Annotated in this window: 112 protein-coding genes and 2 tRNA genes; 70 read left to right on the forward strand and 44 right to left on the reverse strand. The window is 31.3% G+C overall.

Annotated features, from left to right (window positions below):
• Positions 1 to 195 precede the first annotated feature (195 nt).
• Genes L3J35_04500 through L3J35_04520 form a run of 5 tightly spaced genes read left to right on the forward strand, consistent with a single transcriptional unit; the run spans position 196 to position 4,138 of the window.
• Positions 196 to 831 (forward strand): sulfotransferase, encoded by a 636-nt coding sequence (locus L3J35_04500; GenBank protein ID MCF6365443.1) that lies wholly within the window; start codon positions 196 to 198, stop codon positions 829 to 831.
• Positions 828 to 1,493, forward strand: coding sequence for a class I SAM-dependent methyltransferase (locus L3J35_04505; protein MCF6365444.1), 666 nt, complete (start codon positions 828 to 830; stop codon positions 1,491 to 1,493). Before L3J35_04500 ends, L3J35_04505 begins: the two co-directional genes overlap by 4 nt.
• Positions 1,494 to 1,496: 3 nt before the next feature.
• Positions 1,497 to 2,270 (forward strand): class I SAM-dependent methyltransferase, encoded by a 774-nt coding sequence (locus tag L3J35_04510; GenBank protein ID MCF6365445.1) that lies wholly within the window; start codon positions 1,497 to 1,499, stop codon positions 2,268 to 2,270.
• A gap of 4 nt (positions 2,271 to 2,274) precedes the next feature.
• Positions 2,275 to 3,087 (forward strand): sulfotransferase, encoded by an 813-nt coding sequence (locus L3J35_04515; GenBank protein ID MCF6365446.1) that lies wholly within the window; start codon positions 2,275 to 2,277, stop codon positions 3,085 to 3,087.
• A 1-nt stretch (position 3,088) separates the two neighbouring features.
• The gene (locus tag L3J35_04520; GenBank protein MCF6365447.1) at positions 3,089 to 4,138 is read left to right on the forward strand and encodes a hypothetical protein; all 1,050 of its coding nucleotides are present in this window, start codon (positions 3,089 to 3,091) and stop codon (positions 4,136 to 4,138) included.
• Here the strand turns inward: L3J35_04520 and L3J35_04525 are convergent.
• On the reverse strand, positions 4,135 to 5,394 hold the full coding sequence (locus L3J35_04525) for an oligosaccharide flippase family protein (GenBank protein MCF6365448.1): 1,260 nt from the start codon (positions 5,392 to 5,394) through the stop codon (positions 4,135 to 4,137). The genes L3J35_04520 and L3J35_04525 overlap by 4 nt on opposite strands.
• Positions 5,395 to 5,488: 94 nt before the next feature.
• On the opposite strand from L3J35_04525, the gene L3J35_04530 reads away from it, so the two are divergent.
• The 4 genes from L3J35_04530 to L3J35_04545 all read left to right on the forward strand — a co-directional run bounded on the left by L3J35_04530 (position 5,489) and on the right by L3J35_04545 (position 11,972).
• Positions 5,489 to 8,215, forward strand: coding sequence for a YfhO family protein (locus L3J35_04530; GenBank protein ID MCF6365449.1), 2,727 nt, complete (start codon positions 5,489 to 5,491; stop codon positions 8,213 to 8,215).
• Between the two features lie 40 nt (positions 8,216 to 8,255).
• On the forward strand, positions 8,256 to 8,945 hold the full coding sequence (rsmI, locus tag L3J35_04535) for a 16S rRNA (cytidine(1402)-2'-O)-methyltransferase (protein MCF6365450.1): 690 nt from the start codon (positions 8,256 to 8,258) through the stop codon (positions 8,943 to 8,945).
• Between the two features lie 49 nt (positions 8,946 to 8,994).
• On the forward strand, positions 8,995 to 10,497 hold the full coding sequence (locus L3J35_04540; protein ID MCF6365451.1) for a PAS domain-containing protein: 1,503 nt from the start codon (positions 8,995 to 8,997) through the stop codon (positions 10,495 to 10,497).
• Between the two features lie 65 nt (positions 10,498 to 10,562).
• Positions 10,563 to 11,972, forward strand: coding sequence for a peroxiredoxin family protein (locus tag L3J35_04545; GenBank protein ID MCF6365452.1), 1,410 nt, complete (start codon positions 10,563 to 10,565; stop codon positions 11,970 to 11,972).
• Between the two features lie 62 nt (positions 11,973 to 12,034).
• On the opposite strand, the gene L3J35_04550 is transcribed toward L3J35_04545, so the two are convergent.
• From L3J35_04550 to L3J35_04570, 5 genes are all read right to left on the reverse strand, one after another.
• Positions 12,035 to 13,231, reverse strand: a complete 1,197-nt coding sequence (locus tag L3J35_04550) for a hypothetical protein (GenBank protein MCF6365453.1) — start codon at positions 13,229 to 13,231, stop codon at positions 12,035 to 12,037.
• 1 nt (position 13,232) lies between these two features.
• Complete coding sequence (locus L3J35_04555) at positions 13,233 to 15,512, reverse strand: tetratricopeptide repeat protein (protein ID MCF6365454.1); 2,280 nt, start codon at positions 15,510 to 15,512, stop codon at positions 13,233 to 13,235.
• 3 nt (positions 15,513 to 15,515) lie between these two features.
• A complete protein-coding gene (locus tag L3J35_04560) occupies positions 15,516 to 16,394 on the reverse strand; it encodes a hypothetical protein (protein MCF6365455.1) in 879 nt (292 codons plus the stop codon).
• Between the two features lie 22 nt (positions 16,395 to 16,416).
• Positions 16,417 to 18,018 carry a hypothetical protein gene (locus L3J35_04565; GenBank protein MCF6365456.1) on the reverse strand — a complete coding sequence of 534 codons (1,602 nt, stop codon included), beginning with the start codon at positions 18,016 to 18,018 and terminating at the stop codon, positions 16,417 to 16,419.
• Positions 18,019 to 18,313: 295 nt separating this feature from the next.
• A complete protein-coding gene (locus L3J35_04570; GenBank protein MCF6365457.1) occupies positions 18,314 to 19,267 on the reverse strand; it encodes an NAD-dependent epimerase/dehydratase family protein in 954 nt (317 codons plus the stop codon).
• Positions 19,268 to 19,396: 129 nt separating this feature from the next.
• Here L3J35_04570 and L3J35_04575 point away from each other — a divergent pair, with 129 nt between their 5' ends.
• From L3J35_04575 to L3J35_04600, 6 genes are all read left to right on the forward strand, one after another.
• A complete protein-coding gene (locus tag L3J35_04575) occupies positions 19,397 to 19,852 on the forward strand; it encodes a DUF2147 domain-containing protein (protein MCF6365458.1) in 456 nt (151 codons plus the stop codon).
• 259 nt (positions 19,853 to 20,111) lie between these two features.
• Complete coding sequence (locus L3J35_04580; GenBank protein MCF6365459.1) at positions 20,112 to 21,245, forward strand: saccharopine dehydrogenase NADP-binding domain-containing protein; 1,134 nt, start codon at positions 20,112 to 20,114, stop codon at positions 21,243 to 21,245.
• Between the two features lie 132 nt (positions 21,246 to 21,377).
• Entirely contained in the window at positions 21,378 to 21,572 is a 195-nt protein-coding gene (locus L3J35_04585) for a ferredoxin (GenBank protein ID MCF6365460.1), read from the forward strand.
• A gap of 143 nt (positions 21,573 to 21,715) precedes the next feature.
• Positions 21,716 to 22,606 carry a 3-hydroxybutyryl-CoA dehydrogenase gene (locus L3J35_04590; GenBank protein ID MCF6365461.1) on the forward strand — a complete coding sequence of 297 codons (891 nt, stop codon included), beginning with the start codon at positions 21,716 to 21,718 and terminating at the stop codon, positions 22,604 to 22,606.
• Positions 22,603 to 23,403 carry a UDP-2,3-diacylglucosamine diphosphatase gene (locus tag L3J35_04595; protein ID MCF6365462.1) on the forward strand — a complete coding sequence of 267 codons (801 nt, stop codon included), beginning with the start codon at positions 22,603 to 22,605 and terminating at the stop codon, positions 23,401 to 23,403. Before L3J35_04590 ends, L3J35_04595 begins: the two co-directional genes overlap by 4 nt.
• A 349-nt stretch (positions 23,404 to 23,752) precedes the next feature.
• Entirely contained in the window at positions 23,753 to 24,847 is a 1,095-nt protein-coding gene (locus L3J35_04600; protein MCF6365463.1) for an AI-2E family transporter, read from the forward strand.
• A 139-nt stretch (positions 24,848 to 24,986) separates the two neighbouring features.
• On the opposite strand, the gene L3J35_04605 is transcribed toward L3J35_04600, so the two are convergent.
• Both L3J35_04605 and L3J35_04610 read right to left on the reverse strand, forming a co-directional pair.
• Entirely contained in the window at positions 24,987 to 26,117 is a 1,131-nt protein-coding gene (locus L3J35_04605; protein ID MCF6365464.1) for an ATP-binding protein, read from the reverse strand.
• Positions 26,118 to 26,345: 228 nt separating this feature from the next.
• Positions 26,346 to 27,164: a gamma-glutamyl-gamma-aminobutyrate hydrolase family protein gene (locus L3J35_04610; protein MCF6365465.1), complete on the reverse strand. Its 819-nt coding sequence runs from the start codon at positions 27,162 to 27,164 to the stop codon at positions 26,346 to 26,348.
• 92 nt (positions 27,165 to 27,256) lie between these two features.
• Here L3J35_04610 and L3J35_04615 point away from each other — a divergent pair, with 92 nt between their 5' ends.
• A complete protein-coding gene (locus tag L3J35_04615) occupies positions 27,257 to 28,909 on the forward strand; it encodes a VWA domain-containing protein (protein ID MCF6365466.1) in 1,653 nt (550 codons plus the stop codon).
• A gap of 78 nt (positions 28,910 to 28,987) precedes the next feature.
• Here the strand turns inward: L3J35_04615 and gldG are convergent, their stop codons facing one another.
• The gene (gene gldG / locus L3J35_04620; GenBank protein MCF6365467.1) at positions 28,988 to 30,685 is read right to left on the reverse strand and encodes a gliding motility-associated ABC transporter substrate-binding protein GldG; all 1,698 of its coding nucleotides are present in this window, start codon (positions 30,683 to 30,685) and stop codon (positions 28,988 to 28,990) included.
• A gap of 24 nt (positions 30,686 to 30,709) precedes the next feature.
• On the reverse strand, positions 30,710 to 31,465 hold the full coding sequence (gene gldF, locus L3J35_04625) for a gliding motility-associated ABC transporter permease subunit GldF (protein ID MCF6365468.1): 756 nt from the start codon (positions 31,463 to 31,465) through the stop codon (positions 30,710 to 30,712).
• 139 nt (positions 31,466 to 31,604) lie between these two features.
• Between gldF and L3J35_04630 the strand changes: the two genes are divergently transcribed.
• The 12 genes from L3J35_04630 (at position 31,605) to L3J35_04685 (ending at position 44,299) form a co-directional block, all read left to right on the forward strand.
• Positions 31,605 to 32,195: a hypothetical protein gene (locus L3J35_04630; protein ID MCF6365469.1), complete on the forward strand. Its 591-nt coding sequence runs from the start codon at positions 31,605 to 31,607 to the stop codon at positions 32,193 to 32,195.
• Between the two features lie 128 nt (positions 32,196 to 32,323).
• Entirely contained in the window at positions 32,324 to 33,178 is an 855-nt protein-coding gene (locus L3J35_04635; protein MCF6365470.1) for a LytTR family transcriptional regulator, read from the forward strand.
• A 143-nt stretch (positions 33,179 to 33,321) separates the two neighbouring features.
• Positions 33,322 to 35,139, forward strand: coding sequence for a hypothetical protein (locus L3J35_04640; protein MCF6365471.1), 1,818 nt, complete (start codon positions 33,322 to 33,324; stop codon positions 35,137 to 35,139).
• A 171-nt stretch (positions 35,140 to 35,310) separates the two neighbouring features.
• The gene (locus tag L3J35_04645) at positions 35,311 to 36,450 is read left to right on the forward strand and encodes an acyl-CoA dehydrogenase family protein (GenBank protein MCF6365472.1); all 1,140 of its coding nucleotides are present in this window, start codon (positions 35,311 to 35,313) and stop codon (positions 36,448 to 36,450) included.
• A 386-nt stretch (positions 36,451 to 36,836) separates the two neighbouring features.
• On the forward strand, positions 36,837 to 39,140 hold the full coding sequence (locus L3J35_04650) for a molybdopterin-dependent oxidoreductase (protein ID MCF6365473.1): 2,304 nt from the start codon (positions 36,837 to 36,839) through the stop codon (positions 39,138 to 39,140).
• Between the two features lie 2 nt (positions 39,141 to 39,142).
• Positions 39,143 to 39,676, forward strand: coding sequence for a 4Fe-4S dicluster domain-containing protein (locus L3J35_04655; protein ID MCF6365474.1), 534 nt, complete (start codon positions 39,143 to 39,145; stop codon positions 39,674 to 39,676).
• Positions 39,677 to 39,701: 25 nt separating this feature from the next.
• On the forward strand, positions 39,702 to 40,718 hold the full coding sequence (gene nrfD, locus L3J35_04660) for a polysulfide reductase NrfD (GenBank protein ID MCF6365475.1): 1,017 nt from the start codon (positions 39,702 to 39,704) through the stop codon (positions 40,716 to 40,718).
• A gap of 32 nt (positions 40,719 to 40,750) precedes the next feature.
• A complete protein-coding gene (locus L3J35_04665) occupies positions 40,751 to 41,269 on the forward strand; it encodes a YeeE/YedE family protein (protein MCF6365476.1) in 519 nt (172 codons plus the stop codon).
• A 39-nt stretch (positions 41,270 to 41,308) separates the two neighbouring features.
• On the forward strand, positions 41,309 to 41,896 hold the full coding sequence (locus L3J35_04670; GenBank protein MCF6365477.1) for a YeeE/YedE family protein: 588 nt from the start codon (positions 41,309 to 41,311) through the stop codon (positions 41,894 to 41,896).
• A 5-nt stretch (positions 41,897 to 41,901) separates the two neighbouring features.
• Positions 41,902 to 42,549: a rhodanese-like domain-containing protein gene (locus L3J35_04675; protein MCF6365478.1), complete on the forward strand. Its 648-nt coding sequence runs from the start codon at positions 41,902 to 41,904 to the stop codon at positions 42,547 to 42,549.
• An 18-nt stretch (positions 42,550 to 42,567) separates the two neighbouring features.
• Positions 42,568 to 43,212, forward strand: coding sequence for a rhodanese-like domain-containing protein (locus L3J35_04680; GenBank protein ID MCF6365479.1), 645 nt, complete (start codon positions 42,568 to 42,570; stop codon positions 43,210 to 43,212).
• Between the two features lie 49 nt (positions 43,213 to 43,261).
• Positions 43,262 to 44,299 carry a rhodanese-like domain-containing protein gene (locus tag L3J35_04685; protein ID MCF6365480.1) on the forward strand — a complete coding sequence of 346 codons (1,038 nt, stop codon included), beginning with the start codon at positions 43,262 to 43,264 and terminating at the stop codon, positions 44,297 to 44,299.
• A gap of 24 nt (positions 44,300 to 44,323) precedes the next feature.
• Here L3J35_04685 and frr read toward each other — a convergent pair whose 3' ends face one another.
• The 3 genes from frr to L3J35_04700 form a co-directional block, all read right to left on the reverse strand.
• A complete protein-coding gene (gene frr, locus L3J35_04690; protein ID MCF6365481.1) occupies positions 44,324 to 44,887 on the reverse strand; it encodes a ribosome recycling factor in 564 nt (187 codons plus the stop codon).
• Between the two features lie 89 nt (positions 44,888 to 44,976).
• Positions 44,977 to 45,963, reverse strand: coding sequence for a hypothetical protein (locus tag L3J35_04695; GenBank protein ID MCF6365482.1), 987 nt, complete (start codon positions 45,961 to 45,963; stop codon positions 44,977 to 44,979).
• Positions 45,964 to 46,068: 105 nt separating this feature from the next.
• Entirely contained in the window at positions 46,069 to 46,329 is a 261-nt protein-coding gene (locus tag L3J35_04700; GenBank protein ID MCF6365483.1) for a hypothetical protein, read from the reverse strand.
• Positions 46,330 to 46,515: 186 nt separating this feature from the next.
• On the opposite strand from L3J35_04700, the gene rpoN reads away from it, so the two are divergent.
• Positions 46,516 to 47,958: an RNA polymerase factor sigma-54 gene (gene rpoN, locus L3J35_04705; protein ID MCF6365484.1), complete on the forward strand. Its 1,443-nt coding sequence runs from the start codon at positions 46,516 to 46,518 to the stop codon at positions 47,956 to 47,958.
• Between the two features lie 2 nt (positions 47,959 to 47,960).
• Positions 47,961 to 48,611, forward strand: coding sequence for a hypothetical protein (locus L3J35_04710; GenBank protein MCF6365485.1), 651 nt, complete (start codon positions 47,961 to 47,963; stop codon positions 48,609 to 48,611).
• Between the two features lie 105 nt (positions 48,612 to 48,716).
• On the opposite strand, the gene L3J35_04715 is transcribed toward L3J35_04710, so the two are convergent.
• Genes L3J35_04715 through L3J35_04740 form a run of 6 tightly spaced genes read right to left on the reverse strand, consistent with a single transcriptional unit; the run spans position 48,717 to position 55,050 of the window.
• On the reverse strand, positions 48,717 to 50,222 hold the full coding sequence (locus L3J35_04715) for a DUF3857 domain-containing protein (GenBank protein ID MCF6365486.1): 1,506 nt from the start codon (positions 50,220 to 50,222) through the stop codon (positions 48,717 to 48,719).
• 59 nt (positions 50,223 to 50,281) lie between these two features.
• Positions 50,282 to 51,310: a hypothetical protein gene (locus L3J35_04720; GenBank protein ID MCF6365487.1), complete on the reverse strand. Its 1,029-nt coding sequence runs from the start codon at positions 51,308 to 51,310 to the stop codon at positions 50,282 to 50,284.
• Positions 51,307 to 52,479, reverse strand: a complete 1,173-nt coding sequence (locus tag L3J35_04725; GenBank protein ID MCF6365488.1) for a carboxypeptidase-like regulatory domain-containing protein — start codon at positions 52,477 to 52,479, stop codon at positions 51,307 to 51,309. The genes L3J35_04720 and L3J35_04725 overlap by 4 nt, the downstream gene beginning before the upstream one ends.
• A gap of 22 nt (positions 52,480 to 52,501) precedes the next feature.
• A complete protein-coding gene (locus tag L3J35_04730) occupies positions 52,502 to 53,476 on the reverse strand; it encodes a hypothetical protein (protein MCF6365489.1) in 975 nt (324 codons plus the stop codon).
• A gap of 10 nt (positions 53,477 to 53,486) precedes the next feature.
• Entirely contained in the window at positions 53,487 to 54,470 is a 984-nt protein-coding gene (locus L3J35_04735; protein MCF6365490.1) for a FecR family protein, read from the reverse strand.
• Positions 54,471 to 54,507: 37 nt separating this feature from the next.
• Entirely contained in the window at positions 54,508 to 55,050 is a 543-nt protein-coding gene (locus tag L3J35_04740; protein ID MCF6365491.1) for an RNA polymerase sigma-70 factor, read from the reverse strand.
• A gap of 105 nt (positions 55,051 to 55,155) precedes the next feature.
• Here L3J35_04740 and L3J35_04745 point away from each other — a divergent pair, with 105 nt between their 5' ends.
• The 5 genes from L3J35_04745 (at position 55,156) to L3J35_04765 (ending at position 58,193) form a co-directional block, all read left to right on the forward strand.
• Positions 55,156 to 56,601 (forward strand): sodium:solute symporter, encoded by a 1,446-nt coding sequence (locus L3J35_04745; protein ID MCF6365492.1) that lies wholly within the window; start codon positions 55,156 to 55,158, stop codon positions 56,599 to 56,601.
• Between the two features lie 80 nt (positions 56,602 to 56,681).
• Positions 56,682 to 56,756 (forward strand) — tRNA-Pro (locus L3J35_04750).
• A 145-nt stretch (positions 56,757 to 56,901) separates the two neighbouring features.
• Positions 56,902 to 56,973: transfer RNA gene (locus tag L3J35_04755), tRNA-Glu, on the forward strand.
• 23 nt (positions 56,974 to 56,996) lie between these two features.
• Positions 56,997 to 57,248 (forward strand): 30S ribosomal protein S20, encoded by a 252-nt coding sequence (gene rpsT / locus L3J35_04760; GenBank protein ID MCF6365493.1) that lies wholly within the window; start codon positions 56,997 to 56,999, stop codon positions 57,246 to 57,248.
• Positions 57,249 to 57,335: 87 nt separating this feature from the next.
• The gene (locus L3J35_04765; GenBank protein MCF6365494.1) at positions 57,336 to 58,193 is read left to right on the forward strand and encodes a DnaJ domain-containing protein; all 858 of its coding nucleotides are present in this window, start codon (positions 57,336 to 57,338) and stop codon (positions 58,191 to 58,193) included.
• Positions 58,194 to 58,240: 47 nt separating this feature from the next.
• On the opposite strand, the gene L3J35_04770 is transcribed toward L3J35_04765, so the two are convergent.
• From L3J35_04770 to L3J35_04785, 4 genes are all read right to left on the reverse strand, one after another.
• Positions 58,241 to 59,395, reverse strand: coding sequence for an energy transducer TonB (locus L3J35_04770; protein ID MCF6365495.1), 1,155 nt, complete (start codon positions 59,393 to 59,395; stop codon positions 58,241 to 58,243).
• Between the two features lie 166 nt (positions 59,396 to 59,561).
• Positions 59,562 to 59,753: a PLDc N-terminal domain-containing protein gene (locus L3J35_04775; protein MCF6365496.1), complete on the reverse strand. Its 192-nt coding sequence runs from the start codon at positions 59,751 to 59,753 to the stop codon at positions 59,562 to 59,564.
• A gap of 3 nt (positions 59,754 to 59,756) precedes the next feature.
• Complete coding sequence (locus L3J35_04780) at positions 59,757 to 60,713, reverse strand: DUF3137 domain-containing protein (GenBank protein MCF6365497.1); 957 nt, start codon at positions 60,711 to 60,713, stop codon at positions 59,757 to 59,759.
• A 28-nt stretch (positions 60,714 to 60,741) separates the two neighbouring features.
• Positions 60,742 to 62,556 (reverse strand): hypothetical protein, encoded by a 1,815-nt coding sequence (locus L3J35_04785; protein ID MCF6365498.1) that lies wholly within the window; start codon positions 62,554 to 62,556, stop codon positions 60,742 to 60,744.
• 102 nt (positions 62,557 to 62,658) lie between these two features.
• Here L3J35_04785 and L3J35_04790 point away from each other — a divergent pair, with 102 nt between their 5' ends.
• The 3 genes from L3J35_04790 (at position 62,659) to L3J35_04800 (ending at position 64,273) form a co-directional block, all read left to right on the forward strand.
• Entirely contained in the window at positions 62,659 to 62,907 is a 249-nt protein-coding gene (locus tag L3J35_04790) for a helix-turn-helix domain-containing protein (protein ID MCF6365499.1), read from the forward strand.
• 110 nt (positions 62,908 to 63,017) lie between these two features.
• Positions 63,018 to 63,614, forward strand: coding sequence for an OmpA family protein (locus L3J35_04795; protein ID MCF6365500.1), 597 nt, complete (start codon positions 63,018 to 63,020; stop codon positions 63,612 to 63,614).
• A gap of 11 nt (positions 63,615 to 63,625) precedes the next feature.
• Positions 63,626 to 64,273 (forward strand): hypothetical protein, encoded by a 648-nt coding sequence (locus tag L3J35_04800; GenBank protein ID MCF6365501.1) that lies wholly within the window; start codon positions 63,626 to 63,628, stop codon positions 64,271 to 64,273.
• 41 nt (positions 64,274 to 64,314) lie between these two features.
• Here L3J35_04800 and L3J35_04805 read toward each other — a convergent pair whose 3' ends face one another.
• Positions 64,315 to 65,151: a S1-like domain-containing RNA-binding protein gene (locus L3J35_04805; protein MCF6365502.1), complete on the reverse strand. Its 837-nt coding sequence runs from the start codon at positions 65,149 to 65,151 to the stop codon at positions 64,315 to 64,317.
• Between the two features lie 135 nt (positions 65,152 to 65,286).
• Here L3J35_04805 and L3J35_04810 point away from each other — a divergent pair, with 135 nt between their 5' ends.
• The 5 genes from L3J35_04810 to L3J35_04830 are packed head-to-tail and all read left to right on the forward strand — an operon-like array spanning position 65,287 to position 68,988.
• Entirely contained in the window at positions 65,287 to 66,219 is a 933-nt protein-coding gene (locus tag L3J35_04810) for an LD-carboxypeptidase (protein MCF6365503.1), read from the forward strand.
• A gap of 44 nt (positions 66,220 to 66,263) precedes the next feature.
• On the forward strand, positions 66,264 to 66,566 hold the full coding sequence (locus tag L3J35_04815; GenBank protein MCF6365504.1) for a polyhydroxyalkanoic acid system family protein: 303 nt from the start codon (positions 66,264 to 66,266) through the stop codon (positions 66,564 to 66,566).
• Positions 66,567 to 66,598: 32 nt separating this feature from the next.
• Positions 66,599 to 67,459, forward strand: a complete 861-nt coding sequence (locus L3J35_04820) for a ChaN family lipoprotein (protein ID MCF6365505.1) — start codon at positions 66,599 to 66,601, stop codon at positions 67,457 to 67,459.
• A gap of 6 nt (positions 67,460 to 67,465) precedes the next feature.
• Entirely contained in the window at positions 67,466 to 67,831 is a 366-nt protein-coding gene (locus L3J35_04825) for a tautomerase family protein (protein ID MCF6365506.1), read from the forward strand.
• A gap of 23 nt (positions 67,832 to 67,854) precedes the next feature.
• Positions 67,855 to 68,988, forward strand: a complete 1,134-nt coding sequence (locus tag L3J35_04830; protein ID MCF6365507.1) for a CapA family protein — start codon at positions 67,855 to 67,857, stop codon at positions 68,986 to 68,988.
• A gap of 2 nt (positions 68,989 to 68,990) precedes the next feature.
• Here the strand turns inward: L3J35_04830 and mreC are convergent, their stop codons facing one another.
• The 3 genes from mreC to L3J35_04845 form a co-directional block, all read right to left on the reverse strand.
• On the reverse strand, positions 68,991 to 69,815 hold the full coding sequence (gene mreC / locus L3J35_04835) for a rod shape-determining protein MreC (GenBank protein ID MCF6365508.1): 825 nt from the start codon (positions 69,813 to 69,815) through the stop codon (positions 68,991 to 68,993).
• A gap of 17 nt (positions 69,816 to 69,832) precedes the next feature.
• The gene (locus L3J35_04840; protein ID MCF6365509.1) at positions 69,833 to 70,852 is read right to left on the reverse strand and encodes a rod shape-determining protein; all 1,020 of its coding nucleotides are present in this window, start codon (positions 70,850 to 70,852) and stop codon (positions 69,833 to 69,835) included.
• A gap of 109 nt (positions 70,853 to 70,961) precedes the next feature.
• Positions 70,962 to 71,939: a M23 family metallopeptidase gene (locus tag L3J35_04845; GenBank protein MCF6365510.1), complete on the reverse strand. Its 978-nt coding sequence runs from the start codon at positions 71,937 to 71,939 to the stop codon at positions 70,962 to 70,964.
• A gap of 175 nt (positions 71,940 to 72,114) precedes the next feature.
• On the opposite strand from L3J35_04845, the gene der reads away from it, so the two are divergent.
• The 7 genes from der (at position 72,115) to hypF (ending at position 79,745) form a co-directional block, all read left to right on the forward strand.
• A complete protein-coding gene (gene der, locus L3J35_04850; protein ID MCF6365511.1) occupies positions 72,115 to 73,437 on the forward strand; it encodes a ribosome biogenesis GTPase Der in 1,323 nt (440 codons plus the stop codon).
• Between the two features lie 5 nt (positions 73,438 to 73,442).
• Positions 73,443 to 74,003 (forward strand): hypothetical protein, encoded by a 561-nt coding sequence (locus L3J35_04855; GenBank protein ID MCF6365512.1) that lies wholly within the window; start codon positions 73,443 to 73,445, stop codon positions 74,001 to 74,003.
• 86 nt (positions 74,004 to 74,089) lie between these two features.
• Entirely contained in the window at positions 74,090 to 74,515 is a 426-nt protein-coding gene (gene ssb / locus L3J35_04860; protein MCF6365513.1) for a single-stranded DNA-binding protein, read from the forward strand.
• Positions 74,516 to 74,592: 77 nt separating this feature from the next.
• Positions 74,593 to 75,903 (forward strand): gliding motility-associated protein GldE, encoded by a 1,311-nt coding sequence (gene gldE, locus L3J35_04865; protein ID MCF6365514.1) that lies wholly within the window; start codon positions 74,593 to 74,595, stop codon positions 75,901 to 75,903.
• Positions 75,896 to 76,480 (forward strand): gliding motility lipoprotein GldD, encoded by a 585-nt coding sequence (gene gldD / locus L3J35_04870; protein MCF6365515.1) that lies wholly within the window; start codon positions 75,896 to 75,898, stop codon positions 76,478 to 76,480. Before gldE ends, gldD begins: the two co-directional genes overlap by 8 nt.
• Positions 76,470 to 77,468: an NAD(P)-binding domain-containing protein gene (locus L3J35_04875; GenBank protein ID MCF6365516.1), complete on the forward strand. Its 999-nt coding sequence runs from the start codon at positions 76,470 to 76,472 to the stop codon at positions 77,466 to 77,468. Before gldD ends, L3J35_04875 begins: the two co-directional genes overlap by 11 nt.
• A gap of 6 nt (positions 77,469 to 77,474) precedes the next feature.
• Positions 77,475 to 79,745: a carbamoyltransferase HypF gene (gene hypF / locus L3J35_04880; protein MCF6365517.1), complete on the forward strand. Its 2,271-nt coding sequence runs from the start codon at positions 77,475 to 77,477 to the stop codon at positions 79,743 to 79,745.
• Positions 79,746 to 79,779: 34 nt separating this feature from the next.
• Here the strand turns inward: hypF and L3J35_04885 are convergent, their stop codons facing one another.
• From L3J35_04885 to L3J35_04895, 3 genes are all read right to left on the reverse strand, one after another.
• Positions 79,780 to 81,801 carry an OmpA family protein gene (locus tag L3J35_04885; GenBank protein ID MCF6365518.1) on the reverse strand — a complete coding sequence of 674 codons (2,022 nt, stop codon included), beginning with the start codon at positions 81,799 to 81,801 and terminating at the stop codon, positions 79,780 to 79,782.
• A 283-nt stretch (positions 81,802 to 82,084) separates the two neighbouring features.
• Complete coding sequence (locus L3J35_04890) at positions 82,085 to 83,155, reverse strand: anhydro-N-acetylmuramic acid kinase (GenBank protein ID MCF6365519.1); 1,071 nt, start codon at positions 83,153 to 83,155, stop codon at positions 82,085 to 82,087.
• 26 nt (positions 83,156 to 83,181) lie between these two features.
• The gene (locus tag L3J35_04895; GenBank protein MCF6365520.1) at positions 83,182 to 84,507 is read right to left on the reverse strand and encodes a YihY/virulence factor BrkB family protein; all 1,326 of its coding nucleotides are present in this window, start codon (positions 84,505 to 84,507) and stop codon (positions 83,182 to 83,184) included.
• A gap of 284 nt (positions 84,508 to 84,791) precedes the next feature.
• Between L3J35_04895 and L3J35_04900 the strand changes: the two genes are divergently transcribed.
• The gene (locus L3J35_04900) at positions 84,792 to 84,935 is read left to right on the forward strand and encodes a hypothetical protein (protein MCF6365521.1); all 144 of its coding nucleotides are present in this window, start codon (positions 84,792 to 84,794) and stop codon (positions 84,933 to 84,935) included.
• A 7-nt stretch (positions 84,936 to 84,942) separates the two neighbouring features.
• Here the strand turns inward: L3J35_04900 and L3J35_04905 are convergent, their stop codons facing one another.
• Together L3J35_04905 and L3J35_04910 are read right to left on the reverse strand one after the other, a co-directional pair.
• On the reverse strand, positions 84,943 to 85,614 hold the full coding sequence (locus L3J35_04905; protein MCF6365522.1) for a PspA/IM30 family protein: 672 nt from the start codon (positions 85,612 to 85,614) through the stop codon (positions 84,943 to 84,945).
• A gap of 96 nt (positions 85,615 to 85,710) precedes the next feature.
• On the reverse strand, positions 85,711 to 86,100 hold the full coding sequence (locus tag L3J35_04910; GenBank protein ID MCF6365523.1) for a YbjN domain-containing protein: 390 nt from the start codon (positions 86,098 to 86,100) through the stop codon (positions 85,711 to 85,713).
• Positions 86,101 to 86,268: 168 nt separating this feature from the next.
• Here L3J35_04910 and L3J35_04915 point away from each other — a divergent pair, with 168 nt between their 5' ends.
• Positions 86,269 to 86,724: a methylglyoxal synthase gene (locus tag L3J35_04915; GenBank protein MCF6365524.1), complete on the forward strand. Its 456-nt coding sequence runs from the start codon at positions 86,269 to 86,271 to the stop codon at positions 86,722 to 86,724.
• 6 nt (positions 86,725 to 86,730) lie between these two features.
• On the opposite strand, the gene L3J35_04920 is transcribed toward L3J35_04915, so the two are convergent.
• The 4 genes from L3J35_04920 to L3J35_04935 are packed head-to-tail and all read right to left on the reverse strand — an operon-like array spanning position 86,731 to position 89,539.
• Positions 86,731 to 87,642: an NAD-dependent epimerase/dehydratase family protein gene (locus tag L3J35_04920; protein ID MCF6365525.1), complete on the reverse strand. Its 912-nt coding sequence runs from the start codon at positions 87,640 to 87,642 to the stop codon at positions 86,731 to 86,733.
• 52 nt (positions 87,643 to 87,694) lie between these two features.
• Positions 87,695 to 88,195, reverse strand: a complete 501-nt coding sequence (locus L3J35_04925; protein ID MCF6365526.1) for a MarR family transcriptional regulator — start codon at positions 88,193 to 88,195, stop codon at positions 87,695 to 87,697.
• Positions 88,196 to 88,251: 56 nt separating this feature from the next.
• On the reverse strand, positions 88,252 to 88,587 hold the full coding sequence (locus tag L3J35_04930) for a TraR/DksA C4-type zinc finger protein (protein ID MCF6365527.1): 336 nt from the start codon (positions 88,585 to 88,587) through the stop codon (positions 88,252 to 88,254).
• Positions 88,577 to 89,539, reverse strand: coding sequence for a hypothetical protein (locus tag L3J35_04935; GenBank protein ID MCF6365528.1), 963 nt, complete (start codon positions 89,537 to 89,539; stop codon positions 88,577 to 88,579). Before L3J35_04935 ends, L3J35_04930 begins: the two co-directional genes overlap by 11 nt.
• A gap of 158 nt (positions 89,540 to 89,697) precedes the next feature.
• Here L3J35_04935 and L3J35_04940 point away from each other — a divergent pair, with 158 nt between their 5' ends.
• Both L3J35_04940 and L3J35_04945 read left to right on the forward strand, forming a co-directional pair.
• On the forward strand, positions 89,698 to 90,438 hold the full coding sequence (locus tag L3J35_04940) for an ABC transporter permease (protein MCF6365529.1): 741 nt from the start codon (positions 89,698 to 89,700) through the stop codon (positions 90,436 to 90,438).
• Positions 90,435 to 91,181 (forward strand): ATP-binding cassette domain-containing protein, encoded by a 747-nt coding sequence (locus L3J35_04945; protein MCF6365530.1) that lies wholly within the window; start codon positions 90,435 to 90,437, stop codon positions 91,179 to 91,181. Before L3J35_04940 ends, L3J35_04945 begins: the two co-directional genes overlap by 4 nt.
• A 160-nt stretch (positions 91,182 to 91,341) precedes the next feature.
• On the opposite strand, the gene L3J35_04950 is transcribed toward L3J35_04945, so the two are convergent.
• The 6 genes from L3J35_04950 to rnhA form a co-directional block, all read right to left on the reverse strand.
• The gene (locus tag L3J35_04950; GenBank protein ID MCF6365531.1) at positions 91,342 to 91,719 is read right to left on the reverse strand and encodes an RNA-binding S4 domain-containing protein; all 378 of its coding nucleotides are present in this window, start codon (positions 91,717 to 91,719) and stop codon (positions 91,342 to 91,344) included.
• A complete protein-coding gene (pth, locus tag L3J35_04955) occupies positions 91,703 to 92,320 on the reverse strand; it encodes an aminoacyl-tRNA hydrolase (GenBank protein MCF6365532.1) in 618 nt (205 codons plus the stop codon). Before pth ends, L3J35_04950 begins: the two co-directional genes overlap by 17 nt.
• Before the next feature lie 222 nt (positions 92,321 to 92,542).
• Positions 92,543 to 93,196 carry a 50S ribosomal protein L25 gene (locus L3J35_04960; GenBank protein MCF6365533.1) on the reverse strand — a complete coding sequence of 218 codons (654 nt, stop codon included), beginning with the start codon at positions 93,194 to 93,196 and terminating at the stop codon, positions 92,543 to 92,545.
• Positions 93,197 to 93,354: 158 nt separating this feature from the next.
• Entirely contained in the window at positions 93,355 to 94,272 is a 918-nt protein-coding gene (locus L3J35_04965) for a ribose-phosphate pyrophosphokinase (GenBank protein ID MCF6365534.1), read from the reverse strand.
• 110 nt (positions 94,273 to 94,382) lie between these two features.
• The gene (locus tag L3J35_04970; protein MCF6365535.1) at positions 94,383 to 95,216 is read right to left on the reverse strand and encodes a hypothetical protein; all 834 of its coding nucleotides are present in this window, start codon (positions 95,214 to 95,216) and stop codon (positions 94,383 to 94,385) included.
• A complete protein-coding gene (gene rnhA, locus L3J35_04975) occupies positions 95,217 to 95,696 on the reverse strand; it encodes a ribonuclease HI (GenBank protein ID MCF6365536.1) in 480 nt (159 codons plus the stop codon).
• A 269-nt stretch (positions 95,697 to 95,965) separates the two neighbouring features.
• Here rnhA and L3J35_04980 point away from each other — a divergent pair, with 269 nt between their 5' ends.
• The 15 genes from L3J35_04980 to atpC all read left to right on the forward strand — a co-directional run bounded on the left by L3J35_04980 (position 95,966) and on the right by atpC (position 109,275).
• Positions 95,966 to 97,321, forward strand: coding sequence for a Na(+)-translocating NADH-quinone reductase subunit A (locus L3J35_04980; protein ID MCF6365537.1), 1,356 nt, complete (start codon positions 95,966 to 95,968; stop codon positions 97,319 to 97,321).
• A 37-nt stretch (positions 97,322 to 97,358) separates the two neighbouring features.
• The gene (locus L3J35_04985) at positions 97,359 to 98,549 is read left to right on the forward strand and encodes an NADH:ubiquinone reductase (Na(+)-transporting) subunit B (GenBank protein ID MCF6365538.1); all 1,191 of its coding nucleotides are present in this window, start codon (positions 97,359 to 97,361) and stop codon (positions 98,547 to 98,549) included.
• A 42-nt stretch (positions 98,550 to 98,591) separates the two neighbouring features.
• Positions 98,592 to 99,395: an NADH:ubiquinone reductase (Na(+)-transporting) subunit C gene (gene nqrC / locus L3J35_04990; protein MCF6365539.1), complete on the forward strand. Its 804-nt coding sequence runs from the start codon at positions 98,592 to 98,594 to the stop codon at positions 99,393 to 99,395.
• Between the two features lie 27 nt (positions 99,396 to 99,422).
• A complete protein-coding gene (locus L3J35_04995) occupies positions 99,423 to 100,058 on the forward strand; it encodes an NADH:ubiquinone reductase (Na(+)-transporting) subunit D (protein ID MCF6365540.1) in 636 nt (211 codons plus the stop codon).
• Between the two features lie 73 nt (positions 100,059 to 100,131).
• Positions 100,132 to 100,752 (forward strand): NADH:ubiquinone reductase (Na(+)-transporting) subunit E, encoded by a 621-nt coding sequence (gene nqrE, locus L3J35_05000; GenBank protein ID MCF6365541.1) that lies wholly within the window; start codon positions 100,132 to 100,134, stop codon positions 100,750 to 100,752.
• Positions 100,753 to 100,817: 65 nt separating this feature from the next.
• Positions 100,818 to 102,089 carry an NADH:ubiquinone reductase (Na(+)-transporting) subunit F gene (nqrF, locus tag L3J35_05005; GenBank protein MCF6365542.1) on the forward strand — a complete coding sequence of 424 codons (1,272 nt, stop codon included), beginning with the start codon at positions 100,818 to 100,820 and terminating at the stop codon, positions 102,087 to 102,089.
• 293 nt (positions 102,090 to 102,382) lie between these two features.
• Positions 102,383 to 103,021, forward strand: coding sequence for a deoxynucleoside kinase (locus L3J35_05010; protein MCF6365543.1), 639 nt, complete (start codon positions 102,383 to 102,385; stop codon positions 103,019 to 103,021).
• Between the two features lie 13 nt (positions 103,022 to 103,034).
• A complete protein-coding gene (locus tag L3J35_05015; protein ID MCF6365544.1) occupies positions 103,035 to 104,030 on the forward strand; it encodes a nitronate monooxygenase in 996 nt (331 codons plus the stop codon).
• 168 nt (positions 104,031 to 104,198) lie between these two features.
• On the forward strand, positions 104,199 to 104,654 hold the full coding sequence (gene rplM / locus L3J35_05020) for a 50S ribosomal protein L13 (GenBank protein ID MCF6365545.1): 456 nt from the start codon (positions 104,199 to 104,201) through the stop codon (positions 104,652 to 104,654).
• A 3-nt stretch (positions 104,655 to 104,657) separates the two neighbouring features.
• Entirely contained in the window at positions 104,658 to 105,044 is a 387-nt protein-coding gene (gene rpsI / locus L3J35_05025) for a 30S ribosomal protein S9 (protein ID MCF6365546.1), read from the forward strand.
• A 119-nt stretch (positions 105,045 to 105,163) separates the two neighbouring features.
• Entirely contained in the window at positions 105,164 to 105,928 is a 765-nt protein-coding gene (gene rpsB / locus L3J35_05030) for a 30S ribosomal protein S2 (protein MCF6365547.1), read from the forward strand.
• 25 nt (positions 105,929 to 105,953) lie between these two features.
• Complete coding sequence (tsf, locus tag L3J35_05035) at positions 105,954 to 106,775, forward strand: translation elongation factor Ts (GenBank protein MCF6365548.1); 822 nt, start codon at positions 105,954 to 105,956, stop codon at positions 106,773 to 106,775.
• A gap of 128 nt (positions 106,776 to 106,903) precedes the next feature.
• Positions 106,904 to 107,455 (forward strand): peptidylprolyl isomerase, encoded by a 552-nt coding sequence (locus tag L3J35_05040; GenBank protein MCF6365549.1) that lies wholly within the window; start codon positions 106,904 to 106,906, stop codon positions 107,453 to 107,455.
• Between the two features lie 59 nt (positions 107,456 to 107,514).
• A complete protein-coding gene (gene atpD, locus L3J35_05045) occupies positions 107,515 to 109,026 on the forward strand; it encodes a F0F1 ATP synthase subunit beta (GenBank protein MCF6365550.1) in 1,512 nt (503 codons plus the stop codon).
• Positions 109,027 to 109,035: 9 nt separating this feature from the next.
• Positions 109,036 to 109,275, forward strand: coding sequence for an ATP synthase F1 subunit epsilon (gene atpC, locus L3J35_05050; protein MCF6365551.1), 240 nt, complete (start codon positions 109,036 to 109,038; stop codon positions 109,273 to 109,275).
• Between the two features lie 73 nt (positions 109,276 to 109,348).
• On the opposite strand, the gene obgE is transcribed toward atpC, so the two are convergent.
• Both obgE and tpx read right to left on the reverse strand, forming a co-directional pair.
• Positions 109,349 to 110,341 carry a GTPase ObgE gene (gene obgE / locus L3J35_05055; GenBank protein ID MCF6365552.1) on the reverse strand — a complete coding sequence of 331 codons (993 nt, stop codon included), beginning with the start codon at positions 110,339 to 110,341 and terminating at the stop codon, positions 109,349 to 109,351.
• A gap of 133 nt (positions 110,342 to 110,474) precedes the next feature.
• Positions 110,475 to 110,987, reverse strand: a complete 513-nt coding sequence (tpx, locus tag L3J35_05060; GenBank protein ID MCF6365553.1) for a thiol peroxidase — start codon at positions 110,985 to 110,987, stop codon at positions 110,475 to 110,477.
• A gap of 135 nt (positions 110,988 to 111,122) precedes the next feature.
• Here tpx and L3J35_05065 point away from each other — a divergent pair, with 135 nt between their 5' ends.
• Complete coding sequence (locus tag L3J35_05065; GenBank protein MCF6365554.1) at positions 111,123 to 111,878, forward strand: patatin-like phospholipase family protein; 756 nt, start codon at positions 111,123 to 111,125, stop codon at positions 111,876 to 111,878.
• Positions 111,879 to 112,013: the final 135 nt, after the last annotated feature.

Consider the following 112,013-nt stretch of genomic DNA (forward strand, 5'->3'; position numbering starts at 1 on the left):
GGTTTTATGCTATAAATATATAAAAAGCATTGCACTTATACAAATATTTCAACATGTTTTTTGCTATTATTTTGCTGTGCCTCAAATAATTATGTTCATCTAATTTAAAAATCAGCAAGCCCTAATTACTTATTTATATTCAAGGATACTGAAAAAAATCATTTCAATGCAATTCTAAAAAGCTTTATTCTTTCCGTGAAACACAATGAACTCGACAAGCTTGAATATTGGGCAGAAAAAACACCATTAAATGAATTATATACAAATAAAATATTGAAATTTTATTCTGATGCAAAATTTATAAATATCGTCAGAGACCCGATTCAAAATATCATTTCACTTAAGCATCTTCATAAAATCAGAAATCGTAAAAGCAGGATTGAAACCTTATCTCTTTTTCAAGTATTTTTATACGAAAAAACATTGAAAAATTCACGAACAATAAAGGACTACAAAATTATTACTTATGAAGATATGCTGAGTAATACAAAACCGATAATGAAAAACTTATGCACTTATCTGAACATACAATATTCTGACAGCCTGACTGTTCCCACAATCAACAGTCTTCCGGCAACAGCAAATTCAATGTTCAAAAACAAGAGGCAAACCAGAGAAATAGTCAAAAACAAAGGCATTAAAAAACCGGAAAATGAATTTAACAAAAAAGAACTGTTTGTTTTGGTAAATACCTTATACATGAACAGAAACTTTCGAAAAATAATTCACAGAAAATATCCGGAAATGATTACTTACAAAAAGCCTTTGTTACTGTTGTTTGCAAAATTAAGTTTTTATCTTTACAAAATATATCGCTTTTTATTTAAATGAAATTAACGAAGTTAAAATATTACTTACGAAGCACATACAGAAGACAAATACTTGATAAACTTCTGAAAAAATACGTATATATATATAAAGGTGTGGTTTTGGATATAGGCGGCAGAGACAGAGGTATTACACAAAAACCCAAGCAACAAGTTGAAAAATGGATTTTTGCAGATATTGAAGCAAAGCATAATCCGAATATAATCCTTGATGTTGCCGATATGCATGCCGTTGAAACTGAAAGTATTGATGTAGTTAATGCAATAGAACTTTTTGAACACGTTGCAGAAATAGATAAAGGTATTACTGAATGTTATCGTGTTTTAAAAAAAGGCGGTAAATTAGTCTTGTCAATACCGTTTCTTTATCCGATACATGCCGACCCTTATGATTTTCAACGCCGAACACTCATTAAATGGAAAAAAGAATTGAAAAAAAATGGTTTCTCTATTGAAACAATTGAAATAAACGGCAGGTTTTTTACCGTAAGGAACTCAATGAAAAAAGATTTCATTCTGTCTTTACCGGCAATTTTAAGATATTTCGGATATTTACTTTTACCTTTTTTTGACCTGACAAATAAACTTGACCGCACAGCTTGGATAAAAAATCATAAAAAACTCGGAAATTATCACGGAGGTTATTTTATAATTGCAAAAAAATAATATATGTCAAAAGAAATAATTTTTGATAAATACGAAAAAAGAGGAAAAGATTATCATTACAAGCAAATTAATTTATCTAACCCTTTTACATTTAATGCATTTGTTTATGCTCGATATCTTAAACATATCTTATTATTAAAAAAAGCATTGAAAAAATGTAATTTTGATTTTAAAAAAAGGTTGAATCTGTTAGATATGGGATGTGGAGATGCAGCTTTAATCTATATGCTAAAAAAACATTTGCCTCAATATTCCTTTAATATATACGGAATAGACTTATCTGAAAGTGCTCTGAAAACTGCTGAACAAAAAATTACAGACGGTGTTTTTTCAGTTTCCGGTGTTTATGAAACAAATTTTGATAACAATTTTTTTGATATTATCTTGTCCTCCGATGTAATTGAACATGTTAATTCCCCCTCTAAAATGCTGAAAGAAGCAAAAAGAACAGCAAAAAAAGATGCTGTTATAATTTTCGGCACCCCAATTCGATATACTGAATTTCCTTTAGACAAAATGCACGTAAAAGAATTTTTTCCTGATGAATTCAAACAACTTTTTTCTGAATATTTTAATAAAACAGAAATTGTTATGAGTCATAAAATAATTCATTTATTAAAATACAGAAAAACACTTAAAGTACTCAATAAAAAAATAGGAGTTAGCAGATACCTTTATTATTTAAAATCTTTACTATCCTTAAACCCTTTTTTGGATAAACCCATATCAGAAAGAGATTTATGTTCATATATGTTTGCTGTTGCAATAAAAAAATAAACCTATGAAACAAGTTTTTGACAACAAACCATACATAATTCTCGGTGTCCATCGTTCCGGAACAAGTTTAATGTCGCGAATTTTTGAAAAAACCGGCATTTTTACCGGTAAAAATCAAAATATAAATAACGAAGCAAAGTTTTTTTTTCAGTTAAATAATCAAACTCTAAAAGCAAATAACTCTACGGCTTATAATTTTGATACATTCCTAAGAAAAACACAAAATGAGAACTTTTTAAACGAACAAGCCCAAAGGCTTAAAATATTGGTTGATAAAAAAATTAAATCACAATTTTTCGGTATCCGAAAAGTTTTAAAACACCAATTTACAAAAGAAAAAATAAAATGGGGCTTTAAAGATCCCAGAACTGTTTTATTGTTGCCGATTTGGCAAAAAATATTCCCCGAAGCAAAATTACTTATCATCTTTCGAAATCCTGTTGATGTATGTATGAGCATATATTATTTCGAACAAAAACGATTTCTTATAAAACTGAAAAAAAGACCGAACTTAAAATTTGAAATGCAACTTGAAGAAGCGTTTAAAGTTTGGAAAAGCTTTACAGAAATTCTTTATGCAACATCAAAAAACAACACACATAATACGCTGATTGTCAGATACGAAGATCTTCACAAAAAAGAAGTTATTCAAAAGATAATCAAATTTACCGAAAGCAAAATTGAAGAAAAAGAAATCTCAGAAATGATAAAAAGCAAAACAAGCAACTACGAAAAACCCGAAGGTTACAACCGGTTACTCGAAATTGTTCGAAATGATAATCTCGTTCAAAAAATATACCCCGATTTAGAATTTTGATATGCAAAAAACAATAATAAACACAAACAAACTGTTTAAAACCGAAACAGCATTAAAGGTTCTGCCGAAAACAATTACGGTTTGGCATGATTTAAAAAAGCAGGTTGCAAAAATCGACATAATCATCAACGGTTTTCGAAAACCCGAACTTACAAATGCAACGGCACTTAACTATCTTTTGCTTGAAGATAAAATACCGATAAATGTAATAATCGTAGAATCATCAGGCGATGAAAACATTTTTAATCAACTAATCAAACACAATAAAGTAAGTAAAATTTTAGTTGAAGACCACAAAGCAAGCCACCCTGAACACGGAGCAGGTTCATACGGTATGTCAATTTCATCAGCCGTAGGATTCTATTTTTCAAAATCACCCTACGTTTTTTTCAGCCATAACGATATGATTGCCTTAAAAAAAGATTTTCTCGAACATCTTTTATCTAAACTTAACGAAAAAACACGAATTGCATCTTTTACCCAAAGACATGTAATTCCTTTTACCGGTTGCATGCTTATTGATCGAAATTTAGTAACTGATTCCGAAACCGACTGGTTACTTTATGACAATAATCCGTATATTGAAAGGTCAAAGTTTTTGCAAGATTTATGTTCCCTCAAAGAAAACAAACCAATGTTGAAATGCGACTGGATTGATTCGGGAGAAGCATTAATTTATGAAGAAATTGCAAAAGGGAACAATGTTTTCGTTGCTGCTTCATTCGGCGGTACAAAAGGATTATGGAAAACAACTTTTGATTTACTCGGTATAACTAAACGTGATGTTGAAAAAATAGGGAATGCAATTATTTACGAAAACTTAACAACTAATAAAAAAGAATTCAAAAAACGATATAAGTTTGTGCTGAGGGCAGGAAAAAAATGGGAAAACATACGATGGTTTTTGAGCAAGCGTAAAAATTACTGGCGATACTCAATAAATGAGAATAATGATTTAATTTTTATTCACCACGGCAGAGGAACTCGCAGAACAATTAATCGTTGGATGAAATTTGTGCATGCTCTGAATAAAAGCCTTTCGGAAGATTAGCCTTTTTCTAAACGGTCTTTTTTCTCCGGTAAAATTAAAATAATAAAATTCAAAATATTGAAACAGAAGAACTTCGCAAAAATAAAGTATTCAATTTTTTTTGTAAATAAATAAACTGTTACCGAAAATAGTAAAGTAATAACAGGAATAGTAATTTTAAGATGAATAAGAATCTTTTCGTTTTTTCTTGCCAAAACTTTTTTTGACAAAACCGAACTTACTATAAAAAGCGGAACTATCAATACAAATAATTTGAAATAATAGGCAGATTTTAAATATTTATCGGTATAAAGTATCCTTATCAAATCATCTGCAATAAAAAATAAAATTCCGGTAAGTATTATTCCAAAAAAAAGTAAAATTAGTATTTGTTTAACGGACAATGAAATATTATGCTTTGCAAACTTAGGGAAAGTAATAGCTGCTGCACTTTTAATGAAATTTTTTATGATGTTAATTAAACCCAAAGAAATTGCATACACAGCAAGCATTTTTATATCTAAAATACCTATTAAAATTTTATCAAAATGGTTTACTACCGTATTTAAGATACCTAATTTCGTAATAAATCCGGCATATTGCAATGTGTCTTTACCTTTTTGGTTGTTTTTTATTTCCTTTTTTGTTCTTAAATATAGCACAATGTGAAAAAATGCAGTGCCGAAAAGATATGCAGCTACAACAGGTAACAAATAATTTCGAAATAAAACAATTGCCGAAACAATCAAAACAGTTTTTCCGATTGTTATTAAAATATTATGCTTCGTAAATTTCTCAAATTGTTCTTTTCCTTTCAGAAATACCTGCCATTTATCAAAAGAAAACAAAAAAGGGAAAACAACAGCCGATAACAGTAATGCAAACGCAACAAGTTCTTCCGATTTAAAAAAATAGTAAACGGCAACACCTACAAGAAATAAACTTCCGAAAGGCGAAAATCTAAGTGCCCGGCTAACACCGAGTTTCAAATCGCCTTCATTACCTTTGGCTATACTTCTTATCAAAGCCGGATTTAATCCCGGAACTGAAAAAAACGAAAAAAAAGCAATAATCGACAACACTAACTGATATTGACCGTATATTTCTTTCTCAAAAAAGCGAGCAAACAGCATTGATGTTGCAAGTCCTGCAACCATAACAACCGCTTGGCTGAGAAGCATCCAAAAACCGTTTTCAACAAAATAAGGTAAATCAAATCCCAGGCGATCGCCTGTTTTTTTACTGATATTATATATTTTACGCCTTATTTTTTTCAACAGAAATAATTATTAAGCTAAAGCGTAAAAATAACATTTTTTTATTTTCAAAATAATTATAATAATTTTGAAACATTACTTTACTTCAAACAATATGAAAAGAAGCAAAAAATCAAAAGATAACATCAAAACAAAAAATGTTGTTAAAAAAAATACGAAACAAACAAAAACAGAATACACACAAACATTCTTTTTTGAAAAATATTTTAATGTTTGGACACTTTCATTATTAATTTTTGTTATCGGTTTTTTTGCTTTCTCAAAATATTTAACAGGCGAGTATCTTTTCTTTTTTAAAGACATAGGCAGTGACAGCATAAACCAAAATTATCCGGGCTTGGTTCATAAAATTAACCTTTTAAAAGAAGGGTTTTTCTCAGAATGGTCATTTTCCAAAGGCATGGGTGATGAATACATTACGGGTATTGCTTCCGAACCGTACGGACTTTTGCGTCAAACAATTGACTATTTAGGAGCAAGTTTCGGCGGTGCTAACTTTTTTATATTCGGAAGATTTTTGCGAATTTTTATTTTTTCTTTTTTGTTCAGCGGAATTATCAGCTATTTGTATTTCAGAACTTTATCTTTTGAAAAACATATCTCGTTTATCGGTGCATTGTTGATTTCTTTCTCCGGCTATATGGTTGTAGGTGCCGGGTGGGGATTTTCTTCGCACATTTTTAAAGCAATGTTTTTGCTTTTTGCATTTGAACAACTTTATTTAAAAAAACGATGGTATTTTTTCCCTTTTGCAGTAATCTTGCTGTCTTCAAACCCTTTTGTTTTATTTATTTATTCCGTATTTTTAGTTTTATACTCACTTTTCAGATATTTTTCCGAAGAAAAAAACAAATTGCCCGACTACTTCAAACTATCCGGAAAAATGATACTGCTCGGATTTGTCGGTTTAATGATGAACTTCTCTCATCTTTTACGTTCTTTTTTGAAAATGTATAACAGTCCGCGAGTTGCCGGAGATGTGTCATACAGCAACATTTTAAGTGCAGGGCAAGATATTACCGAACACGGAAACCTTGCAGGAACAACTATTTTTCGCTTTTTTTCAAGCGATATTCTCGGAACGGGAAGTAATTTTCACGGCTGGTCCAATTATCTTGAAGCACCGCTTTTTTATATAGGATTACTTACTTTGTTGATATTTCCGCAAGTTTTTATTCGCCTTAATAAAAGAAAAAAAATCATTTTCGGAACTTTCCTCGGATTTTGGGTGCTTACTTTATTTTTCCCTTATTTGAGATATTCTATGCTTGCTTTTACGGGTGACTATTTTCGCTACGGTTTTGACTTTTTCATTCCTTTTACCTTATTGCTCTTTGCAATATTTGCTGCTGACGAAATAATAAAAACAGCTAAAATTAATTTACCTTTGCTTGCTGCAAGTTTAACAGTTCTTATTATTCTTCTTTTTGTACCCTATGAGAGCATTTCTTCTGTTAACATTAATTCAACTATCCGGAATTCAGTTATAATTCTTTTGGTTTTATATGCCCTTTTCATTTTTCTTTTATCAAAACCAAAATATAAATCGTTATCAAAATCGGCAATTATGTTGCTTGTTATTTTTGAACTTTCGTATTTTTCTTACCAATCATACGCCACAAGAGAACCGATTACAAAAACAGAATTTAAAAAAGACAAAGCCGGTTATGCCGACGGCTCAATAAAAGCTGTAAAACTTATCAAATCAACAGATAAAACACCTTTTTTCAGAACCGAAAAAGATTATCAATCAGGAAATGCAGTACACAGCAGTTTAAATGATGCCTTAGCACAAGACTATTTCGGAACAACATCTTATTCTTCATTTAATCAACTTAATTATGTTCGGTTTCTTGAAAAAACCGGCGTTATACAAAAAGGAGATGAAACGGCTACAAGATGGTTAACCGGATTACGTGGCTCTCCTCTGTTGCAAACTTTCGGAAATGTGAAATATCATTTGAGCAAATCAAAAAATCCTGAATTTCTTCTATTCGGTTTTGATTCATTATCAACTGAGAGCGGTATAACAATTTTAAAAAACAGATATTATTTACCTTTCGGTTATACTTATGATAAATACATTGATTCGGAAGATTTTAAAAATCTGATTAATTACCAAGTTACCGGGCAATCTTTAACAAATATATATACAGATTTATCCCGAACTGTTGAGCAACAAAAATTAACAGAAATTATTTCTAAACTACAGACTGTCATAAACATCAGATATTCAAACAACAACACTTTCAATGATGTATTGATAAAACAACTCGGAACAGAAGATGCAGAGAAATATTCAATAACAATTTCAAAATACAGTGTTTCAAATTTCAGAAATCAAATTGCACTTTTATCAGGTTTTGTTTATGAAAAAGAATTTAATAAAAATGTAAATATCAGCAGTTTTGAAAAAATACAATTTAATGATTCAAACATACTTGTTCCTGCTTCAAGTTTCAATTTTGATATTTACAAAAAAATAACCGACGAATTAAAACAAGACACTTTTCAAATAGAAAATTTTTCTAATTCAAATATTAAAGGCAAAATAATTTTACCAAAAACAAAAATGTTATTTTTCACGATACCCTACGATGAAGGCTGGAAAATAAAAGTAAACGGCAAAGAGGAACTCCTGCAAAGAATTAATTTCGGGTTTGCCGGAATTGTTCTTCCGAAGGGTTCTTATAATATTGAATTATATTACGTTCCTAAGCATTCAAGGTTTGCAAATATGGTTTCGTTAATCTCAATTCTCAGTTTTTGGAGTTTCTTATTTTATTTTATAATTAAAAAAAGGAGGAAACAAAAAGCCTAAATTAAATTTCAACTATTAGTTTTAACCTTTCAATTAAAATATGTCAAAACTTTATATAGTCCCGACGCCTATCGGCAATTTAAAAGATATAACTTTCAGAGCAATTGAAGTGTTGAAAGATGTTGATTTAATTTTGGCGGAAGATACACGCAAAACATCAGTTCTTTTAAATCATTTTGAAATTCGAAACAAACTTCAAGCCTATCATAAATTTAACGAGCACAAACAAATTCAACCGATTATCGAAAAATTGAAATCCGGAAAATCAATTGCATTAGTAACCGATGCAGGTACTCCGGGCATTTCAGATCCCGGTTTTTTGATTGTCAGAGAGTGTATAAAAAACAAAATTGAAATTGAAACCTTACCCGGAGCAACAGCATTTGTTCCTGCACTGATAAACTCAGGTTTTCCTTCCGATAAGTTCTGTTTTGAAGGCTTCTTACCGCAAAAAAAAGGACGGCAAAAAAGATTAAAAGAATTGACTAATGAAGAAAGAACAATTATTTTTTATGAATCTCCTCACAGATTATTAAAACTGCTTAACCAAATATCAGAATTTTTCGGAGATAAAAAGCAGATATCGGTTTCTCGCGAACTGACAAAAATTTACGAAGAAACAAAAAGAGGAACAGCAAATGAATTAATCGAATACTACAAAGAAAAAACAATAAAAGGCGAAATAGTCGTTGTTATATACGGAAAAAAGAATGATAACCCTAAGGATTAAAATTTCAAATTAAAAATAACTATATTTGCTTTTGAATATAAAATAAAGAATGAAAATAAGATTTAAAATATTCATATCAATCCTTTTAACCGCAATCATTATAAGTTCAGCTTTTCTTATAATAATTCCTTTTGAATCGATTACTCAATTTGTTGAAAACAATATAATTATTTTCGGAATAATTTCAGCATCTTCTTTAATTTTAATAAGTCTTACTATATTTCTGTTAATCATTGACATAGAAAAGCCGTTAAGTCGTATCAAACTATTTATCAGAAATATAAATTCCGGCAAGTCTAATCAAAAAACAAAACTGAATACTGCCCGAAAAGACAATATAGGAATAATTTCGGCAGAACTGATAACTTTGCAAAAAACATTGCATAACGCATCATTATATGCAGAAAATCTTAAATCAGGTAAATTTGAAGAATTAGAAAAACATATAAGTTCCGATGCAATTATCGGAAAAACATTATCCGAAATTCAAGAAAACTTGATTTCAATTGAAAAAGAAAAAAAATATACTGTTGAAGAAAATAAAAAAACACAATGGTTTCAAAACGGTATAGCAGATTTTGCAAAATTATTACAACAAGATTTTGAAAGTACCGAAGATTTAGCTTCCGCAGCAGTTAAAAAATTAGTAAAACATTTAGAAGTTGAGCAAGGAGGTATTTTTGTTTTACATGAAAACGGTGAAGAAAAAACTCTCGTTTTAGAAGCAGCCTACGCATTCGACAAAAAGAAAATTCTTGATGCAGAATTTGAAATTGGCGAAGGATTAGTAGGAAAATGTGCAAAAGACCTAAAAACAATTAAAATTGAAAATCTGCCGGAAGGCTACACATTTATAGGTTCAGGCTTGGGCGAAGATACTCCCGAAACACTACTTTTAGTTCCTATGATGCACGAGAATATATTATTCGGAGTTATCGAAATTGCATCTTTATATAAAATACCTGATTATAAAATTAATTTTATAAATGCCGTAGGTGAAAGAATAGCAACCGAAATTTATAATCTGAAAACAAAACTTCTTACAAAAACACTGGCAGAAGATTTTAAAAAACAAGCAGAAGAATTAGCTTTAAAAGAAAAAGAGACAGAACAAACAATAAATCAACTTCAAAAAGCAAAAGATAAAATTGCTGAGCAAGCTGCTGAAAGTAACGGAATATTGAAAGCTCTTATTTCTGTTGCATCAGTTGTATTTTATGATATGGAAGGCAGAATTACAAATATAAATCAAAAAAACTTGGAACTTTTTAATCTTAAAAAAGAAGAACAAATAGGGAAAACCCATTTTGAAATTCTAAAAGAGGCAAAAGAAAATCCGGAGTGGTTTGAAGAATTTTGGAATGACCTTCGCAAAGGAAAAACGAGAACAAAAGAATATTATATAAAAAATGAAGACAAAGAAATGTGGTTGCTTGAAACTTTCACTCCGATATTAAATAATGAAGGTAAACCTGAAAAAGTAATAAATATCGGAATTGACATAACCGAGCAAAAACTTCTTGAAAAGCAGCTCAACAAACAACATAAATAATTTTTCAATATTAATATCCGTTATTTAAAGGTTATAAATAATTTCTTCTATTAATTCAATTTCAAATGAACAGAATATATTTAATAATTACCTTTATTATCAGCATAAATTCTGCTTTTTCTCAAGAATATTCCGTTTACGGAAATGCAGCAACATATTCGGGAACAACACTTGAAATGTATGTATATTCTGATTATATTACAAAAACAAAACAAATAATCTCGAGATGTAAAGTTGATGAAGAAGGATACTTTTCTTTTAAACTGACAGAAAAAGATACCGTTGAAGCATTTATTGATTTAGATGTTTTTATAGGAAGAATAATTCTTGAACCCGGTAAAGATTTTAAAATTGTATTACCGAAAAAAACAGTCCGAAACGATTATGACAGATTAAATCCATATTTTGAACCGATGCAATTTTACATAAGAATTTTAAACGGAGATGATAATATTACCTCGGCAATAAAGCTTTTCAACAGACTTATGGAGCAATCAAACAAAATAATTTTTAAAGATAAAACGTATATTAATTCAGGAATTGTAGAAAAAGAAATAAAAAAAATAGATGACAGCACATCATACATATCAAACTCTTTTTTTAACAATTACAAAAAATATAAATTTCTATATTTAAGACATTTAACCTTCTATAAAAATAAAAAAGCAATCATCAGAAAAGATTTTTCGGGGCAAAAACTTTTTGCTAAAAACCCTGCCTATAATGAAATGCTTGAGAAATCTTTTAAATCATTTATTTTTCAAACAAACGGAGATACTTTATATAACTTTCTTTCTGCCGATTATTCTTGGAATAATTATATGAATTATTTGGCAAAAGATAAGATGTTTTATAATAAAGAATTTCGCGAGTATCTTTTTTTGCTGAACCTTTCAAAATTATTTTACAGAAACAGCACCTATCAAAAAAGTATAATAAAGCTGCTGCGTTCTGCAAAAAGTACAGATATAACAAAACAATCCGAAATCATTATTTATAATTTTCTTAATAAATCTGCAAAGTTAATTGTCGGAAATCCGATTCCGTATTTCAGTTTGCCTGACGAAAACGAATTATTTGTTTCTCCCGATGAATTTGAAGACAACTTTGTATATCTGTGTTTCTATAATAAAGACAGTTACGCATGCCAAAAAGAAATAGAGTTATTAAATCAACTTAATAAAAAAGAAATAGATCTATTAAAAATAGTAACAATATTTGTTGATGAAAATTCAGATTATATAAAAGATTTAAAAGAAAATAAAGAATACGACTGGACATTATTGTATTGTAACAAAAAAGATAAAGTTTTAAGCGACTATAAAGTTGTTGCCTATCCTACTTATTACCTTATACATCCTACGGGAACATTATCTTTATACCCTGCTCCGAGCCCTGCCGAAAACTTTGAGTCAGTTTATTACAAAGCATATCAAAGTTGGAAAAGAAAACTTATTCGTGACGAAAACAAGTAACGTTTTCTTTCGCTTTTTTATTTAGTTGCACAGAACTGCGAATATAAATAAGACAAATTGCTTTATTCATATTTCCCGCTTTTGAATTTATTGTATAATTCCAGAGGATTAATAATAATACCGCCCATAACTTCATAGTAGTTATATGAACGTCTTGTTTTTCTGGTAAAATCAAGAGTGTTTGATTCTCTGTTTTTGTTCCTGAATTCAAAGGACAACAATACTCCCGGATAAACTTCATAGCTGCCTTTAAATTTAAAACTCATATACTTGTAAGCTAATAAAGGGTCATTTGTAATATTAGGATCGGGAGCTGTTCTTATCAAATAATTAAGTGTTTTATATTCAGGAGTAAGGTCTATATTCAGCTTTTCTGTATTATACCCGAAGTTAATTCCGAACGATATTGAGTTATATGAGTAGTAATCTTCAAATAAATCGTCTTTGCTTTTATATGCAATAAACGGCTTAATTTCAAATACATCTGCAAAAATCCCTCTCACATAAAATTTGCCGAAATAATAGTTCCAAAGTCTAAGCGGGTAATTATTTAATTCCTTTCCGTACATATCAGAAGCAATTATCTCAGAAAACATTTTTTTAGAATATCCTATGTCTAAGTTTGCTTTTAATTCAAGTTTTTTAATTTTAAAATCATGTCGTAATCTTATATCTATTTTCTCATCATTGTAATCTAACGGTAAAATTCCGAAAGTTGTATCATAAAGTCTTTTACCGAACGATGAATTAAGTTCAATATCGGTATTTTTAGAAATGCGATAATAAAAGTATAAATCGGCACGGTTCATTTTATAAGAATATAACCGTGTCAACTCATCACCCAAAACAGATGTTGCAATTTTATTTACGCGATCGAATCTATATTTCAATCCTAAATGCATTTTTTTGTTTATTCTGTATTCGTAATTAAACCTTACATTAAATTTCTTTTGGTTTAAAACATTGTAATTTGAATATCTTCTGTTCCAAAAACTATTGTGAAATCTTAAAGTATGTTTTTTCTTAATTCTATATTTAAAATATAGGTCATAATCAAAGTCAAAATAACTATCCGAAAGAATCATGTCAGATCCTGTTAATTCACTTCCGTCTCTTAATATTAACCTGTCGGGTGCTCTGAAAATATTACTTTCATAGCCAAAATTGCTGTAAAGTTGCGGCTTAAATTTAATTTGTCCGAATGATTGTAAGCTTATTATCATTACAATCGCTAAAGTTGTAAAATATTTTTTTTTCATTTTATTTTGATATTTCGTTAATTGCATTTTGTGCTTTAATAAATCCTGAATCAATACTGACAGCCTTTTCATAATAATTTAAGGCCTCATCAGTATTATCGTTTTTTTGTTTAATTCTGCCGAGTAAGTAGTATGCGTTTTTATGTTTATCATCAACTTTTATAGTTTTATTCAACATTGTTTCTGCTTTATTGTATTCATTATTCTCATAATACAGCTTTGCAAGCCAATAATAATTCCAACTTTTATGCCTGCCCATTTCTATTGATTTTAAATACCACTTTTCAGCAGCAACAAGGTCATCAGCCTTATCATAATTTCTTGCAATTTTATATGCTAAATTTTTGCTTTGCTTAAATCTAAAATACTTCTCCCCTGCAACTGCAGCACTTTTCCATTTTTTTTCTTTCTCAAGAATATCTATAATTAAATAATTCGCATTTTTACTGTAAGGGTTTAGAGCAAGGCATTTTTCTAATTGAAAAACTGCATTAATATAATCATTGCCGGAATAATAAACTTTTGCTAACAAAAAACGACTCTTGAAATCGGAAGGGTTAATATCAATTGCTTCATTTAATATATCGGCTGCCGAGTTTATTTTATTTTGTGATAAATAAATATCGGCAATTTGCTTCATAGCATTTATATTATTCGGATCTGAATGTAAAATGTCATTTAAAATTTCTAAAGATTTTTCATTGTTTCCGTTTTTTATATAAACTAAAGCTAAATTATACTTTGCCGGTATATAATTCGGGTATTTTTGTAACAAAGCATCGTATGTTTTTATTGAATTAGAGTTATCTCCGTTTTTTCTGAATGCTATCGCAAGATTTTTCATTGCTTTTAAATAATCAGGATTAATCCTTAAAGCATTTTTATATGAATATATTGCAGAGTCTAATTTGCCGGTTTTCTCATAAATAGTTGCTAAGTTAAACCATGCCTTTTCGTATTCGGGGAATTTTTTAATAGCTTCTTTATAGTTTCTGACAGATGCGGCAGTATCCTTTAATCTTAAATACAACAAAGCCATATTATAATTTGCTTCGTGGTATGATTTGTTTTGAGAAAGTGCAGCTTTATAAGAATTTATTGCTTTATTATATTTGTTTTGCTTCCTTAGAACCAAACCTTTGTTCAAATATGCTTCCGGGTAATAACCGTCTGCTAATTTAATAGCCTTATCATAATTTAGTATAGCTTTATTATATTCTTTTTTTGCTGAATTTAATTTAGCCATATTAAAATAGGATTGAGGTTGAAGAGAATCTTGTTTTAAATTTTCGGCATATAGTTCTTCTGCTTCTTTTTTTCTGTTTTGAGAAATTAAAAAATCACCGTAAGCTTTAATTGTTTTTTCATCATCAGGATTTAATTCAAATGCTTTTAAAAAGTTTTTTTCTGCCAGATTCATATTCCCCTCTTTAAAAAATAAGAAAGCTAATTGATAATATGCTTCATATACCGTTGGATTCAGCAAAATTATATCATTAAGGTATTTCTTTTTTTTCTCTGTTGATTCTTCTGACAGAGCTAATTGAACCCTGGGTAAAATATAATTTGGTTTTAAAAGGACGGCTTCTTCAAAGTTGCTTTTTGCCGAACTGTTTTTGCCTGTTTGCAACCGGGCTAAGCCTAAATAATATAATGCCTTGGCTTTAATTGTTCCGCTTGACAGGTTGGCGGCAATTGCAGAATGTTTTGCAGCATCTTCCCATTTTTTAATTTTTATATATAAAATTGCAAGATTAAGGTGTGATTTTGTATTTTTTGATTGAATTCTTATTAAATCAAGGTAGGTTTTTTCGGCCTCTAAATATCTGTGTGTTCTTGAATAAGCTATCCCCATATTCGTATAAGCCGGAGCATATTGATTATCAAGCGAGATGCATTTCTTAAAATACTCAATAGCTTTATTATAGTTTTTTAATTTTAATTGTATAATTCCTATTTTATTAATAATCCCCTTATTATTTGAATATTGATTGCCTAATATGCTGAAATACTTTTCGGCTTCTTTATAGTTCCCCGAATTAAAAAGTTTATTTCCTTCAACAAATAGTGTATCTGATTCTAATTCAATATTTTCATTTTTGTCCTCAATTTCATATTCTGTATATAAATCATCCGAACCTTCTTTTACAGAAGTAATTTTTATTATTTTCGGCATAATACTTATTCTTCCAGCATATCGGTCAACCATTATAATTGCTACTGTAATTAATAACAAAATAACAGTAAAAGGTATAAATGTATTTAAAATGCGGTTAATCATACTTTAAATTTTATTTGCATATAATAAATCTCTTAATCCTGTCTGAGTAACATTTTGTATCTCAATACCGGGTCTTGCATTTATTTCAAGTACCAACGGTCCTTTATATTCGTCAATTGCAATATCAATTCCTAAAAATAAAAGAGGAGAGTTGTTTGCAATTTTTTGTGAAATACTTAATATTTCCTGCCAAAAAGGTATTTGCAAGCCTTCAATTATAACTTTTGAATCAGGGTGGAATATTTCATAGCTTTTATAATCATAAGCTTTTTTTAAAATGCCTGTTTCCAAATCAACCGAAACCCCAATTGCTCCTTGGTGGAGGTTTGCTTTCCCGTCAGACCGGTCTGTCGGAATTCTCAGCATAATATTTATTATTATTTTTTTGTATGTAATTATTCTTATATCCGGAACCCCTTTTGAATATATTTTTTTGAAGAAATTATGTGACTGTATTTGATATTCTACAATTGTTCTGTCATTTGTTCCGAACGAGTAAATACCAAATATTATATTTGCAATAAAACTTCTTATATCTCGGTATGTGTATTTCTTCCCTGATTGTGTTTTCCAAGTATTTTCGGTTTCTTTATTAAGAACTAATATACCTCCTCCTGCTTTGCCGTTTGCAGGCTTAATAACTAATTGTTTGTATTTTAATAAGCTACTCCATTTTTTATTAATTTCTCCTATTTTATCAATTATTGCATAAGTATTAGGATGCGGAATATTATGATGCTCAAAGAACTGCTTTGTAACAATTTTATCATTGGCTAAAATAAAATCCTTTTTCTTATTGTTCGGATATACCAAAATCCGATTTCTGGCATTTACACCAAAAATCTTTTTATCAAGGTTTAATATTGTTTTGAAACGATTCATTCGTAATTATATAAATTTATATTTAAGAGATTAACCAACGAAAGCGCCAATATTCAGTTAACCTTAAACCTACCCACTTGCCTAACCATAATTCTGTTCCGATTATAAGAAGTAATATTTCAGGGAAAGCCAAAAATACCGACTCTAAAGTATCTGAATTCATCACAAAAAATGCTGCTGAAGCAACAAACAGAGTTTGAATCATTAAAACAGCAGTTTTTTGCAAACCGTCTTCTTCTATTTTTCGGCCTAATCTTTCGGCGGTTACTGTTAATATAACAATTGGAAATAATGTAACATACGACATTTTATAAAGACCTGCATCAATTGCTAATATCGATATTAAGATGGATGATACGATAACAAAAATTAATAAAATTGCCATTTTAGGAACATAGAGCAGACCCATCCTTTCTAAAGGGAAGTGCATGAATGACACCAAAACAGTAATAAATAAAAATCCGGACATACCATATATCAAACCTGTTTCGCTGAATGCAATTGCAATTAAAGCAGGGAGAAAAACACCAAAGGTTTGAATTCCTATAACATTCCTAAATATTGCAACAAATAATGCTCCCATAGGCAACAAAATTATTATTTTAATAAGCCCTAAAGGAATACCTACTTTTGTAAAAATAAACCAAAACTTATATGCATTCAAAGGTGTATCTTTTAATTCAGTCAATAATGACGGGTTTGGTTGTATCCTTGTGTTTATAGTAAAAAAATAATTAAAGTTTATATTTGAAGTATGTGAAAATAAATAATAATCCCCACTATATAAAGACAAATAATTAGCGGGTATTTCAGCATAGTAATTATTTAAAGCATCAAATGGTACCCAGTATCCTTGAATATATGCCTCAACCCATTGATGAGATGTTTTTTTTGTTCCGTTACTTAATATAATTCCGCCGACCAACCTTGCAGGAATTCCGGCTTTTCTGGATAATGCAACAAACAATCTGCTTTTACCGTTACATGATGCTTCGTTTAATTTTGCAGCAGTAACAGCATCAGTTAACCCTTTAAAAGGTCTGGGATTTATAGCATAAACATATTTAAAAATTGATTCAAGAACTTCATTTACATTATTAGATTTAGATATATGTTTTTCATAAATTTCATTAATGAACGGATGGTTAACTTGAATATTCTCTGTTGTTTCCAAATACTCTTTCATTGAAGAAGGTGTATTCTTCGGGATTATCAATGAAGAGTCAATCTCAAACTTTTGCGAACTTCCGAAGAATGTAAATTTATAAGATATATAGTGCTCAACATTTCGTTTATTTATTGCCCAATTTCCTACTCTTCCCGATTTTTCGGAATGAACAGTAAATTCCGCTGATTCAGAGATATTTGTTTCATTGCTGATTTTTTGCCTTATGTCATTTGACGGTAAAAAACAAGATATGTTAATGTCATCGTCATAACCTGTGGCATTCATTTCCAACGTAACATCATAAGTTGTAACAGGAAGAATTTTTTGAAAAGAGTAATTCCAAAATGAGAATTTAAATAAAACAATTATAAGCGGTAAAATGAAAAAGATGAAAAAAACAATTATATTAAATCTGTTAAAATAGTTATAATATGTATTTATTAAATTGTTTTTCATAAATTAAAGCTTAATAATAGATTTAGAGAGTTTTTTATGCGAATATTTTAAATCATACTTCAGTGGGTAAGATACCAAAAGGTTAAAAATAGTTGGAACGAAATCTTTATTTATTAAAATTGTTGTCTGATAAAAAATATATACAAAGGGTAAGCCCCAAAGTATCTTTCGATTACTTTAACTTAAATCATGATTACGAAAGAACAATAGATTATTAACAGCATCAAATATGTAAAAGATGAGCATATAAGATAACACACACTATAAACAATTGTAGAGTTATAAATGAAAAAGGCTACTTCCCAAATTTCTTCTTCACACCTTTGAGCATAACTTCAGTTAATGCTTTTATATCATATTTTGTTTCAAGTCCCCAATCTTTTTGTGCCTTTTTGTCGTTTATTGATTGGGGCCAAGAGTCGGCAATCGGTTGTCTGAAATCAGGTTTATAGCTAATTTCGAAATCAGGGATATGTTTTTTTATTTCTTCTGAAAGTTGTTTCGGTGTAAAACTTATTCCTCCGACATTATAACTTGAATGAATTGTAATTCTTTCTTTCGGAGATTCCATTAATTTAATTGTTGCGTTTACGGCATCTTCCATAAACATCATCGGTAAGGCTGTGTCGTCCTTTAAAAAACATTCATATTTTCCGGTTTTAATTGCTTCATAAAAAATTTCAACAGCATAATCCGTTGTTCCTCCGCCGGCTTCTGTTTTATAGCTTATTAAGCCGGGGTATCTGATACTTCTCACATCAACATTGTATCTGTTATAAAAATATTCGCACCATCGTTCTCCTGCAAGTTTACTTATTCCGTAAACAGTTGACGGTTCGGTAATCGTCAGTTGCGGAGTTTCAACACGAGGAGTTGTAGGTCCGAAAACAGCAATTGAACTCGGCCAAAAAACTTTTTTAATGTCTTCTACAACTTTTGCCAAATCTAATATATTCATTAAACTTTGCATATTAATATGCCACGCCTGAAGCGGTAATTTTTCTGCATTTCCGGAAAGAACAGCTGCAAGATGATAAATTTGTGTTATTTTATGACGAATTACATAATGAATTAAGCGTTTGTCATCCATAACATCAAGAACTGCAGACGGTCCTGCATTTTTAATATCATCAGGAACATCTTTAATGTCCGTTGCAAAAACATTTTCATTCCCGTGAACAAGCCGTAAAGCCGCAACAAGCTCAGAACCAATTTGTCCGGCAGCACCGATAACCATAACTCTTTCCATAAATAAACTATTTAAATTTGTTTCAAAAATAAGAATTCCGAATTAAACAAACAGCAAAAAAAGAAATAAAAATTGCTGTTTTAAAAAACATTAATTAATTTTAACCGAAATTATTTAAAAAATATACATATGAAAAAGAAAATTTTATTCGTATTAGCAGCATTTATTACAATGACATTGTTTGTTAATCAGGCACATGCACAAGTAAGTAAGATAGCGGGATTGTGGAAAACAATAGACGATGAAACCGGTGAAGCAAAATCTTATGTTAGTATTAAACAAGCCAAAAACGGAAAGTTTTACGGAGCAATAACAAAATTATTACAAGAACCGCAAGATAAATTATGTGAAGAATGTAAGGGTTCCTTAAAAAACAAAAGAATTGTTGGAATGGCTATTGTTATTAATATGAAATCAGACGGAAAAAAGCTTAAAGGCGGAAAGATACTTGATCCCGGTAACGGAAAATGGTATCATTGCACAATGGAAATTGATGCAAAGAATCCAAAAAAACTAAATGTAAGGGGTTCTATTGACGGTTGGGGCTTAGCCGGAAGAACACAAAGTTGGTACAGAGTTAAATAAAAAAATATTTCAAATAATAACTCCTAATTTGCTGCTGAAAAATCAGATGGTAATTATCAGTTGGTTTCCGGTAACAATTGTTAAGAAATAAAGGCGAGAAACATTGTATTTTCAATGTTTCTCGCAAAAAAACTATAAGCTTTAGCGGCAAATTGAAAACCCTGTCTAAAATTTAAAACTATTAAAATCTTTGCAAAAGCAAAGATTTTTTTTTGACTTAAGCTTTTATTACTTTTATGAAAATTTTCAAACTAAATATATGAAAAAAGTATCAGTCCTTGGTGCGGGCTTAGTCGGTAAAGCAATCGCTGTTGATTTAAATAATAAATTTAATGTGCATTCTTATGATATTGATAAAACTGCTTTAAAATTATTAAATGATAAATACAACATCAAAACAACAGAAATTAACTTATTTAATTCAAACAACATTAAAAACGCTGTTGAAAATGCAGATATTGTTGTTAATGCTCTTCCCGGTTTTATGGGATTTAAGGCTTTAAAAGAAATAATAAAGGCAAAAAAAAATGTTGTTGATATATCATTTTTTCCGGAAGACCCTTTTGAACTTGATAAACTTGCAAAAGAAAAAGGAGTAATTGCAATAACAGATTGCGGTGTTGCACCCGGAATGGGAAATGTTATTTGCGGTTTTCATAATGAAAGGATGCAAATTAATGATTATAAGTGCTATGTAGGAGGCTTGCCTTTTGTTAAAGAGTGGCCGTTTGATTATAAAGCCGTTTTTTCTCCGATTGATGTAATTGAAGAATACACACGCCCGGCAAGATATATTCAAAATAATGAATTAATAATTCGAGAAGCATTAAGCGAGGCTGAACATATATTTTTTGAAGGAGCAGGAACATTGGAGGCTTTTAATACAGACGGTCTCAGAAGTTTAATGCAAACAATGAAAATACCGAACATGATTGAAAAAACATTACGCTATCCGGGAACAATCGAATATATGAAAGTTCTCAGAGCTTGCGGTTTTTTTGACAAAACAGAAGTTGAAGTTAAAGGAAACAAAGTTGTTCCTCTTGATTTAACTGCAAAATTGCTTTTCCCGAAATGGGAATTAAAGCAAGGAGAAAAAGAATTTACGGTTATGCGAGTTATATGTGAAGGAACAGAAAACAGCAAAAAAATAAAATATACATACGATTTGTTTGATACTTTTGATGAAGAAACAAATACAACATCTATGGCAAGAACAACAGGCTATACATGTACGGCAGCAGTAAATTTACTTGCCGATAATCATTACAAACATACAGGAATCTCTCCTCCTGAATACCTGGGCAAAAATGAACAAAACTTTAAGTTCATAATCAACTATCTGTCAGAAAGAAGTGTTATTTATAAAAAAGAAAAAGTGCTTATAAATTAACAAAAAACAATAACCGTATGTTTACTAATAAATTGCAGTCTCTTATTTATACCGATTCTAAATAAGCGTTTTTTTATATAGAAATATAGTTATATATTTGTATTATATAACAATAAAACAAAATATTATATTATGGCAATAAAAAAAGTATGGGTAGATGAGGGCTGCATTTCTTGCGGTTTATGTGAAGAAGTTGCAGAAGATATATTTGAAGTTGATGATGTATCGGAAGTAAAAGAAGGTGCTGATTTTTCAAGTAACGAAGATGCTATTAAAGAAGCTGCAGAAGGCTGCCCGGTAGAAGTAATAAAATTTGAAGAAGACTAAATAATCAATTTATTTAATTTGTAATAAGGCGGAACTTTTTGTTTCGTCTTTTTTATGTTTCGAAATATGCTTTGGCAGATATTTTCGCAAGTAATATTTTATATCTTTGAAAATTATTATAAAATTCTAAAAAACATATAAAAATGAAAAAAATAGCAGTTATTGGTGCCGGAACAATGGGAAACGGTATTGCACATGTATTTGCACAGTCAGGATATGATGTTTCGTTAATCGACATCAGTGAGTCGGCATTGAACAAAGCATTATCAATTATTCAAAAAAACCTTGACAGGCTGATAAAAAAAGAAAGAATAACCGAAGATGATAAAAATGCAACTGTAAGCAGAATAAAAATACATACAGGTATTAAATCAGGAGTTAAAGATGCCGATTTAATTGTTGAAGCAGCAACAGAAAACGAAGATTTAAAACTTAAAATTTTCAAAGAAATTGATGAGGCAGCAAAACCCGAAGCAATTTTAGCAACAAATACGTCTTCAATTTCAATAACAAAAATTGCCGCTGTTACAAAAAGACCCGAAAAAGTTATCGGAATGCATTTTATGAATCCTGTTCCGATTATGAAACTGGTTGAAATAATAAAAGGGTACAAAACATCGAATGATGTAATGCAAACCATTATGGAAACAGCCAAAACACTCGGGAAGGTTCCTGTTGAAGTTAATGATTTTCCCGGTTTTGTTGCAAACAGAATATTAATACCAATGATTAACGAAGCAATTATTACTTTAAACAGAGGTGTTGCAGGTGTTGCAGAAATTGATACGGTTATGAAACTGGGAATGGCTCATCCGATGGGCCCTTTGCAACTTGCTGATTTTATTGGTTTAGATGTTTGCCTTGCAATTACTGAGGTTCTTTACAAAGGTTTAGGTGAAGCTAAATATGCAGCATCTCCTTTATTGAAAACAATGGTTGATGCCGGAAATCTCGGGGTTAAATCGGGAGAAGGTTTTTATTCGTGGGGGCACGGAACAAAAGAACTTATTGTGGCTGACAGATTTAAAAAATGACAGGAGCAAAAACATATTTTATTTCTGATATACATCTTGGTTTGCCGAACAACGAAAAAAGTTTTGAAAGAGAACTGTTGTTGATAAAACTGCTTGATATATTAAAAAAAGATGCAAAAACAATATACTTTGTAGGAGATATATTTGATTTTTGGTGGGAATATAAATATGTAGTTCCGCGAGGATATGTCCGTTTTTTAGGAAAAATTGCAGAACTGTCGGATTCCGGAATTAAGATTCACTTTTTTACGGGAAATCATGATGTTTGGATGAAATCTTATTTAAGTGATGAATTAGGGCTTACGATTCATGAGAAAGAATTTGCAATTGATATTAGCGGGAAAAAGTTTTTTATTGCACACGGCGACGGTTTAGGTAAAGGAGATAATGGGTATAAATTTTTAAAAAGAGTTTTCACAAATAAATTTTTGCAATGGTGTTATTCAAGACTGCATCCGAATTTTGCCTTTTCACTTGCAAAAATATGGTCGCAATCAAGACGTAAAAAAGAAACACATTATGAATTTAAAGGAGAAGATAAAGAGCTGTTAATTAAATTTTCAAAAGATAAACTTAAAACCGAGCACTTTGATTATTTTATTTTCGGACACAGACATTTTCCGGTAATTATTGATATTGGTAAAAAATCAAAATACGTGAATATCGGAGATTGGCTCGTAAATTTCACATTTGTAGAATTTGACGGAATAAGTTTACAACAATTTACTTTTCGCTCAGGAGAAATAAAAAAATTTGCGACAGACATAACTGCGAAACAAAAAGTTGATATTTTTTAGCCGTAATTTAAAAAACCGAGTTCGATATAATATTTGCTGACAGTTTCAGGCAATTAGCCTCTAAACAAAACAAATTTTTGCAGTATTATCGGGATAATTTAAGGAAATTTGGTAAGGTTTAGAAGCTAATTGTTGAAACCTTTATAAGAAAAAACAAAAGTATCATCTTTGAACAGAAAACCCTTTATAATAACCCGTTATAATTTCTTGAGGCTCTGATTTAAAATAACGGATAATATTTATGTCTTTACAAAAAAATATAATTATGAATATTCAGTAACAAAACATCTTCAAAATTATATGAATTGGTTCAGGTATAAAAGAAAATATAATCAATATTAATTTTATTATGAAAGAAACAAGAACAACAAATATACTTTTATTGATAATTGTAATTCCGCTTATTTTTTACTTGCTGAAAATATTGTCTTTTATTTTCATTCCGCTTATTTTTTCAATGTTTATCTCATTATTATTTTTACCCTTAATGAGGTGGCTTAAAAAAAAGAAAGTTCCCCGTTTTATAAGTGTTATATTTGTTGTTCTGATAATTGCCGGAGTATTAAAACTGGGGGGTGAGTTAATTCAATTGTCAACTCATGAAATAGTATCTGTTAAAAGTGTCTTTATTGATAAGGCCGAAATAAAACTCGTAAAATTAATCACATCCGTAGAAGGTTTTTTCGGAATTGAGCGTATAGAAGGTGAAAATGTATTAATTCATTACTTTCAAAAGAATAATATTCTTAAGAATTTCGGTACAACATTAGATTTTATCGGAGATACACTTACCATGACTCTAATGACAGCTTTCTTTGTAATTCTTTTGCTTTCAGGCTCAATAAATTTTGAAAATTTGATGAACACAACTCTGTTTAAGCAAAAGTTTTCTTCTGTTAAAACCTTTATGAAAATTGAAAAAGATATTATTAAGTTTGTTAAAGTAAAATTTATTGTCAGTTTATTTACCGGAATCGGCTTTACACTTGCCTGTTTGTTTTTTGATATAAGCTTTCCTGTCTTTTGGGGGCTGTTTGCTTTTATAATTAACTTTGTTCAAATGGTCGGCTCTGTTGTTTCAGTTGTATTACTGTCTTTATTTGCTTTTATTGAACTTGACCCGACAAGTACCTTGCTCTTTTTTATTATTATAATCACAACTGTACAGGTTGTAATGGGAGGTATTATGGAACCTATTTTTATGGGTAAAACATTTTCGGTAAATGTTATGACAGTTTTGGTAATGTTGATGCTTTGGGGTTACCTTTGGGGTGTGCCGGGTTTAATTATGGCAATACCGATAACCGTATTTACCAAAATTATATTGGAGCAATTCCCTAAAACAAAGGTTATTGCAAATTTAATTTCAGGTGCAGATAAAAAAGTTAAATTCTCTCGGAAGAAAAAATTAAAAAGAAATAAAACAGTTGATACCGACTTGTAACGAGTGCTGCTGTCTTGTCTTGCAGGGAATTAAAAAAGCATGATTTTCTAAAACTAATCAATCATAAAATGCTGACTAACTTTACCCGTAAACTTTCTGCCGATTGTTCCGGAAAGTGGGTTATCTTCTACCATAACTTCTAGGAATTCACAAACCCAATAAAATCCTCAGGTGTTACGATACTTGCTTTTGCTTCCGGATACATGTTTGTAAATGATTGTGTAATTTTATGTTTTTTTCTTGTATTCCATTTCATTTCAAAAGCGGAAAGGCTATTTTTTTCTAATTCCACATAATCAACCTCACTTTTATTATAGTTTCTCCAGAAATAACTTTTAACATCCGACTGTAACCAAGCATTCATCTTCATTCGCTCACTTATCATAAAATTTTCAAATAATTGTCCTTGATCATTTCTTAATGGCAAATCTCTAAAATCTTCAATCACGGCATTACGCACACCTACATCCCAAAACAATATTTTGCTCATTTTGCTTACTTCTTTTCGGGAATTTGTACTGTATGATTTTAAACGATAGACAACAAACGATTTTTCTAATAAATCAATATAATTTTCAACCGTATCGGACTTAACTTTAAGTTGATTTGCCAACTCATTAATTGAAACTTCCGAACCTATTTGATATGCCAAAAGTTTCAGCAACTTATCTAATAATTGCGGTTTCCGAATATCTTTCCAAATTAATACATCTTTATATAAATACTGTTGAGCCAAGTTCTTTAAAATCATTTCGGCCATATCCCTTTTGACGGCAATTTCAGGATACATTCCGAACACCAAATGAAACGGTAATTCTTGCTCAATTTCAAATGGTGATTTTTCGGGATATAGTTCCGCTAAACTAAACGGATATAAATGATAAGGAAAATGCCTTCCTGTTAAAGGTTCAAAAATGCAATCAGAAATTTCTAATACAGAGGAACCGGTTGCAATAAATTGAACTTCTTTAAAATTATCTGCCATTATTTTCAAAAGCAATCCTGCATTTTTAATACGTTGAACTTCATCAATAATAACAATTTTATAATTGCCGATTATATTTTTTATTGCATTAACAGATGGATTTGCTAGGCGTTCTCGCACGTTATTTTCATCAGCATTTAACCATAAAAAGCTTCCGAATTCTTTGCTCATTTCTTGCAATAAAGTTGTTTTACCTACTTGCCTTGCTCCGACAATCAATAAAACTTTTCCTTTAAAAAAATAATCTTTTAAAGTTTTCTCTAATATTCGTTTGTAAGTTTTCATGTGTCTTTTTTATATATTTTTATTATCACATGAACCAAAAGGCTCAGCGAATCTAAACTCGCTCAAAAACTCATTCATATTTGTGATGCGTTTTTCTTATGCTCGTTTCACAATACAAATATAGAATATTTTTTAATATAACGGAAATTTTAATTGTAATTTTTCCGATATAACGGAAATTTTAATTGTAATTTTTCCGATATAGGGGAAATTTTAATACTTTTCAAGCTAATCTATCATAAAATGCTGACTAACTTTTGTCATAAATTTTTTGCCGATTGTTCCCGAAAGAGGATTTTTAGTTTTCATCGCTTCAGGATGCCATTGCACGCCTAAAATAAAAGGATGCAACAAAGTATCAGCAGGTTCAAACGATTCCGAAACTTTATCCTTAGCAAAAGATGAAACTTTAAAAAATGGAGCAACTTTTTCCATTGCCTGATGATGATTGCTGTAAACAATACTGCTGTCAGCTTTTACGATATTATATAAATATGTTCCTCTGTTAATATATACCGTATGGTTTACGGCAGTACTTTTATTTTTTTTAGCTTTTCTGCTGTCCCTGTGTAAATATTTGCTGCCTACATCCGCAGGAATATCAATAATCAAAGAACCGCCTTGCGTAACATTTAAAATTTGTAAACCTCTGCAAATTCCCAACAAAGGTATTTTTCTGTTAACCGCATATCTAATCATCATTTGCTCCAAGCTGTCTCTGTGAGAATTTATGCTTCCGCATCTGTTAAGTTCATTTTCTTTTCCGTATAATGCAGGATTAACATCTTCTCCTCCCGAAATAATTATTCCGTCAGCTTTATGCAACATCATTCTTACAGAGTCCGAACTTTTTACGGCATACATATTAAAACAAATAACTTTGTCGTTACCGATTGATGCACGCAGCCAATCCTGATGTATATTCCCGTAATCTTTTGAAACTAAAACAAGAGGTTTATTTACGTCTTCTTGTAAAACTGTGTTTTGCTGATGCTTACAAGAAAAAAATATAAGAAGAAAAATGGCGAAAACAAAAAATTTATTCATATATTTAAAGAATTATTATGGAAAAATATCTTAAAAATCATCCCAAATATACATTTAATATTCCGAAAATATAAACCGCAAAAATTATAACTATGAACACAAAGGTATTGAAAATTGCAATTTTATTTTTTATTGTAAATTTATTTGCTTGTAATACAAGCCAAGAAAACAGAAAAACAGAAGAAACCGATTTCTATTATGATGTTGCTGAAACCGAAGATGTACTTGCTGAGGAACCCGTCTATAATAAAGCTAAAAGATCAAAAGCAGACATAGATGACATCAATATCCCCGACGGTCCTAAACCCGATGAAGGCGACCCGAATTTAAACACCGAAGAATATGACAAAATTGTTGAAAACGAATTTTTAGATTCTAAACAAAATCCTCTGTCAACTTTTTCTATTGACGTTGATAATGCTGCATATTCAAATGTAAGAAGAATTCTTAATAATAACGAAATGCCGGATAAAGGAGCAGTAAGAATTGAAGAAATGATTAATTACTTCACCTATGATTATCCCGAACCGACCGGTAAACATCCTTTTTCTTTTAATACTGAAATTTCAGACTGCCCTTGGAACAAAGAAAATAAATTAATTCATATCGGGCTTCAAGGGAAAAAACTTGATTATAATGATTTAAAGCCGTCAAACTTAGTTTTTTTATTAGATGTGTCAGGCTCAATGGAAAACCAAAACAAACTACCCCTTTTAAGAAAATCGTTTAAATTATTGCTTGATGAACTGTCACAGCAAGATAAAGTTTCAATTGTAGTTTATGCAGGTGCTGCAGGCTTAGTTCTTCCTCCGACAGCCGCATCCGAAAAGAAAAAAATAATGCGTGCATTAGACGATTTGCAAGCCGGAGGTTCAACAGCAGGAGGCGACGGAATTATACTTGCATATAAAATTGCAAAAGAGAACTTAATAAAAAACGGAAATAACAGAATAATACTTGCAACAGACGGTGATTTTAATGTAGGAACATCTTCTACAAGTTCATTAGTAGATTTAATTGAAGAAAAAAGAAAAGATAATATTTATTTGACGATTCTCGGTTTCGGAATGGGAAATTATAAAGACGGCAGAATGGAGCAAATAAGTAATGCAGGAAACGGAAACTATTTTTATATTGATAACATTAAAGAAGCTGAAAAAGTTTTTGTAAAAGAAATGCGAGCAAATATGTTTACAATTGCCAAAGATGTTAAAATTCAAATCGAATTCAACCCTACACACGTAAAAGCATATCGTTTAATTGGTTACGAAAACAGAATAATGGCAAAAGAAGATTTTGACGATGACACAAAAGATGCAGGAGAACTTGGTGCAGGTCATACAGTTACGGCTCTTTATGAAATTGTTCCGGCAAATTCAAATTGGAACGTAAGAACTGCCGATGATTTAAAATACCAAACAACAACCGTTAATGACAATGCAAAAAACAGCAATGAAATTATGACTATTAAGTTCAGATATAAGCCGCCGAAAAGCGACACAAGTATTAAAATTGAACATCCTATAATGAATACTTTAACCGAATTTAACGCAACATCAAACAACTTTAAGTTCTCTGCTGCAGTTGCCGGTTTCGGGATGTTATTGAGAGATTCAAAATATAAAGGTAATGCAACTTATAAAATGATTGCTGAATTGGCAAACAAATCTAAAGGAGCAGATAAAAATGGATACAGAGCAGAATTTATAAATTTAGTTAAAACAGCAGAACTGTTAGATAAGTAGATTGTATTGAAATCCTGTAATTTCCCTCGCATCTTTTTTTTCTGCACAAACAGGTTGCAGTTTTCAGGTGCGGGGTTTTTAATTTTTATATTTCCGTTTTCTTACAACAGATACAATAATACCGAAAAGCAAAATAAGCAAAACCGGAAAAACAATATTAATAAATTGAATAATAAACCTGTTATTAATAATTTTATCATGGTTTAAAAGTCTCATTTTTAATTCCCTGGAACGAATAGACATTAATCCTTCGTCATCACATAAATAGTTAACGGCATTTAAAATAAATTCTTTATTTCCCGTAAAAGTTTGACGTGTATATCTGTCAAAGCCTAACGGGCTTGGTTTTCCTTCTTTGTCAACTTCATTTCTTATAATATCTCCGTCGCTTACAATAATCATTTTTGCAGGTTTACTTTCAGTCAACACATCGGGTAACGAAATGCCGGGAAAATATTTATTAACAGGTCTGTTTTTAAAAACCGATTCAAACTTTCCTTCAAGTAATACGGCTAAATTTCTTCTTCCTGCTTTCATTTCATTATCTGCCGGCATATTATTAATTTGTTCCAATGCTATTCTTGCCGGAATAGGATCTAAACGAGAAAGTTCGGAACTCTTCAATAATATCGTTTTTTTTATATTAGGGTTAAACCCTACGGTATCAATTGTTGAAATAAATTCAGTTCTGATATAATTCAAATATTTAGAAATCACATGATTATTGTCTGAAACAATTACAGGAAAATAATACCACGGATAATAGTTTATTTTTGGTTTTCCGTCAGGTCCTTTAATTGTTAATCCGATAGGAGAATAAAACTTATCTTGCAATAAATCGTGATTTATTCTTGCTCCGTATTGGAATAACATATCATTCAAATTTAAATCTTGTGCTAACGAAATTGTACTTCCTGTTAAAAGCAAGCTGTCAACATTTGTTTTGCACCCTTCAATCAACCACAAAACACTTCCGCCTTTCATAATGTATTGGTCAATTACAAACTTATCTTGTTCCGAAAATTCGTTTTCGGGTTTAGCAATTATAACAGCTTTGAAATCGTTTAAAATCCCGGGAGTTCCGTTTAATGCTCCGGTCATTACCTTGTAATATTCCGACAAAATTGAAGAAATATCCATAAGTTGAAATTCGTTTAACTCTCCGTGTCCTTCAAGAAATGCTATTTTGGGTTTCTTTTCTTTACTTAATTTTTGAATTGCATTTGTAAATTCGTATTCTAATGCCTGAATTGAATTATTAATGTTTTCCTCGCTTTCGGGTTCTGAATTTCCGGAAGATTTTAATAAATTTACTGCTTTTTCTCTTCCTTTATAAGATAAAATTATCCCGGGGAATATTAGTTTTTGAGAACTTTTTCCGTCGTCGGAAATTTCATTTGTTTCAATAGGAATTAACCCTTTCTTAAATAAATCTCCGTACAAAGCAAACCTGACTTCCTGATCCGGGCTCTCGGAAGGATTAATAAATTCAAATTCTAAATTTTCACCGGCATAAATTTTAAATTCATCCAATTCTTCTTTAATTTCTCTTCTGAAATTTTTAAAAGTTGAAGGTAAGCCTTTTCCGTCAAGATAAACTTTTATGTAAACCTTATCGTTTAAGTTTTTAAGTATATTTATTGAATAATCAGACAATGTATACCTTCCTTCGGATGTTAAATCAAAACGCAAAAATTTAATTGATAAAAAGTAGGCTCCGATAATAATTATTAAAGAAGAAATGATTAGTTTTATTAATCTGTTTTTGATTTTCATACTTGTAAATATTGTATTTTAATTTTACCTGCTTTTTTCTAAAACAGCCTTTGTCGATAATAAAAATATGAGTGAAACAGTAACAAAATAAATAATATCTCGAGTATCCAAAACACCTCTGCTCATTGATTTATAATGTGCATTAATACCCAGTTTATCAACTGTGTTGCTAAAATTTCCCCATAATTCCAAATTACTTACAGCCTCAAAACCAATATAAAAGAAAAAAGAAATAATCATTGCTGTTAAAAATGCAATTATCTGATTATCAGTAACAGAAGATGCAAAAACACCAATTGCAACATAAACGGCAGCTAAAAAAAACAAACCTATAAAAGAACCCCAAAATGCTCCGGTGTCAATATTCCAGGCAGGGTCTCCCAAAAAACCTACAGTTATAAAAAAAAGTAAAACAGGTATTAATGAGAATAAAACTAAAGCAATACCGGCACTATATTTAGCAAGTACAATTTGTAATTCCGACAAAGGTCTTGTAAATAATAACTCTATTGTTCCCGTTCGCTTTTCATCGGCAAATAAACGCATTGTAACAGCAGGAACTAAAAATAAGAAAATCCAAGGAGCCATAAAAAACAAGGTGTCTAAATTGGCATAACCGCTGTCCAGTACATTATATTCTCCGGGAAAAACCCAGAGGAACAAACTGTTTGCAATTAGAAATATAGAAATTACGATATAGCCGGTCAACGAACCGAAAAAAGATGTAACTTCTTTCTTAAAAAAGAAATAGCCGACTTTAAAATCTGATAGTTTGCTCATTTAGTTTTAATTTTCTGAACGTTCAAAATTAACATTTATTTCTTTATCGAAAAATGTCGATTTTAACACATAGCCAATAAATATTAAATTTGTTAAATTATTTTATCTTTGCATTTTTAAAACATAATTAAGAGCCAAAATGAAAGCACACCCTCTATATTTTATTCTTGTAATATTTATTTCAAATTCTGTTTTTTCTCAAACTGACAGTTTAGTTGATGCACGAAACGGAAAAATATATCCTACAGTTAAAATAGGGAATCAAATTTGGATGGCAGAAAATTTAAATTTCGAAACTGAAAATTCCTATTGTTATGCAAGAAAAACATTAAATTGTGAAAAATACGGACGGTTATATCAATGGGATACTGCAACTAAAGTGTGCCCTGACGGGTGGCATCTTCCCTCAGACCTAGAATGGATGGAAATGGAAGCAGCAATCGGAATGTCTGCCGAAGATACCGCAAAAGGTGATACATGGAGGGGAACTGACCAAGCTGTTCAACTTTTAGAGGGAGGAAAAACGGGCTTTAATGCAAAATTAGGGGGTTACAGAAATCCGCCGTCAAATTACTTTTTAGAAGGAATGCACGCATTTTTTTGGACATCAACTGCAACTAAAAACGGTTATCGAATGTGGTACAGGCAAATGATAAAAGGAAATCCTAAAATATTAAGACATAATCAAACAAAAAGTTGGGGTATGTCGGTAAGATGTGCCAAAGATTAATAATCCCCTAAAAACAAACATATTTATTTTGGCAAATTAGTATTTACTTTTATTATTTAGTTTACTTTTGAACGTAAAATAATTAAGAAATATAAAATTAAACTTTTGTCTCATTAAACTTTTTTCTCTTGGGTAATTGGAAAGATCATATTATAAAGTCACTGAAAGATGAATTAAGTTTATTGTTTATTCTTAGTGTAAGTGTTTTTCTGTTCATCCTTTTTTTTGAACCTTTTCCTCTCGAGTTACAAGATTTTAATAACAGATTATTATATATTACAGGGTTCGGTGCAATAACATTTTTTATAGCAAGCCTTATACTTATTGCTCTTCCGACGACAATACCTAAATGGTTCAAGGTTAGCGATTTAAAAAAGAACCTACCCTTTATTCTCGGCTTTCTTTTTTTAACACTTACAGCTACTGCTTTTGCTTTTTATATACGGTATGTCGGAATGGTAATCCTTACATTTTATATTATGTTTAAAGTAACCTTGGTTTGCTTGCTCCCTTTAATAATTACCATGTTTATGCATAAAAATAAATTATTGAAACAAGATATTACAACTCTTAAAAAAGAAAATAAGAGCCACTTGTTAAAATTAAAAGAATATGAAAATATTGAGATTGAAAAAGAAATAGAAATCCTTTCTACAAATAAATCTGACAAATTAGTTTTAAAATGTAAACAAATAATATCAATCAAGTCTGCCGATAATTATATTGAAATATCTTATCTTGAAGAAAATATCCTTGAAAAGAAATTAATTCGTAATACATTAAAGAATATTGAAACGCAATTATCAAATCAAAAGAATTTTATTCGTTGTCACAGAACAAGCATTGTAAATATTATTTATGTTGAAAGCTTAGTCAGAAACAAGAACGGTTATAGCCTTAAAATGAGCTGCTTTGAAGAAACAATTCCTGTTTCCAGACAATATTTTTTACAAGTTAAAGATGCAATTTCCGACAACAATTAGGCATGCTGTTTGCCACATATTAAATGCCGTTCACCCCTAAAGCTTTTGTCTGTCCCTTTTTTAAACCATACAACACTCTTTGTTTTTTTGCCCGCAGTTAATGTATAAAATTGCAAAACAAAATAATATAAAGTTTTAAAAAAATGGTTAAAGCACATACATTTCATATACCCGTAATGGGAATTGCATACACAATCGATACTCCTCTGAAAGTTTCACAATACGGAATTGATTCGGTAATTTCTTTGGTTGATGATATTCTTCTCGAAAAACTGAGAAAAATGTATTGCGAGAAATTTAAAATACCCTTTAAAGAAATAACAAACAAAGTTAAAGACTTCAGAGCTAAAAGAATAACATCTTATCTTAACTTATTGAATGATTTAACAAAAAAGAGATTTGAAGACATAAAAAATGCAGTTAATAAAAAAGAATTGAAAAAATATATTGATTTATTATCTGAAAAATCAGAAATCAAGAAAAAGTTAAATAAAATAAATGTTGATTCATACGACTTTAAAAAACTTAAAATTTGGTTGGCAGAAAACATATCAATAGGAAACATTGATGTTAATATAATGACAAAGCTTGACAAAGAAAACTATTTAAAAGGAGAGAAATTACCCGATAAATATAATGATGCACACGCTGCACTGAGGGGGTTTGCAATGAGTGATTTATCTTCTTCAATTATTCTTTCGGCAGGTATGAATCCTAAATTATACAGTTATATTGAGCAATTTGAAGATTTTTATCCTGATTACAACGGAAATATAAAAAAGAAAATAGTGCTAAAAGTAAGTGATTACAGATCAGCATTAATACAAGGTAAATTTTTAGCAAAAAAAGGTCTTTGGGTTTCTGAATATCGAATTGAATCCGGACTAAATTGCGGAGGTCATGCTTTTGCAACAAACGGCTTACTGATGGGACCTATATTAGAAGCATTTAAAGAAAACAGAAATGATCTTATAACATCAGTACATCAAATTTTAATTAACGCACTATCTGATAAAAACCGAGTAATACCCCAAAAGAAAATACAATTAAAAATTACAGCACAAGGCGGTGTAGGAACAGCAGAAGAACATAATTTTTTAATTAATGAATATAATTTAGACTCAATAGGTTGGGGGTCTCCGTTTCTGCTCGTTCCGGAAGCAACAACAATCGACAAACATACAATGAATCAGCTTATTGAAGCAAAAGAAAAAGATTTATATTTAAGCAATATCTCTCCACTCGGAGTTCCTTTTAACAGTTTAAGAGGCAATACTAAGGATTTAGAAAAAAGATTGTTAATCAATAAAGGAAAACCCGGTAGTGCTTGCCCAAAAAAATATCTTTCACTTAATAATGAACTCGGCGGTAAACATATTTGCACTGCTTCACGAAAATATCAGTACAAAAAGTTAAAGGAACTTGAAAAAGAAGATTTGACACCTAAAGAATTACATCACAAGAAAAGAAAAATATTTGAAAAATCTTGTATTTGTGTTGGTTTGGGAACTTCTGCATTGTTAGTAAATAATATTGACACAACAATTGAAGGCAAAGGTGTTTCGGTATGTCCCGGTCCTAATATGGCATATTTCTCAAAAGAGATGAGTTTAAAAGAAATGGTAAATCACATCTATAATAAAAACGAAATTACAAATTCCGACAGGCCGAATATGTTTATTAAGGAATTAAATATTTATATTGAATACATTAAAAACAAAGTGAAAAAGATTGATTTATCTTCAACCGATAAACAAAAAAAATATTTACAGACTTTTGTCAAAAATTTACAGACCGGAATTAATTATTATTTAAAATTATTCACTGAAAAAAAGGAAATATTTGAAAATATAAAAACAAATATTCTGCAAGAATTATCTGACGGAAACAAAATACTTAATATCTTAAATTCTGAAATTGAAAACACACAAATTACGGAAAAAGAACTTGTTCTTGCATAAATTACCGATATTCAACTTATACTAAATGTTCGAGATTTACTTCTCGGACATTTTTTATGCACCCAATAAATATTTTAAATTACTTCAAATTATCAAAAAACATAAAATAATTTATCCGGTTTTGCTATATTTGTGTTTCAAAATTAAAAATTCACATAAACATATTTTCTCATGGATTTCAGTTTTACCGAAGAACATTTAATGATTAAACAAGCAGCAAGAGATTTTGCACGTACTGAATTACTTCCTGACGTTATAGAGCGTGACGACAAAGAAATTGAACCGATTGAACAAATAAAAAAGATGCAACAATTAGGTTTTATGGGTATGATGACCAATCCTAAATACGGAGGGGAAGGTATGGATACCATTTCTTATGTTCTTGCAATTGAGGAAATATCAAAAATTGATGCTTCGGCAGCAGTTGTAATGTCAATACAGAACTCGCTGGTTAATTGGGGTTTAGAACATTATGGAAGTGAAGAACTAAAACAAAAATATCTTATTCCCATGGCAAGCGGTAAAGTAATCGGTGCCTTCGCTTTATCAGAACCCGAAGCAGGCTCGGATGCCACAAAACAAAGAACAACTGCAATTGAAAAAGATGACCATTATCTTTTAAACGGAACAAAAAATTGGATTTCTAATGCATCAATTGCCGAATATTTTATTGTAATTGCTCAGACACATCCCGAAAAAGGACACAGAGGAATTAATGCTTTTATTGTTGAAAAAGGAACTGAGGGCTTTGTTATAGGTCCGAAAGAAAATAAAATGGGGCTGAGAGGTTCTCATACTCATTCTTTAATGTTCACAGATGTTAAAGTTCCGAAAGAAAACAGAATAGGAGAAGACGGATTCGGATTTAAACTTGCTTTGTTATCATTAAACGGAGGAAGAATCGGTATTGCGGCACAAGCTTTGGGAATTTCACAAGGAGCATTAGAACTTTCCGTTCAATATTCGAAAGAACGAAAAGCATTCGGGAAATTTATTTCAGAGCATCAAGCAATTGCTTTTAAACTTGCAGAAATGGAAGTAAGAACCGAAGCCTCAAGAAATTTAGTTTATAAAGCTGCTTGGCTTAAAGACCAACATAAAGACTATAATATGGCAAGTGCAACCGCTAAATACTTTGCTGCTGAAACCGCAATGTATGTTACAACAGAAGCTGTTCAAATTCACGGCGGCTACGGTTATGTTAAAGAATATCATGTAGAGCGACTAATGCGTGAAGCGAAACTTACACAAATATACGAAGGAACATCCGAAATTCAACAAATTGTGATTTCGAGAGAACTCTTGAAATAAACAACTACAAACCTTATTATAAAAAACCTGCCCAAATTTTTGAGCAGGGTTTTTTATTTTAGGCTGAAACTAAAAATTAAACATCACTACTACGAATTAATTCTGCAATCAAAATGCTGAGAGTGTATAATTAAAATCAATACATCTGCCTATGTAATTTTAAAAAAATATGTTATTCAATAGCTTTTAAAGTTTACAAAGATTCTAAATAGGGTAGTAGTGTTCAGATATTCACTGTGTTATGAAGTATCTGATTAGTTATATGTTTTGTTATTTATATGTGTATGTTTTAAAAAACATTTTTCAACAACAAATAAGTATAATTTTGAACAATTCTTAATGCGAAGCAAATCATAATCTGAATTGATTAATATCAAACATTAAATATGAAAACAACAAGACGTGATTTTATAAAGATATCTTCAATGGGAGTAGGCGGTCTTGCTCTTTCGGCATCTCCTGTTTTAGGATGGGTTCCAGGATTTTTAAAAATTGATGATGTTATTCCTGACGATTCCAAAGTAAAAAGAACACCGACCTATTGCGAAATTTGTTTTTGGAAGTGTGCCGGATGGACATATACTGACGAAAAAGGCAAAATATTAAAAATTGTCGGAAATGACGATGACCAACATTCAAACGGAAGGTTTTGCCCCAGAGGAACCGGCGGTGTAGGAATGTATAATGACGAAGACAGATTAAAAACTCCTTTAATAAGAGAAGAAAAAGACGGGAAACAATATTTCAGAGAAGCAAGTTGGGATGAAGCATTAGATTTAATAAGTAAACGTCTGACAGAAATAGGAGAAGAATATACCAGAGAATGTATTGCATTATTTACACACGGCTCAGGCGGTAAATTCTTAGGAAATGTTTTGAAAGCATTCGGTTCCGGAAGTATATCCGCTCCTTCGTATGCACAATGCAAAGGACCGAGAGAAGTTGCTTTTATTGCAACTTACGGAAAAGGTTTAAGCTCGCCCGAACCTACTGATATAAGAAATACAAGATGTTTAGTTTTAATAGGCTCTCATATCGGAGAAAATATGCATAACGGACAAGTTCAAGAAATGTCCGAAGCCATTGATAACGGTGCAACAATTATTACCGTTGACCCCAGATACTCTACTGCTGCAAGTAAATCTAAATACTGGTTGCCGATTAAACCCGCTACGGACATTGCTCTTTTATTAGCTTGGATGAACGTTATTATTAAAGAAGAACTATATGATAAAGAATATATTGAGAAATACACATTCGGATTTGAGCAATTAAAAAATCATGTTAAAAATAAAACTCCTGAATGGGCATACGGCATCACAACCATAAAGCCTGATGTCATTAGAAAAACTGCAAGAGAAATGGCAGGAGCTGCTCCTGCAGCAATCGTTCATCCCGGAAGACACACAACTTGGTACGGAGATGATACTCAAAGGTTAAGAGCTGTTGCAGTTCTAAATGCTCTTCTCGGATCTTGGGGCAGAAAAGGAGGATTCTATATGTCTGAAAAATTGCATTTAAAAAACATGAATACTCCCGAATATCCCAAAATGAAACATACTTGGCGTGATGCACATCCGGGAAAATATATGTTGGCAGATTTAGCATTAGCATCCGGAATTTGTGATGCAACAATTCCGAGTGTTGACAGAGAGTGTTCATATAAAGCATGGATTGTAAACGGTTCAAACTTATTAACAACAATACCCAACAGAAAAAATACAATTGAAGCAATTAATAATTTGGAATTTATGGTGGTAATTGATACAATGCCTGCTGAAATTACCGGATATGCTGATGTTGTTTTACCGGAATGTACATACCTTGAGCGTTATGATATGTTAAGAACATCTAAACACAGAAAACCTTCCGTTGCTTTAAGAATGCCTGCAGTTGAACCTAAATATAACTCTAAACCTGACTGGTGGATTGCAAAGCAATTAGCAGAAAAACTCGGACTCGGAGATTACGTTCCCTATAATGATATTACAGAACTTTTGGATTGGCAATTAAAACAAATAGGAAGTTCTTTAGAGGAAATGCAAAAAATCGGTGTTAAAAATATAGACAGAGAGTATAACGATTTGTATATTCTTCAAGGAGAAGAGCATGAATTTAACACAAACACAGGGAAGATTGAACTGTATGCAACATCATTTCAGCAAGAAGGTTTTGACCCTTTGCCGAATTATACTGCTCATCCTGAGCCTTTACCCGGGTTTTACAGGCTTAATTACGGAAGAGCTCCGATGCACACATTCGGAAGAACAACAAATAATCCGAACCTGACGGATTTAATGGACGAAAATAAACTTTGGGTAAATCCTAAAGTTGCAAAAGAATGGGATTTAAGTAACAACCAAGAGGTTTGGTTAGAAAATCAAGACGGAGTTGTTTCAACTTTCCCCATTAAAGTCAGAATAACGGAAAGAATCGGGAAACATTCGGTTTATCTCGTTCACGGTTTCGGAAGATTTGACAAACGATTAAAAAGAAGTTACGGTAAAGGACTTGATGATTCAGAATTGATTACAAATGTTATGGTTGATCCTATTATGGGAGGAACCGGAATGAGAGGGAACTTTGTCACATTTATAACGGAAGACCCTAAATTAAAACTTGTCGGAAATAAAGCAAGAAAAAGAAATAAATCCGGCAACAGTGCAAAAATTAATAATAAACAAGCCTAATTATGAGATATGCAATGGCAATAGACACAAAAAAGTGTGTCGGATGCAGCGACTGTGTCGTAGCCTGTCAAACAGAAAACAATATCCCGATAGGATATTCTCGAGATTGGATAACAGAAACAGTTGAAGGAATTTATCCCGGTTTGCATTTGGAAATAAGATCGGAAAGGTGTAATCATTGTGAAAATACTCCTTGTGTAAGAACTTGTCCCACAGGAGCAAGTCATATAATCGAAGGCGGTATTGTAAAAGTGAACCATGAGGAATGTATAGGGTGCGGAGCATGTATTCAATCATGTCCTTATGATGCAAGATATTCGCATCCCGAAGGTTATGTTGATAAATGTACATTTTGCGACCACAGGATTAACAACGGTCAAGACCCGGCATGTGTTTCGGTTTGCCCTACGCATTGTATGTATTTCGGTGATTTAGATGACCCGAACAGCGAAATTTCCAAAATAGTATCTGCTCGAAAAGTTAAAGTTTTAGCTCCGGAAGCAGGAACAAAACCACAAATATTCTATTTAGTATAATTTAAAACTTTTAACGCTAAAAGAAATGAGAGAAGAAATTATAACCAGCGGAAGAATGAACCCGGGAATTGATCCGTACCTTCATATATGGCACTGGGAAATCCCCTTATATTTATTTCTCGGCGGACTTGCTGCCGGATTACTTTTTTTTGCCGCTTATTTTGTCATAACAGGAAAAGATAAACAGTTTCCAACCGCAGTAAAATATGGGCCGATTATAGCTCTTGTTACAATTGTTATCGGACTTATTGTTTTAATACTAGACTTAAAACACCCTGCATATTTTTGGCAACTGTTAACAACAGTCAGGTTTGTTTCTCCGATGTCATGGGGAGCATGGACATTAGTGTTTATGTCTATTGTAAACGTTGTTTGGCTTTTTTCATATGCAAAAGATATTTTTAAAGGTTATAAATGTCGCTTTAAGTTTGTGCTTAAGTTAACAAAAATACTTGTAAAAGAAGACAGCAGCAATGAATACGGTTGGGAATGGCAACACAAATTAATAAAACGGTTTGAAATTTATACACAAGACAAACGAAAAGCATGGGCTTGGGTAATGATTGTTCTTGCTGTTATTTTAGGTGTATATACCGGAATCTTATTGTCTGCATTTAACGCACGCCCATTATGGAACACCTCTATTTTGGGACCTCTGTTTTTAACCTCAGGTTTGTCCACGGGAGCAGCATTACTTATGATTTTATCTAAAACACATTCGGAAAAACATGCTTTCAGCAGAATTGACATTTTACTTATTGTAATTGAATTGTTTTTTATAGTTCATATGTTTATGGGGTTCTTAGCAGGTTCCGAAGTAAAAGCTGAAGCTGCCCATTATTTCCTTGGCGGAGAATTTACGGTTGTTTTTTGGATAAATGTTGTTATAATAGGACTTATTATTCCTGCTGTTCTTGAAATTTTAGAACTTCTTAAATTTAAAATACCTGTTATTGTTCCCGGAATATTAATTCTGTGGGGAGGTATGATGTTTAGGTTTATTATGGTGGATGCCGGACAAATAACAAGATTCTTATATTAAATTTTATTTGAAAAAATTATAAACAAACTAAAATGGAAGGCAAAAGAAAATATATGAATTCATATCTGGCAGGAGTATTGTTAGGCTTGCTTATCTTAGCATCGTTCTATTTTACTCGAGAAGGGTTGGGTGCCAGCGGAGCTTTTAAAAGAACTGCCGCAAAAATTGAACAAACAATAATTCCTTCATACATAGAAAACCCCGATACCTATTTTCATAAATATGTTAAAAACGGAACAGATCCTTTAAAAAACAGATTAGTATTTATGATTATCGGTGTTTTTGTAGGCGGATTTATTTCGGGTGCAATTAACGGAAGACTTAAAGTTAAATTACAACATTCTCCTAATATTACAGCTAAAAAAAGAGTAATTGCCGCCGGAATAGGAGGAATACTTTTCGGAATAGGAGCATCTTTCGGAAGAGGGTGTACAAGCGGTGCGGGCTTAGACGGAATGGCAGTTCTGGCAACAACAGGCTTTATAGTCGTTGCTGCAATTTTCGGGACAGGATATTTGGCAGCATGGTTTTTCAGAAAAATGTGGCTGTAACATCTAAATTTTAATACTTAACAAAATAAAACACAATATATGGGACCTTTATTTACAGCAGCTGACGAGTGGAGTTATGTTATAGCTCTTGTGCTCGGAATTGCTTTCGGGTATATTTTAGAAAGTGCAGGTTTTTCTTCCTCAAGAAAACTGGCAGGTGTATTTTACGGATATGATTTTGTTGTATTGCGTGTATTTTTCACGGCAGCAATTACGGCAGCAATCGGGCTTTTCTATTTTGATTATCTCGGGTGGCTTAATTTCTCAGAAATATATGTGAATAAGCTTTACGTGGGTTCTGCAATTGTAGGCGGAATGATAATGGGTTTAGGATTTATAATCGGAGGTTTTTGCCCGGGTACAAGTGCTTGTGCAGCAGCAATCGGGAAAGTTGATGCAATGATTTTTATCGGAGGTGTTGTTATCGGTGCAATAATTTTTGATGCCGGATATCCCTTATGGGGCGAATTTTATGAAAGCGGAGGCAAAGGATCTGCCACTCTTTATGAAGACTTAGGTATTTCAAGAGAATTATTATTGTTCGGCTTTATATTGTTTGCATTATTCGCTTTTTGGGCAACTGCATTAATTCAGAAAAAAGTATCAAATAAAACGCATAAATATTAATTGAAATGGCTGATAATAGACAATTTAAAAAAAGATACATTTTAATGGCTTTAATCTTAGTGATATTAGCAGGCGGAACTTTACTTCTTCCCGAAAAATATGTATCTGAGGAATTAAGTCCGGAAAACTTGCTGAAAGAGATTAATGATAATACCAGATATATATATCCAGATGATATTGCTCATCTTATTATAAGCAAAGACCCTAATTTTTTATTGATTGACGTAAGAGATTCTGCTTCATATCAAGAATTTAAACTGCCGGGAGCAATTAATATTCCGTTAAAAAACTTGCTCGACAAAGATGACGCAGGAGATTATAAATGGGAAGGTTTTTTAAATCAAGATACTCGAAAAAATATATTTTATTCAAACGGAACGGTTTATTCGCATCAAGCATGGATGTTAACAAAGCGACTTAATTATGAAAACAACTACGTTATGAAAGGCGGATTAAACAAGTGGATTGAGACGATTATACAAGTTCGCCGACCTGAATTTGATGCATCAGAACAAGAACTTGCAACATATACATTCAGAAAAGCCGCAAGTATGTTTTTCGGAGGAGGAGGAACTGCCGCTAGTGATGATCCCGTTAATATTCCGGCATTTACAGGTAAGAAAAAAGAAAAAGAGGTTCAAGAAGGTTGTTAAATTTTAAATCAGAATAAAATGAATAGTCAATATCTAAATATAGGTCACAAAAAAATATCTAATAAGCTGCCGATTATCGGTATTTCTGCAATTGTAATAGTTGTTCTCGGAATTCTGTTAATGAGCCATCCGAAAATTAAATATCAAATCAGCACGGAAGATATGTTAGAGATTGCAATAGAAAAGAAAGATATAATAAGACCTGCCGAATTCATGAATATCTATTACACAAAAGATTCGAGTTATCGTTTTATTGATTTAAGGTCTGCACATGAATTTTTAATAAGCCACATAGACGGTGCAATTAATATTCCGATTCATAAATTATTAGATGATGAATATGAGAATATTTTTAATCAAGACGAAAAGATTAACATACTGTATTATTCAGACCAATGCGGAGCATGCGGACCCTGGATGATATTAAAACAAATAGGATATCCTAACAATAAAGTTTTGCAAGGAGGGTATAATTATGTGAAAAAAAGCATTATTGATAATTATGCTCCGATGAGCGGTGATTATAGTGCAGAAAAAGCAAAATATGATTATGCCGAAGTTATAAAAAATACTCCGAGCAGCGGTGCAGAATCTACCCTTGAAACCGGACCCGTTATCGTCGGGAAAAAGAAAAAAAAGAGAGAAATAGACGGCGGTTGCTGATAAATACTAAAATAACAAATTAAGCTTCTCAGAAATAAACTCAAACAATATGAAAAATATATCATTCCCGATTTTTATATTAACATCTTTTTTTATAACCGTTTTATTATCTTGTAGCTCAGGAGGAAGCAGTAAAAAAGAATTAGCAAAAAATACGGTATTAAATGCTGAAAACGAAACAGAAGCACTTTTTGATTTTTTTGAGAAATCAGGCAGTTATATTAATTCACCACAAATACCGGCACTTGTTTTTGCCGATGATGTTTTCGAAAACATTAGGGAATATAAATTAATCGACATTCGAAACACAATTGAATACTTATCCGGACATATTGAAAGTGCTGAAAACATTAAGCCGAAAGATATTATTAATTATATGAAGTTTGGTATTTCTGCCGTAAGTTTTGAGAAAATTGTAATTATCAGTAATTCCGGATTTGATGCTTCGTATGTAACTTCAGTGTTGAGGCTTTTAGGTTATAATAATGTCTTTGCGTTAAAATACGGAATGAGTTCATGGAATAAAGAATTTGCAAATGAATATTGGAATAATAATCTCTCAAGTAAATATGTTTCAACTTTAGAAACAGCCAAAAATGAAATTCCTGAAAAAAATAACTATCCGACCATAACAACGGGAAAAACAACAGCCTATGAAATACTTGAAGTAAGAGCTCGTCAATTGTTAGACTCTTTAAATTTCAGAATAACGGCAGATTCTTTGTATAGCAATATTTCAAAATATTTTATTGTAAATTACTGGCCTAATTTCCAGTATGAAAAAGGGCATATTCCCGGGTCATTTCAATATACGCCGAGAAAATCGTTAACTAAAGATTCCCTTTTGCTGACTTTGCCCGTTAACAAACCCATTGTGTTATATGAATATACCGGACATCACTCTTCATTTGCCGCCGCATATTTGCAAATATTAGGATATGACTCTTATGTTTTGGATTACGGAACAAACGCAATTATGTATTCTCAATTAGCAAGCAAAAAAATAGGGCGTATTTTTAATATGAAGTCGGTAAATAACTATTCTGTTGTTACAGGGCAGAAAAAAAGGAGAAGGTCAGGATTTTAAAGTAACGGATATGATAAAAAGTTGTTAAACCGTCATAATTTCTTTTTCTTTTTCGCTGATAATACTTGCAACCTTTTTTACGCTTGCATCAATTTGTTCCTGAACTTTTGCCTCTGCTCTTTTTTGCTCGTCTTCCGACAAGCCGTCTTCTTTTAATTGTTTAAAGCCGTCCATTGCTTCTTTTCTTGCACTTCTCAGGCTAATTTTACAGTTTTCTTCTTCTGCTTTTACAAATCTTACCAGTTCTTTTCTTCTCTCTTCCGTTAAGGGCGGAACATTAATCATAATTCGTTCTCCGTTGTTTTGCGGATTAAAACCTAAATTTGCTTTTTGGATTTCTTTCTCAATTATAGGAATCATAGATTTGTCCCAAGGTTGTATAACAATAGTTTGGGCATCCATTGTTCCTACATTAGCAATTTGATTCAATGGTGATTGCTGCCCGTAGCTTTCAACTGTTATCCCCGAAAGCATATGAGGATTTGCTTTTCCGGCTCTTAATTTCGCCAATTCGTTCTGCAAATAATCTATTGCTTTGTTTATACTTTCTTCAAGAATTTCAAATTGCATTTGGACGTCTTCATTCATTATATTAATATTTTTGTTATTTTCCGCAAATTTAACAAAAACAAGCAAATAATTTAAACAAAAAAAAATAAATGATGTTAAAATTTACTTTAAAAAGTGTAATTTACAGATATTATAATAGTTATTAAAAGGAATATTGTAAAAAGAAGTTCAGCAAAAAGCCTTTTTTTGATATTAATAAAAAACCTGCCGAAAGGAATTGTTAATGCAACAGCAAGAATCGGTAAAATATTATTAATCAAATCAGGTTTGAGAAAACATATTCCGGCAGAAAGCAAAAAGATAAAGAAAAATATTTTGTAATAGTCCTGGGTATCAGCTTCAAAAGTTTTGAACCTGCCTATAATTTGCAGTGTAGAAATTAAAGAAAAGAAAGAAATATAACTTCCCGCAATAATTTGATATGTTGAATAATTTGCAGATTCCGATTTTTCCGAAAAGAATTTAAATACATCATAAAAAAAATCGAAGTTCGAAAAAATAAAAAAATATACAGAAGAGAAAATAAAAAAAGGAAGCAACAAACCTATGGCAGATGATGCCAATTCTCGCCACTGTCCGGTTCTGAGAACAAATAATCCGAAAAAAACAACAAGGATTAAGAAAACCGTGTTTACCCAAAATAAGAAACCGATTGAGATTAACATTCCGGCATTCAGAAAATCAAATATAGCAACTTGTTTTCTTAAAGTTTTAAAAATAATATTCAATGCAAGCAAAAAGAAAAATAAAGCAATTAAAACAGAAAGGTTGCCGGACAATGAAGAGCTTAAGCCGAGAAAAATTAAAAAAACAAAACCGATATAATAATTGTTGGGTTTGCAAATTTTAGACGAAATTACTAATCGATTAAATATAATTCCGTTTAACATAAGAAACAACGCTGATAAAACCTTATAGAAAACAACAAAAAAACTTCCTTGAATAATCAGCAACAGTTGTTTATAAAAAAGAATTTGTGTTTCGGCAGTAATATTATTAATCAAAGTTTTAGGAATTGCCGAAGAAAAAAGACCGGCAAGCAAAGGAAAAAGAATAAACATTAATATGTTATTATTCTGAAAAAACCTAAGCATAAAATAATATTGTTAACATTTATATAAAAAGACTGCTTCAATATTAATAAAAAGTTTTGAAACAGTCTTTTTTTAAGAAATTATTAGAGTTTGCTTTAAATCTTATTATTTAGTAGCAGCCCATTTTCTTATTTCAGTTCTGAACCAAGCATCAGCTTCGTCAGTCCATTTAAAATTATCACGAATATAAGACACTGTATCTTTTTCAACATCTGTATATTTTCCGCCGTCTCTTACTTCGGCAAATAATTTTTCGGCATCAGCCTTTGAAATTCTTCCGTCACCTTGTCCTTTTACTAATTTTTCAGCTGTCTCTAACAGTTCTTTGTCGTATTTTTTACCGTCAATTTCTGTGTAATAACTCATAATGTTTTTTTTGATTAATATTAAGCCCAAAATTAAACAAATATTTTATAAAAAAAAAGCTTGTTCTGAAAACAAGTTATAAAGCAATTAATTTTGAAAGACTTCTAAAAAAAAATATGTAGCTTTGCACCTTTATTTAAAGATTTTATATTCTAATCAATGTTAAAGCAGAGCCTCAATCAAAAAATGTTGCAACGATTATCTCCGCAACAAATTCAACTGATTAAGTTGTTGGAGCTTCCTGCTTTGCAATTGGAACAGAGAATAAAAAAGGAGATTGAAGAAAACCCGGTTTTAGAAGAAGGTAATTCAGAGGAAGAATATTTAAAAGAAGAAGCAAGCCCTGACAAGGAGGAGCCGGAAAAAGAATATGATGATGAGTTTTCTATTGATGATTATATAAACGATGATGATATTCCGTCATACAAGCTAAATACAAATAACTATTCAAAAGACGATAAAGTAATTGATATCCCTTATTCGGAAGGATTTTCTTTGCAAGAACATTTGCTTGAGCAATTAAGTTTACAAAAGCTGACTGAAAAGGAGGAGTTCTTTGCTCGATATTTAATCGGAAGTTTAGATGAGTCAGGATATTTACGAAGAGAAGCCGATGCAATTGTTGATGATTTAGCATTTTCACAGAATATAACAACAACTGTTGAAGAATTAGAAATTGCATTAAAAATAATACAAGACTTAGATCCTACGGGCATAGGAGCTCGAAGTTTACAGGAAAGTTTATTGCTTCAAATTGAAAAAAAAATAGCGTCAAATGAAAATAATTTAAAAGTTTTAGAAAATGCTCATAAAATATTAAAAGATTATTTTGATGAATTTTCAAAAAAGCATTACTCAAAAATTATTAAACGCTTAGATATTTCCAGCAACGACGTAAAAGATGCAATTGGAATAATTGTTAAACTGAACCCGAAACCCGGCGGAAACTTTTCTTCATCTTTAAATAAAACAGCACAGCAAATTACACCTGATTTTATTTTGAAAATTATTGACGGAGAACCTATTATTTCTTTAAATTCAAAAAATATTCCGCCTTTACGTGTAAGCCGAACTTATGCAGAAATGCTTAAGGGCATGAAGGAACAAAAAGAAAAACCTACAAAATCAGAAAAACAAGCAGTGGGTTTTGTTAAACAAAAATTAGATTCGGCAAAATGGTTTATTGAAGCAATAAAACAAAGACAAAATACACTTCTTTCAACAATAAATGCAATAATCGGGTTTCAGGCAGAATATTTTATCGGAGGTGACGAAACAAAGTTAAGACCGATGATTTTAAAAGATATTGCAGACTTAACAAATTTAGACATATCAACTATTTCAAGGGTTGCAAACAGCAAATATATTCAAACCCACTTCGGTATTTTGCCTCTTAAGTTTTTCTTTTCGGAAGGAATGGAAACACAAGACGGCGAAACAGTTTCGACAAGAGAAATAAAAAGAATTTTGCAAGAATGTATTGACAGCGAAGATAAAAAGAAACCTTTAACAGACGAAAAGTTGGCTCAAATATTACAAGAAAAAGGTTATAAAATTGCAAGGCGAACTGTTGCAAAATATCGTGAACAGTTAGATATTTTAGTTGCTCGTTTAAGAAAAGAATTATAGATATGGCGGAAAAACTTGCAAAATTTTTGTCTTTTATTTTTCATCCTTTGTTGTTGCCGACATTTGCAATTATTTTAATGTTTTTTTTCCCTTCGTATTTATCTCATTATCAATACGCATACAAAAAAGCAATTGTGCTGGTTGTTTTTTTATCGACATTTATTTCTCCCTTACTGGTAATGCTTATTTTACTAAATTTAAGAGTAATTTCAGATATATCGTTACCCGACAGAAAAGAGCGATATTACCCTTTTGCAATTGTTACGATGATATACATAACTGCATATTTTATCACAGTTAACTTACCCTTAGGGATTCCCTCTAATATCAGCGAATTCGTATTAATGTCTTCCGTAATTATTTTATTTGTTCTTTTTGTAAACCTTAAAATAAAAGTAAGTGTGCACATGGCAGGTATCGGAGGTTTTTTAGGTTTTTTTTATGTCTTTTTTCTTAAAGAAAGTTTAAATGAGGTATTGTTTACCTTTATGAATTTTGAGTTTACTGCTGTTTATTTTTTTTCAATCTTAATTTTAATTGCAGGAATAACAGCAACGGCAAGGCTTATTTTAAAAGCACACACCTTTAAAGAAATAGGCTTAGGTTTTTTTCTCGGTTTATCAGTAAGCATTGTAACGGCATTTTTAATATAATTTAAGTTTGTAAGCTAAATGTTATATAATAATTGCAGAGAAAATAGATGTAACAAAAAATTATAAATCTTATATCGAACTCAGGTTATAAGGTAAAAATTATGTTTATTCCGATAACCATCCGAAGTTTGTTCTGCGTATTATAAACATTTGTTCGGGGTCATATTTTTTTGATATTTCTGAAAACTTGCTGTCTTTTTCAGCAGCATCCAAAAGATATTTATTGTTGCCTATTTCTAATAATGCAATTACGGACTTGAATTGGTTAATTTGTGAGATATTTTTATCTAATATTTCATTATCAAACGTGTTTGCAAGTACAGGATAAACTTTTAAACCTGCTTTTTTTAATAAATGCATTAACACAAAATTTATTTCGGCGGAAGTTCCGGTTCCTTCGTCAAAGTATAAACCGACATTATTCAATTTTACGGAAGCACCAATTTTTCCGTACATCTTTTTAATAAAACTGTCGGACACATCAGCATAAATAGAATATTTATTATTCCATTTCATCTTTTTTCTGACAAAATTATATATTGCCTCAGCTTTTTCCCGTTCTGTTTGCTTGTTTTCAATCACAGAATCAATTATAGATTTACAATTCCAATATTTTATTAGTGCTAACCCGAAATTTTTTCCGTATAAAAGATTTTCGTTTAGTTCTGACCAAGAGGGAAGGTAGTATATTACATAGGGAGCAGGGTAGCTTAGGTTTTTTCTTTGTACGGGGGTTCTTCTGTCATAGTCAGACCATGTTGTAATCATTAAAGCTTTTGTCAACTTTTCCCATGAATAATCTGAAGGTTCGGCTGTTATTCTTTTTAAGTGAATATTTATTTTTTCCTCATCCTTTTTATTTTGAAGTACGGGCATATATTTATTTACAAATCGGTATTCTTTTCCTGAAAGGTCCATAAAAGCAGAATATGTATTTCTGTTTATTTTGTATTTATAGCTTATCAGTTTATCATAAAAAGAAGAATCTTTTACCGGAAGTTCTTCAATGTTTTTGACAGAGAAAACATATTTGAATTTTTGCGGAATTTTTGCTCTGAATTCACTGTATATTACCGGAATTTTTGATTGAAAATGCCAAGAATCCGGTTTAATTAATTTTAGTGTAGGAATTGTAATAATATATTCAAGAATTGAGCCGATTTTAGCATTCGGAAATTCAAATTCGGCATTTTTAATACATCTTACAGAGTCTGTTATTTTTATATCCCTGTTTTTTACTTTTGACACAATTATTTGCCCTGTTTCATCAATGTTATGTGTTACGGCTTTTACGTAATACGATTGTTCTCCGAAGTATTGCTCACAACTCATATCGTTATAGGAAAACTTTATTTTTGCATATTTCAAACCGGCTTCATTTAATATTTTAATTCTTACATGCCTTTTTCTAAAAAGAAACAGATTTTCGCCGTTAGGGTTAATGTCAAAATACATTTGACCGTAATCGTATAAAACAACTGCTGATGCACCTTTATATTCTTTAAGCTCAATTTCCTCTTTTGTGAGTTTCTTCCATTTTATCGGGTCTTTTTGAGCTATAGCCGTTAATGAAAGAAAAATAAGTAAAATATAAATTTGAGCCTTTTTCATGGTTTTTGGTTTCTTTAATTTACTCAATAACTATACCGTGTTCTTATATTGAATTCATGCTAATAAATTATGAACCCAAGAGGTTTTAATTCAATAATTTTATTGTCAGCCATTTTAACTTTAATGTTTTTAATGAAGAGTTGCTCTCCTTCTTTTAAACCTTTAATAACTTCTTTTTGAGAATACGTAAATTTACAATTATTTGACATCTTTCCCGAAATCCCTAACAGTTTATTTGAAACTGTAAAGTTTATAATTTTGTATTTTTCGGGATTAGGGATATTGCCGAGATGTAAATCAAGCTCGTTAATGTTTAATAAATCAGATTTATATATTAAGCCTCCGGTGTTTCCGTTTAAGCCGGCATAGGGGATGGGCATTTTCTCAACAATAAATTCCTTTGATATTTCACCTTTTATATTCCCGGTGCTGTCAATTGTCTGTGCTGTTATTTTAATTGTTCCGATTGTATCGGGAATAACTGTATATTTTCCGTTTTGGCCTTCAACTGTTCCTTGATTCGAGAAAACATGAACACTGCAATTAGGCTCATCTATATATGCAATATAAAGAGGGTTTTCAATTCCGACATATAATTTTTCGGGAAATTGGGTTTCTTTAACATTTGTAGAGTCATTAACAACCATTGAGAGAATTGCTGCTGCACAACCGGCTTTTCCTTCAATAAACGACATTAATATTTGATATGTGTCTGTTTCTTCACATTCAAAATCGAATGATTTATTGTATTTTAAACCTTCTAAATCGTATGTACTGCCCAATAATTTATCTTTTTTGTATAATTGCAATATAAGTTGACCGCTGTATTCTTTTGCATTTACGACATTAAACCTGTATGTTGTGCTGTCTTTTAAAAAAGTCGAGTATTTTGCTACTCTTACCGGTCTGTTTGCTTTTCCTTTTTTAAATTTCACTTTATATTCTTTTAAAAAAACAGCATCGTGTCCGCTTTCGAAAATTGCCTGTTTTACAAGAGTGTCATTGCACTGAGCAACAGTGTTTTGGGGTGCAAAAACATTCAATAACATTATAAACAGAAAAATGAGATATATTTTATAAGTGTTCATTTGTTTGATTTTTTATATATTATTTTTGCTTTAATCATTACGTTAAATCGTTGCTTATTAAGTTGAAACCATTGATGCGACAATGATTTGTGCCAAGTATTATTTTTGCCTTTTTTGTTATAGCAAAGTCTTTGTCCGTATGATAAATCATTCGGATTTTCGAGAGAGCCGTCTTCTGATAAGTTATCAAAACCTTGGTCGCCGAAATAAAAATTAAAGTCATTAGGGAAAATGCCTCCCATTGAAATAAATAAACCGCTTTCGGGAAAAGTTACATTATATGAAGATAAATTAACTTCAAACCATGATTTTTTTGTTGCCGGCTTTACAACTAAAATATCTTTCAGAAGATCTTCTCCGGGTTTTCCGTGAGAGTCAGGTTGATAAATTCTTATTCTGAAAGGAGCGTCAATATTTCCTTTTGAAGATAGTTTAAAATATATTTTATAAAATTTCCCTTCTTTCTTTTTTTTGTTTTTTATGAATAATGCAACTTCTTGCCCGTGAGTATCCATGTATAATGCTCCGAGGGAAGCAAGTCCGGTGTTGCCTGCAATCAAATTATAATAATCTGAACCGTTTACTGAAACTTTTGGTATGGGAATAAGGTCTTTTTGCAAGCTTATTTTTATAACATTTTTATTCAAGATTTTTTTTGTTGCAAGTTTTCTTGATTTAAAACCGAGGGAAGCAAATCTTAATGTATCTATATTGTTTCTGTCAAATTCAAGTTCAAAATTTCCGTTATAATCTGAAATTACGCCTTGTCCGGTTTCTCCGTACATTATTGTTGCATAAGGAATTGCCTCATTTGTTTCGATATCGACAATTTTGCCTTTTATAATTTTTTTATGGGGTGCTTTTTCGCTTTCAACAAGAATAATTTGGTCTGAAAAAGCTAAATACCTAATGGTTGTATTATCAAACATTTTTGAAAGTATAAATTTCAATTTTCCTTCTTTAAAATATATTGACTTTTTTATGTTCATATCTTGAAGTTGCCCGTATGAAAATCTGATGTTTTCATTTTTGCTTATTTGTTGTATTATTTCTGATATTTTCATTTCGGTGCAATGCAGACTAATCCTTTTTTCCAAAACTTCTGTTTGGGAACTTGCTGTGTTATACGCAATTAAGATTATTGTTAATGCAGCAAAAAGTTTTTTCACTAAATATTTATTGTTATTTTTTTTATTTAATAATTCTTTCTCCTATTTTTCCTCCGCCCCATTCAATTAATGTAAATCCTTTTCTTTCAAAAGACGGCAATTTTTGTTCGGGTAATTTTAAAATACCGATTAAATTGTTGTATCCTTTAAATTCCATAAAAATTCTGATTGTCGTATTTGGTTTGGGGGTAACATTCAAAAATGCGGAATTATCAATATTGTCACTTATCCAAAAATGAATAAAGTTATAATTGCTTTTATTGAGCTCCGGCAACCAATAAACTATAAAATCATTAATCTCTGTATTGTTTAAACCAATTTGTGAAAGTTTTTCTTGCAGAAAACTAACCACATTATCTTTTTTTATATAAAACCCGGATTTATAATCAAAATGTTCTTTCGGAAAAGAATAAATACCGTCCCAAAATAAATAATTATATGTTCTGTTGTCTTTAAGATTTAATAATGTTCCGTCTGGCTTTGCAATAACTGTCCAGTTTTTATCATACTTAGGATAGGTGTTAAGTATTTTTCCTTTAAAATTAAGTTCGATTGTTACTTTTATTTTTGTTTCGGGATACAGATAGATTGCAGGTTTAGCTGTTATAACAGGAATGTCTTCTAAAACAATTGTAAGATATTCGTCTGTTATTGTATCTATTTTAACTATACAATTTTTAAATCTACTATTGCTGATAAACTCTAAATAATTAAAAAGTTTTAATTTTTTTTGAGAAATCCCAAATTCAAAAGTGCTGCTTCTTGTTGCTTGATATACTTTCTTTTTCTTTTTTCTTTTTAAATCCTTTAAAAGATAAACTTTAAACTTATTAATTTTAACTTTCTCTTCTAAATAAAAAACAGAATCATTATTTGAATTTGCTGACAATGTTCTGTTCTTTTCCCAAACGATACCTTGTATTCTTTTTTCTTGACCAAAGCTTTTCTTAAAAACAAAAAGAGATAATATCAGCATATATAAAAATATAGTTCTCATTTTTTTTCTTTTATTTTCTTAAAATAACTTCCCCCTCAATACTATCAATTTCAATCCCTAATGAAAGTTCTAATGAGTTTAAAACATCTTGCAGTTTTGCATGATTAAACGGTAAAGTTGTGTGAAATATTGAATCTTTAACGGAATCATCTGCTTTTACATCTAAATTATAATAATCAGAAAGAATGTTTGCAATTTCTTCCAAACTCATATTATTTAAATCAAGTTCCTTTGTTCTCCATGATAAGAAATTTGCATTTTTCACTGTTTCTTTTTTCAATATCCGTTCTTTTTTATTTAAAGTAATCTTTTCATTAATTTTCATAATGTCAGACGCATTACTTTTAGTGTCCGTAAATTTTACTTTTCCTTTGTTTAATACTATTTCTATATCTTGCTCATTTTCAAATGCTTTCAGGTTGAATTCCGTTCCGAGAACTTCGGTTGTTGTGTGTTCTGTTTTAACAATAAAAGGTTTTTTCGGATTACGGCTGACAATAAAATATGCTTCACCGGTCATTTTTACAATGCGTTTTTTCTTATCAAATACTTCGGGAAATTCTATTTTGCTGTTTTTGTTAAGCCAAACGATACTTCCGTCTGAAAGTTTGTATTCTTTAATTTTATCTCCGGATTTTACGGTTACAAATTGAGTGTTTTTATTGAAAATATCATTTTTAAACAGCAATGAAATACCGAGAATAATAATTATTGATGCGGCAATTCTTAACCAAGTTTTTTTGTTGTTTAAGGGAATTGTTTTATTATCATTATTAATTTTATTTTTAACGGAAAGCAAAGCGGATTCAGTTTTTGCTTCAAACTTATTTTCGTTTGTTTGCTTGCTCCAAATTATTTTATATTCATTGAATATTTCTTTGTTCTCAGTGTTCTTTGAAATAAAATTATCTAATGTTTTTTGCTCTTTTTCGGAAATTTCTCCCGAAAAGAATTTTGCGAATAACGTGTAAGGTATATTGTTTTTTGTTTTCATTTTTATATTTTTTAACCATTCAGGAATAAGAAAAAAATTATTCATAAATTAGACTTTTGTACGGCATTAAAACCTCTCGTAATTTTTTAAAAGCAATTCCCATGTTGTTTTCAACTGTTTTAGCCGTAATTTGTAAATATTCTGCAATTTCATTATATGTTAATCCTTCATTTTTGCTTAATATAAACACTTGTTTTGTTCTTTCGGGAAGTTTTTCAACAGCCTCATTATAAATCTTATTTATGTCTTTATTAATTTCTTCTTTTTTTTCGGTGTTATCAACTTCATATTTTTCTTCATAAATATTTCTTGTTTTTTCCTTTTTAATGAAATTAAGAGCCGTGTTTCTTACGGAGGTATATAAATATGATTTTACGGAACTTTTTATTTTCAGTTTTTTTCTTTGTTGCCAAAGTTTTACAAAAAATGTTTGAACAATTTCATCGGCATTATTTTCATTTTTTGTGAACATAAGAGCAAAATTTGCCAACTGTGCATAGTATTTCCGAAACAATGTGTCGAATGCTTGTTCGTCTCCTTTTTTTATTTTAATGAATATTTCTTTGTCTGTTAATTTCAATATTTCTTTTTAAGATAAGACAACTTTTGATTTTTATACCCCTAAATGTAAGAATGATATTTTAACAGAGCAATAAAAATTATATTTTTGTGCAAAATAAATTTTATGTCTCCAGTCTTAGTTTTTACGGTTATTGCTTTATACTTCGGTTTATTGATATTAATTTCTTATTTCACGGGAAAGAAAAGCAATACGGCAACTTTTTTTACGGGCAATAAACAATCACCTTGGTTTTTGGTTGCATTCGGAATGATTGGTGCATCTTTATCGGGAGTAACTTTTATTTCTGTTCCCGGCTGGGTTGCCGATACTAAATTTTACTACTTCCAAATGGTATTGGGTTATTTGGTTGGCTATTTTATTATTGCAACTGTCTTAATGCCTTTGTATTACAAGTTGAACCTAATAACGATTTATACATATTTAGAAAAACGTTTCGGCTACAGAACATATAAAACAGGTTCGGCATTTTTTCTTTTATCAAGGGTAATAGGAGCATCTTTCAGGTTGTTTTTAGTTGCCGGTGTTTTACAGATAGGTTTCTTTAATGCTTTTGAAATTCCGTTTTGGGTAACAGTTTTTGTAACAATTGCATTGATTTGGGTTTATACGTTTCGTGCAGGCATTAAAACAATAGTTTGGACAGATACTTTGCAAACTATTTTTATGCTGACGGCTGTTTTTGTAACTATTTTTATTATTGGAAAAGAATTGAATTTAAACACTGAAGGAATTGTAGAAACAATAAGAGCAAGTGATTATTCAACGGTTTTTAATTGGGATTGGCAATCAAAAAGCAATTTTTTTAAACAATTTATTGCAGGTACATTTATTGCAATTGTAATGACCGGACTTGACCAAGATATGATGCAAAAAAATCTTACGTGCAGAAATATAAAAGATGCAAAGAAAAATATGCTTTGGTTTAGTATTGTTTTGGTTCCGGTTAATTTGGTCTTTCTTTCCTTGGGTGTACTATTGTATGTTTATGCTTCACAATCAGGTATTACTCTTCCGGTAAAGTCAGATGATTTATATCCGTTTTTAGCATTAAATCATTTTTCGGTTTTTGCAGGAATTGTTTTTCTTTTAGGAATTACAGCTGCCGCTTTTTCAAGTGCAGATTCAGCACTTACGGCTTTAACAACTTCTTTCAGTATTGATTTTTTAAAACTTAATGTAAGAGAAGATAATAAAATGATTAATAAAACGAAACGATTTGTACATATCGGGTTTTCGGCTTTGCTTTTTTTGGTAATTCTTATTTTTAATGAGGTAAATGATGAAAGTGTTGTTTCTGCTGTTTTTAAAGTTGCGGGATATACCTACGGACCTATTTTGGGGCTTTTTGCTTTCGGCTTAATATTAAAAAGAAGGGTTAAAGATAAAGCTGTTCCTTTTATTGCCGTTATTTCTCCGGTATTAATTTTTATTCTTAACCGATATTCAGAAACATTATTATTCGGCTATAAGTTTGGTTTTGAATTGTTAATAGTTAACGGTGCATTAACTTTTTTCGGTTTATTAATGTTTTCAAAAAAGCATGTATAATTATTTTTTATTTCAATTATTTTTTTACTTTTGCATCCGCAATTGAAAACAGGGATGTTTAAAATAGCCAAAGAAAATTTCGGGGCGTAGCGCAGCCCGGTTAGCGCATCTGCTTTGGGAGCAGAGGGTCGCAGGTTCGAATCCTGCCGCCCCGACACAGAGAAATTAGAAACTTTCATTGATTTGAGAGTTTCTTTTTTTATTTATTAAAATTATCAAAAAAAAAACATTTATTTTTTAATAAAATATTTTGCATATAAAATTATTAATTTTACTTTTGCATCCGCTAATAAACAAAACGGTCCGTTCGTCTAGGGGTCAGGACGCCGGGTTTTCATCCCGGTAACAGGGGTTCAAATCCCCTACGGACTGCATTTTTTACATAAAACAATATAATGGCAAATCATCAATCAGCAAAAAAAAGAATCAGACAAAACGAAAAAAGAAGACTGCATAACAGATACTTCTCTGTTTCAACCAGAAACGCAATCAGAAAATTGAGACTAAAAACTGATAAAAAAGAAGCAGAAGAAATGCTGCCTGAAGTTTCAAGTATGATAGATAAATTGTCTAAAAGAAATATTATTCATAATAACAAGGCGGCTAATTTAAAATCGAAGTTAGCTAAGTTTACAGCATCTTTATAATATAGTTGCAATAAGAATATTAAGGTCTTTCTGTTAAGGAAGACCTTTTTTATTTATATTATTTATTACTTTTGGGTATTGTAAAAAATGATTGTGGATTTTAAAAATTATTATAAGGTATTAGGTGTTAAAAATAATGCGGAAGAAGATGAGATAAAAAAAGCTTATCGGAAACTTGCAAAACTGTGGCATCCGGATAAAAACCCCGAGAATAAAAAAGCAGAAGATAGGTTTAAGCAAATTTCAGAAGCTTATGATGTTTTATCGGATGCTGTAAAAAGAAAAAAGTTTGATGATTTTATTAATGTTCGCAACACAAACTATTCATACAGAACAGCAAGTGATTTTACACAAAAAGAATATGAAACCGAATTTTCAGATTTTTTCAAACAATTTTTCAAAAAAAAAAAACAAAGAAAGTATTCGTATTTTAAAGGAGATGATTTGCGCGGTAAAATTACCATTACTCTTGATGAAGTGTATAACGGATCAACGAGGATAATTAATAATGTTGAAGGTAAAATAAGAATAAAAATAAAGCCCGGAATTGAAAATGATAAAATTTTAAAAGTTTCCCAAAAAGGGAAAAAAAGTAAATACGGCGGAGAAAATGGTGATTTATATATCAGAATAGCAATTAAAAAGAATAGCAATTACACCCAAAAAGGCATTAACCTTATAAAACATATTAAAATTGATGTTTATACTGCAATATTGGGAGGTGAAATAACAGTTTCGACTTTTAAAGGGAATTTAAAAATTAAGATTCCGGAAAACCATGATTACAGCAAAAAATTAAGGATAAAAGATTACGGAATGCCGGTTTATGATAAACCGGGTCAGTTCGGAGATTTATATTTAGATGTTCAATATCAATTACCGGAAAATATTACAACGGAAGAAAAAAATCTTTTATTGAAGTTGAAACAAATCAAAAACAAATAGCTCTTTATAAAGTCAAATAATGCTTGAATTGTTATCATAGAATAAATCTATTCAATCACAAAATTAACCGGTAAAATAAATGATGACATAGTTCCTTTGCCTTTTTCATTTAATGCAGGTTTCCATTTGGGCATACTTTTTACTAATTTTATTGCGGCATCATCCAGCTCATAATCAATGCTTTTATATAACCTGATATTTCCGATACTTCCGGAATGGTCAATTGCAAAACCGACAATAACTAAACCTTGTTTTCCTGCTTTTTTAGGATATTTTAGATTTGCTTGAATGTAATCTTTCAAGGCCTCAATTCCGCCGGGAAAATACGATGCGGTTTTATATTTAAACGTCTGTTCAAAATTTTCATATTTCTTAAAACATTTACCGTAATCCGGTATAGGCAACCAACGTTCAATATTTCGGGTTTTTTGAGCAAATGTTATATATTCTCTTTTATAAATGTAATTGCGTCCTTCATCTGTTTGATTTATTTCTGAAATTAAATCGTCTTTATATACAAAACTTTGCTCACTTAAAAACTTTGAAGGCTTATACTTTGTAAAAGAAATATTATTCTTTTTTCCGTCTCCATAATCTATTTTCATTTCAGAAGATATTTCCTCCTTATTATCAGCCTTAACAGAATAAAATCTTGCGTTAACCAGCTCATTGTTAGGGTTGTATTTAAATTCTCCTCGTGTTATAAGAGTCCCCGAAGGTCCTGTTATCAAAGTTCTTTCAGCTAAATCCTTCGAATTATAAAAATATATTTGCTTGGAATGTATTGAGCCGAATTCATTTGTTTTAACTCTTTCTATCAACTTGTGTGAAAGATCGAAATAATTATCCGTTTGGTATAACAGCCTGTTATTAATAATAAAGTATGTTTTTATATTTTCATTTTTATCATTAAAATCATAACGATAAAGATTTACAATTTCTCTGTTCTTATTAAATAATGCTTTTTGAATGATATTTCCGCAAGTATCAACCGTAACTAATTCATACATACTTATTGTGTCGGAAATTTTACCGTCTTTTATTTCATAACGCCTGTCAACATAAGCTCTGATATTTTTTTCTTTATAAATTAATCGTTGTTTTTCATATTCGTTTCTGTTTAACAAATCTCGGCTAAATTGAGCATTAAGCATTTGAGCATAAAACAGGCACATTACAAAGATTAAAACTACTTTTTTCATACATTTTTAATTTACGGTTAATGAAGAACTTGTGCTGTACGGTTATTATTATACATCAGCATATTATAAAACAACAACTTATTTTTGTCATGTTTATCTTCGTTCAAATATCTTTTAATTTCATTCAATTGAAAAAAACTTTGCAGTTTATTTTTGCAAAGCTTTTTTATCTGTAAATTGTTACATCACCTCCTCCAGACTTAGGCTTTCGCAGGGCAAAATATAAAATGATACCCAGAATAGGCATAAAAAAAACAAAAGCCGCCCACAGCCAATAAAACATTTTTCTTTCTTTTGCGTCTTGAAATACCAGAAATGCAAATAAAATTTGAGCAATTAATACTATTATTCTTATCATAACTTAGTTTGATTTCTTTGTAAAAATATTATTTTCTAAACTGTTTACAATATTGTATAATTCTTCAATAAGGTTTAAGTTTTGTGCTAATTCATCATAATACGGACGAATTGATTGTTCATTAATTTCTGTTTTAACATCTATTTTGTACAAATCCTTTGAGTTATAGATTCCGAAATAAATTTCATTTTTGCTGAATCCGAAGTAAACTTGTTTTGCTTTACTTTTTTCTCTTAATAAAAAGCTTATAAGTTCATCGGATAATATTAGTTTAGCTTCGCTTTCGTTACTTGAAAAAACTGCAAACTGCTTTTCAAAAACTTCATTGTCAATTTTTATCAATGCATCTCTTGAAAAATTCATTTTTTGTAATGCTCTGCCGAATTTTCCTAATAACTTTTCTGCAAAATCTGGGACAACTACAGTTCTTCCTTCAAAATTGTTTTTTGTTTGAATATAATAAAACGGTCCTTTGAAAACAGTTACAGTTGACTTATCTCTTTTTTGCGAAATATGTAATTCTGAATATTCAACATAAATATTATTATAAATTCCGACAAATAAATCTTCACCTTTGTAATATGAATAATGTTTTATAAACTGACTTTTTTTAAACATTTCTCTTGAAACATGCTTTTGAGGGAAGTATTCAAAATCAGGGCTGATTGCTTCAATTAATTTTTTTATAACTTTTTCTTTAATTGTTAAATAAAGTTTTCTTTTTATTCCTCCTCCTCTTATTATAATAAAAGCAATTAATCCCATAACAAAGCCTGCAACAAGAAACCAGCCGTTATAAAACATCGTACTTAAAGGTGTTGCTGAAAAAAAAACAATCCCCCAGAACATAAAACCTTTAATATTTCTTTTTTGTAATTCGCTTAATTGCTGCAATCTGTGGTTTTCAATTTCGGGAATATTAAGTTCTCCTGAGCTTATAATATCTTCAAAAGATTTCATTTTTTTATTAATTTTGTTAAATAATCATTTATGCCCCGTTTCTTATTTTTCGGTACCTTCTTCTTGCTTCCGAAACATAAATACTGTCCGGGTGCTCAATCATAAGTTTTTTATAATATTCAACGGCTTCCTCTTTGTTTAATAATTTTTCTTCATACATAACCGCCAGTTTGAACATTGCTAAGTCTGCCAAGATATCCCAAGAATATTCTGCTATTATCTTTTTATAAAACTTTTCGGCATTAACAAAATTTCGGTCTGATTCGTAAATCTTTGCTTTTAATAAATAAGCTTCGTCTATAATCTGATGTCCTGTATTTTTAGCAATTAACGAGTCTAACACAATTAATGCAGAATCATTTATGTGTCTGAATTTCAGAAGTTCAGCTCTTGCGTATATTTTTAAAGCGGTTTGCAAAGAATCCCCTTCCGTATTTTCATCAATATGTATTGAATAGAATAAAGCATCATTTGCAACAGGTTTTGAAGTGCTGGCTTTTAACGCATCGAATTGTGCTTTTGCCCAACGAAAGTTATTTGCAAAATATGCTAATTTAGCTTTTCTGAGTTTTGCTTCATCTCCAATGGTATTCCCTTTGTTTTCTAATTCAACCTGACCGTATATTAAAGCCGCATAATCTAAATCATTTCTAAAAACTAAAACATCTCCCAACTCAATTTTGCATTTTGAAGCAAGTTTTTTGTCAAGCCCTCTTATATTTACGGCATCAGTTAAAAGTTTCTCTGCATCATCAGATTTTTTTAAATAAAATGTTTGTAAATGAGCTAAATCAATAATTGTTTCGATTGTATTCGGCCCGATTCCGAATTTTATAAGAGCTGAATTATATTCTTGTTCTAAGCTTAATATTTCTTCCTCGGTATTTATTATTCCGTTTTTTACTTGCAGAAATTTAACATTTAATATACCGAGCCTTGACGGTATATAATAAGAATATCTTCTGCCTTTTTCAATTAAATATTTGTATGCCTGTGTTGCTGTTTTTAAATCGTTGTTTAATTTTGCCGTTTTCGCCAAATCAAAAACTTTTTTCCCCGATGTTTTTAACCTTTTATCTATTGCTATTTCCTGAAAAAGAGCTTTGTCAAATTCTTTACGCTGCAAATAATACCAAACTAACATTTGGTTATACACAATTCTTGAATTAGATTTTTGAATACGTTTTAGAAGAGCAGTTCTTAAAACATTTGAAAACTCATTATTAATATCTTTGCTTATAAAATATTGCATTCTGTTTTGAACAACATTTAAATTTCGGATTGACTCCTCAAGAAAATCTAAATATTCATTTACCATTTTATCATATTGCCTTTGAATTGCAAATAAATTTGCAAGCTCACTTCTGTATGTTTCAGAAGTAACTTTCCTCCCTTCTAAATATGTTTTTTCGGCATAATTATACTCTCTTCTTTGAATAAATGCAGATGCAACAGCTCTTACCTGTGCAGAATTATTTTGAACTTTTGACAAGGCTTTTTCAAAATATTTCTCAGCAGCTTCATTTTTATTCTGTTTTTTAAATAAATATCCTAAATCAATATAATACGAAGGGTCGTTCTTATGCTTTCTTATTTGTTTTTTGATTTCACTTTCGGCAATTTCAAATTTGCTTTGTTCAATTAAACAATTTGCATAATATGTGAAATAAATTTTTGCTTTTGTTTTGTCAAAAACTCTTTTAAACAATACTTCTGCCTTATCAAAATCTTTACTTCTGTAATAATCATGAGCTAATCTGATATCATTACCTGTATTATTTTGTGAAAAAGAATTAATCCCGAAAATAAAAATCAGAAATAATATGTAAATGTGTTTTAACATTTGCTTTGAAATTATATCTTTGATGAACAGAAATCCAAATATATAAATAAACTTACATTTTTAAAGTTTTATTATAATGTAAAATAATTTCTGCTGTTAATTATGTCATATTTCGGTAAAAATATCAGAAAAATAAGAGTTGCAAAAAAAATGACACAAACAGAGTTTGCCGAATTATTCGATTTAAAACGGACGGCATTAGGCTCTTATGAAGAAGGTAGAGCTGAAGCAAAAATTGATACAATTATTAAAATTGCCGATTATTTTAAACTTACTTTAGACCAACTTCTCAGGAAAGAGTTAACAATTAATGAGATTTTCCACTTTAAAAATGATTTCTTTTACGATTAGTGCAAGAAATATATGCTCATAGGTACTCTTCTGTTAATCAACATACTGATTGATTTTGAAAATTCATTTTTTTTCGTTATTATTGTATGAAATAATTAAAATTCCGACATATGAAACTAAGCTCTGGGTTATTCGGATTTCTTCTTATCGTTTGGATGGGCGGTTCAACTTATTGGTATGTTTGTAAAATAAAAAACGACTGTGAGAACAAAGAAACTTCTTCAACTCAAATACTTTCTGATACTCAAAATAAAACTTCTGAAGATGCATTAAACGAATTGTCGGAAAAAAAAGAAAATATTTATAAAAATACAGAAACAGTTCGAGAAGATATTATCAACAAAACAAAAGAAAAACTAACTGCAGGTTATATTGTTTTTGATTTTCCGAAGAATTCAGTAATAATCAACAATATTTCAAACGATTTTAATGAATTTGCAGAAAACCTAAAACTATATCTAATTGAAAACAGCACTGATAAAATTGAAATAATCGGTCATACAGATAATATCGGGAATAGCAGTGCTAATTATAAATTCGGACAAAAAAGAGCATTATTTATTAAAAATAAATTGATAGAAACAGGTATCTCGGATGAACATTTTATTATAAAATCAAAAGGAGAAAAAGAACCGATTGATACAAATGATACTGAGAACGGGCGTAAAAAAAACAGGCGTGTTGTTATTAAATTACGTCAACAATAAAACTTTAAAACATGGGCGAACATATTTTAGAAATAGTTGTAATGTTGCTCGGAGCAGCAATTTTAGGATTCTTTATCGGTTGGTTTTTGCAAAAAAATAAAATTAGTGACTTAGAAGAGTACATAACCACGCTTGAAGAAAAAAACAACAGACTGCAAGGCGAATATAATGAAAATGAAAGGGCTTTAATTAATTGTCAAACCGAAAAGAAAAAAACAGAAGCCGACAAAGGCAGGATTGAAACATTGCTGGTTGAGTGCCAAGGTAAGTTAACTGTTTCAGATGTTGAATTGGCAAAAAAAGAAATTGATGCTAAAACTGAAAAAACAATAAAAGTTAATAAGAAAACAGATTCTAAGCAAGAAAGTAAGAAAAAAATCACAAAAAAGTCTCCAACCTTAAAACCGGATAATTTAACAAAAATTGAAGGAATAGGGCCGAAACTTTCAGGAATACTTCAAAAAGCAGGTATTGAAACATTTAAAAAATTGTCGGAAGTTAAACCTGAAAAAATTTCAGAAATTTTAGTAAAAGCAGGCGGAAACAAATATAAGAGGTTTGATCCCGAAACCTGGCCCAATCAGGCAAAACTTGCAACAGAAGGCAAATGGGACGAGCTAAAAAAATGGCAAGACGAAATGAAAGGCGGAAGAGAGTAACAGATACTGTCTCTTTTTAATCTACATTTCCCCAATAAAATTTACTCTTTATTAATCTGGATTCCGTCAGATTCAATAATTATTATTCGCTGTTTGTATAAACTGCCGACTGCTTTTTTAAAAGATTTTTTACTTATATTAAATAAAGCTTTTATTAAACCCGGAGAACTTTTGTCAGTTACGCCGACGAAACCGTCATTATCTTTAATAATTTGAAGAATATTTCTTGAAATCTCATCAATTTGCTCATATCCTGATTTTTGCAGAGCAAGATCAATCTTCTCGTCCTCTCTTATTTTTTTAACGAACGCTTTTAATTTGTTCCCGATTTCAATATCTCGAAAAACTTCATTTTTGTACAATAAACCGGCAAATTTATTTTCAATGATTGCTGTATAGCCTATTTCCGTTTTTCGTTGAATCAAAATATTAACCTCATCATTAATTTCGTAAGGCGGAAATTCTTTGCTTAAAAACTTATTAACTTTTGCAGAAGCTGCCAAACGATTTGTTTTTTCATCCAAATATATATAAACAATATACGAATACCCTTCAACCATATCAGCTTTTTGTTCTCTGAAAGGCACTAATAAATCTTTAATTATTCCCCAATCCAAAAATGCACCGAATTTATTAACCTCCTTTACTTTTAAATGGGCAAATTCATTAACAAAAGCCAACGGAGTTTCAGATGTGGCAATCAACCGGTCCTCTGTATCAGAATAAATAAACACTTCAATTTCATCGTCAGGTTTTGTCCCGTTAGGAACATATTTTGCAGGCATTAATATTTCTCCGTTGTCACCGCCGTCAAGATAAATACCGAAATCAACTTCCTTAATAACTTTTAATGTATTGTATTTCCCAATTTCAACCATTCTTTTTTTTTGCAAATATATACTTTATTAATTTCTTTAAAATCTTATCGGTGTAAAAACAATATTTTGTATTCAATAATTCAATTCTTATTTTTGTTGAGAACATAAGTTCTTATACCCAACTTAAAAAATCGGATGCATTTCAAACAACTTAAAAGAAAAGATAAAATAGGTCTTATAACTCCTGCCGGCTTTATTACAAAACAAAAATTAAAAAATGCCGTTCAAAACATAGAAAACTTAGGTTTTGAGGCATTTTGGTATGGTAGTGTTTCGGATAAAAAAGGATATCTTGCAGGAACAGATAAAGCAAGAATTGAAGAATTACATAAAATGTATAAAAACAATTCCGTAAAAGCAATACTTTGTGTCAGAGGGGGTTATGGGGCAACTCGTATTTTAGACTTAATTGATTACGAGTTAATTAAACAAAACCCGAAACCATTAATAGGGTACAGCGATATAACGGCTTTGCATTCGGCAATATATAAAAAAACCGGACAAATTGGGTTTCACGGAACGGTAGGAGCATCCATATTTACTGAATTTACACTTAAAAATTTTAAGGAAGTTTTTTGTGAAAAGAAAGAAGTTGTAAATTACACATCCTCGGAAACCTCGAATTATAAGCACTATACAATACATGAAGGAAAAGCATCCGGCAAATTAGCAGGAGGAAACCTCTCTTTAATAAATTCCTTACTTTGCACCCCTTATGATGTTAATTGGGATAATAAAATTGTTTTTATTGAAGAAATAAATGAACCGCCCTATAAAATTGACAGACTTTTAACACAGCTTATACAAGCAGGAAAATTTAAAAAAGTAAAAGGAATAATCTTCGGCATTTTTAATCGTTGTGAAGGCAAAGACTTTAACGTTAAAAATGAAGATACTTTTTCTTTGAAAGAAATATTGTCAGAAAAAATAAAACCGTTAAAAATCCCTGCTGCATACGGCTTTCCTTTCGGGCACATAAAAAATCAAATTATATTACCGATAGGAGCAAATGCAGATTTTGACACAAATAAAATGCAATTAAAAATTAAAAAAGATTTTTTTCGTTAAAAAACTATATTTTCGCAGATTATAAATTTAAACAAAATAAAATCTTGAAAGTAGAAATAAAACATAACCTACCTAAGGAAAAAGCAATTCCTTGTGCTGAAAATATTTTTAAAGACTTATCTGAAAAATATAAAGATGAATTTTCAGACTTAGAACAAAGAACAGAAAACAATAGAATATTATTTTCTTTCAAAGCAAGAGGAATGAACATAGCCGGAACAATTACAATAAATGAAAATAATGTTTATATCGAAAGCCGTTTACCGTTTGCCGCAAAGTTATTTCAAGGCTTAATAGAAAGTAAAATTAAAGAAAATGCCCATAAAATGTTGGCAAATTGTAAGTAGCAATTTTTAATAATTAAAATCACTGAAATAAAATGAACAATAAAATTATAATTTTAATAATTGCCGTAATTATGGGATTTACATCAGACAAGCCTGCATATAAACTTTTTAATAAAGACGGCAAGCAGGTAAAATATTCAAAAATGATAAGAGCGTTAAGCAAAGCTGATGTAGTTTTTATCGGAGAATTACATAACAGCCCCATAAGCCATTGGATGGAACTTGAAATTACAAAAGATTTAGCCGAATTAAATAAAAACGGTTTAACTTTAGGTGCCGAAATGTTTGAGGCAGACAATCAGCTTATATTAAACGAATATCTTGACAGCCTGATAAGCAAAAGAAAATTTGAAGCCGAAATGCGATTATGGCCCAACTACAAAACAGACTACAAGCCCCTTATAAACATAGCTTTAAAAAACAAGTATAAATTTATTGCAACAAATATTCCGAGAAGATATGCAAGTGCTGTTTACAAATCCGGATTTGAAGGTTTAGATAAATTAAGCAATGAAGCTAAAACCTATATTGCTCCTTTACCTATCACCTATGATACAACCGTAAATTGTTATGCCGAAATGTTGAAAGAAGATGAAAACCCTGACCATTTTAACCCTAACATTGCAAAATCACAAGCAGTAAAAGATGCAACAATGGCCTACTTTATTATTAAGAACCTTGAAAAAGGAAAAACCTTTATACATTATAATGGTGCGTATCATTCTGATAATTATGAAGGTATAGTTTGGTATTTAAAAAGAGAAAGGCCAGATTTGAAAATTCTTACGGTTTCAACAGTTGAGCAAGATACAATTTCCTCATTAAAAGAAGAATATAATAACAAAGCCGATTTTATATTTGTAGTTCCCGAAAATATGACAAAAACATATTAGTTAATAATGCCCCTTATAAAAATTGAAATAGAAAAAGGCAGTGATAAACATTTTTTAGATTCATTGATAGAAATAACAATGAACTGTGTTCAGAAAATACTGAAATTACCGCACGATTATAAAAATATTCGTTTACAAGAATATAAAAAAGGACATTTTTTTATGAAAAAACCTTATCGAATTTTAATTGAGATAAGCATGATTGAAGGTCGAACCAATGAAATAAAAAAGAATCTGTTTCAAATGATTGTAACAAAACTATCAGATAAACTGTCAATAAAAAAAGAAGAAATTTTCATACTAATTAACGAACAAGCAAAAGAAAACTGGGGTATCAGAGGCGGAATTTCCGCAACCGAAATTTTTAAATAATTATAACTGCAAAATTAACCGAAATGAAACTTAATAAATTAATAATATTTGCATTAAGCATTTTCTTTATATCGTCAATACCTGCATGCAGCCAAAATAATTCAGAAGAAAAAGACAGTGTTGCATTAAGCGATACAATTATAAAAGTTATAAAGAAAGAATATAAACCTGAACTTGATACAATCTCAATAATCGGTGTCGGTGATATGATGCTCGGCACAAACTTCCCGACTTCACCAAATTATTTGCCTCCGAACAACGATTGCAAACCGCTTATTGCCCCCGTTGTTCATATATTAAGAGATGCTGATTTAACTTTCGGAAATAACGAAGGAGTATATTCTGACAAACCTGAACTTGCCAGACCTTGTAACGACCCTAGATGGTGTTACCGTTTCAGTATGCCCGAAAAGTATGTAAATTGTCTTGTTGATGCTGGTTTTGATGTTGTAAGTATCGGGAATAATCATCTCGGAGACCTCGGAGCATACGGCAGAAAAAATACCGTAAAAGTTTTATCGGAAGCAGGATTACATTTTGCAGGTTTAACAACTCACCCTACCGATACCTTTACCCTAAATAATATCAAATATGGCTTTTGTGCTTTTGCTCCGAATGACGGAACATGCCAAATAACTGATTACGAGCTTTTAAAAAGAACCGTAAAAAAACTTAAAGAGGATTGCCAAATAGTTATTGTTTCTTTTCACGGCGGAGCCGAAGGAAGCAAGCATGAACATCTTACAAGAAAAACAGAAGTATTCCTCGGACAAAACAGAGGTAATGTTTATAAATTTGCACATACGGCAATTGATGCAGGTGCAGATATTGTATTCGGGCACGGACCTCACGTAACAAGAGCTGTTGAAGTTTATAAAAAACGCTTTATTGCTTACAGCATGGGGAATTTTATTACTTACAGAAGGTTTAATATTAACGGTGTCAGCGGACTTTCGCCTATAATAAAAGTTTATATAAACGGAAAAGGTGAATTTATTAAAGGCAAAATTACGGCAACCTATCAAAATAAAATGACCGGAACAAAATTAGACCCGAACAACAGAGTAATTACTCGAATGCAACAACTTATAAAACAGGATATTCCCGAGTCCATTATTGAAATTAAAAATAACGGTGATATTGTGTATAAAAATTAGACCTAAAACCGGAACTTTATAATTGTGCTGTCTTCAATTTGAAGTCGTTCATCTTTGCCGAAATAATCAACAATATAAACATGTTTTAACTTTTTGAAATCTTGACTTAATTTTACTTTTATTTTATAAAAGCTGCTTTTCTTTTCTTTTTCAAATTCTGCAACAGTTCCTATTGTTAAGCCCTCAGGAAAAACGGCTGAATATCCGGAAGTTACAACTTTATCTCCGATATACAGAGAACTATGGTCAGGGATATCATACAAAAAACTGTACTTGTAATCTTTTTCGTCCCACCTTAATGAACCGAAATAATCTGTTCTTTCAATTTTTGCACTTATTCCTAATTTTGAATTCAACATTGAAACAACTGTGCAATAATTTTTACCGGTAACCGCAACAGTTCCTATAATTCCTTTGTCCGACAATACTGCCATATCATCTCTTATTCCGTCAATCGAACCCTTATTTAGTGTAATAATATTATATGGTTTGTAAACAGAGTTTTTTACAACAATTGCAGATTGATAAAAATAACCGGTTTTCTCAATTTCCTTTGAAATTCTTATATCATTTTCTTTTAAAACACTTATGTAATTTTTTAAGTGCTCATTTTCGGCTTTAAGAAAATCATTTTGTTCTTTTAACGAAAAGTAATTATTTATTGAGCTTACTTTATTCTGAAAAAAACCGGAAACTGAATTTGCAGAAGATATAAATAAATTTGCATTTTCTGTATTTCTTACTACCAAAAAGATTGATATCGATTCTAATACTAAAAACAACATAAAAAAATGAGATTTCAGTAAAAATTTCAAAAAATCTTTCATAAATCTGTTTTAAAAGATTATCGCTTTAAGAATCTGAACTTATCAATATTTTTCAAAGCAATACCGGTTCCTCTGGCAACGGCATGAAGCGGATCTTCGGCAATATGAAATTTCATGTTTGTTTTTTCACCCAATCTTTTATCTAAACCCCTTAAAAGTGCACCCCCACCGGCTAAAAAAATACCTTTTTCGTGAATATCGGCATATAGCTCGGGAGGCGTTTTTTCTAAAACACTTATAATTGCAGATTCAATTTTAGCAATGGTTTTATCAAGGCAATGAGCAATTTCATCGTGTGAAACAGGAATCTCAATCGGTAATGCTGTCATTTGGTGAGGTCCTCTTACAACAAATTTTTCGGGAACATCATCAATATCGGCCGTTGCTGCCCCTACTTTAAGTTTAATTTTTTCTGCTGTTCTTTCTCCGACTTTAATATTATATTGATGTCTCATATACTCCTGAATATCCTGAGTAAAATCGTCACCCGCAAATTTTATAGATCTGTTACTTACAATTCCTCCTAAAGAAATAACGGCAATTTCTGTTGTTCCCCCTCCTATATCAACAACCATATTTCCGGAAGGTGCTTCAACATCAATCCCCATACCTAATGCTGCTGCCATGGGTTCAAAAATCATATAAACATCTCTTGCTCCTGCATGTTCGGCAGAATCTCGTACCGCACGAATTTCAACTTCAGTACTTCCGGAGGGAATACAAATTACCATTTTTAAAGAAGGGGAAAAGAATTTAGATTTTGATGTTCCCATTTTTATCAGCTCTCTGATCATCAATTCTGATGCAAGAAAGTCTGCAATTACACCGTCACGCAAAGGTCTTATCGTTCTTATTCCTTCGTGTGTTTTGCCGTGCATTTGTCTTGCTTTATTGCCTATTGCAATAAGTTTATTATTTTGATCTATTGCAACAATGGAAGGTTCATCAACAACAATTTTATCATTTTCGATAATAATTGTATTTGCAGTTCCTAAGTCAACTGCTATCTCCTTGTTTAAAAAGCTAAATAATCCCATTGTTTTTTTGTCCTGTTTTTTTGTTTAAAATATTACTGATAAAATTAAAAAAAACTCTTCAATATCTTTAACATCGAAGAGTTTAACATTATAAAACACCTTCTTTAAATTATTCAAAAATATGTGTTTGTGCTTTTGACGAAGCTTCAATCATTTCATGATACTCTTCATCGGTTAAATCTTCATAATAGAAATTCACCGGATTTACAGGCTTATTATTTATTCTTACCTCATAATGTAAATGGGGTGAGGTTGATAATCCTGTACTTCCCACATAACCGATAACATCTCCTCGTTTTACTCTTTGGCCCGGGCGTACAATAATTTTTTGCATGTGAGCATAGAAGGTTGTATAACCGAAACCGTGATTTATTTTCACTAACCTTCCGTATCCTCCTGAAGAACCTCCTGCTTGAAATACAATACCGTCACCGGCTGCATATATTTTTGTGCCTCTCGGAGCTGTTAAATCAACTCCGGTATGTTTTTTTAATATTTTTAAAATCGGGTGCATACGATATCCGAAGGCTGAGCCGAATCTTGTTAAATCATCTATAGCTATAGGTTGAATGGCAGGAATACATGCAGCCATTTTCTCTGTATTTTTAACTAACTCAAAAATTTCATTATAAGACTCGGATTGAACCAGCATAACACGCGATAAAATATCTGTTTTCTGGCTTGTGTTTATCAATATATCCGAATTTTCATATTTCCTGAAATAACTATACTTATCGCTGCCTCCTATACCGGCATTTCTCTTAAATTCAGGAACCGGACTTGTTTGAAAAATCATACGATACAAATTATCATCTCTGTTTTGTAAAATTTCCAAGCTCTTAACTGTATAGTCCAACTCCTTATCTAAAAGTGCATATTTAATTTTTAATTCATTGCTTTTTTCTGAAATAAAAAGTTCTTCCGGGCTTATTATAAATGAAGTGAAAATGAAAAAAAATATTATCCCTAATACTGCTGAAAAAAGAACTTTCGGCAATATGGTTCTAAGTAAACCTTTAAAGTTATTTTTTTCTTTAACTTCATAGGTCAATGTATCGGCATTGAACTTGTATTTGTTTTTTCTCATGACAATATTATTTGAGTTATGTCATAGTAAAAATATGTTTTTCTTAGGCTTGTCAAAACTAATTGACAAAAATATGTATAAATTATTTAAAATCACAATGTTTAGAGAATATTTTTTCTTGTAAGTCTAATAAATAAGCAATTTTAAATATCTTTGCAAATTATTAATAGAATATATGAGCAATATTGCAGCTATAGTAGGAAGACCGAATGTTGGGAAATCAACACTTTTTAACAGGCTTACCCAAGAAAGGAAAGCAATTATCCATGAGTCAAGCGGAGTTACTCGTGACAGGCATTACGGGAAAACAGATTGGAACGGACTTGAATTCTCATTAATCGATACCGGAGGGTATGTTAAAGGCTCTGACGATATTTTTGAAGAAGAAATAAGAAAGCAAGTTGACATAGCAATTGAAGAGGCAGATATTATTTTGTTTGTTACAGATGTTATGACCGGAATTACGGATTTGGACTTGACAGTTGCAAGAATTCTGAGAAAAATTGAAAAACCTATTTTTTTAGTCGTAAATAAAGTAGATAATTCAGCATTGCAATACGATGCAGATATATTTTACAAATTAGGCTTACCTGATTTATTCCCCATTTCTTCTATAAACGGCTCAGGAACAGGCGATTTGCTTGATGCTGTTGTTGCAGCATTCCCTAAAAAAGAAGAATTTATTGAAGAAAGTGAATTGCCTCGGTTTGCTGTTGTGGGAAGACCTAATGCAGGGAAATCGTCTTTAATTAATTCATTAATAGGAGAAGAAAGAAATATTGTTACTCCGGTTTCCGGAACTACACGAGATTCAATAAATACACATTATAATAAATTCGGGCATGATTTTATTTTAGTTGATACAGCCGGAATCAGAAAAAAAGCAAAAGTTTCGGAAGATATTGAATTCTACTCCGTAATGAGAGCAATAAGAGCTATTGAAAATTCTGATGTTTGCCTGTTAATGATTGATGCACAAAGAGGCGTGGAGGCACAGGATTTAAGTATATATAATTTGATACAAAAAAACAGCAAAGGTGTTGTTGTATTAATGAATAAGTGGGATTTGGCAGAAAAAGAAACAAATACAATCAAAAAAGCAGAAGAGGAAATCAGAGAAAAATTAGCACCGTTTAAAGATGTTCCTATAGTTTTTATTTCAGCCCTTACAAAACAACGAATTTTTAAAGCTTTAGAAGCTGCCGTTCAAGTATTCAATAACAGAAAAAGAAGAATTGCAACTCCCGAACTGAATAAAATAATGCTGAAAGAAATAGAGAATTTTTCACCCCCTGCACAAAAGGGAAAATATATTAACATAAAATTCGTTACTCAGTTACCGACTTATTCTCCGACATTTGCGTTCTTTTGTAACCATCCCAAACTAATAAAAGATTCATACAGAAGATATTTGGAAAATAAGCTGAGAGAACACTATAACTTTACCGGCGTGCCGTTAAAACTGTTTTTCAGAAATAAAGCAAAAGAGAAAAAATAATAAAAATGAAGTTAAAAATTCAAAATATTTTTCTTTCAGTTATTTTAATATCAAGCTTGCTAATTTTTTCGGCATGTCCTAAACCTCAATCTTATTCTGAAATACCTGAAATTGATTTTAAACAAGTTATTCTTTTAAACAGCAACGACACATTAGGAAACCCCGAAAAAATGTATAAATTAAGGTTCGGACTGATTGACGGCGACGGAAATATAGGCTTAGAAGAAACAGATACAATAGGAATTGAAGTTGACAGTTTATATGTAAATAATTTTATTGCAACAATGTTTGAAGTGAAAAACGGAGATACAATAATTGCTGATACAACAGAAAACTATAACTTCAGAATACCTTACGTCGAACCTCAAGGTCAGAACAAACTTCTTATTGCAGATGTGTTTATAGAATGGACTTTCCCTTATTATAACGACACATTACTATTTGACTCTATATTTTTTGAATTCTATATCATCGACAGAAAACTTAACAAAAGTAATATTGAGCAAACCCCCGTACTTTATTTGGATACAGTAGGTGAATTCCCGATGATATTAAATAATGAATAAATCATCAAAAAAGTGATGCTATAAAAGAAAAAATATATATTTTTGACTCTTGTAATAATAAATACTAACCATAAAACAAATTAGTTATGTCGGTAAACAAAGTTATTTTAATCGGAAATGTAGGCGGAGATCCTGAAGTTAAATATATTAAAGAAGATGTACCTGTTGCAAAATTCAGTTTAGCAACCAGTGATTCATATAAAAATCGTGACGGAGAGAAAGTTACAAATACAGAGTGGCATAACATTGTTGTGTGGAGAGGCTTGGCAAAAGTAGTTGAAAAATATGTAAAAAAAGGTTCTAAACTTTATATCGAAGGAAAACTTACACACAGAAAATACGAAAAAGACGGTCAAACTAAATATTTTACCGAAATTTTATGCAAAGAACTTACAATGCTCGACAGTAAAGACACAAATGTTTCTAAAAATGTGCCTAAAAATGAAGAAAAACCGAATATAGAAGAACCCGATACAGATACATTCGAAGATGTTGACGATTTACCGTTTTAATAAGTAATAATTCAAATAAGAAAGATGTTGTTCTGAGCAACATCTTTCTTTTATTTTTAACATAAATAAATTAAACCTTGGACCCTGAGCCTTTATTTAGTTTAATACAATTAAACATAATTATTATCCCCCTGACATCCGGAATATATTGGGGAATTGCCGGAATTTTAATATTATTAATTTCATCTGCATTAGTTTCAGGCTCTGAAGTTGCATTTTTTTCATTATCGCCGTCCCAAAAAAACTTACTGCTTGAAACAGACTCAAAAAAAAACAATTTAATTTTAAGCCTTACTAAAAAACCCGAAAAACTTTTAGCCACTATTCTTATTGCAAATAATTTTATAAATGTCGGAATAGTAATGCTGTCAGCGTATGTTATAAATAGTGCCGTAGATTTTTCAAATACCCCCGATTGGTTAGTTTTTCTTATTCAAATTGTTACAATTACCTTTCTATTATTATTATTCGGTGAAATTATTCCGAAAGTTTACGCAACCGAAGCATCTTTAAAATTTGCAAAATTTACCGTTTATCCTTTATCGCTTTCAATGAAGTTATTTATGCCTGTAAGTAATCTTTTAATAAAATCAACTTCGTTTGTTAACAAGCGTTTAAAAATGAAACAAAATATTTCTGTTGAAGATTTATCGGATGCTTTGGAACTCACAGAAGCCGATATCAAGCAAGATAAAGGCATTCTTGAACGCATTGTAACTTTCGGCAGCATTGATGTAAAAGAAATTATGAAACCCCGTGTTGATGTAGTTGCCGCAGATATAAACTTCAGTTATAATAAATTAAAGTCATTGATTATAGAGTCAGGTTTTTCCAGAATCCCTGTTTATGAAGAAAACCATGACAACATAAAAGGCATATTATTAATAAAAGATTTACTGCGAAATATCGATGTTGAAAACTACAAATGGCAACAGCATATAAAAACTCCTTTTTTTGTTCCCGAAACAATGAAAATTAATGATTTGCTGGAAGATTTCAGGCAAAAGAAAATTCACATTTCAATTGTAACCGATGAATACGGAGGTTTTCTCGGAATTGCAACAATGGAAGATATTATTGAAGAAATTGTAGGAGAAATAAGTGATGAGAAAGATATAGAAGAAAAGAACTTTCAGAAAATTGATGATAAAAACTATATTTTTGACGGGAAAATACAATTAAACGATTTTTATAAAGTTTTAGAAATTAAAGAAGATATTTTTGAAAAAGTAAGAGGCGAAGCCGATTCTTTGGCAGGATTAATTCTTGAAAAACAAGGCGAAATACCTAAAAAAGGAGAAGTTATTAAAATAGACAAATATACTTTTACTATTGATTCCGCTGATAACAGAAAGATTAAGAAAATAAAATTAAAAATTAATGATTAAAGTTATCCTAAAAATAAGTTTCATTTTATTAGCTCTTATTTTTTTTTCATGCGAAGAAACATATTATCCAAAATCTCACGGATATTTAAGAATTGATTTCCCTGAAAAAGAGTACAAATTATTTGATTCGGCTTATCCTTACAAATTTGAAATTCCTGTTTACTCAAAAGTTGAAAAAGACAGCAGCAATGGTGCCGAAAAATATTGGTCGGATTGGAACTTCCCGCAATTTACGGCAACAGTTTTTCTCAGCTATAAAGATATTAGAAATAATTTAGACGAATACGAGGAAGATACTCGAGAACTTGCATATAAACACACAATTAAAGCAGATGCAATAAACCCCAAAATATGGAATAATGAAGAAAAACATGTTTATGGAATACTTTACGACATAAAAGGTGATGTTGCTTCACAAATCCAATTTTATTTAACCGACAGCACAAAACATTTTCTCAGAGGTGCATTTTATTTTAACTGTGTTCCGAATAAAGATTCATTAGCACCGTCATTAAAATTTCTTCGAAAAGATATTGACCGAATGATTGAAACATTTGAATGGAAAAATGAATATTAAAAAAATAGGAATTCTCGGGGGCGGAAGTTGGGCAACCGCAATTATTAAATTACTGTCAGAATCAAGGCATAAAGAAAAAATAAATTGGTTTATTCGAAACCAAGATAATATAAATCATATAAAAGAACATCGGCGGAATAAATTTTATTTAAGTTCAGTTGAAATAGTAACAGAAAAAATTTCTTTGTGTGATGATATAAATTATGTAATAAAAAACTCTGATTTAATTATTATTGCAATTCCTTCGGCATTTATAAAAGATGCACTTTTAAAAAATAATATCAGTTTTTCCGGAAAATTTATTTTTTCTGCCGTAAAAGGAATAATACCTGCCGGAAATCAAATTATTGCTGAATATTTTCATGAAAAGTACAAAATCCCCGTCCAAAATATTGGTGTTATAACCGGACCCTGCCATGCCGAAGAAGTTGCTTTGGAAAGATTGTCATATTTAACGGTTGCATCAGAGAATGAAAATCTTGCAAAATTTATCGGAAACAGATTAAAAACACATTATACAAAAATTAAAATCTCGGGTGATATATACGGTACGGAATATTCTGCGGTTTTAAAAAATATCTTTGCAATTGCTTCCGGAATTTGTCACGGATTAGGTTACGGAGATAATTTTCAGGCTGTTCTTGTTTCAAATGCAATTCGAGAAATAAAACGGTTTGTTGATAAAGTTCATCCTATTTCAAGAGACATAAAAAACTCTGCATATTTGGGAGATTTATTGGTTACTGCATATTCAAAATTCAGCAGAAATCGAATGTTCGGCACAATGATAGGTAAAGGATATTCCGTAAAATCTGCATTATTAGAAATGAAGATGATTCCGGAAGGTTATTATGCCGTAAAAGGTGTTTTCGAGATTAATAAAAAACATGATATTTACCTGCCTATTTTAAATGCAGTTTATGCAATTTTGTATCAACAAAAATCAGTTAATAATGAAATTCTGAAATTAACAGATTTAATTGATTGATTATATATGAATTATGAGAAAACAAAAACTTACCGAATAAAAATCACCGGACTTGTTCAAGGTGTAGGTTTCAGACCTTTTATTTATGTTCTTGCCGAGAAATATAAATTAAAAGGTTGGGTTGAAAATAGAAACGACGGTGTTTTAATTCATGCAAATGCAACTAAAACAATAATTGTTAAATTTATTAAAACAATAAAAAAAAATGCTCCTGTTGCCTCTTCAATTGAAGAAGTTACCTTAGCAGAAATCAACCTTGAAAATTTTGAGAGCTTCTCTATTAAAAAAAGCGAAAGCACTTCTGATGCCGTTACCGAAGTAAGTCCGGATATTGCTGTTTGTAATGATTGTCTTGAAGATATTAAATCTCAAAAACACAGAATAAATTACCCGTTTACTAACTGTACAAATTGCGGTCCTCGCTTTACAATTATTAAAGATTTGCCATACGACAGAGCAAAAACAACAATGCAAGAATTTGAAATGTGTGAAACTTGCAAAAGCGAATATATCGATATTTACGACAGACGTTTTCATGCACAACCGGTTGCTTGTAATACTTGCGGACCTACTTATACGCTTCATTATAAGGGGGGTGAAATTATTGATATAAATGAAATAATTCGATTAAGTTCAGAACTAACAGAACAAGGAAAAATAATTGCGGTTAAAGGTCTCGGAGGCTATCATTTAATGTGCGATGCAACAAATGAAGATGCCGTAACTTCATTGCGGACATTAAAAAACAGAGAAAGCAAAGCTTTTGCCGTAATGATGAAAAATACAACAATTGCCGAAAAATATGTTGAAATTTCAAAACAAGAGAAAAAAGAATTAACCTCTTGGCAAAGACCAATTTTATTGTTGAAATCTAAAAAACAATTAGTCGCTTCGGTTTCAAATAAGTTGGCAAATCTTGGTGTTATGTTACCGTATATGCCTTTTCATTATATGCTTTTTGAACAATTAAAAACAGATGCAATTGTTCTTACCAGCGGAAATTTTACCGATGAACCCATTATTACAAGCAATAAAGAGGCAATAAAACAATTTTCGGAAAAAGTTGATGCTGTAATTACTTACAATCGAAAAATACATAACCGAACTGACGATAGTGTAGGAATACTCATAAATGATAAACTTCGTTTATTAAGACGTTCAAGAGGTTTTGCTCCGGCATCAATTGCAACAAAATTTAATGTTGAAGGAATTTTTGCAGCCGGTTCAGAATTTGTCAATTGCTTTTGCATAGGCAAGGGGAACAAAGCTTTTATGAGCCAACACATCGGAGATTTAAAAAATCTCGAAACTTTTGAGTTTTACAAAGAAAGTTTTGAACTATACAAACGCCTTTTTCGGTTCAAACCGAAAGTGATTGTTACAGATTTACATCCCGATTATTTATCAAGTAAGTTTGCCGAAGAATTGCATAAGCAACATCCCGAAACAATGTTAATAAAGGTTCAGCACCACCATGCACATATTGTTTCTTGCATGGCAGAGCATCGGCTTGACGAAAAAGTTATAGGTATCAGTTTTGACGGAGTAGGTTTGGGTAACGACGGTAATATTTGGGGCAGTGAGTTTTTTGTAAATGATTTGTCAAGCTATAAGCGTTTTTCACATTTTGAATATATAACCGTTTCCGGAGGCGATTCTGTTTCAAAAGAACCCTGGCGAAGCGCCGCATCTTATCTTTATCATTATTTTGGTAAGGAAATTTTTGATTCTGTTCCGTTCTTTACAGAAAAAATAGGTACAGACAAAATTAAGATGTATAAGCAAGTTTTAGAGAATAATTTTAATACTTACAAAACATCAAGTGCCGGAAGATTATTTGATGCAGTTGCGTCTTTAACCGGTTTGGTTAATATTGCAGGCTACCATGCCGAAGCTCCTATGTGTTTGGAATCAATTATTAATGAATCAGTTATCGATTGCTATAGTTTCGAAGTTACAGATGTTGTATCTTTTAAAAAGATGTTTGAAGGTATTATTAATGATATAAAATCGGGTGTGGATAAGTCAGATATTTCAGCAAAATTTCATAATACTATTATTGAAGTTGTTATGAAGATGTCAGCTGTAATGAAACAAAAAATCGGAATTAATAAAGTTGTACTTTCGGGCGGAACATTTCAAAATAAATATTTGCTTGCAAATATTGAAACCCGACTTACGGCAAACGAATTTGAAGTTTTTTCATCTGAAAAAATCCCGACAAATGACGGCGGTATTGCATTAGGGCAATTAATTATTGGGGCAAATCTAACGTAATACAGCCTTAATACTGTCCGGAACATTATTGATTTTAATTTCCGCCTCCGAATTTAACCGCATTTATTCCGTAATCATCTCTTAAAACTCTGAATTCTGTTCTACGGTTTAATTGATGACAAATTTCTTTTTGCTCTTCGGTTTCTAAATTATTTATAAATTCTTCTGTAAGAACATCTCCGTTTTTCAAAAATTTATGTGTTGCAAGAACTTTTCTGCCGACTTTTGTTTTAGACGAAATTTTCTTCGGAACTTTTTCTCCGTTTCCTACCGGTGTTAAGCGGTCAGCTTTTATTTCTTTTGAAATTAAATAATCAATAACTGATTGAGCTCTTCCTTCCGATAGAATTTGATTAGATTCTTCACTGCCTCTGAAATCTGTGTTTGCAGCAAGTTCAATAGTTATATTTGAATTTACGGTTAATGTTTGTACTAATTTATCTAAAGAAACCATTGATTCGGGTCTTAATTCAACTGAGCCGAGAGCATATTCAATGTTAGGAAGTTCTATTTGTTTGTTTCCGTACGGTTCAAGTTCTAAAACAATATCAAATTCTTTACTTTTTGTAAGTCCTTTTGTCGAACGGTCTGCAATTGCAGTTAAGAATTTACTTTTTGAAGCAATAACAGAATAATCTGTTTTCGGTTTTAAATTAAAACGGAATGTTCCGTCAGAAGCAGAGGTTATTTCAACTTCATGCCCGCTCGGACTTGTAAGTTTTACATTTGCACCGGGAAGCGGAGCATTTGCATCTGAATTCTTAACTAAACCTCTCATTGTAAAAATTAAATCAGGCATAGAAAAAGAATAAATATTTATTTTCTTGTTTCTTTTAGATGAGAAATAGCCTGTACTTTTGTTTTCGTAAAAAGTTATTCCGAAATCATCTTTTGATGAGTTTATGGGGTATCTCATATTTTCAACTTCCCAAACGGTTCCGTTTTTCTTTGCTTTAAAAATATCCAGTCCGCCCATTCCTACATGTCCGTCAGAAGCAAAATATAATTCTCCGTTTTGTCTTAAATACGGAAATTTCTCATCTCCTTTTGTATTAATTTTTGATCCGGCATTTTGAATATTTCCCCATGCAGAAGTTGCACTTTCCCGTTTAACAAAATAAATATCTTTTCCGCCGAAACCTTTAACCCCGGGTATGCTGTCGCTTACAAAATACATTATCAGCTCATCTTCTGAAACTGCAGGATGTCCGACAGAAACAGTGCTGTCACCTTTTAATACAACTTCTTGCGGGTCTGACCAACCTCCTGCATTATTCTTTGATTTATATATTTTACAACCCATATTTGCTCCCTCGGTTTGCTTGCACATTGAAAAATACATAATTGAGCCTTCGTTAATAATAACTGCAGAACCCTCACTACCCGGTGAATTTACATTTCCGTCAACAGGGACAGGTACGCTCCACTTTCCTTTTCGGTCTTTGGTAACTACAAAAATATCGGAATAACTTTGCCCGGTAATGTTACTGACTTCTTTTCCGTTTGCACTTTCTCGTGTTGATGAGAAATAGATTTCAGATTTGCTTTTTCCGAATGAAGGGCAAAAGTCTGACGAAGAGGAGTTTATGTCTTCTGCAATTTCAACTGTAAACCTTGTCGGATTATCTATCCAGTCTTGAGCAAATTCGCAAGATTTTACACCGTTTTTCCCTCTTGAATCATTCGGAACCAAATTTTGATACTTTTTATAGTTTTCTTTTGCTTCTTCATATTTACCGAGCATCTTTTGTGCATTTGCGAGATATAACCATGCAACAGGGTATTTAATTTCGTATCTTGTTGCTTTTTTATACCATTTTGCTGCTTTTCTTTCATTCATCATAATTCTGCTGCATTCGCCCAGCTTGTATGAAACATTTGCTTTGTCCTCTTTTGCCGTTAATTTTTCGTAAGTTGCTTCATAAATATCGTAAGCGATATGATATTCGCCGATATTAAAAGCTTCATCTGCTTTTTTCAGGCTTCTTTTTTGAGAGAATCCGCCGAAAGTAATTGTAAAAGATAAGAAAGTTATTATGAAGAAAGATTTAAACATGGTTTCGATTTTTTTAATTGAATTATGCCTTTTTATAAGTTTTTATTTAATTGAGTTTAAATAAAGATGTTTCAGCAAAAATAATAATATTTGAATGAAAATAAAATTCACTTGATAAAGCTGTTTTATTTTTTGATAAGTTGCATTAAAATATAACACTTCGTTACATTTTTCACATAAACCGTAGTGGTGCTGTGCTTAATATAATAAAACGTCATATTTTATTGTACTTTCAAACCTCATAACAAACTTCTATTACATAATTTGTGTTAAATGCTGATAATTAGGTTTTTGTAATAAAAATTGAACCTCCGATATTGTCTTTTATTGCTCCCGTTACAAATTTAAGTGCATTTACACTTTTATTTATTCTTAGATAACCCAGGAATGCAAAAATTATTGCTTCTTTAAAATCAATGGTTTCTTTATCCGGAATTATAACTTTTTGATGTATTTCCGATTCTATTTCTGATATTAGGAACTTGTTATGTGCACCGCCGCCGGTTATTAATATTTCAGAATTATTTTTTGTGTTTATAACTTTTGCAATTTGAACAGCAATATGTCTGTAAAAAGTTCTGATTTTATCTTCATCGGGAATATTAAAGTTTGCCAGCAGAGGATAAAAATATTTTTCTGCATATTCTCGACCTAATGATTTTGGTGCTTTTTGAAAATAAAACGGAATATTATTAAGATCTTCAAGAAGTTTTATATTTATGCTTCCGGTTTTCCCTATTTTTCCGTCTTTATCAAATTCTTTTCCGAAAGATTTTACCAAACTGTTAATAATAAAGTTTATCGGGCAAATATCAAATGCAATACGTTCTCCTTTTTTATTATCGTAAGAAGCATTTGCAAAACCGCCCAGATTAATACAAAAATCATATTTGTGAAAAAGGTATTTATCTCCGACGGGAACTAAAGGAGCCCCTTGCCCTTTCAAGGCAGTATCTAAGTTTCGGAAATCGGAAATTACTGAAATGTCGGTTTCTGCAACAATAAATGCCGCATCTCCGATTTGGAATGTAATATTTTCATTTGGTTTGTGAAAAATTGTATGTCCGTGAGATGCAATAAAATCCGGTTTTATCTCATTTTTTAAAAATGTATTAATTTTTTTGCCTATGTATTTTCCGTATTGTTTATGTAATTTTATAAAATCAAAAGCATTTAAGTTTTGTGCGTTTGATAATGATGTTTTTATTTCTTTTTCGTAGGATACAAAACCTGTTTTCAACAAACTGAAAGAATATGCATCTTTGTCTTTTTGAAATTTACATAATGCAAAATCTAAACCGTCAAGAGAAGTTCCGGACATAACACCGAGTATTATTGCTTCGTTATTTTTCATTTTCTTGTTTGCAAATCATAAAACTATTATACTTGAATATCTGTTAAAAGAATATTATTTTCAGACTTGTATTGATATTCTTTAATTGCTTTCAACTTGCTTTCTAATTCTTTAAACAGCTTACTTTTAATGTAGTATGAAAAATCATTACCGGTTTCTTCGTAAGCATCAGTAATTTTTGCAATACTTAAATTATTTAAACCCATTGCCGGTTGATAACAAATATTTCCTTTGCGTTTTATTTTTGAGATAATTCCTGCATCGGTTAAATTTTTCAGTATAAATTCAACCGTAAAAACCGGAATTGATGTTTTGCCTGCAAGATTTTGTGCAGTCGGTGCTTTTTCTGCTTTCGAAAAATAATCGCTCAGCTTTTTTACTAATAAAAGTGCTATTTTCTTTTGGTATGAAATACTTAATTTTTGCATTTGCATACTTGCTCCTTTTAATTTTATATTTTGAACAACAAAAGAAATTTCTGCCCCCAGCAAAACAACGAACCAACTTATTTGCAGCCAAATAAGAAATAACGGAAGTGCGGCAAAACTTCCGTAAATTGCATTCATTCTGGTTGCTCCGGATTGAAAAGAAACATATAATCCTTGAAAAAGTTGGAAGATAGTTCCGGCAATTATTCCTCCTATTAAAGCAGATTTGAATTTTACCTTTGTATTCGGCATTACTAAATACAGCAAAGTAAAAATAATCCAGATTATTATAAAGGGGATTATTTTGGCAAATTTTAAGAATAGCGGAGTGGCAAATTGAAACATTGTATTATCTTGTAAGCCTGTCATTTTTGCAGAAATAAAAACAGTAATACTTCCGGCAAGAATCATAAAAATAGGACCTAACATCATAATTGTGAGATAATCGGTAAATTTTCTTATGATTCCTCGGGGTTTTTTGATATCCCAAACAGTATTAAATGAATTTTCAATATTTGAAAGAAGTTTAATAACTGACCACAATAATAAAACAAACCCAAGCCCTGCAATAAGCCCTCCTTTTGCAGTTCCCAACATAGAGCGAGTAAATTCTAAAATATAATTCATTGCCTCCTCTTGACCTGCCATGCTTTTTGCAATTTCATCTTCTAAAACAGCCTCTAAACCAAAGCCTTTTGCAATACCAAACCCCAAAGCTAAAACAGGAACAATTGAAAGCAGAGTGAAATATGTCAGTGCTGAGGCTTTTATATTTAATTTGTCTTCTTTAAAGCCTTTTAAGCCTAAAGAAACAGTTCTTAACAAAGTTATTAATGCTTTTTTCGGCTTTGAGGCTTTATCAATATCAAATGTCCAAAGTTCATTTTTAATAAACTCTTTGAGTTTTTTAATTTTCTTCTTCATTTTACAGTAATTATTTCTTCAAAATTAAGTTTTTTGAAAACAAAATCAACGGGTGTTCGTTTTCAAACAGGAGCAAATATTAATAATTAGGGCTTACCGAAAAACGCTAAATCTTCTGTATATAAGCTATTTATAGGGCTGTTTGCATATACAAGTGCAAGGTTTTCAGTTCATTTAACCCTATTTCCTTGCACTTGTGTAAAATATTTTATCTGCCCACAGGCACATCATCTTTCAAATTTCTCTTATTTCGTAGTATTTATATACGACTTCAAACGAGAAACTTGAAATCTAATGCACCTGTGATCTTTTCAGCAAACCCTAATTACGGCTTAATGACAAGGCTATATTTTGCTCTTGATGTTTCTTCGGGTACTTTCAGCAAAAACAATGTTTATGTTCCTAATTTACCCTATAAATTATACTAACGGCAGATTAGGCGTTATTTTTATTTTTAAAGTTTTTTTTAAGTTTATTGTATTCATCAAATATTTCGTCATTATTTATGTTTTCGTACATTTTATCGGATTGTTCAGAATAAAAATCTTTTTGTTGATTTTGTTTTAAAATTGCATCTTTTAATTTCTCTAATCTTGTTATGATGCTTGAATCGCTATAAAAAAAAGTGTGGCTTTTTTGCTTTCTTTTTCCTGTTTTATTTTTCAAAAAGCTATATTCATTTTCGTAATATTCAATTTTTAGTTTTAGGTCGGATATTTTTTCTTTCAGAAGTTTTAATTCTTCATCATAAGTCGGAATTTTATTTTTAAGGTCTTCAATTCTTTTCTCATAAGTTTTTTTCAATCCTAGGGCATGAACAGATATTTTTTCGCCGGCATCTTCGGGTATTTCTTTTGACGCTACTTTTTTAATTGTATCTTCTGCTTTTTGCTTGTATTTAAGAACTTTTTCGGAATGGTTTGTTATATCGGTTTCGGCTCTTATTCTTAAAGCATTTATATGAGCAGCAAGGCTTTTGCTTTCTTTTAAATAAGCTTTTAAATTGTTTATTTCTTTTTCAAATTCTTTAAGAGGATTATAGTACTTTTTTTTGATATTGTTAACGGTATCTTCTCCTTTGTCGTATATTTTTCTGATAATTCCCATAATAATTGTTTTTTAGGTAAAAAAAATGCCAAATAATAACGAAGCAGTGTAACTTGTTATAATTTGACACTTTTTAAAAATAAGTTTTATATTTTATTATGCCGAAAATTTAATAATTTGATCGGCATATTCGCTCATTAGTAAAGAAAGAGAGTTTAACGAGCCTGCAAGTTCATTCAAATCAAGATTTTCAACTTGTAAGGTGTCTCTGAAAATTATACTGCTGCCTGCTTCATTTAGTGCAAAAGCTCCGTGTAAAATATCTTGGTTTTTTTGAAGCAATGCTTTATACATATTAACATCATCACCTTTTACTTTAAAAATAATTTGTTCCATTATTAAAATAGGATCATCCACAACAATTGCCATATTTTTTATTCCTTCATCTTCTTTATCTATTAAAAGAAAACCTTCGCTTTCATTTTCTCCTATAATTGAATAATTTAATTCATTTAAATACTCTTTTACTTTTGCGTAACTACTCATTTCTATGTTTTTTTATTAATATTAAATTTTAATTCTCAAATATATGAAATATTTTTCTTTTTTAAAAAAAATAATAAAAAAATTAAGTCATGAATAGTTTTTAATACAAAGAGAGTTTATGTTTGTAAAATATTATTAATTTATAAATAACTTTCACACAACATTTTTATGAAAACCATTGCACTTGTAGCACACGATAACAGAAAAACAGATTTAATTGAATGGGTAAGTTTTAATTGGAAGGAGATTTCAAAACATAAAATATATTGTACGGGAACAACAGGAAAACTTGTTGAGAAAGCATTGCAAGATAAATGTGGTGAGAATAACTGTAATATGCCGGCGGTTGTAAAATTAAAGTCAGGACCTCTCGGCGGCGACCAGCAAATGGGTGCTTTGATTACTGAGAATGAAATTGATTTATTTATTTTTCTTTGGGATCCGATGCAGCCGCAAGCACATGATGTTGATGTTAAGGCACTTCTGCGAATTGCGGTTCTTTATAATGTGCCTACGGCTTGCAACAGGTCAACTGCGGATTTTATGATTTCGTCTCCTTTGCTTCACAGCGGTTATGAACCTTTAATTAAAGATTATTCGGAGTATATTAACCGAGATGTTTAACTTGAATTATTTTCGCCTTGATAACTCACTTGCATATTTTTTTCCGAGAGTGTTTTTGTTCTTTTTAATCCATTCAGTTAGTTTTACTTTACCCGTAGGTTCAGTTTCAACATAAAGAAGATTTTGCATTAAGCCCTTTATTTCTTCTTTGGTTAATGTAACATCTTTTTTTAGAAAACTTATAACTTTTGCAACACGATAAGCACAAACCGGCTTTGTATTTATTATTCGTTTTTTGATTCCTGTATTTATCATTATTGCAGATATCAGTTCTTTGTATGTGAATGTTTCCGGACCGATTGCATTAATAATTTCATTTTCCTTATTTTCAATTTGCTTGATTATAACATCTGCAAAGTCTTCTACATGAATTGGTTGTATTTTATAATCTCCTTTTCCGAAAACACCTATAACCGGAAGATGTCGAATCATCCAAGCAATATTATTGATTAATATATCTTCTTTACCGAATAAAACTGCAGGACGAATTATTGCATATTGAGGCATTATTACTTTTAAATAGTCTTCTAAAATTCCTTTTCCCTTAAAATACTCCAATTCTGAACTTGCATCAGGATTTGTGATGCTTACATGAATTATTTTTGTTACTCCGGCTTTTTTTGCTGCATCAAACAAGATTTTTGTATTCTTAACTGCTTGATTATGATTGAATTTTTTGTGGTTAAAACGTACCCAGTAGGTATTAATCAACACATCAACACCTGAAAGGTTTTTTTCGAGTAATTCTTGATCTTTAAAACTTAAAGGTGCAACTTCAATTTTTTTGCCGAAAGGATTCGGTTTGTCAGGAGAATTTGTAAGAGTTTTAACTTTGTATCCTTTTTCGAACAGCTTTTCAGTTATGTATTTCCCTGAATAACCGAAAGCACCGGTAATTGCAATTTTTTTATTTCTCATAGTATTTGCTTTTAAAACTTTCAAGAAGTATTGAAAGCTTGAGTGAAAAAAATTATTTAATTAGGTTAATAAATTTTGACCAAAACCAATTTTCATCCATTTTTATGAATTTTTCCAGCATATTATCTGCTTCTGATGCAAATTTTTCTATATTTTTAATTTGATTTATAATGTTTTTGTTTTCAGAGTCTTTTTCTTCATTTTTCTTTAGTGTTTTCAGAACCTTTAGCATCGGGTCTAATTCTCGTTCTTTTCTTATTTTAAGTACACGCTTAAAAATAAGCCACATATCTTTTTCTCCGATAAAGAATTCTTTTCTTTCTCCCAGTTTTGTTTCTTTATAAACTAATCCCCAGTCAATTAATGTTCTGACATTCATATTGACATTACCGCGAGAAATTTTTAGAGTTTCCATAATTTCTTCGGCACTTAAAGAATTTTCCGTAATTAAAAATAAGGCATGAATTTGTGCTAAGGTTTTATTCAAACCCCATTTAGAACCGAGGCTGCCCCATGATTTTATAAATTCTTCTTGTGTTTTGCTAAGTTTCATACTGCAAATATAAAACAACTTTTCTAACTTTCAAAACTTTCTGAAAGTTTTGGGGGCTATTCCGTACAGTTAATACAGAATCTGCTTTGCGGCATAAATAACAGGCGAGGGACAGGGATGGCTTGTTTACATCTTTCGCATAAGCCGAAATCATTATTCTCTAATGTTTTTTGCACATACTTTAACTCGTCAAGTTTTTTTTCTGCTTGCCTGAGAGCTGCATCCGTAACACTTTTGTTGTTAATGGCATCCATGCGAGATATTCTGCCGATTGCACAATCAGGAGCAACAGGTTTGTTTAATTCTTTATAATCTGCAATCTTTTTTTCTGTTTTAAATATCTCGTCAGAAATTTTTTCGGATATCTCTGTTATTTCGGTTTTATTCATCATCTTCGGTGTCTTGGTTATATTCGTTATACAACTCTCTCAGTTGCTGATGAAAATAAGCTTTGCTTTTATCTTCGGTTTTATTGTCAATTTCGAATTCAATACCTTCCTCATCTTTTTCAACTTTATCGGGCACTTCAATTTCTTCTCCGTACCTTCTGTTTCTCAGCAGCATACGAATTGCTTGAACTAATCTTTCTAAATTATTCGAGTATCCTTCGGGTACATTTAAAGACGGAATATCGGTAATAATCGTTAACTTATCACCCGACATATTTGCAAGCATAAAAACTTTTGCATTTCCGATTTTAGCTTCTTCATTATCAATAAACTTATATTCCGTCGGAATAATGTCATTTCTTACGGATGCGATATCGTCGAAAAAATATTCGTTTGTCCTTTCATCTGTTATATTTGAATTTAGCCAATCATAAGTGCAAGAGTAATAACTTATAAAATTTTCGGTAACTATTAAAACTTGTACTTGCCAAGCGGTATAGATAAATGAGCCGTCTTCTCCCTGTTTTCGCTTAATGTTTTCTTTGCTTATTCCGGAACATTCCCAATAAACAGGAAAAGGAATAATAATTATATTTTCTTCTTTTAAACTGCTCGGGTTTATACTTAATTGTTCCAGTGCTCTGGGTTTAATAACTTCATGCATATCTTCCAAAAACCAAACATCCATATCGCCGTCTTCGGCTTGCGAAATAAAAATGCCTGATTTTGCGATAAAAGGTTTTATCAAAATCCAAAAAGAAAATAAACCGACCAGAATAAATATTGTGCTTATGATTATGAAGTTACCTATAACATCAATTTGTTGCAGATACAACAATAAAATGCCGAGGAGCAAGATTCCTATTCCGTATTTTGCTAATTTTTTTGATACAGAAAAATCAAGTTCTTGAAAGTCGAAATATTTATTAATCAGTTGTCTTTTATTGCTGCTCATTAGAAGTTGTTGTTAAAACTATGCCTGTAAACATTGTGTAAAGATAAAAATAATTGCTTTAAAGCAAATTGCGATATTTTTCAAATTGGTTTATTCAAATTGCAATTCGTTATTTCAAAAATATTTTGCTTACTTTGTAGGTAAAGAAATGATAATAAATGAGAACATTTTATCATATAGGAAGATATTTTTTATTTATGAAGAAGGTTTTTAAAAGACCTCAAAAACCTAATATCTTTTTAAACAGTATTTTTTTTGAAATTGAAAAGCTTGGAATTAATTCAATAGTTATAGTTTTTATAATTTCTGTTTTTATGGGTGCTGTTATTACTTTGCAAACTGCTTATAATATTGAATTGTCTTTTGTTCCGTTGTATTTAGTCGGATTGGGTACAAGAGATTCGATGTTTTTAGAGTTTTCTTCAACAATTGTTGGGTTAATATTAGCAGGAAAAGTAGGTGCAAATATCGCTTCGGAAATAGGTACGATGAAAATAAGAGAGCAAATTGAAGCATTAGACATGATGGGTGTGAATTCTGAAAGTCATTTAGTTTTGCCAAAAATTATTGCAGCTGTTTTTACTTTCCCTTTATTAACTTTGTTCAGTATGTTTATCGGTATTTTTGGCGGATATTTAGCTGTTTATTTTACGAATGCTGTTCCTGTTGATGATTTTGTTTACGGGCTTCATTATTATTTCATTCCGTTTTATATTACATATTCTCTTATTAAGGTTGTAATATTTGCATTTGTAATTGCCTCGGTTCCGGCTTATCAGGCATATTTTATAAGAGGCGGGGCGTTAGAAGTAGGAAAAGCCAGCACGAAAGCCGTTGTTTATTCCAGTATTTTAATTTTGTTTTTCAATGTTGTTTTAACACAAATTTTATTGTCTTGATTGAAGTTAAAAACATATCAAAATCATTTGGTGAAAGTCAAATTCTGTATGATATTTCATTAACTTTTAAAAAAGGTAAAACAAATTTGATAATAGGGCAAAGCGGTTCCGGTAAAACCGTTTTGTTGAAATCTATTTTGGGAATTCATACAATTGATGAGGGGCAAGTTATTTACGGGAGTGATATTTATTCTGAACTTAATCATAAGCAAAAGCAAAAAGTAAGAAAAGAAATAGGAATGGTTTTTCAAGGAGGTGCATTGTTTGACTCTTCAACTGTTTTTGAAAATATTATGTTTCCCTTACGGATGTTCTCCGATTTAAGTAAGAAAGAAATGGAAAAACAAGCTCATTTCTGTTTGGACAGGGTAAATTTACGTGATGCCGACCATTTATTTCCGGGAGAAATAAGCGGAGGAATGCAAAAGCGTGTTGCAATTGCACGAGCTATTGCTCTTAACCCAAAATATTTATTTTTTGATGAGCCAAATTCGGGCTTAGACCCTAAAACAGCTATTGTTATTGACAACCTTATTAAAGAACTGACTATTGATTTTAATACTGTTACTGTTATCAACACACATGATATGAACTCGGTAGTTGAAATAGGAGATAATGTAGCCTTTATTTTTGAGGGTAAAAAATGGTGGACAGGAAACAGTGAAGAAATTTTGAAAACAGACAATAAAGAATTAAATGACTTTGTTTTTGCCACAAAACTTATGAAGAGTATAAAAGGTTGAAGTTGTTTTTAAATACCGAATTATAATGACATCAGTATTGCAAAATAATTAAACACCGTACAAGAACAAATTTGTTCGGCAGAACGGTAAAACTGCTTGAAAGGCGGGCGGAGATTGCAGTTGAAGTAAGAATATGCTGTCGAAATACATTTCTTGCCAATTATTCAAAGAAATTTTTCAAATCTCTGCGATCTTTTTTTGTCGGTCTGCCGGTTCCTCGGTCTCTTTGAAGTGCAATATTTTTATTAATAACATCTAAAGTATCCAGATATTCTTGTGGTGTAATTTCTTCTATATAGTCTTGAACAAGTTTTGCACCTACTCTGTTATGAAGTATTTGTTTTATTTTATAGATTTTGAAAACCGGAGGATGTTTTATTTTAATTTCATCTCCTGTTTGTAGTAATTTTGAAGCTTTAGCCGGAATTTCACCGATTATTATTTGTTTTTTTTTACAGGCTTCTGCGGCTTTGTTCCGTGTTTTATACAAACGAACAGCCCACAAAAATTTGTCGGCTCTTTCATTTGACTTCTCCATCTTTCTTTTTAAGTTTTAACAATTCCGTTTCAATATCATATTTTTTATTGAAAAAATTCATTGTTCGTTCAATACCGATTGTTCCGAAGCTCTTAATTGCACCTATCATCTTTTTTATTCGTTCCGGAAGTAATTTTTGTTCATTTTCAGACCAATCATCTAATACATAATCAACCTGCCTTCCTTTTGAATAAGAATCGCCTATTCCGAAACGTAAGCGGTTAAAATTTTGATGCCCGAGAACTGTAATTATATCATTTAATCCGTTATGTCCACCGTCTCCGCCTTTATTTTTCAACCTTATTGTACCGAAGTCTAATGCCAAATCATCAACAATAATTAGGGTGTTTTCAACAGGAACTTTTTCTTTTTTTATCCAATAATCAACAGCTTTACCGCTGAGATTCATAAAAGTCATAGGTTTTGCGAGAACAAAAATACGACCTTTATGTTTTACTTTTGTAACATCTGCATAACGTTTATGCTCAAAAACAGCATCGGACGCTTCAGCAAAAGCGTCCAATACTTTAAAACCTATGTTATGTCTGGTTTCCGAATATTTTTCTCCCGGATTTCCCAAACCGACAATAAGGTATTTCATGTCATTTTCAAGATTGTTTTGTTTTTCTCTTTTTCTGAAAAGATTAAACATAAACTTAATTGGTTCTACTGTTATTTAAATGAATGACAAAATGCTTCAATGATAGAATAAAACAATTATTTAAGCATTAAAGTATTCTGGCATTTAATCATTTTAAAATTTGACAGCCAAATTATATCAATATCTATCAAGTTGTACTATAGTCATATAGCACCACTTGATTTATGACTTGTCTTCAGTTTTTTCTGTTGTTGCAGCTCCTTCTGCTACTTCTTCTCCTTCTTCTCCCTCTTCTCCTTCAAGTTCTTCTTCGTCCATAGCTTTAGCAAGACGTGTAACGTTAACACTTACAACAATTGATTGGGGGTCTGAGAAATCAAGATTTTTATATTGTTCATTTAACTCATCAACTCTTACTGCGTCTCCGATACCTAAATCTGTTATATCTATAACAATTTCATCAGGCATATTTTCAGCAGTTGCACTTATTAAAAGTTTTCTTCTGGCTACATTTAAAACTCCGCCGTCTTGTATTCCTTTAGCAAAACCGGTAGTTTTAACGGGCACACCTATTTTTAGTTTTTTTGAAGTATCAATTCGGTAAAAGTCAATATGTAAGATTTCATCAGTAACCGGGTGAAAATCAACCGACTGCATAATAGCCTGGCATGTGTTTTTTCCTATATTCAAATCAACAATATAAGAATTCGGGGTATAAATTATTTTTCTGAATTCATTTTTATGAGCGTGAAAATGTATATTGTCTTGTTTTTGCCCATACATTACACAAGGAATGTGGTCTTGTTTTCTGATTGCTTTTGTTGCTTTTTTTCCGAGTTCTTTTCTCTCAGTTGCATTAATTTTTATTGATTTCATTCTCTTAAGATTTGTGCTACTAAAATTTAAGTAAAAACTTCAAAATAAAGATAAAGCACTTAATTCCCATCACACTGTTATTAATTTTGCTTTTTTATTGAGCCGCAAAAGTATTAAATATTGTTTTGAAAAAAAATCTTTTATTAGAATCAAGTATTTTATAAAAAGTTTTCGCTGATAGACTGGTAGTTATAAACTTTTTTTATCACTTCGGCAAAAATAGTTGAAACAGTTAAAACTTTAATTTTAGATGATTGTTTTTTTAACGGAATTGTGTCGGAAACAATTAATTCGGTCAATTGTGAATTTTCTATTCTTTCATAAGCAGGACCTGATAAAACGGGATGTGTTATAATCGCTCTTACACTTTTCGCTCCTTTTTTCATGAGAACGTCAGCAGCTTTTACAATTGTGCCGGCAGTATCAATAATATCATCTACTAAAATTACATTTTTATCTTTAACATTTCCGATAATTTTCATTTCACTTACTTCATTAGCTTTTTCTCTTAATTTATAACCGATAATCATTTCAGTTTTTAAGAATTTTGCGTATGCATTGGCTCGTTTTGTTCCGCCTGTATCCGGAGAAGCAATGGCAATATTATCAAGCCCCAAGCTTTTAATATGAGGGATAAAAACAGCTGAGGCATACAGATGGTCAACAGGAACATTAAAAAAACCTTGAATTTGATCGGCATGGAGGTCCATTGTTATAATTCTGTCTGCACCTGCTGCAGTTAAAATATCTGCAACTAATTTTGCTCCTATTGCAACTCGCGGGCGGTCTTTTCTGTCTTGCCTTGCAAAACCGAAGTAAGGAATAACAGCAACAACTTTGTATGCTGATGCTCTGCGTGCTGCATCAATCATAAGCAATAATTCAAAAAGATTATCGGTAGGTTGAAATGTAGATTGAACTATAAATACAAAATTTCCTCTTACTGTTTCTTCATATCCGGGTTGAAACTCTCCGTCACTGAACTTAAAGACAGTTGACTTTCCTAAACTTGTACCGTAACTGTCAGCAATTTTACGGGTTAAATATTCCGTAGCGGTACCTGTGAAGATTTTCATTTTTGAATGCATTATTCAAAATTTAGAAGTGAATATACTTAATTTTAATTCAGGCGGTAAAGTTAAAAATTTCTTTTATTTGAAAGTATCTTTCATACAGTTATTAATTCTTAATCTGAGATTATTTGAATTACTTTTTCTTTAACTTTTCTATTATTAAAATTATTTTCTCTTTTGGCAGATTCTGCTGCACCAAATATGTTTCCTATATAAAACCCGGTTGCTAAAGCTCCGAACCCCCAACCGTAAACACTTTTAATGCTTTCAAGTTTAAATCCTCTGTATGATTGCCAAGTATATAAACCGATTATTGAAAAATTACTGACCCCGTTTTTAGTGTCATTTGAATATATTTTACCCAGCCCGGGAATAATAATTGATAAAACAGATGCAAGAATAGGGTTTTTATACTTTACTTTTTTTTTATTTTCATATAGTTCAGATAATTCTGTGAACTTAACACCGGGATTCCCAAAACGGGTTACGGTATTAATAAATCCTTTTGCATCCTTTGATTTATGTTCTATTAGTAAAAGAGCCAAAACATATTCTGCCCTTTCTTGTTTTGAAAGTTGTGTTTGTTCTTTAATAACTTTACGGCATAATTTATATTGCTCCGATAAAATTAATAATTGAATGTAAGATTTCAGAATATCAACGGAATATGATTTAAAATCTTCTCCGAATTTGTCTTTGATTTTATTTACGGCAACAGAAGGTTTGTTCAAATTTAAGTATGAAAGAATTAATCTGTTAAAGTATTCTTCATTTTCAGGAAAAATATTTAAAAGTTGCTCATATTCTTTAACTGCAGAATTAAAATCTCTTACTTTAAATAAATGATTTGCATATATAATCGAATTTTCTGTATTGAATATATCTTGTGAGAATGAAATCTGTGAAAACAAAAGTAGTATATATATAAGGTGTAACTTATTTCTCATTTAAAACAGCTTGTTGTCAGAATTTATTTCCTCATAACCTACGTCTGCTTGTAAATCCGGCTTTTTTGATGCTTCAACTGCCAAATAATCACACCTCTCATTTTCCGGAATATTTGCATGACCTTTAATCCATGTAAGTTTTACATTATGCTTTCTGTAAATAATCAAAAAACGTTTCCAAAGATCCGAATTCTTTTTATTCTTAAAACCCTTTTTTTCCCAATTAAAAAGCCAGGATTTTTCTACTGCATCAACAACATATTTAGAATCTGAGAATATATCAACATTGCTTCCTGCTTTTTTTAACTCTTCCAAACCCTTAATTACAGCTAAAAGTTCCATTCTGTTATTTGTAGTAAGCTTGAACCCTTCAGACAATTCTTTTCTGTATTTTCCTGCCAAAAGTACAGTTCCGTAACCTCCCGGTCCGGGGTTTCCTCTTGCAGCTCCATCGGTATATATATTAATTTTCAGATTCATATTTATAACTGCAAAGAAATCAAATATTGGTAAAACAACTATAAGTTTCTCACACTTTTATTAATTAAGATATTATTATCGGACCGGTATATGACATCTTTAATATTTTACAGTTGTGTTTTAGAGCATAAATCAAAAAAAACGCAGATTATACTTTGCTGTAATACTGAATATTACAAATATCATCGAGATAGAGGAAAATATTCAACTTGTCAATTTTACAAAAATTAATACTTTTGAGAAAAAATTTAAATATACATCTTGATATTATGTCAAAAGTAATAAAAATTAAAAAAGGTTTAGACATAAAATTGGTCGGTTCTGCAGAAAAAGAAGTAACTAAGTTACCGTTATCTAAATATTTTGCCGTAAAGCCGACAGATTTTCCCGGTATTACACCAAAAGTTGTTTCAAAATCCGGTGTTGATGTTAAAGCCGGAACCACTTTGTTTTATGATAAATATAATCCTGATGTTGTTTTTACTTCACCCGTAAGCGGAAAACTTTTTGCCGTAAACAGAGGTGAAAGGAGAAGAATATTAGAGTTTGTAATTGAAACAAACGATAAAAATGAATACGAAACATTTAGACAGGCAAAACCGAAAGATTTAAACAGAGAGGAAATAAAAGATAATATATTAAAAAGTGGTTGTTGGCCTTTTATAAAACAAAGACCTTTTGCGGTAATTGCAGATACAAATGAAGTTCCCAGAGACATCTTTATTACATCTTTTGACTCTGCTCCTCTTGCTGCAAATCTTGATTTTGTGGTAAAAGATAACTTTTCTGAATTCCAAACAGGTGTTAATGCCCTGAAAAAATTAACCGACGGAAAAGTATATCTCGGAATAAAAGCCGGAGAACTTTCAACACCTTATACAAATACTGCAAATGTGGAAAAATATGAATTTTCAGGTCCGCATCCTGCAGGAAACGTAGGTGTTCAAATAAATAAAATTAAACCCGTCAATAAAGGTGAAACTGTTTGGACACTCAGTGCTGCCGATGTTATTATTATTGGTCGATTATTTGAAACAGGAAAATATGATGCAAGAAGAACCATTGCATTAGCCGGTTCCGAAGTTAAAAATCCAAAATATTACAATACTTTAATAGGGGCACCTATTTCAGATATTATAAAAGATAATCTCAAGACTACCGATAGTGACATAAGAATTATATCCGGAAATGTTCTTACGGGAGAACGTGTTTCTGAAAAAAACTATGTCGGATTTTATGATAATGTTGTTACGGTTATCCCGGAAGGGAATAAAGCTGAGTTTTTAGGCTGGGGAATGCCCGGATTCGGAAAGTTTAGTGTTTCAAGAGCTTTTTTCTCTTGGTTAAAACCAAAAAAAGAGCGAGTTATAGATACAAAACTTCACGGAGGAGAAAGACCGTTTATTGTAACAGGTGAGATGGAAAAAGTTTTTCCGATGGATATTTTTCCGATGCAATTACTGAAAGCAATCCATATAAAAGATCTTGATTTAATGGAAGAACTCGGGATTTATGAAATTGCAGAAGAAGATTTTGCTTTATGTGAAGTAATTAACACTTCAAAAATTGAAATTCAAAAAAGCATAAGGGAAGGATTTGAGTTTGCAATAAAAGAACTCGGATAATTAATTAAAATAAATATACACCAGTCAATTTTAAGACATGAAAGGTTTACACAGATACATTGAAAAAATAAAACCTAACTTTGAAAAAGGCGGAAAACACGAAAGGTGGGGAGCTGTTTTTGAAAGTTTTGAAACATTCTTATTTGTTCCGGGAAATACAACACCAAAAAAAGGAGCACACATAAGAGATGCAATGGACTCAAAACGTTTAATGAGTGTTGTTGTTTTAGCTGTAATTCCGGCCATGCTTTTCGGAATGTGGAATGTCGGACACCAATATTTTTTATCAATAGGAACTGATGCAGGTATTTGGCAAGCTTTCGGACACGGATTAATAAGAGTTCTTCCGATTGTCGTTGTTTCTTATGTTGCCGGTCTCGGAACAGAGTTTGTTTTTGTTCATATCAAACGAAAAGAAATTGAAGAGGGTTTCCTTGTTTCAGGAATATTAATTCCTCTCATTATTCCTGTTGACACTCCATTATGGATGGTAGCAGTTGCAACAATTTTTGCTGTTATTATAGGTAAAGAAGTATTTGGCGGAACCGGAATGAATATAGCAAACCCGGCATTGCTTGCAAGAGCATTCTTATTCTTTGCATATCCTTCAAAAATGTCCGGAGATAAAGTCTGGATTTCAAGATTAACAGAAGGGAACGGTATAATTGACGGTTTTTCCGGAGCAACGCCTCTGGGACAAGCTGTTGAAAACGGTGCAAATATTGTTGACGGTGCAGGACACAGTTTGTCAACATTTGATTATTTTATGGGGTGGATACCGGGCTCAATAGGAGAAACTTCAACACTAATGATTTTATTGGGTGCAATTATTCTTCTGTTTACCGGAGTTGCAAGTTGGAAAATTATGCTTTCCGCATTTGCAGGAGGTGCCGTTATGGGTTTGTTGCTGAATACTTTTGCAACAGATACAAACCCTGTAATGGCTATACCTTTTTACGATCACCTTCTTCTCGGCGGCTTTGCTTTCGGTATGGTATTTATGGCAACCGACCCCGTTACAGCTGCTCAAACCACAAAAGGAAAATGGATATACGGTTTTTTAACCGGCTTTATTGCAATTCTTGTAAGAGTTCTTAACCCGGCATACCCCGAAGGTGTTATGATGGCAATACTACTTATGAATGTTATGGCTCCTTTAATTGACCACTATGTTGTTCGGGGAAATGTTAAAAAACGCTTAAAACGAATTAAAGTTGCCGGCAAATAAACTAATTGCAAATTAACACATAACAATATAAAAATAATCAAGATGAAAATAGATACAAACGGCAATTTATATACATTTATATACGCAGCAGTATTAGTTATTGTTGTTGCTGCCGCACTTGCATTTACGGCAATACAACTTCAACCTTTGCAAGAACAAAATGTTAAAGTTGAAAAGATGCAAAATATTTTACAATCTGTGGGGTTTAATCCTACGGTTGAAAACGCATCAGAACTTTATGCTAAATATGTTCAGGAAGATTTTGTTGTAGATATTAACGGAGAACGAAAAGAAGGCAAAGGGTTTGATGTTAACATGAAAAAAGAAAGTCGCAAAACCTTTAAAATAAAAGCATTAAAAAACAAGTTGCAGACAGCTGAAGGGTCGGAGAAGGCAAAACTGCAAGATGAACTTAATTCATTAAGAGCATCGCTTAACTTGCCTGTTTATGTTTGTGAAAAGGACGGAGATATTCATTACATTTTTCCTTTGCAAGGAAAAGGACTTTGGGGTCCGATTTGGGGGTACATTGCTTTAGATAATGATTTCAATACGATTTACGGTGCGGTTTTCGACCACAAAGCCGAAACTCCCGGACTCGGAGCTGATATTAATAAAGATTGGTTTGAGCAACCTTTTTCAGGCAAAACACTATTTGAAGGAGATGAATTTGTTTCAATTACACTATATAAAGGGGGAAAGGGCTCAGCTGTATTAGCCGGTGATTCAGAGCACGGTTGTGATGCTATTTCAGGCGGAACAATTACAAGCAAAGGACTTGAGAGAATGTTAAAAGAAGAATGGCTGTATAATTATGAAGCCTTTTTGAAAAAGAATAAAAAGTAATAATATAACATCAGAAATAAAATCAAGATGAGTAAAAATTCAAAATTATTATCCGGACCGATTAACTTAAACAATCCGATTACTGTTCAAGTACTCGGTATATGTTCAGCTCTTGCGGTAACTGTAAAATTGGAACCGGCAATTGTAATGTCTGTATCTGTTCTTTTTGTAATGGCATTTGCAAATGTTATTATATCATTATTACGAAATACAATTCCCTCAAGAATAAGAATTATTGTTCAGTTGGTTATCATTGCAGCCCTTGTTATATTAGTTGACCAAGTTTTAAAAGCATATTTGTATGACGTAAGTAAGCAATTATCTGTTTTTGTAGGGTTAATTATTACAAATTGTATCATAATGGGGCGTTTAGAAGCCTTTGCTTTAGGAAATAAACCGTATGCGTCTTTTTTAGATGGTGTCGGTAACGGAGCGGGTTATGCTGTTATAATGATAATAATTGCTGCCGTAAGAGAGCTGTTCGGTGCAGGAACTTTAACTCTTCCCGGGCTTGGAGAACTTCAAATTATTCCGCAAGGCTTTTATGATTTCGGGTATCAAAATAACGGATTAATGATTCTTCCGCCGATGGCTCTTATTGTAGTCGGTGTCATAATTTGGGTTCAAAGAGCAAGAACTCGTGAACTTATTGAAGAAAATTAGATAAAATTTCAGTGTTACTGATTCGCATAACAGTTAATTTTAAAACATTTAAAGAAATTAAAAAATATATAAAATGCAAGACTTATTAAATCTCTTTGTAAGGTCAATTTTTGTTGAAAATATGGTTTTTGCCTTCTTCTTAGGCATGTGTTCATATTTGGCAGTTTCTAAAACTGTAAAAACAGCAATGGGCTTAGGATTAGCAGTTATCTTTGTTTTGGTAATTACGGTTCCTGTTGATTGGCTTTTAAACGAATATATCTTAAAAAAAGGTGCTTTAGAATGGCTAATCGGAGCAAAAGCTTTAGATGTTGATTTAAGTTTCTTAAGTTTCATCATGTTTATTGCCGTAATCGCATCAATGGTACAATTAGTTGAAATGATTGTTGAAAAATTTGCACCGGCATTATATTCTTCACTTGGTATATTTCTACCTTTAATTGCAGTTAACTGTGCAATTTTGGGAGGTTCATTATTTATGCAAGAAAGAGAATTAGCATCTGTCGGAGAAGCTACTGTATACGGGCTTGGTTCAGGTATCGGATGGTTAATTGCTATCATCGGAATTGCTGCAATCAGAGAAAAAATAAGGTATTCAAATGTTCCGGCTCCTTTAAGAGGACTTGGTATTACTTTTATTGCAACCGGTATTATGGGAATTGCATTTATGACTTTTATGGGAATTAAACTTTAGAAATTGATTATTAGAAATTGATTATTGTAATAAACGGTAATCATAAAATAAATATAAATAACAAAATGATACTACTTCAAACAACACCCGATTTGTCAACTGTTTTAATAATAAGTATTGCAGCGTTTTTAACTATGATAATACTCTTAGTTGCAATTCTTCTTTTTGCAAAAGCAAAATTACTCCCCGGCGGTAATGTAAAGCTTAATATAAATGATGATGAAGAACATCAATACGAGGTATCAGCCGGAAGTACATTGTTGAATACCTTACAGAATCAAAAAATATTACTGCCTTCTGCTTGCGGAGGCGGAGGAACATGCGGTATGTGTATTTGTGAAATTCATGAAGGCGGAGGAGAAATTCTTCCGACTGAAAAACCGTTCTTTACACGTAAAGAAATTAAAGAAAGCAAGCGATTGGCATGTCAAGTTAAAGTAAAAGAAGACATGAAAATTGAAATAGAACAAGAGATTCTCGGTATCAAGAAATGGGAATGTGAAGTTGTTTCTAACGAAAATGTTGCCACTTTTATCAAAGAATTTGTTGTTAAACTTCCTGAAGGCGAAACTTTGGATTTCAAATCAGGCGGTTACATACAAATAGATGTGCCTAAAATTACCGTTGATTTCAAAGATTTTGATATTGAAAAAGAATACCATGAAGATTGGGATAAGTTTGATATGTGGGCTTTACAAATGAAAAATCCGGAGGAAACATACAGAGCATATTCAATGGCAAATCATCCTGCCGAAGGGAATATCGTTATGTTGAATATTCGTATTGCAACCCCGCCTTGGGACAGAAGTAAAAATGCTTTTATGAATGTTAACCCGGGAATTTGTTCTTCATACATATTCTCTCTTAAACCGGGAGATAAAGTTACGGTTTCAGGACCGTACGGAGAGTTCTTCATTAAAGATACCCAAAACGAAATGATGTTTATAGGCGGAGGTGCAGGAATGGCTCCTATGCGTTCACATATTTTCGATCAATTCCAAACTCAAAAAACTAAACGTAAAGCTACATTTTGGTACGGAGCTCGTTCTTTAAGAGAGGTCTTCTACCAAGAACATTTTGATAAGATATCAGAAGAAAACGAAAATTTTGATTGGAGTTTAGCTCTTTCAGAACCGATGGAAGAGGATAAATGGACAGGAGCAACCGGATTTATTCATCAAGTAATATATGATAACTATTTAAAAGATCATGAAGAACCGGAAGAAATTGAATACTATCTATGCGGTCCGCCGATGATGAACTCAGCAGTAGAAAAAATGTTATATAATCTCGGTGTCCCGAAAGAAAATATTATGTTTGACGATTTCGGAGCATAACAATATTTTTAATTAAAATAATAAGCGCATCTTAATAAATATAAGGTGCGTTTTTTATTTAAAATCCGATAATGTGTTGAATAATACAATGTTCTTTGTAACATTACAGCCCCGTATTTTTATACTTGGGCAAACACTTTATCCGATTCTTATTAACAACCAATAATTTAATGAAATTTAAAGGGGAACAATTTTTATTTGTCCCTTTTTTTTATTAACAATTAACAAAAAAATTCTGTTAGAAATCATTTATTCCATATCTTTATAGTTCACAAAAATTATAGGCATAAAAAATGTATAACAGCAAAGAAAACAGCAGGCATATAGCAATTTCGGGGAATATAGGCTCCGGCAAAACAACACTGACAGATTTATTGGCAAAGCATTACAGATGGGATGCACACTTTGAAGATGCTGATAAAAATCCGTATTTAAATGATTTTTATGAAGATATGCAAAGATGGTCTTTCAGCTTACAAGTATATTTTTTAAACAGTCGTTTCAACCAAGTTTTAGATATCAGAAAATCAGGAAATACAGTAATACAAGACAGAACAATTTATGAAGATGCACGTATTTTTGCCCCTAACCTTCACGATATGGGATTAATGCCCACAAGAGATTTTGAAAACTACCAAAGTTTGTTTAAACTGATGAGTTCTCTCGTTCAACCGCCGGATTTATTAATTTATTTACGAGCAGGTGTTCCGAAATTAGTTAAACAAATTCAAAGCAGAGGTCGAGATTATGAAAATACAATCAGGCTTGATTATCTTACACGCCTTAATGAAAGGTATGAAGCTTGGATAACGGATTATAATCTCGGAAAACTTATGATTCTTGATGTAAATGATACAGATTTTGCTAATAACCCTAAAGACCTGAGTAAAGTGATAGATAAAATTGATGCAGAATTATACGGTATCTTCTAAACATGTACTTTAAATGATTTCAACAAAACTTACAAAACTGTTTAATATTGACATGCCGATAATAATGGCTCCCATGTTTTTAGTTTCAGACACAAACATGGTGAAAGCTGCAATTTTGAACAGAATAATAGGAACTTTCCCTACCTTAAACTATCGAGAGTCGGAAAAATTAGAAACTGCTCTTACAGAAATTAACACATATATAAACAATACTGAAAACCCCGGAACATACGGAGTAAATTTAATTACTCAAAAATCAAATCCGTATTATAAAAAACATTTGGAAATTTGTGTAAAAAACAAAGTCCCTTTTTACATAACGTCATTGGGTAATCCTAACGAAGTTATTGAAAAAGCACATAAATACGGTGCAAAAGTATTTTGTGATGTTACCAATTTAACACATGCCGAAAAAGTATATAATCTCGGTGCTGACGGAATTATTGCTGTCGGTCAAGGAGCCGGCGGACATGCAGGTCCCGATCCTTTACAAATTCTCATTCCTGCATTAAAGAAAAAATTCGAAGATTTTCCGATTATTGCAGCAGGAGGAATAAGCACAGGAACCGGTTTACATTCAGTTTTAGTTTTGGGTGCCGACGGAGCATCAATAGGAACAAAGTTTATTGCATCCGTAGAAGCTCCTGTATCACAGGAGTATAAAGAAGCAATAGTTAATGCAAAATCCGAAGATATTGTTATGACAGAACGCCTTTCGGGAACACCGAGTTCAATAATAAATACCCCTTACGCCAAAAAAATAGGATACAAACAGAATTGGTTTGAGAGAGTGCTGTCAAAAAACCCGAGAACAAAAAAGTATTTTAAAATGCTTATTCAAGTAAAGGGGATGAAAAAACTTGAAAAATCAGTTAAGCCCGGAAACTATAAAAACCTTTGGATTGCCGGAAAATCAGTTGAATTTATAGATGAAATCCTTCCGATTAACAAAATAATAAATAATTTTAAAACAGAGCTTGAAAAAAGCATAAAAAACACAATGTTTTAAAGTGCTGTTTTTTATGTGTATGTGTTTGTTATTCTGCCCGGCACGGTGTTTTTATAAGTTTATTGACAAAATATTGTTAATAATTATTGTTGTTTAATAAAATAGTTCTATTTTTGCAGACCAAAATTTCACACAAGTAATTTGTACAAATCAATAAAATAATAACAAGTGAATACTTTAAGTTACAAAACAATTTCAGCCAATAAAGAGACCGTCAATAAAGAATGGTTATTAGTTGATGCTGAAGGAGAAACATTAGGTAGGTTGGCTTCCGTAGTTGCAAAACTAATCAGAGGCAAATATAAAACAAACTATACACCGCATGTTGATTGTGGTGATAATGTTGTTGTCATTAATGCCGAAAAAATTCAATTAACCGGTAAAAAGTGGGATGATAAGCAATACTTCAGCCATACAGGTTATCCGGGCGGACAAAGAATTACATCTCCGAGAGCACTATTAGCAAAGAAACCGATTGCTTTAGTTGAAAAAGCAGTTAAAGGCATGCTTCCTAAAAATAAATTAGGAAGTGCTTTATACAGAAACCTATATGTATATAAAGGTGTCGAGCACAACCAAGAAGCCCAAAAGCCTAAAAAAATAAACATAAATTCAATTAAATAAAATATGGATACAATTAATGCATTAGGAAGAAGAAAGGCCGCAATTGCAAGAATATATGTTAAAGACGGAAAAGGAAATATTACGGTAAACAAAAGAAGTTTTGAAGATTATTTTACTGTTTCTGAATTTAAGCATCAAATAATGAGACCGCTTACATTGCTTGAAGCAACTGAAAAATATGATATAAATGTAAATTTGAAAGGCGGAGGAATAAAAGGTCAAGCAGAAGCATTAAGATTAGCAATTTCAAGAGCATTGGTCAAAATTAACCCCGACGACAAAACTGCTTTGAAAAAAGAAGGGCTGATGAGAAGAGATTCTCGTGTTGTAGAAAGAAAAAAACCGGGACAACCGGGAGCTCGTAAGAAATTCCAATTCAGTAAACGTTAATACAAGATTTGAACTTAATATAAATTACTTGAGTTTAGTATCTAAATTATCAAGACCGGCAAAATATGTCGCTACTTGGTAATTGTTTTATTAAAAGAATGTAAACTTAATTTTAAAAAATGGCAAAAGTAGATTTTAAACAATTACTTGACGCAGGTGTACACTTCGGTCACCTGAAAAGAAAATGGAATCCTAAAATGGCTCCTTATATTTTTATGGAACAAAACGGAATCCACATCATTGATTTATACAAAACAATGATAAAACTTGACGAAGCAGCTGCTGCAATGAAGCAAATTGCAAAATCGGGAAGACAAATTTTGTTTGTAGCAACAAAAAAACAAGCAAAAGATATTGTAGAAGAAAAAGTTAAGGCAACAGGAATGCCTTATATTACTGAGCGTTGGTCAGGAGGTATGTTAACAAACTTCAGAACCGTACGTAAAGCAATAAAAAAGATGAAAACCATTGATACAATGGAAAAAGACGGAACTTTTGAAAAAATTTCAAAAAGAGAAAGACTTCAAGTTACAAGAGAAAGAGCAAAACTTGAAAAAAACCTCGGGAGTATTGTGGATATGAGAAGAGTTCCTTCTGCAGTTTTTGTAGTTGATGTGAATAAAGAAAATATTGCCGTAGCAGAAGCAAAAAAACTTGGTTTACCTGTTTTTGCAATGGTTGATACTAACTCTGACCCAAGCATTGACTTTCCTGTTCCTGCAAATGATGATGCTTCAAAATCAATTTCTATAATTGTTGATGTATTAACGGAAGCAGTTAAAGAAGGTTTGAATGAGCGTAACGCTGAAAAGAAAGACAGAAAAGAAGACAGCTCTGAAAAAACTGAAAAACCAAGAACAAAAACAAGAGCAAGAAAAAATTAATAATATTTAAAAAGAAGATATAAAAATGGCAAAAATAAGTGCATCTGATGTTGCAAAACTTAGAAAAATGACAGGATCAGGGATGATGGACTGTAAAAATGCTCTTACAGAGTCAAACGGTGATTTTAATGAAGCTGTTGACATTTTAAGAAAAAAAGGTCAAAAAGTTGCAGGTAAACGTGCTGACAGAGATGCTTCTGAAGGAGCTGTTGTTGCAAAAGCATCAACTGACGGAAAAAGAGCAGTTATTATTTCATTAAACTGCGAAACTGATTTCGTAGCTAAAAATGATGATTTCATAAAATTTGCAAATCAAATACTTGATATTGCAACTGAAAAAAATCCTGAAAATCTTGAAGCATTATTAAAAGAAGATTTCAACGGAACAACAATTTCTGAAGAGATAATTAATCAAACAGGTGTTATCGGTGAAAAAGTTGAATTAGCTTATTACGGTAAAATTGAAGGAGAATCTGTTTCTACATATATTCATATGGGAAATAAATTAGCTTCTATTGCAGGATTCAGCAAAGCTGTTGATGAGAATGTAGGTAAAGATGTTGTGATGCAAATTGCGGCAATGAACCCTATTGCTCTCGATAAAGATGATGTTTCTCAAGAAGTGATTGATAAAGAAGTTGAAATTGGTAAAGAACTTGCTATTCAAGAAGGTAAACCGGCTGATTTAGCTGAGAAAATTTCTCTCGGAAGATTAAATAAATTTTTCCAAGAAAACACTTTATTAAATCAAAAATGGGTTAAAGATAACAAGAAAACAATCAGAGATTTCTTAAAAGAAGCTGATGCAGAATTAAAAATTACCGGATTTAAACGATTTGGTGTATAATTATTCTGAAAAAATATATATTTTTAAAGCCTGCAATTTGCAGGCTTTTTATTTTAATAAAAACGATACTCATGAAAAAGATATTTTTAGTTTCAACAATTGCTGTACTCTTTTTTACTTCTTGCAATATTCTGCAAAAGAATTTACCGAAAGAAGACGGCTTATATGCACGAATAACAACAAATAAAGGAGACATTATTTTATTTCTGGAATTCGAGAAAACACCTTTAACCGTTGCAAATTTTGTAGGATTAGCAGAAGGAACAATTAAAAATGATGCAAAAAAACTCGGAGAACCCTATTACAACGGAATAGTATTTCACAGAGTTATCGACAATTTTATGATTCAATGCGGAGACCCGACAGGAACAGGAAGTGGCGGACCCGGGTATAAATTTAAAGATGAGTTTCATCCTGATTTGGTTCACGACAGAGCAGGAGTCTTGTCAATGGCTAATGCCGGACCGGACACAAACGGAAGCCAATTTTTCATAACGCACAAAGAAACCTCGTGGCTTAATAATAAACATAGTATATTCGGACATGTAACCGAAGGAATGGATGTTGTTAACAGCATTGTAAAAGGAGATAAAATTATCGAAGTAAAAATTTTAAGAGTAGGCAAGAAAGCCAAAAAATTCAATGCTTACGAAACTTTTAATGAACTAAGAAACAAATAAATTTGTTTCTCTACAATACGAATATTATCTTTGCATGAAATTCAAAATAAGAAAAGAATATGGCTGATAATTTTGGTGAAATCGTTCAAGTTATAGGTCCCGTAGTTGACGTTAGCTTTGAGAAAACCGGCTCTAAACTTCCGGAAATTTATGAATCTCTTGAAATCATAAGAGACGATAATAGTGTTTTAATTGTTGAAACAGAACAACATATCGGTGAAAATACCGTAAGAACCATTGCTATGGATTCAACTGACGGATTAGAACGCGGAATGAAAGTCAGAGCAACAGGAAGTCCTATCAAAATGCCTGTAGGCGAAAAGGTCAGAGGGCGATTATTGAATGTTGTAGGCGACACAATTGACGGTCTTACTCCACTTAAAAAAGACGATGGTTATCCTATTCATAACGAGGCACCTGCATATAAAACATTATTAACTTCTTCAGAGGTGCTTTATACAGGAATTAAAGTTGTTGATTTAATTGAGCCTTATGCAAAAGGCGGTAAAATCGGATTATTTGGCGGTGCCGGTGTCGGAAAAACAGTTTTAATTCAAGAATTAATAAATAACATTGCAAAAGGTTATAAAGGGATGTCGGTTTTTGCCGGTGTAGGAGAGAGAACACGTGAAGGAAATGACCTTTTAAGAGAAATGATTGAATCAGGAATCGTAAAATACGGTGATGAATTTAAAGAGTCTATGGAGAAAGGCGGATGGGATCTTTCAAAAGTAGATATGGAAGGAATTAAAGAATCGCAAGTATCAATGGTTTTCGGTCAAATGAATGAACCTCCCGGAGCTCGTGCCAGAGTTGCACTTGCAGGTTTAGCAGTTGCAGAAAAATTCAGAGACGGTGACGGCAAAGGAAAAGGAAATGATATTCTTTTCTTTATTGATAATATTTTTAGGTTTACACAAGCAGGTTCGGAAGTTTCGGCTTTACTCGGGCGAATGCCTTCGGCAGTAGGTTACCAACCCACATTAGCTACCGAAATGGGAGGAATGCAAGAACGTATTACATCAACTAAAACCGGTTCTATTACTTCAGTTCAAGCTGTTTATGTTCCTGCCGATGATTTAACTGATCCTGCTCCCGCAACAACTTTTGCACATCTTGATGCAACGACTGTATTAAGCAGGAAATTAGCAGAACTCGGTATTTATCCTGCTGTTGATCCTTTGGATTCTTCCTCAAGAATTTTAACCTCTGAGATTGTAGGTCCTGACCACTATAATACGGCACAAAGAGTTATTAATATTCTTCAGCGATATAAAGAATTACAAGATATTATTGCAATTCTCGGTATGGATGAACTTTCGGAAGAAGACAGATTAACAGTACACAGAGCAAGACGTGTTCAAAGATTTTTATCGCAACCGTTCTTTGTTGCAGAGCAATTTACAGGTTTAAAAGGAGTGCTTGTTCCGATTGAAGAAACAATAAAAGGGTTTAATATGATTATTGACGGTAAAGTTGATAAATATCCGGAAGCTGCATTTAATCTTGTAGGAACAATTGAAGATGCAATTGAAAAAGGAGAAAAAATCTTAAAAGAAACCCAACAATAAACTTAAGCTATGTTCTTAGAAATAGTTACACCCGAAAAAACTCTTTACAGTAACGATGTAAAGTATGTTAAAGTACCCGGAAGTAAAGGTCAGTTCGGAGTTTTGAAAAATCATGCCCCCCTTATTTCAACTTTAGAAAAAGGACAAATTAAAATTGTTGAGAATGATGATACAGAGAAGTTCTTTGAAATAACCGGCGGTGTTGTTGAGGTTTTGAAAAATAATATTATTGTACTGATAAAAATGTAAAATTTCTTATCCCGAAATTATATAACAAAAAGCGTTTATTTGTATAACAAAAGGTAAACGCTTTTTGTTATATTTAGATGTTAATTGCTCGCCAAAGCATATCTTTAAGTTCAGTTAAACCTTTTTGTGCAACTGACGAAATAAAAATATAAGGTAAACTGTCAGGCAGTTCAAGTTTCATTTGCTCAATCAATTCATCATCTAACATATCTGATTTTGTAACAGCTAATATTCGTTCTTTATCCAGAAGTTCGGGATTGTATTTTTGAAGTTCATTTAATAAAATATCGTATTCTTTTTTAATATCATTTGCATCTGCCGGTATCATAAACAACAAAACTGAGTTTCTTTCAATATGCCTTAAAAACCTAAGTCCCAAGCCCTTACCTTCTGCTGCCCCTTCAATTATTCCCGGTATATCAGCCATTACAAAAGATTGGTCGTTTCTGTATTGAACCATTCCTAAATTAGGAGCAAGTGTGGTAAATTCATAGTTTGCAATTTTTGGTTTTGCTGCAGAAATAACAGATAGTAAAGTTGATTTTCCGGCATTAGGAAATCCGACTAAACCGACATCTGCCAAAACTTTAAGTTCTAAAATAACCCAACCTTCTTCGCCCTCTTCTCCCGGTTGTGCATATTGAGGAGATTGATTTGTTGCAGATTTAAAATGTGTATTACCCAAACCACCTCTTCCGGCTTTCATTAATATTTCTTCTTCATCATGTTCCGTTATTTCAAATAAAAAACTATCTGTTTCGGCATCTTTAACAACAGTTCCGGGCGGAACTTCAATAATAATGTCTTTACCTTCAAGGCCGGTACTGTTACTTCCTGTACCTGCATTTCCGCTTTCCGCTTTTATGTGTTTCTGATATTTAAGATGTAATAAAGTAAATTTATTTCTGTTCCCTTTTACTATAATATGTCCTCCTCTCCCTCCGTCACCGCCGTCGGGTCCGCCTTTTGCGGTTAATCTGTCTCTTCTGAAATGCATTGAGCCTGCTCCGCCTTTTCCGGATTTACAATGTATTTTTACGTAATCTATAAAGTTTGCTTCTGCCATTAATAAAAGTTGAAGGGGTAAAGAATTATGATAAAGGTAAAAAATGAATACACAAAAGTATAAAATTTGTTGACACAAAAGAAAACCCTGATTATATATTCAAATCAGGGCTTTCTTTAAAATAGCTATTTTATTAAGTTAATTCTTTTGCAACTTTTAATGCAGCTTCGTAGTCAGGCTCGGTTGTAACTTCCGAAACATATTCAACATGTTTTACCGTATCATCTTTATCAACAACAATTACACCTCTGGCTAAAAGTCTTAGGGGTTCCATTACAAAGCCGTATTTTATTCCGAAATCCAAATCTTTATGGTCAGAAACTGTTACGGCAGCATCAATTCCTTCTGCTCCGCAAAAACGTTTTTGTGCAAAAGGTAAATCTACAGAAACCGAAATTATTTCTATATCTTTATTCTCGGCAGCTTCTTGATTAAATCTTTTGTTTTGCAATGCACAAACGCCCGTGTCTAATGAAGGGAACACTGATATAATTCTTATTTTTCCTTTATAATCAGAAAAATTTACCGGTTTTAAATCATTTCCTACTGTTGTGAAATCGGGAGCTTTATCTCCTATTTTTATTTCTTGTCCTGAAAGCGGCATAGGATTTCCCGCAAAAGTTATTTTTATATTATTTTGTTTCATCTTATTTTATTATTTAGAATGATTATAGATAATGCAAATAAACGATAAAAAAACCGTAAAAAATAAAAAAACACAACTTATTTTTGAAATTTACTAAAGCATTCTTATATTTATTTACAATTTAGTATTAAACACATGAAAAAATATAAAACAGGTTTAGTATTGGGAGGAGGCGGAACTCGTGGCTTTGCTCATTTAGGGGTTATAGAAGCATTGAAAGAGGCGGGAATTGAACCTGATATTATTTCAGGGACAAGTGCAGGAGCTATTGCAGGTTCTTTATATGCCGACGGAAAAACTCCCGGTGAAGCGTTGGAAATAATTAAAAATAAGAGTTTTTTCAAATATACTCGTTTATTGTTTCCGCGTGAAGGCTTTTTTAGTTTTGCCGGTTTGGAAAAAACACTTCATAAATTTTATTCAGTAAATAAAATTGAAGATTTGAAATTACCTTTTTATGTTGCGGTAACAAATTTTAATACAGGAAGGGTTGAATATCATAATTCCGGAAGTTTAACGGATTTTGTTATTGCGTCATCAAGCATTCCCGTTATATTCAAGCCTTTTAAAATACAAAACAGCTCTTATGTTGACGGCGGATTAACAGATAATATTCCTGTTAAACCGTTAACAGATATTTGTGAAAAGGTAATTGCGGTAAATATTGTTCCTGTTGTTAAAACCGAAAAGTTTAAAGGCATTAAACAGGTTATAGCCAGAACCTTAGATATTGCTGTTAATTCAGGAAAATATGAAATAAAAAATTCTGTTGATTTATTAATTGCTCCGCCTGCATTAAGGTACTATTCAATTTTCAGCACTAAAAAGGCCGATGAAATATTTAAAATCGGATATGATTTTGTTAAGAAACTGGATTTAAAAGATTTTTAATTTAGGGCTTGCTGAAAAGCTCACAGGTGCATTAGATTTCAAGTTTCTCGTTTGAAGTCGTATATAAATACTGCGAAATAAGAGAAATTTGAAAGATAGTGTGCCTGTGGGCAGCTAAAATATTTTACACAAGTG

This window comes from Bacteroidales bacterium (genome assembly GCA_021648725.1).
Classification (GTDB): domain Bacteria; phylum Bacteroidota; class Bacteroidia; order Bacteroidales; family JAADGE01; genus JAADGE01.

What these genes read in the sequence shown, in the direction of transcription:
- L3J35_04505 (MCF6365444.1), top strand. Translation starts at nt 828, where the DNA reads ATGAAATTAACGAAGTTAAAATATTACTTACGAAGCACATACAGAAGA.
- L3J35_04510 (MCF6365445.1), top strand. Translation starts at nt 1,497, where the DNA reads ATGTCAAAAGAAATAATTTTTGATAAATACGAAAAAAGAGGAAAAGAT.
- L3J35_04515 (MCF6365446.1), top strand. Translation starts at nt 2,275, where the DNA reads ATGAAACAAGTTTTTGACAACAAACCATACATAATTCTCGGTGTCCAT.
- L3J35_04520 (MCF6365447.1), top strand. Translation starts at nt 3,089, where the DNA reads ATGCAAAAAACAATAATAAACACAAACAAACTGTTTAAAACCGAAACA.
- L3J35_04530 (MCF6365449.1), top strand. Translation starts at nt 5,489, where the DNA reads ATGAAAAGAAGCAAAAAATCAAAAGATAACATCAAAACAAAAAATGTT.
- rsmI (MCF6365450.1), top strand. Translation starts at nt 8,256, where the DNA reads ATGTCAAAACTTTATATAGTCCCGACGCCTATCGGCAATTTAAAAGAT.
- L3J35_04540 (MCF6365451.1), top strand. Translation starts at nt 8,995, where the DNA reads ATGAAAATAAGATTTAAAATATTCATATCAATCCTTTTAACCGCAATC.
- L3J35_04545 (MCF6365452.1), top strand. Translation starts at nt 10,563, where the DNA reads ATGAACAGAATATATTTAATAATTACCTTTATTATCAGCATAAATTCT.
- L3J35_04550 (MCF6365453.1), bottom strand. Translation starts at nt 13,231, where the DNA reads ATGAAAAAAAAATATTTTACAACTTTAGCGATTGTAATGATAATAAGC.
- L3J35_04555 (MCF6365454.1), bottom strand. Translation starts at nt 15,512, where the DNA reads ATGATTAACCGCATTTTAAATACATTTATACCTTTTACTGTTATTTTG.
- L3J35_04560 (MCF6365455.1), bottom strand. Translation starts at nt 16,394, where the DNA reads ATGAATCGTTTCAAAACAATATTAAACCTTGATAAAAAGATTTTTGGT.
- L3J35_04565 (MCF6365456.1), bottom strand. Translation starts at nt 18,018, where the DNA reads ATGAAAAACAATTTAATAAATACATATTATAACTATTTTAACAGATTT.
- L3J35_04570 (MCF6365457.1), bottom strand. Translation starts at nt 19,267, where the DNA reads ATGGAAAGAGTTATGGTTATCGGTGCTGCCGGACAAATTGGTTCTGAG.
- L3J35_04575 (MCF6365458.1), top strand. Translation starts at nt 19,397, where the DNA reads ATGAAAAAGAAAATTTTATTCGTATTAGCAGCATTTATTACAATGACA.
- L3J35_04580 (MCF6365459.1), top strand. Translation starts at nt 20,112, where the DNA reads ATGAAAAAAGTATCAGTCCTTGGTGCGGGCTTAGTCGGTAAAGCAATC.
- L3J35_04585 (MCF6365460.1), top strand. Translation starts at nt 21,378, where the DNA reads ATGGCAATAAAAAAAGTATGGGTAGATGAGGGCTGCATTTCTTGCGGT.
- L3J35_04590 (MCF6365461.1), top strand. Translation starts at nt 21,716, where the DNA reads ATGAAAAAAATAGCAGTTATTGGTGCCGGAACAATGGGAAACGGTATT.
- L3J35_04595 (MCF6365462.1), top strand. Translation starts at nt 22,603, where the DNA reads ATGACAGGAGCAAAAACATATTTTATTTCTGATATACATCTTGGTTTG.
- L3J35_04600 (MCF6365463.1), top strand. Translation starts at nt 23,753, where the DNA reads ATGAAAGAAACAAGAACAACAAATATACTTTTATTGATAATTGTAATT.
- L3J35_04605 (MCF6365464.1), bottom strand. Translation starts at nt 26,117, where the DNA reads ATGAAAACTTACAAACGAATATTAGAGAAAACTTTAAAAGATTATTTT.
- L3J35_04610 (MCF6365465.1), bottom strand. Translation starts at nt 27,164, where the DNA reads ATGAATAAATTTTTTGTTTTCGCCATTTTTCTTCTTATATTTTTTTCT.
- L3J35_04615 (MCF6365466.1), top strand. Translation starts at nt 27,257, where the DNA reads ATGAACACAAAGGTATTGAAAATTGCAATTTTATTTTTTATTGTAAAT.
- gldG (MCF6365467.1), bottom strand. Translation starts at nt 30,685, where the DNA reads ATGAAAATCAAAAACAGATTAATAAAACTAATCATTTCTTCTTTAATA.
- gldF (MCF6365468.1), bottom strand. Translation starts at nt 31,465, where the DNA reads ATGAGCAAACTATCAGATTTTAAAGTCGGCTATTTCTTTTTTAAGAAA.
- L3J35_04630 (MCF6365469.1), top strand. Translation starts at nt 31,605, where the DNA reads ATGAAAGCACACCCTCTATATTTTATTCTTGTAATATTTATTTCAAAT.
- L3J35_04640 (MCF6365471.1), top strand. Translation starts at nt 33,322, where the DNA reads ATGGTTAAAGCACATACATTTCATATACCCGTAATGGGAATTGCATAC.
- L3J35_04645 (MCF6365472.1), top strand. Translation starts at nt 35,311, where the DNA reads ATGGATTTCAGTTTTACCGAAGAACATTTAATGATTAAACAAGCAGCA.
- L3J35_04650 (MCF6365473.1), top strand. Translation starts at nt 36,837, where the DNA reads ATGAAAACAACAAGACGTGATTTTATAAAGATATCTTCAATGGGAGTA.
- L3J35_04655 (MCF6365474.1), top strand. Translation starts at nt 39,143, where the DNA reads ATGAGATATGCAATGGCAATAGACACAAAAAAGTGTGTCGGATGCAGC.
- nrfD (MCF6365475.1), top strand. Translation starts at nt 39,702, where the DNA reads ATGAGAGAAGAAATTATAACCAGCGGAAGAATGAACCCGGGAATTGAT.
- L3J35_04665 (MCF6365476.1), top strand. Translation starts at nt 40,751, where the DNA reads ATGGAAGGCAAAAGAAAATATATGAATTCATATCTGGCAGGAGTATTG.
- L3J35_04670 (MCF6365477.1), top strand. Translation starts at nt 41,309, where the DNA reads ATGGGACCTTTATTTACAGCAGCTGACGAGTGGAGTTATGTTATAGCT.
- L3J35_04675 (MCF6365478.1), top strand. Translation starts at nt 41,902, where the DNA reads ATGGCTGATAATAGACAATTTAAAAAAAGATACATTTTAATGGCTTTA.
- L3J35_04680 (MCF6365479.1), top strand. Translation starts at nt 42,568, where the DNA reads ATGAATAGTCAATATCTAAATATAGGTCACAAAAAAATATCTAATAAG.
- L3J35_04685 (MCF6365480.1), top strand. Translation starts at nt 43,262, where the DNA reads ATGAAAAATATATCATTCCCGATTTTTATATTAACATCTTTTTTTATA.
- frr (MCF6365481.1), bottom strand. Translation starts at nt 44,887, where the DNA reads ATGAATGAAGACGTCCAAATGCAATTTGAAATTCTTGAAGAAAGTATA.
- L3J35_04695 (MCF6365482.1), bottom strand. Translation starts at nt 45,963, where the DNA reads ATGCTTAGGTTTTTTCAGAATAATAACATATTAATGTTTATTCTTTTT.
- L3J35_04700 (MCF6365483.1), bottom strand. Translation starts at nt 46,329, where the DNA reads ATGAGTTATTACACAGAAATTGACGGTAAAAAATACGACAAAGAACTG.
- rpoN (MCF6365484.1), top strand. Translation starts at nt 46,516, where the DNA reads ATGTTGCAACGATTATCTCCGCAACAAATTCAACTGATTAAGTTGTTG.
- L3J35_04710 (MCF6365485.1), top strand. Translation starts at nt 47,961, where the DNA reads ATGGCGGAAAAACTTGCAAAATTTTTGTCTTTTATTTTTCATCCTTTG.
- L3J35_04715 (MCF6365486.1), bottom strand. Translation starts at nt 50,222, where the DNA reads ATGAAAAAGGCTCAAATTTATATTTTACTTATTTTTCTTTCATTAACG.
- L3J35_04720 (MCF6365487.1), bottom strand. Translation starts at nt 51,310, where the DNA reads ATGAACACTTATAAAATATATCTCATTTTTCTGTTTATAATGTTATTG.
- L3J35_04730 (MCF6365489.1), bottom strand. Translation starts at nt 53,476, where the DNA reads ATGAGAACTATATTTTTATATATGCTGATATTATCTCTTTTTGTTTTT.
- L3J35_04735 (MCF6365490.1), bottom strand. Translation starts at nt 54,470, where the DNA reads ATGAAAACAAAAAACAATATACCTTACACGTTATTCGCAAAATTCTTT.
- L3J35_04745 (MCF6365492.1), top strand. Translation starts at nt 55,156, where the DNA reads ATGTCTCCAGTCTTAGTTTTTACGGTTATTGCTTTATACTTCGGTTTA.
- rpsT (MCF6365493.1), top strand. Translation starts at nt 56,997, where the DNA reads ATGGCAAATCATCAATCAGCAAAAAAAAGAATCAGACAAAACGAAAAA.
- L3J35_04765 (MCF6365494.1), top strand. Translation starts at nt 57,336, where the DNA reads ATGATTGTGGATTTTAAAAATTATTATAAGGTATTAGGTGTTAAAAAT.
- L3J35_04770 (MCF6365495.1), bottom strand. Translation starts at nt 59,395, where the DNA reads ATGAAAAAAGTAGTTTTAATCTTTGTAATGTGCCTGTTTTATGCTCAA.
- L3J35_04775 (MCF6365496.1), bottom strand. Translation starts at nt 59,753, where the DNA reads ATGATAAGAATAATAGTATTAATTGCTCAAATTTTATTTGCATTTCTG.
- L3J35_04780 (MCF6365497.1), bottom strand. Translation starts at nt 60,713, where the DNA reads ATGAAATCTTTTGAAGATATTATAAGCTCAGGAGAACTTAATATTCCC.
- L3J35_04785 (MCF6365498.1), bottom strand. Translation starts at nt 62,556, where the DNA reads ATGTTAAAACACATTTACATATTATTTCTGATTTTTATTTTCGGGATT.
- L3J35_04790 (MCF6365499.1), top strand. Translation starts at nt 62,659, where the DNA reads ATGTCATATTTCGGTAAAAATATCAGAAAAATAAGAGTTGCAAAAAAA.
- L3J35_04795 (MCF6365500.1), top strand. Translation starts at nt 63,018, where the DNA reads ATGAAACTAAGCTCTGGGTTATTCGGATTTCTTCTTATCGTTTGGATG.
- L3J35_04800 (MCF6365501.1), top strand. Translation starts at nt 63,626, where the DNA reads ATGGGCGAACATATTTTAGAAATAGTTGTAATGTTGCTCGGAGCAGCA.
- L3J35_04805 (MCF6365502.1), bottom strand. Translation starts at nt 65,151, where the DNA reads ATGGTTGAAATTGGGAAATACAATACATTAAAAGTTATTAAGGAAGTT.
- L3J35_04810 (MCF6365503.1), top strand. Translation starts at nt 65,287, where the DNA reads ATGCATTTCAAACAACTTAAAAGAAAAGATAAAATAGGTCTTATAACT.
- L3J35_04820 (MCF6365505.1), top strand. Translation starts at nt 66,599, where the DNA reads ATGAACAATAAAATTATAATTTTAATAATTGCCGTAATTATGGGATTT.
- L3J35_04825 (MCF6365506.1), top strand. Translation starts at nt 67,466, where the DNA reads ATGCCCCTTATAAAAATTGAAATAGAAAAAGGCAGTGATAAACATTTT.
- L3J35_04830 (MCF6365507.1), top strand. Translation starts at nt 67,855, where the DNA reads ATGAAACTTAATAAATTAATAATATTTGCATTAAGCATTTTCTTTATA.
- mreC (MCF6365508.1), bottom strand. Translation starts at nt 69,815, where the DNA reads ATGAAAGATTTTTTGAAATTTTTACTGAAATCTCATTTTTTTATGTTG.
- L3J35_04840 (MCF6365509.1), bottom strand. Translation starts at nt 70,852, where the DNA reads ATGGGATTATTTAGCTTTTTAAACAAGGAGATAGCAGTTGACTTAGGA.
- L3J35_04845 (MCF6365510.1), bottom strand. Translation starts at nt 71,939, where the DNA reads ATGAGAAAAAACAAATACAAGTTCAATGCCGATACATTGACCTATGAA.
- der (MCF6365511.1), top strand. Translation starts at nt 72,115, where the DNA reads ATGAGCAATATTGCAGCTATAGTAGGAAGACCGAATGTTGGGAAATCA.
- L3J35_04855 (MCF6365512.1), top strand. Translation starts at nt 73,443, where the DNA reads ATGAAGTTAAAAATTCAAAATATTTTTCTTTCAGTTATTTTAATATCA.
- ssb (MCF6365513.1), top strand. Translation starts at nt 74,090, where the DNA reads ATGTCGGTAAACAAAGTTATTTTAATCGGAAATGTAGGCGGAGATCCT.
- gldD (MCF6365515.1), top strand. Translation starts at nt 75,896, where the DNA reads ATGATTAAAGTTATCCTAAAAATAAGTTTCATTTTATTAGCTCTTATT.
- L3J35_04875 (MCF6365516.1), top strand. Translation starts at nt 76,470, where the DNA reads ATGAATATTAAAAAAATAGGAATTCTCGGGGGCGGAAGTTGGGCAACC.
- hypF (MCF6365517.1), top strand. Translation starts at nt 77,475, where the DNA reads ATGAATTATGAGAAAACAAAAACTTACCGAATAAAAATCACCGGACTT.
- L3J35_04885 (MCF6365518.1), bottom strand. Translation starts at nt 81,801, where the DNA reads ATGTTTAAATCTTTCTTCATAATAACTTTCTTATCTTTTACAATTACT.
- L3J35_04890 (MCF6365519.1), bottom strand. Translation starts at nt 83,155, where the DNA reads ATGAAAAATAACGAAGCAATAATACTCGGTGTTATGTCCGGAACTTCT.
- L3J35_04895 (MCF6365520.1), bottom strand. Translation starts at nt 84,507, where the DNA reads ATGAAGAAGAAAATTAAAAAACTCAAAGAGTTTATTAAAAATGAACTT.
- L3J35_04905 (MCF6365522.1), bottom strand. Translation starts at nt 85,614, where the DNA reads ATGGGAATTATCAGAAAAATATACGACAAAGGAGAAGATACCGTTAAC.
- L3J35_04910 (MCF6365523.1), bottom strand. Translation starts at nt 86,100, where the DNA reads ATGAGTAGTTACGCAAAAGTAAAAGAGTATTTAAATGAATTAAATTAT.
- L3J35_04915 (MCF6365524.1), top strand. Translation starts at nt 86,269, where the DNA reads ATGAAAACCATTGCACTTGTAGCACACGATAACAGAAAAACAGATTTA.
- L3J35_04920 (MCF6365525.1), bottom strand. Translation starts at nt 87,642, where the DNA reads ATGAGAAATAAAAAAATTGCAATTACCGGTGCTTTCGGTTATTCAGGG.
- L3J35_04925 (MCF6365526.1), bottom strand. Translation starts at nt 88,195, where the DNA reads ATGAAACTTAGCAAAACACAAGAAGAATTTATAAAATCATGGGGCAGC.
- L3J35_04930 (MCF6365527.1), bottom strand. Translation starts at nt 88,587, where the DNA reads ATGATGAATAAAACCGAAATAACAGAGATATCCGAAAAAATTTCTGAC.
- L3J35_04935 (MCF6365528.1), bottom strand. Translation starts at nt 89,539, where the DNA reads ATGAGCAGCAATAAAAGACAACTGATTAATAAATATTTCGACTTTCAA.
- L3J35_04940 (MCF6365529.1), top strand. Translation starts at nt 89,698, where the DNA reads ATGAGAACATTTTATCATATAGGAAGATATTTTTTATTTATGAAGAAG.
- L3J35_04950 (MCF6365531.1), bottom strand. Translation starts at nt 91,719, where the DNA reads ATGGAGAAGTCAAATGAAAGAGCCGACAAATTTTTGTGGGCTGTTCGT.
- pth (MCF6365532.1), bottom strand. Translation starts at nt 92,320, where the DNA reads ATGAAATACCTTATTGTCGGTTTGGGAAATCCGGGAGAAAAATATTCG.
- L3J35_04960 (MCF6365533.1), bottom strand. Translation starts at nt 93,196, where the DNA reads ATGAAATCAATAAAAATTAATGCAACTGAGAGAAAAGAACTCGGAAAA.
- L3J35_04965 (MCF6365534.1), bottom strand. Translation starts at nt 94,272, where the DNA reads ATGAAAATCTTCACAGGTACCGCTACGGAATATTTAACCCGTAAAATT.
- L3J35_04970 (MCF6365535.1), bottom strand. Translation starts at nt 95,216, where the DNA reads ATGAGAAATAAGTTACACCTTATATATATACTACTTTTGTTTTCACAG.
- rnhA (MCF6365536.1), bottom strand. Translation starts at nt 95,696, where the DNA reads ATGAATCTGAAAATTAATATATATACCGATGGAGCTGCAAGAGGAAAC.
- L3J35_04980 (MCF6365537.1), top strand. Translation starts at nt 95,966, where the DNA reads ATGTCAAAAGTAATAAAAATTAAAAAAGGTTTAGACATAAAATTGGTC.
- L3J35_04985 (MCF6365538.1), top strand. Translation starts at nt 97,359, where the DNA reads ATGAAAGGTTTACACAGATACATTGAAAAAATAAAACCTAACTTTGAA.
- nqrC (MCF6365539.1), top strand. Translation starts at nt 98,592, where the DNA reads ATGAAAATAGATACAAACGGCAATTTATATACATTTATATACGCAGCA.
- L3J35_04995 (MCF6365540.1), top strand. Translation starts at nt 99,423, where the DNA reads ATGAGTAAAAATTCAAAATTATTATCCGGACCGATTAACTTAAACAAT.
- nqrE (MCF6365541.1), top strand. Translation starts at nt 100,132, where the DNA reads ATGCAAGACTTATTAAATCTCTTTGTAAGGTCAATTTTTGTTGAAAAT.
- nqrF (MCF6365542.1), top strand. Translation starts at nt 100,818, where the DNA reads ATGATACTACTTCAAACAACACCCGATTTGTCAACTGTTTTAATAATA.
- L3J35_05010 (MCF6365543.1), top strand. Translation starts at nt 102,383, where the DNA reads ATGTATAACAGCAAAGAAAACAGCAGGCATATAGCAATTTCGGGGAAT.
- L3J35_05015 (MCF6365544.1), top strand. Translation starts at nt 103,035, where the DNA reads ATGATTTCAACAAAACTTACAAAACTGTTTAATATTGACATGCCGATA.
- rpsI (MCF6365546.1), top strand. Translation starts at nt 104,658, where the DNA reads ATGGATACAATTAATGCATTAGGAAGAAGAAAGGCCGCAATTGCAAGA.
- rpsB (MCF6365547.1), top strand. Translation starts at nt 105,164, where the DNA reads ATGGCAAAAGTAGATTTTAAACAATTACTTGACGCAGGTGTACACTTC.
- tsf (MCF6365548.1), top strand. Translation starts at nt 105,954, where the DNA reads ATGGCAAAAATAAGTGCATCTGATGTTGCAAAACTTAGAAAAATGACA.
- atpD (MCF6365550.1), top strand. Translation starts at nt 107,515, where the DNA reads ATGGCTGATAATTTTGGTGAAATCGTTCAAGTTATAGGTCCCGTAGTT.
- atpC (MCF6365551.1), top strand. Translation starts at nt 109,036, where the DNA reads ATGTTCTTAGAAATAGTTACACCCGAAAAAACTCTTTACAGTAACGAT.
- obgE (MCF6365552.1), bottom strand. Translation starts at nt 110,341, where the DNA reads ATGGCAGAAGCAAACTTTATAGATTACGTAAAAATACATTGTAAATCC.
- tpx (MCF6365553.1), bottom strand. Translation starts at nt 110,987, where the DNA reads ATGAAACAAAATAATATAAAAATAACTTTTGCGGGAAATCCTATGCCG.
- L3J35_05065 (MCF6365554.1), top strand. Translation starts at nt 111,123, where the DNA reads ATGAAAAAATATAAAACAGGTTTAGTATTGGGAGGAGGCGGAACTCGT.